Annotated in this window: 103 protein-coding genes and 1 pseudogene (2 of these 104 cut by a window edge); 48 read left to right on the top strand and 56 right to left on the bottom strand. The window is 67.7% G+C overall.

What is annotated here, in order from left to right; all coding sequences use genetic code 11:
- Positions 1-857, top strand: the 3' portion of a protein-coding gene (locus ABIB25_RS05540; RefSeq protein ID WP_354527414.1) for an ROK family transcriptional regulator. The gene continues 403 nt to the left of window position 1, outside the view; 857 of the gene's 1,260 nt are visible here — the last part of the coding sequence; its start codon lies beyond the left edge, outside the window; the stop codon is at positions 855-857.
- A 25-nt stretch (positions 858-882) separates the two neighbouring features.
- Here the strand turns inward: ABIB25_RS05540 and ABIB25_RS05535 are convergent, their stop codons facing one another.
- From ABIB25_RS05535 to ABIB25_RS05510, 6 genes are read right to left on the bottom strand one after another with little or no spacing between them, the layout of a single operon-like run.
- Positions 883-1,887 (bottom strand): BadF/BadG/BcrA/BcrD ATPase family protein, encoded by a 1,005-nt coding sequence (locus ABIB25_RS05535; protein ID WP_354527413.1) that lies wholly within the window; start codon positions 1,885-1,887, stop codon positions 883-885.
- 3 nt (positions 1,888-1,890) lie between these two features.
- Entirely contained in the window at positions 1,891-3,048 is a 1,158-nt protein-coding gene (locus ABIB25_RS05530; RefSeq protein WP_354527412.1) for an SIS domain-containing protein, read from the bottom strand.
- Between the two features lie 52 nt (positions 3,049-3,100).
- Complete coding sequence (locus ABIB25_RS05525; protein ID WP_354527411.1) at positions 3,101-4,432, bottom strand: family 4 glycosyl hydrolase; 1,332 nt, start codon at positions 4,430-4,432, stop codon at positions 3,101-3,103.
- Positions 4,433-4,454: 22 nt separating this feature from the next.
- Positions 4,455-5,291 (bottom strand): carbohydrate ABC transporter permease, encoded by an 837-nt coding sequence (locus ABIB25_RS05520; protein ID WP_354527410.1) that lies wholly within the window; start codon positions 5,289-5,291, stop codon positions 4,455-4,457.
- Positions 5,288-6,199: a carbohydrate ABC transporter permease gene (locus ABIB25_RS05515; protein ID WP_354527409.1), complete on the bottom strand. Its 912-nt coding sequence runs from the start codon at positions 6,197-6,199 to the stop codon at positions 5,288-5,290. Before ABIB25_RS05515 ends, ABIB25_RS05520 begins: the two co-directional genes overlap by 4 nt.
- 59 nt (positions 6,200-6,258) lie before the next feature.
- Complete coding sequence (locus ABIB25_RS05510; protein ID WP_354527408.1) at positions 6,259-7,602, bottom strand: ABC transporter substrate-binding protein; 1,344 nt, start codon at positions 7,600-7,602, stop codon at positions 6,259-6,261.
- A gap of 247 nt (positions 7,603-7,849) precedes the next feature.
- Here ABIB25_RS05510 and ABIB25_RS05505 point away from each other — a divergent pair, with 247 nt between their 5' ends.
- The 3 genes from ABIB25_RS05505 to ABIB25_RS05495 are packed head-to-tail and all read left to right on the top strand — an operon-like array spanning position 7,850 to position 10,660.
- Positions 7,850-8,605 carry a DeoR/GlpR family DNA-binding transcription regulator gene (locus ABIB25_RS05505; RefSeq protein WP_354527407.1) on the top strand — a complete coding sequence of 252 codons (756 nt, stop codon included), beginning with the start codon at positions 7,850-7,852 and terminating at the stop codon, positions 8,603-8,605.
- Entirely contained in the window at positions 8,602-8,973 is a 372-nt protein-coding gene (locus tag ABIB25_RS05500; RefSeq protein ID WP_354527406.1) for a hypothetical protein, read from the top strand. The genes ABIB25_RS05505 and ABIB25_RS05500 overlap by 4 nt, the downstream gene beginning before the upstream one ends.
- A 13-nt stretch (positions 8,974-8,986) precedes the next feature.
- Positions 8,987-10,660, top strand: a complete 1,674-nt coding sequence (locus tag ABIB25_RS05495; RefSeq protein ID WP_354527405.1) for a DUF4091 domain-containing protein — start codon at positions 8,987-8,989, stop codon at positions 10,658-10,660.
- A gap of 165 nt (positions 10,661-10,825) precedes the next feature.
- Here ABIB25_RS05495 and ABIB25_RS05490 read toward each other — a convergent pair whose 3' ends face one another.
- From ABIB25_RS05490 to ddaH, 5 genes are all read right to left on the bottom strand, one after another.
- On the bottom strand, positions 10,826-11,884 hold the full coding sequence (locus ABIB25_RS05490) for an isopenicillin N synthase family dioxygenase (RefSeq protein WP_354527404.1): 1,059 nt from the start codon (positions 11,882-11,884) through the stop codon (positions 10,826-10,828).
- 69 nt (positions 11,885-11,953) lie between these two features.
- Entirely contained in the window at positions 11,954-14,392 is a 2,439-nt protein-coding gene (gene dhaM, locus ABIB25_RS05485; RefSeq protein WP_354527403.1) for a dihydroxyacetone kinase phosphoryl donor subunit DhaM, read from the bottom strand.
- On the bottom strand, positions 14,392-15,036 hold the full coding sequence (dhaL, locus tag ABIB25_RS05480; RefSeq protein ID WP_354527402.1) for a dihydroxyacetone kinase subunit DhaL: 645 nt from the start codon (positions 15,034-15,036) through the stop codon (positions 14,392-14,394). The genes dhaM and dhaL overlap by 1 nt, the downstream gene beginning before the upstream one ends.
- Positions 15,037-15,040: 4 nt before the next feature.
- Positions 15,041-16,042 (bottom strand): dihydroxyacetone kinase subunit DhaK, encoded by a 1,002-nt coding sequence (dhaK, locus tag ABIB25_RS05475; RefSeq protein WP_354527401.1) that lies wholly within the window; start codon positions 16,040-16,042, stop codon positions 15,041-15,043.
- Positions 16,043-16,045: 3 nt separating this feature from the next.
- The gene (gene ddaH / locus ABIB25_RS05470; protein ID WP_354527400.1) at positions 16,046-16,882 is read right to left on the bottom strand and encodes a dimethylargininase; all 837 of its coding nucleotides are present in this window, start codon (positions 16,880-16,882) and stop codon (positions 16,046-16,048) included.
- A 173-nt stretch (positions 16,883-17,055) separates the two neighbouring features.
- Here ddaH and ABIB25_RS05465 point away from each other — a divergent pair, with 173 nt between their 5' ends.
- The 5 genes from ABIB25_RS05465 to ABIB25_RS05445 all read left to right on the top strand — a co-directional run bounded on the left by ABIB25_RS05465 (position 17,056) and on the right by ABIB25_RS05445 (position 22,612).
- A complete protein-coding gene (locus ABIB25_RS05465; protein WP_354527399.1) occupies positions 17,056-18,060 on the top strand; it encodes a ketopantoate reductase family protein in 1,005 nt (334 codons plus the stop codon).
- 36 nt (positions 18,061-18,096) lie between these two features.
- Entirely contained in the window at positions 18,097-19,341 is a 1,245-nt protein-coding gene (locus tag ABIB25_RS05460; protein ID WP_354527398.1) for an NAD(P)/FAD-dependent oxidoreductase, read from the top strand.
- A gap of 61 nt (positions 19,342-19,402) precedes the next feature.
- The gene (locus tag ABIB25_RS05455) at positions 19,403-20,221 is read left to right on the top strand and encodes a helix-turn-helix domain-containing protein (RefSeq protein WP_354527397.1); all 819 of its coding nucleotides are present in this window, start codon (positions 19,403-19,405) and stop codon (positions 20,219-20,221) included.
- 88 nt (positions 20,222-20,309) lie between these two features.
- A complete protein-coding gene (locus ABIB25_RS05450) occupies positions 20,310-20,714 on the top strand; it encodes a VOC family protein (RefSeq protein ID WP_354527396.1) in 405 nt (134 codons plus the stop codon).
- A gap of 74 nt (positions 20,715-20,788) precedes the next feature.
- The gene (locus ABIB25_RS05445; RefSeq protein ID WP_354527395.1) at positions 20,789-22,612 is read left to right on the top strand and encodes an MFS transporter; all 1,824 of its coding nucleotides are present in this window, start codon (positions 20,789-20,791) and stop codon (positions 22,610-22,612) included.
- 75 nt (positions 22,613-22,687) lie between these two features.
- Here ABIB25_RS05445 and ABIB25_RS05440 read toward each other — a convergent pair whose 3' ends face one another.
- From ABIB25_RS05440 to ABIB25_RS05395, 10 genes are all read right to left on the bottom strand, one after another.
- Complete coding sequence (locus tag ABIB25_RS05440; RefSeq protein ID WP_354527557.1) at positions 22,688-23,089, bottom strand: VOC family protein; 402 nt, start codon at positions 23,087-23,089, stop codon at positions 22,688-22,690.
- A gap of 556 nt (positions 23,090-23,645) precedes the next feature.
- Positions 23,646-25,361, bottom strand: a complete 1,716-nt coding sequence (locus tag ABIB25_RS05435; protein ID WP_354527394.1) for an IlvD/Edd family dehydratase — start codon at positions 25,359-25,361, stop codon at positions 23,646-23,648.
- A 47-nt stretch (positions 25,362-25,408) separates the two neighbouring features.
- On the bottom strand, positions 25,409-26,785 hold the full coding sequence (locus tag ABIB25_RS05430) for a family 4 glycosyl hydrolase (protein WP_354527393.1): 1,377 nt from the start codon (positions 26,783-26,785) through the stop codon (positions 25,409-25,411).
- Between the two features lie 15 nt (positions 26,786-26,800).
- Positions 26,801-27,484 (bottom strand): polysaccharide deacetylase family protein, encoded by a 684-nt coding sequence (locus tag ABIB25_RS05425; RefSeq protein WP_354527392.1) that lies wholly within the window; start codon positions 27,482-27,484, stop codon positions 26,801-26,803.
- Positions 27,485-27,766 carry a hypothetical protein gene (locus ABIB25_RS05420; RefSeq protein ID WP_354527391.1) on the bottom strand — a complete coding sequence of 94 codons (282 nt, stop codon included), beginning with the start codon at positions 27,764-27,766 and terminating at the stop codon, positions 27,485-27,487. It lies immediately after the preceding gene.
- Positions 27,767-27,849: 83 nt separating this feature from the next.
- The gene (locus ABIB25_RS05415; protein WP_354527390.1) at positions 27,850-28,608 is read right to left on the bottom strand and encodes a DeoR/GlpR family DNA-binding transcription regulator; all 759 of its coding nucleotides are present in this window, start codon (positions 28,606-28,608) and stop codon (positions 27,850-27,852) included.
- Between the two features lies 1 nt (position 28,609).
- Complete coding sequence (locus ABIB25_RS05410) at positions 28,610-29,689, bottom strand: D-2-hydroxyacid dehydrogenase (RefSeq protein ID WP_354527389.1); 1,080 nt, start codon at positions 29,687-29,689, stop codon at positions 28,610-28,612.
- Positions 29,686-30,528, bottom strand: coding sequence for a carbohydrate ABC transporter permease (locus ABIB25_RS05405; RefSeq protein ID WP_354527388.1), 843 nt, complete (start codon positions 30,526-30,528; stop codon positions 29,686-29,688). The genes ABIB25_RS05410 and ABIB25_RS05405 overlap by 4 nt, the downstream gene beginning before the upstream one ends.
- Positions 30,528-31,490: a carbohydrate ABC transporter permease gene (locus ABIB25_RS05400; RefSeq protein WP_354527387.1), complete on the bottom strand. Its 963-nt coding sequence runs from the start codon at positions 31,488-31,490 to the stop codon at positions 30,528-30,530. Before ABIB25_RS05400 ends, ABIB25_RS05405 begins: the two co-directional genes overlap by 1 nt.
- A gap of 11 nt (positions 31,491-31,501) precedes the next feature.
- Positions 31,502-32,932: an ABC transporter substrate-binding protein gene (locus ABIB25_RS05395; RefSeq protein WP_354527386.1), complete on the bottom strand. Its 1,431-nt coding sequence runs from the start codon at positions 32,930-32,932 to the stop codon at positions 31,502-31,504.
- A gap of 267 nt (positions 32,933-33,199) precedes the next feature.
- Between ABIB25_RS05395 and ABIB25_RS05390 the strand changes: the two genes are divergently transcribed.
- The gene (locus tag ABIB25_RS05390) at positions 33,200-34,087 is read left to right on the top strand and encodes an SIS domain-containing protein (protein ID WP_354527385.1); all 888 of its coding nucleotides are present in this window, start codon (positions 33,200-33,202) and stop codon (positions 34,085-34,087) included.
- Between the two features lie 37 nt (positions 34,088-34,124).
- Complete coding sequence (locus ABIB25_RS05385) at positions 34,125-34,757, top strand: amidohydrolase family protein (RefSeq protein ID WP_354527384.1); 633 nt, start codon at positions 34,125-34,127, stop codon at positions 34,755-34,757.
- Here ABIB25_RS05385 and ABIB25_RS05380 read toward each other — a convergent pair.
- The 6 genes from ABIB25_RS05380 to glnT all read right to left on the bottom strand — a co-directional run bounded on the left by ABIB25_RS05380 (position 34,736) and on the right by glnT (position 40,953).
- A complete protein-coding gene (locus ABIB25_RS05380; protein ID WP_354527383.1) occupies positions 34,736-35,419 on the bottom strand; it encodes a helix-turn-helix domain-containing protein in 684 nt (227 codons plus the stop codon). The genes ABIB25_RS05385 and ABIB25_RS05380 overlap by 22 nt on opposite strands.
- Positions 35,416-36,570, bottom strand: a complete 1,155-nt coding sequence (locus ABIB25_RS05375; protein ID WP_354527382.1) for an FAD-dependent oxidoreductase — start codon at positions 36,568-36,570, stop codon at positions 35,416-35,418. Before ABIB25_RS05375 ends, ABIB25_RS05380 begins: the two co-directional genes overlap by 4 nt.
- Complete coding sequence (locus ABIB25_RS05370; protein WP_354527381.1) at positions 36,567-37,892, bottom strand: FMN-binding glutamate synthase family protein; 1,326 nt, start codon at positions 37,890-37,892, stop codon at positions 36,567-36,569. The genes ABIB25_RS05375 and ABIB25_RS05370 overlap by 4 nt, the downstream gene beginning before the upstream one ends.
- A 12-nt stretch (positions 37,893-37,904) precedes the next feature.
- Entirely contained in the window at positions 37,905-38,606 is a 702-nt protein-coding gene (locus ABIB25_RS05365; RefSeq protein WP_354527380.1) for a GltB/FmdC/FwdC-like GXGXG domain-containing protein, read from the bottom strand.
- Positions 38,594-39,490, bottom strand: coding sequence for a class II glutamine amidotransferase domain-containing protein (locus ABIB25_RS05360; protein WP_354527379.1), 897 nt, complete (start codon positions 39,488-39,490; stop codon positions 38,594-38,596). The genes ABIB25_RS05365 and ABIB25_RS05360 overlap by 13 nt, the downstream gene beginning before the upstream one ends.
- Positions 39,491-39,576: 86 nt before the next feature.
- Positions 39,577-40,953 (bottom strand): type III glutamate--ammonia ligase, encoded by a 1,377-nt coding sequence (gene glnT / locus ABIB25_RS05355; RefSeq protein ID WP_354527378.1) that lies wholly within the window; start codon positions 40,951-40,953, stop codon positions 39,577-39,579.
- Between the two features lie 150 nt (positions 40,954-41,103).
- On the opposite strand from glnT, the gene ABIB25_RS05350 reads away from it, so the two are divergent.
- The 9 genes from ABIB25_RS05350 (at position 41,104) to ABIB25_RS05310 (ending at position 48,220) form a co-directional block, all read left to right on the top strand.
- The gene (locus tag ABIB25_RS05350; RefSeq protein ID WP_354527556.1) at positions 41,104-42,315 is read left to right on the top strand and encodes a GNAT family N-acetyltransferase; all 1,212 of its coding nucleotides are present in this window, start codon (positions 41,104-41,106) and stop codon (positions 42,313-42,315) included.
- Positions 42,316-42,549: 234 nt separating this feature from the next.
- Positions 42,550-43,404: a type II secretion system F family protein gene (locus tag ABIB25_RS05345; protein WP_354527377.1), complete on the top strand. Its 855-nt coding sequence runs from the start codon at positions 42,550-42,552 to the stop codon at positions 43,402-43,404.
- Positions 43,401-44,336 (top strand): type II secretion system F family protein, encoded by a 936-nt coding sequence (locus tag ABIB25_RS05340; RefSeq protein WP_354527376.1) that lies wholly within the window; start codon positions 43,401-43,403, stop codon positions 44,334-44,336. The genes ABIB25_RS05345 and ABIB25_RS05340 overlap by 4 nt, the downstream gene beginning before the upstream one ends.
- Positions 44,337-44,422: 86 nt before the next feature.
- Complete coding sequence (locus ABIB25_RS05335) at positions 44,423-44,617, top strand: hypothetical protein (RefSeq protein WP_354527375.1); 195 nt, start codon at positions 44,423-44,425, stop codon at positions 44,615-44,617.
- On the top strand, positions 44,614-45,015 hold the full coding sequence (locus ABIB25_RS05330) for a TadE/TadG family type IV pilus assembly protein (RefSeq protein WP_354527555.1): 402 nt from the start codon (positions 44,614-44,616) through the stop codon (positions 45,013-45,015). Before ABIB25_RS05335 ends, ABIB25_RS05330 begins: the two co-directional genes overlap by 4 nt.
- Positions 45,012-45,554: a hypothetical protein gene (locus ABIB25_RS05325; protein ID WP_354527374.1), complete on the top strand. Its 543-nt coding sequence runs from the start codon at positions 45,012-45,014 to the stop codon at positions 45,552-45,554. The genes ABIB25_RS05330 and ABIB25_RS05325 overlap by 4 nt, the downstream gene beginning before the upstream one ends.
- On the top strand, positions 45,551-45,961 hold the full coding sequence (locus tag ABIB25_RS05320) for a pilus assembly protein TadG-related protein (RefSeq protein WP_354527373.1): 411 nt from the start codon (positions 45,551-45,553) through the stop codon (positions 45,959-45,961). Before ABIB25_RS05325 ends, ABIB25_RS05320 begins: the two co-directional genes overlap by 4 nt.
- 181 nt (positions 45,962-46,142) lie before the next feature.
- A complete protein-coding gene (locus tag ABIB25_RS05315) occupies positions 46,143-46,754 on the top strand; it encodes a helix-turn-helix domain-containing protein (protein WP_354527372.1) in 612 nt (203 codons plus the stop codon).
- A complete protein-coding gene (locus ABIB25_RS05310; RefSeq protein ID WP_354527371.1) occupies positions 46,751-48,220 on the top strand; it encodes a pyridoxal phosphate-dependent decarboxylase family protein in 1,470 nt (489 codons plus the stop codon). Before ABIB25_RS05315 ends, ABIB25_RS05310 begins: the two co-directional genes overlap by 4 nt.
- On the opposite strand, the gene ABIB25_RS05305 is transcribed toward ABIB25_RS05310, so the two are convergent.
- From ABIB25_RS05305 to ABIB25_RS05295, 3 genes are all read right to left on the bottom strand, one after another.
- Complete coding sequence (locus ABIB25_RS05305) at positions 48,214-48,855, bottom strand: DUF1684 domain-containing protein (protein WP_354527370.1); 642 nt, start codon at positions 48,853-48,855, stop codon at positions 48,214-48,216. The two genes, ABIB25_RS05310 and ABIB25_RS05305, sit on opposite strands and share 7 nt — an antisense overlap.
- A gap of 61 nt (positions 48,856-48,916) precedes the next feature.
- Positions 48,917-49,636 (bottom strand): DNA alkylation repair protein, encoded by a 720-nt coding sequence (locus tag ABIB25_RS05300; RefSeq protein WP_354527369.1) that lies wholly within the window; start codon positions 49,634-49,636, stop codon positions 48,917-48,919.
- A 5-nt stretch (positions 49,637-49,641) separates the two neighbouring features.
- Complete coding sequence (locus tag ABIB25_RS05295; RefSeq protein WP_354527368.1) at positions 49,642-50,346, bottom strand: NUDIX hydrolase; 705 nt, start codon at positions 50,344-50,346, stop codon at positions 49,642-49,644.
- Positions 50,347-50,448: 102 nt separating this feature from the next.
- Between ABIB25_RS05295 and ABIB25_RS05290 the strand changes: the two genes are divergently transcribed.
- On the top strand, positions 50,449-51,468 hold the full coding sequence (locus ABIB25_RS05290; RefSeq protein ID WP_354527367.1) for an SPFH domain-containing protein: 1,020 nt from the start codon (positions 50,449-50,451) through the stop codon (positions 51,466-51,468).
- On the top strand, positions 51,465-52,346 hold the full coding sequence (locus tag ABIB25_RS05285) for an NAD(+)/NADH kinase (protein ID WP_354527366.1): 882 nt from the start codon (positions 51,465-51,467) through the stop codon (positions 52,344-52,346). Before ABIB25_RS05290 ends, ABIB25_RS05285 begins: the two co-directional genes overlap by 4 nt.
- Before the next feature lie 3 nt (positions 52,347-52,349).
- Here ABIB25_RS05285 and ABIB25_RS05280 read toward each other — a convergent pair whose 3' ends face one another.
- Positions 52,350-55,085: an NlpC/P60 family protein gene (locus ABIB25_RS05280; protein ID WP_354527365.1), complete on the bottom strand. Its 2,736-nt coding sequence runs from the start codon at positions 55,083-55,085 to the stop codon at positions 52,350-52,352.
- A 385-nt stretch (positions 55,086-55,470) separates the two neighbouring features.
- Between ABIB25_RS05280 and ABIB25_RS05275 the strand changes: the two genes are divergently transcribed.
- Positions 55,471-55,878 (top strand): hypothetical protein, encoded by a 408-nt coding sequence (locus tag ABIB25_RS05275; protein ID WP_354527364.1) that lies wholly within the window; start codon positions 55,471-55,473, stop codon positions 55,876-55,878.
- A gap of 167 nt (positions 55,879-56,045) precedes the next feature.
- Here ABIB25_RS05275 and ABIB25_RS05270 read toward each other — a convergent pair.
- A pseudogene (locus ABIB25_RS05270) lies at positions 56,046-56,159 on the bottom strand (encapsulin); the annotation flags it as partial.
- 1 nt (position 56,160) lies between these two features.
- The gene (locus ABIB25_RS05265; protein ID WP_354527363.1) at positions 56,161-57,213 is read right to left on the bottom strand and encodes a Dyp-type peroxidase; all 1,053 of its coding nucleotides are present in this window, start codon (positions 57,211-57,213) and stop codon (positions 56,161-56,163) included.
- A 133-nt stretch (positions 57,214-57,346) separates the two neighbouring features.
- Between ABIB25_RS05265 and prfB the strand changes: the two genes are divergently transcribed.
- On the top strand, positions 57,347-58,453 hold the full coding sequence (gene prfB / locus ABIB25_RS05260; RefSeq protein WP_354527362.1) for a peptide chain release factor 2: 1,107 nt from the start codon (positions 57,347-57,349) through the stop codon (positions 58,451-58,453).
- Between the two features lie 46 nt (positions 58,454-58,499).
- Here the strand turns inward: prfB and ABIB25_RS05255 are convergent, their stop codons facing one another.
- From ABIB25_RS05255 to ABIB25_RS05225, 7 genes are read right to left on the bottom strand one after another with little or no spacing between them, the layout of a single operon-like run.
- The gene (locus tag ABIB25_RS05255; RefSeq protein ID WP_354527361.1) at positions 58,500-59,132 is read right to left on the bottom strand and encodes a hemerythrin domain-containing protein; all 633 of its coding nucleotides are present in this window, start codon (positions 59,130-59,132) and stop codon (positions 58,500-58,502) included.
- A gap of 31 nt (positions 59,133-59,163) precedes the next feature.
- Complete coding sequence (locus ABIB25_RS05250) at positions 59,164-60,159, bottom strand: lactonase family protein (RefSeq protein WP_354527360.1); 996 nt, start codon at positions 60,157-60,159, stop codon at positions 59,164-59,166.
- Positions 60,160-60,179: 20 nt separating this feature from the next.
- Positions 60,180-61,787: an N-acyl-D-amino-acid deacylase family protein gene (locus tag ABIB25_RS05245; RefSeq protein ID WP_354527359.1), complete on the bottom strand. Its 1,608-nt coding sequence runs from the start codon at positions 61,785-61,787 to the stop codon at positions 60,180-60,182.
- Positions 61,784-62,572 carry an SDR family oxidoreductase gene (locus ABIB25_RS05240; protein WP_354527358.1) on the bottom strand — a complete coding sequence of 263 codons (789 nt, stop codon included), beginning with the start codon at positions 62,570-62,572 and terminating at the stop codon, positions 61,784-61,786. The genes ABIB25_RS05245 and ABIB25_RS05240 overlap by 4 nt, the downstream gene beginning before the upstream one ends.
- Before the next feature lie 57 nt (positions 62,573-62,629).
- The gene (locus tag ABIB25_RS05235; RefSeq protein WP_502919755.1) at positions 62,630-63,940 is read right to left on the bottom strand and encodes a type III PLP-dependent enzyme domain-containing protein; all 1,311 of its coding nucleotides are present in this window, start codon (positions 63,938-63,940) and stop codon (positions 62,630-62,632) included.
- Positions 63,941-63,953: 13 nt separating this feature from the next.
- Positions 63,954-65,372, bottom strand: coding sequence for a DUF1501 domain-containing protein (locus ABIB25_RS05230; protein WP_354527356.1), 1,419 nt, complete (start codon positions 65,370-65,372; stop codon positions 63,954-63,956).
- Between the two features lie 46 nt (positions 65,373-65,418).
- Positions 65,419-66,909, bottom strand: coding sequence for a DUF1800 domain-containing protein (locus ABIB25_RS05225; protein WP_354527355.1), 1,491 nt, complete (start codon positions 66,907-66,909; stop codon positions 65,419-65,421).
- A gap of 323 nt (positions 66,910-67,232) precedes the next feature.
- On the opposite strand from ABIB25_RS05225, the gene ABIB25_RS05220 reads away from it, so the two are divergent.
- Complete coding sequence (locus ABIB25_RS05220) at positions 67,233-69,716, top strand: glycoside hydrolase family 2 protein (protein WP_354527354.1); 2,484 nt, start codon at positions 67,233-67,235, stop codon at positions 69,714-69,716.
- A gap of 49 nt (positions 69,717-69,765) precedes the next feature.
- Here the strand turns inward: ABIB25_RS05220 and ABIB25_RS05215 are convergent, their stop codons facing one another.
- Positions 69,766-71,691 carry a putative bifunctional diguanylate cyclase/phosphodiesterase gene (locus ABIB25_RS05215; RefSeq protein WP_354527353.1) on the bottom strand — a complete coding sequence of 642 codons (1,926 nt, stop codon included), beginning with the start codon at positions 71,689-71,691 and terminating at the stop codon, positions 69,766-69,768.
- Between the two features lie 207 nt (positions 71,692-71,898).
- Positions 71,899-72,150: a hypothetical protein gene (locus ABIB25_RS05210; protein WP_354527352.1), complete on the bottom strand. Its 252-nt coding sequence runs from the start codon at positions 72,148-72,150 to the stop codon at positions 71,899-71,901.
- Between the two features lie 510 nt (positions 72,151-72,660).
- On the opposite strand from ABIB25_RS05210, the gene ABIB25_RS05205 reads away from it, so the two are divergent.
- The 5 genes from ABIB25_RS05205 to ABIB25_RS05185 all read left to right on the top strand — a co-directional run bounded on the left by ABIB25_RS05205 (position 72,661) and on the right by ABIB25_RS05185 (position 76,211).
- Positions 72,661-73,626, top strand: a complete 966-nt coding sequence (locus ABIB25_RS05205) for a GGDEF domain-containing protein (RefSeq protein WP_354527554.1) — start codon at positions 72,661-72,663, stop codon at positions 73,624-73,626.
- Positions 73,627-73,954: 328 nt separating this feature from the next.
- A complete protein-coding gene (locus ABIB25_RS05200) occupies positions 73,955-74,101 on the top strand; it encodes a hypothetical protein (protein WP_354527351.1) in 147 nt (48 codons plus the stop codon).
- A gap of 180 nt (positions 74,102-74,281) precedes the next feature.
- Positions 74,282-75,010 (top strand): ANTAR domain-containing protein, encoded by a 729-nt coding sequence (locus ABIB25_RS05195; RefSeq protein ID WP_354527350.1) that lies wholly within the window; start codon positions 74,282-74,284, stop codon positions 75,008-75,010.
- Positions 75,011-75,111: 101 nt separating this feature from the next.
- Entirely contained in the window at positions 75,112-75,708 is a 597-nt protein-coding gene (locus tag ABIB25_RS05190) for an arsenate reductase/protein-tyrosine-phosphatase family protein (RefSeq protein ID WP_354527349.1), read from the top strand.
- A 236-nt stretch (positions 75,709-75,944) separates the two neighbouring features.
- On the top strand, positions 75,945-76,211 hold the full coding sequence (locus ABIB25_RS05185; RefSeq protein ID WP_354527348.1) for a hypothetical protein: 267 nt from the start codon (positions 75,945-75,947) through the stop codon (positions 76,209-76,211).
- Between the two features lie 5 nt (positions 76,212-76,216).
- Here the strand turns inward: ABIB25_RS05185 and ABIB25_RS05180 are convergent, their stop codons facing one another.
- The 3 genes from ABIB25_RS05180 to ABIB25_RS05170 all read right to left on the bottom strand — a co-directional run bounded on the left by ABIB25_RS05180 (position 76,217) and on the right by ABIB25_RS05170 (position 81,264).
- Entirely contained in the window at positions 76,217-78,112 is a 1,896-nt protein-coding gene (locus tag ABIB25_RS05180; RefSeq protein ID WP_354527347.1) for a putative bifunctional diguanylate cyclase/phosphodiesterase, read from the bottom strand.
- Between the two features lie 252 nt (positions 78,113-78,364).
- The gene (locus tag ABIB25_RS05175; protein ID WP_354527346.1) at positions 78,365-80,539 is read right to left on the bottom strand and encodes an Rv1355c family protein; all 2,175 of its coding nucleotides are present in this window, start codon (positions 80,537-80,539) and stop codon (positions 78,365-78,367) included.
- An 8-nt stretch (positions 80,540-80,547) separates the two neighbouring features.
- Positions 80,548-81,264 carry a hypothetical protein gene (locus ABIB25_RS05170; RefSeq protein WP_354527345.1) on the bottom strand — a complete coding sequence of 239 codons (717 nt, stop codon included), beginning with the start codon at positions 81,262-81,264 and terminating at the stop codon, positions 80,548-80,550.
- A 457-nt stretch (positions 81,265-81,721) separates the two neighbouring features.
- On the opposite strand from ABIB25_RS05170, the gene ABIB25_RS05165 reads away from it, so the two are divergent.
- The 3 genes from ABIB25_RS05165 to ABIB25_RS05155 all read left to right on the top strand — a co-directional run bounded on the left by ABIB25_RS05165 (position 81,722) and on the right by ABIB25_RS05155 (position 86,240).
- Positions 81,722-82,090 (top strand): DUF7793 family protein, encoded by a 369-nt coding sequence (locus ABIB25_RS05165; protein WP_354527344.1) that lies wholly within the window; start codon positions 81,722-81,724, stop codon positions 82,088-82,090.
- A 7-nt stretch (positions 82,091-82,097) separates the two neighbouring features.
- Positions 82,098-83,309, top strand: a complete 1,212-nt coding sequence (locus ABIB25_RS05160) for a sensor domain-containing diguanylate cyclase (RefSeq protein ID WP_354527343.1) — start codon at positions 82,098-82,100, stop codon at positions 83,307-83,309.
- A 522-nt stretch (positions 83,310-83,831) separates the two neighbouring features.
- Positions 83,832-86,240 carry a phosphoketolase family protein gene (locus ABIB25_RS05155; RefSeq protein ID WP_502919747.1) on the top strand — a complete coding sequence of 803 codons (2,409 nt, stop codon included), beginning with the start codon at positions 83,832-83,834 and terminating at the stop codon, positions 86,238-86,240.
- 110 nt (positions 86,241-86,350) lie between these two features.
- Here the strand turns inward: ABIB25_RS05155 and ABIB25_RS05150 are convergent, their stop codons facing one another.
- Together ABIB25_RS05150 and ABIB25_RS05145 are read right to left on the bottom strand one after the other, a co-directional pair.
- Positions 86,351-90,556, bottom strand: coding sequence for a beta-galactosidase (locus tag ABIB25_RS05150; RefSeq protein WP_354527342.1), 4,206 nt, complete (start codon positions 90,554-90,556; stop codon positions 86,351-86,353).
- 293 nt (positions 90,557-90,849) lie between these two features.
- Positions 90,850-91,305, bottom strand: coding sequence for a BON domain-containing protein (locus ABIB25_RS05145; RefSeq protein WP_354527341.1), 456 nt, complete (start codon positions 91,303-91,305; stop codon positions 90,850-90,852).
- Positions 91,306-91,495: 190 nt separating this feature from the next.
- Between ABIB25_RS05145 and ABIB25_RS05140 the strand changes: the two genes are divergently transcribed.
- Together ABIB25_RS05140 and ABIB25_RS05135 are read left to right on the top strand one after the other, a co-directional pair.
- Positions 91,496-93,166, top strand: coding sequence for a sensor histidine kinase (locus ABIB25_RS05140; RefSeq protein ID WP_354527340.1), 1,671 nt, complete (start codon positions 91,496-91,498; stop codon positions 93,164-93,166).
- The gene (locus ABIB25_RS05135) at positions 93,163-93,810 is read left to right on the top strand and encodes a response regulator (RefSeq protein WP_354527339.1); all 648 of its coding nucleotides are present in this window, start codon (positions 93,163-93,165) and stop codon (positions 93,808-93,810) included. Before ABIB25_RS05140 ends, ABIB25_RS05135 begins: the two co-directional genes overlap by 4 nt.
- Positions 93,811-93,899: 89 nt before the next feature.
- On the opposite strand, the gene ABIB25_RS05130 is transcribed toward ABIB25_RS05135, so the two are convergent.
- On the bottom strand, positions 93,900-94,481 hold the full coding sequence (locus tag ABIB25_RS05130) for a hypothetical protein (protein WP_354527338.1): 582 nt from the start codon (positions 94,479-94,481) through the stop codon (positions 93,900-93,902).
- Positions 94,482-94,751: 270 nt separating this feature from the next.
- Between ABIB25_RS05130 and ABIB25_RS05125 the strand changes: the two genes are divergently transcribed.
- Together ABIB25_RS05125 and ABIB25_RS05120 are read left to right on the top strand one after the other, a co-directional pair.
- Complete coding sequence (locus tag ABIB25_RS05125) at positions 94,752-95,231, top strand: universal stress protein (RefSeq protein ID WP_354527337.1); 480 nt, start codon at positions 94,752-94,754, stop codon at positions 95,229-95,231.
- Positions 95,232-95,368: 137 nt separating this feature from the next.
- Positions 95,369-95,692, top strand: a complete 324-nt coding sequence (locus ABIB25_RS05120) for a hypothetical protein (RefSeq protein ID WP_354527336.1) — start codon at positions 95,369-95,371, stop codon at positions 95,690-95,692.
- Positions 95,693-95,699: 7 nt separating this feature from the next.
- On the opposite strand, the gene ABIB25_RS05115 is transcribed toward ABIB25_RS05120, so the two are convergent.
- On the bottom strand, positions 95,700-96,614 hold the full coding sequence (locus tag ABIB25_RS05115; protein ID WP_354527335.1) for a universal stress protein: 915 nt from the start codon (positions 96,612-96,614) through the stop codon (positions 95,700-95,702).
- A 269-nt stretch (positions 96,615-96,883) separates the two neighbouring features.
- On the opposite strand from ABIB25_RS05115, the gene acmB reads away from it, so the two are divergent.
- On the top strand, positions 96,884-98,086 hold the full coding sequence (gene acmB / locus ABIB25_RS05110) for a methyl acetate hydrolase AcmB (protein ID WP_354527334.1): 1,203 nt from the start codon (positions 96,884-96,886) through the stop codon (positions 98,084-98,086).
- A gap of 92 nt (positions 98,087-98,178) precedes the next feature.
- On the opposite strand, the gene ABIB25_RS05105 is transcribed toward acmB, so the two are convergent.
- Positions 98,179-99,081 (bottom strand): LysR family transcriptional regulator, encoded by a 903-nt coding sequence (locus ABIB25_RS05105; protein ID WP_354527333.1) that lies wholly within the window; start codon positions 99,079-99,081, stop codon positions 98,179-98,181.
- A 235-nt stretch (positions 99,082-99,316) separates the two neighbouring features.
- Here ABIB25_RS05105 and mmsB point away from each other — a divergent pair, with 235 nt between their 5' ends.
- The 9 genes from mmsB to ABIB25_RS05060 all read left to right on the top strand — a co-directional run bounded on the left by mmsB (position 99,317) and on the right by ABIB25_RS05060 (position 108,387).
- Positions 99,317-100,219, top strand: a complete 903-nt coding sequence (gene mmsB / locus ABIB25_RS05100) for a 3-hydroxyisobutyrate dehydrogenase (RefSeq protein ID WP_354527332.1) — start codon at positions 99,317-99,319, stop codon at positions 100,217-100,219.
- 64 nt (positions 100,220-100,283) lie between these two features.
- Entirely contained in the window at positions 100,284-101,768 is a 1,485-nt protein-coding gene (locus ABIB25_RS05095) for an aldehyde dehydrogenase family protein (RefSeq protein ID WP_354527331.1), read from the top strand.
- Between the two features lie 175 nt (positions 101,769-101,943).
- Positions 101,944-103,077: an acyl-CoA dehydrogenase family protein gene (locus ABIB25_RS05090; RefSeq protein WP_354527330.1), complete on the top strand. Its 1,134-nt coding sequence runs from the start codon at positions 101,944-101,946 to the stop codon at positions 103,075-103,077.
- On the top strand, positions 103,074-104,168 hold the full coding sequence (locus ABIB25_RS05085; protein ID WP_354527329.1) for an enoyl-CoA hydratase/isomerase family protein: 1,095 nt from the start codon (positions 103,074-103,076) through the stop codon (positions 104,166-104,168). The genes ABIB25_RS05090 and ABIB25_RS05085 overlap by 4 nt, the downstream gene beginning before the upstream one ends.
- Positions 104,165-104,950 (top strand): enoyl-CoA hydratase, encoded by a 786-nt coding sequence (locus ABIB25_RS05080; RefSeq protein ID WP_354527328.1) that lies wholly within the window; start codon positions 104,165-104,167, stop codon positions 104,948-104,950. The genes ABIB25_RS05085 and ABIB25_RS05080 overlap by 4 nt, the downstream gene beginning before the upstream one ends.
- A gap of 70 nt (positions 104,951-105,020) precedes the next feature.
- Positions 105,021-105,800: an electron transfer flavoprotein subunit beta/FixA family protein gene (locus tag ABIB25_RS05075; RefSeq protein WP_354527327.1), complete on the top strand. Its 780-nt coding sequence runs from the start codon at positions 105,021-105,023 to the stop codon at positions 105,798-105,800.
- Between the two features lie 69 nt (positions 105,801-105,869).
- Entirely contained in the window at positions 105,870-106,859 is a 990-nt protein-coding gene (locus tag ABIB25_RS05070; RefSeq protein WP_354527326.1) for an electron transfer flavoprotein subunit alpha/FixB family protein, read from the top strand.
- Positions 106,860-106,864: 5 nt separating this feature from the next.
- Positions 106,865-108,085: a CaiB/BaiF CoA transferase family protein gene (locus tag ABIB25_RS05065; RefSeq protein ID WP_354527325.1), complete on the top strand. Its 1,221-nt coding sequence runs from the start codon at positions 106,865-106,867 to the stop codon at positions 108,083-108,085.
- A 128-nt stretch (positions 108,086-108,213) separates the two neighbouring features.
- On the top strand, positions 108,214-108,387 hold the full coding sequence (locus tag ABIB25_RS05060; RefSeq protein ID WP_354527324.1) for a VOC family protein: 174 nt from the start codon (positions 108,214-108,216) through the stop codon (positions 108,385-108,387).
- Here the strand turns inward: ABIB25_RS05060 and ABIB25_RS05055 are convergent.
- Together ABIB25_RS05055 and menB are read right to left on the bottom strand one after the other, a co-directional pair.
- Entirely contained in the window at positions 108,363-108,608 is a 246-nt protein-coding gene (locus ABIB25_RS05055) for a hypothetical protein (protein ID WP_354527323.1), read from the bottom strand. The two genes, ABIB25_RS05060 and ABIB25_RS05055, sit on opposite strands and share 25 nt — an antisense overlap.
- A gap of 535 nt (positions 108,609-109,143) precedes the next feature.
- Positions 109,144-110,004: a 1,4-dihydroxy-2-naphthoyl-CoA synthase gene (menB, locus tag ABIB25_RS05050; RefSeq protein ID WP_354527322.1), complete on the bottom strand. Its 861-nt coding sequence runs from the start codon at positions 110,002-110,004 to the stop codon at positions 109,144-109,146.
- A 226-nt stretch (positions 110,005-110,230) separates the two neighbouring features.
- Here menB and ABIB25_RS05045 point away from each other — a divergent pair, with 226 nt between their 5' ends.
- Positions 110,231-111,991, top strand: coding sequence for a pyruvate dehydrogenase (locus ABIB25_RS05045; RefSeq protein WP_354527321.1), 1,761 nt, complete (start codon positions 110,231-110,233; stop codon positions 111,989-111,991).
- Positions 111,992-112,008: 17 nt separating this feature from the next.
- On the opposite strand, the gene mftE is transcribed toward ABIB25_RS05045, so the two are convergent.
- The 4 genes in view from mftE to mftR are tightly spaced (at most 19 nt apart) and all read right to left on the bottom strand, a layout consistent with a single transcriptional unit that may run on beyond the window.
- Positions 112,009-112,761 carry a mycofactocin biosynthesis peptidyl-dipeptidase MftE gene (gene mftE, locus ABIB25_RS05040; RefSeq protein ID WP_354527320.1) on the bottom strand — a complete coding sequence of 251 codons (753 nt, stop codon included), beginning with the start codon at positions 112,759-112,761 and terminating at the stop codon, positions 112,009-112,011.
- Positions 112,751-114,343, bottom strand: a complete 1,593-nt coding sequence (mftF, locus tag ABIB25_RS05035) for a mycofactocin biosynthesis glycosyltransferase MftF (RefSeq protein WP_354527319.1) — start codon at positions 114,341-114,343, stop codon at positions 112,751-112,753. Before mftF ends, mftE begins: the two co-directional genes overlap by 11 nt.
- On the bottom strand, positions 114,340-115,164 hold the full coding sequence (locus tag ABIB25_RS05030; RefSeq protein ID WP_354527318.1) for an SDR family oxidoreductase: 825 nt from the start codon (positions 115,162-115,164) through the stop codon (positions 114,340-114,342). The genes mftF and ABIB25_RS05030 overlap by 4 nt, the downstream gene beginning before the upstream one ends.
- A gap of 19 nt (positions 115,165-115,183) precedes the next feature.
- On the bottom strand, positions 115,184-115,343 hold the final stretch of the coding sequence (mftR, locus tag ABIB25_RS05025; RefSeq protein ID WP_354527317.1) for a mycofactocin system transcriptional regulator MftR. 488 nt of this gene lie beyond the right edge of the window; only the last 160 of its 648 coding nucleotides appear in the window; its start codon lies off the right edge, out of view; its stop codon occupies positions 115,184-115,186.

Below are 115,343 nucleotides of genomic sequence, written 5' to 3'. Positions count from 1 at the left end.
TGCAGGAACGCCGGGTGGCCAGCCCGGTCGGCGAGATCTCCGCCGCCGTCGACGGTCTGCTCGCCGCGACCGGCTTGGCCAGGTCCGCCATTCACCGCGTGGTCGTCGCCACCCCTGGCGTCATCGATCCAGCCACCGGACGGCTGCGCCACGCTCGCCACATCCGGGGCTGGGAAGCACCGGGACTGATCGAACGGCTGACCCAGACGCTCGGGGTGCCCGTGATCCATGGGAACGACGTCAACCTCGCCGCAGTGGCCGAGGGCACCCACGGCGTGGCCAGGAGCAGCACCGACTACGCCCTGCTGTGGCTCGACCGCGGCGTCGGGTTGGGACTGGTGCTGGGTGGGGTCCTCCGGGCGGGCGCGCACGGTGGGGCCGGCGAGATCGGCTACCTCGGCGTGCCGGGCAGCGAGGCCCCGCGCGCCGACCGCGGCGGCACCGGTGGGTTCCAGCAGTTGGTCGGCGGGCAGGGGCTCAAGGCACTGTCGCGCCAATTCGGAATCAAGGGCGGCAGCTCCGCCGGGATCGTCACCGCAGCGCTGTCGGCCGGGGAACCCGGCGCCGCACTGATCACCGAACTGGCCAACGGCATCGCGCTCGGCGCCGCGGCCGTGACCAACCTGATCGACCCTGGCCTGCTCGTCCTCGGTGGCCCGGTCGCACTCGCCGGCGGACAGGTGATGCTCGAGAAGGTGATCACCCACCTGCACCAGATCAGCTTCGTCCGGCCGCCCGTACTGCTCTCCGGCCTCGCGTCCGACGGTGTCCTGCAGGGTTCTATCGAGGTTGCGCTGCAGGGTGTTCGGTCACAACTGTTCGGGCAGGCTCCAACACTGGCGGGTGTGCTCGGCTGAGGCCGGTGTGCTCGCCTGAGCCCTGTCAAGTTCGATGCGCCGCCTGCTCGCCCACCTCCGGCTGCGCCAGACCGGCGCCGGCGCGCAGGCGCCGCATCGCGTCCGGCGCCAGCGACGCGCCGGCCAGGGCGGCCGCCTGGAGCGCCGCGCCGACGACCGGTGTGAAGAGCGGCGCGCGCACTTCGTAGCCGCCGAGCCGGCGCATGCCCAGCGTGAACCCATCTCTCACCAGGTCGGCCGAGAAGACCCCGCCCGAGTAGGACACGGGCACAGCTTCGTCGGCAGCAACCTGCAGCGCGCGTCGGCAGGCCCGCACCACGAGCACCAGTTCTGCCGCGGCAGCCGTGAGGATCTGCCGCGCCACAGCGTCTCCGGCGGCTGCCGCACGGTCGACCACCGCGCTCAGCGCGGCGACCTCGCTGCGGCGGGCACCCCATCGGTTCACCACGACATGGATTGCCTCGATGTCGTCGACCAGGCCGAGGCGCTCGCGCAGCAGGTCATGAAGAGGGCCGCGGGCGACTCGTCCGTCGCTCATCCGGGCAAACGCGGCAAGGCCCCGGATGGCGATCCAGTGGGCTGATCCCTCGTCGCCGAACAACTCACCCCAACCGCCGGCACGCGCCCGACGACCGCGATGCACCCCGAAGGCCATCGACCCCGTGCCACTGATGACGTTGATCCCTTCGGCGGTGCCCAGCGATCCGGCCCAGCCGCACACCATGTCGTTGTCGCAGGTGTAGCGGCGATGGTGCAGCAGCTGGAGCGGTATCCGGTCGAGCACCGGAACGACCGAGCTGACCTCCCCGTAGGCGGGCAGCCCGAAGAACGCGTACTCGATGTCCTCGGCGAGGACATCGGCCTGGCTGCAGACCGCCGAGATCCCGCTGTCCAGCAGGCGCGTGAGCACGTCGTGGTCACGCCCGTCGAAGGACGCACTGGACAACGACGTCGACGACACGACGGTGCCGTCGCTGCTCAACAGGCAGAACGCAACCTTGGTACCACCCCCGTCGACGCCGAGGAACATCCCTCAGCCCGACCCGTCCAGCTCGTGGATCGTGACGCCGCGGACCACCCGGTTCACCTCACCCCCGGGGAACGGGTTGTCGGGGGTGAATCCCCGGGCCAGCGAGGTGTGCAGGGCCAGCAGTTGTGCGCACACCACGAAGGGCAACGACAGGGCCACGTCGTCCAGATCCTCGACACCGTCGATCATCCAGCAGTTGTCGGGCTCCGGGTCCTCGCGCGCCGCCGACACGACGACGACAGATCCTCGCTGCTGCGTCGCCCGCAGCTCGGCGACCATGTCGAGGTCGTATTTCCGGGTGTACGGGTCGTTCGAGACGAAGACGAGCACCAGGGTCGTGTCGTCCAGCACCGACTTCGGCCCGTGCCGGAACCCGAGCGGAGAGTCGAACCACGTCGCGACGGTGCCCGCCGTGAGCTCGAGCATCTTCAGTGCCGACTCCTGCGCCAGGCCGGTCAGCGGCCCGCTGCCGAGGTACACGATTTTCCGGGGGCCGCGGTAGGCCACGTCGCGGATCGCGGCCGCGGTGCCGGCAAGCAGTTGGTCAGCGGCGGCGCCCAGACGTTCGACGAGATCGACACTCTCCCCGCCGAGGACGAGCAGTGCGGTGAGCAGCATGCAGGTGTAGCTGGACGTCATCGCGAAGCCGCGGTCATTGGCACCGGCGGGCATCACCCTGACCAGCGAGAGCGGCGCGGCGACATGGTCCCGGTACAACTCCCCCCTGTTGTTGCAGGTGAGCACCATGTGGTGACACCTGGTCAGACATCGGCTCGCGAGTCGGGCCGCAGCAACGCTTTCCGGGCTGTCGCCCGATCTCGCGAACGAGACCAGCAGCGTCGGCACGTCCTCCGCGAGATGTTCGCGCGGGTTCGACACCAGGTCGGTGGTGGCGATCGCCTCGACCCGCCGTCCCATCCTCCGGGCGAGGTAGGGAGCGAGCACCGCACCGGCGAACGCGGAGGTGCCGGCACCGGTCAGCACGATCCGCAGTCGCGTCTGCGCAAGCAGGGGCGCCAGGAACGCGTCGGTCTCGGCTCGGGCGGATTCGACCGACCGGGCGACCTCTCGCCACAGGGCCGGCTGCTGACCGATCTCCCGGGCGGTCCAGCCGGCCCCGGAAGGATCGACATCGCCCGACGGCTGCCCGGTCGCGGTCACGCCGTTCTCTCCGCGGAGTGGGGGCGGCACGTGCACCCGTGGTCGTTCGCGTTCATCCGGCGAAGCGATCCAGGGCGGGCGCGTGGGCAACGACCGCGTCGTCGAGGATGGCGGTCGCCGTCGCGGTGTCCGTCACCAGCGGGTCCAGCGCCATGGCCTGGATGGCGGTGGCGCGGCTGCCGGTGAGGGCGGCCTGGACGGTGAGCTCCTGCTGCTGAGCTCTCGCCGACAGCACCGCGGCGATGCCAGCGGGCAGCGGGCCGACGGCAAGCCCGGTGATCCCGGCCGCCCCGATCACCGCGGGCACCTCGACCACCGCCAGCGGCGGCAGGTTCGGGATCTTCCCGTCGTTGGGCAGGTTGACGGCGAGCTCCACGGAGTCCCGGCCGGTGATGATGGCGGTGGCGATGGACACCAGGCGTTCGGCCTCCTGGTTCCTGCTGTTGAGCGGGGCACGACCGTCGGCCTGCGCATTCAGCTGCTCCCACAGATCGGCCTTCTCGTGGATGTAGCGCATCGTGTCGTCGCGCCCACCCTGCAGGCCCCACGGCAGATGCTCGCCGTCGGCGCCGCGCAGGTACCAGCCGAAGAATTCCGAGACGTGCCGGTCACCAGGAGCCGGGTAGCGACCGAAGGTGCGCAGCAGATCCGCGGACACCGACAGGTGCACCCCTTCCCGGCTGGTCGACGGAGCATCACGGCCGCCGGCCCGCTCCCCCACCAGCGCCAGCAGCTGCGGGTAGAGATCCTCGCCTCCGCGGCGGATGTCCAACAACCAGCACAGGTGGTTCAGACCCGCGAAGGTGGCGCGCACCTGGTCGGCCGGCACGCCGAGGTCCCCGGCCAGAGCCGACAGCGTGTGCATGGTGCCGTGGCAGAGGCCGACCACGTCGACGGAGGTGGTCGCCGCGACCGCGCGCACGTTGGCCGTCAACGGATTGGAGTAGTTGATCATCTGGGCCTGCGGCGCCAACTCCTCGACATCCCGGGCGATGGCCACGATCTCGGGGACGTGGCGGAGCGCCCTGAGCACGCCGCCGGGCCCCACGCTGTCCCCGACCGTCTGGGCGATGCCGTGACGCGCCGGGATCTCGATGTCGTGCAACCAGCCGGCGGCCGCGCCAACGGCGATGGTGGTGGTGACGAAGCGGGCTCCGGCCAGTGCCTCGCGCCGATCGGTGTGCGCCTCGAAGTGCAGGTCCGCACCGTGCTCCGCGGCGATGCGCCGGCCCAACCGGGCCATCGTGTCCGCTGCGTCGGCGTCGAGGTCGACCAGGTGCACGGTCCAGCCGGAGAACGCCGGTGCCAGCGCCAGGTCCGTCATCAGGCCGGGGGTGAACACGGTGCTGCCCGCACCGATCAGAACCATCGAATTGTGTGGCATGCCCAACCTTCCAGGTGATCGGTCACTTGACACTGCCCGCCAACAGACCGTTGACGATGTAGCGGTTGAAGCTGAGCGCCAGCACGGCGGGAACGGCAATCGCCAGCATCCCGGCGGCCGACAGCAGGGTCGACGGCACCACGTGCCGACCCTGCAGGGCTGCGATGACCACGGTCAGTGGCTGCGTGGACAGGTCGCTGGTGAGCACCAGCGGGAACAGGAACTGCCCCCACCCGAAGAGAAAGGTGATGAGCGCGGTCGAGATGATGCCAGGTCGGGCCAGCGGCAGCAGCAGGAACCACAACACCTGCATCCGGCTGGCCCCATCGATCAGACCCGCTTCCTCGATCGTCATCGGCAGGCTCGCGAAGTAGTTGTGCAGCACCCAGGTCGCGAGCGGCAGGAACCCCGAGACGTAGACCAGTACGATGCCGAGGTAGGTGTTCACCAGACCGAAGTCGCTCATGATCCGGTAGAGCGGGATCAGCGTGGTGTACGGCGGGAACGCCATGGTGGCCAGGATGGCGAAGAACAGCACCGACCGACCGCGGAAGTGCATGCGCGCGAACGCGTAGGCCGCCAGGGTGGCCAGCACCACGGTGACGAGCGTGGCGAGCCCGCACTCCACGACGATGTTGAGCAGGGAGCGGCGGATTCCCGCACCGACGCTGCTGTCCGGCGACAGCAGGGCCTTGAAGTTGGCGAACGTGGGGTGCTGCGGGATGTACTGCGTCGGGCGGGCATGGGCATCGTTCTCGGTCTGCAGACTCGTCTTGGCGGCCCAGTAGATCGGGATGATCGACCAGATCACCACCAGCGCGATACCGATCGCGCGCAACGGATGTCGTCGCCGGGTCACAGTTCCACCTTCCGGTAGACCACTCGCACGACGACCACCGACACCACGCAGGTGGCCACCGCGATCAACAGGGACAACGCATACCCCTGACCGAAGTTCAGGTTCTGGAAGCTGATGTAGTAGGTCTGCATCGTCAGGGAGGCGGCCGTGGAGGCGGCACCGTTGAGCACGAACGGTTGGTCGAAGACGTTGAAGGTGGCGATGACGGCCTGCACCATGGCCACGGCGATACCGGGACGCGCCAGCGGCAGCGTCACGCTACGGAATGAGCGCCAGGGACCAGCACCGTCGATCGCTGCCGCCTCGTAGAGCTCTCCTGGGATCAGTTGCAGTGCAGCCAGTATCAGCAGAACCGACAAAGGCGTGATCTGCCATACCTGGACCAGTTCGATGAGCGCTATGGTCAGCAGCCGGTCCTGGCCCAGCAGCACGCCGGTGCCGGTACTGAGGTGCAGGGTGGAGGCGAGACTGCTGATCAGCCCACCGTTGGAGTCGAAGATGCCGGTCCACAGGATGCCCTCGACCACACCCGGCAGCGCCCACGGGAGGATGAGAATGGCGATGACGAAGCTGCGTCCGCGGAACGCGCTCTGCAGGAGCACCGCCATCGGGACGGCAAGCACGGTGGACAAGGTCACGCCGATGACCACGTACAGCACGGTGTTGCCCACGCTGGACGTCACCGCGGGATCGTGGAACAGCTGGACGAAGTTGTTCAGCCCGCTGAAGCGTGCAGGCGGATCCAGTTCATCGACGGTGAAGAACGACTGGATGACCGTGAACCCCGCCGGCACCAGGGCCAGACCGATGATGAAGATGACGACCGGTGCGATCAGCAGGAACGGCAGCAGGTCGGGCCGGCGGCGGCGGACAGCGACCTGCGACGCATCGTCCGGTGTCCGTTGCATCGGTACGAAGCGACCGGTGGTCGAGCGGTTGCGGCCCTGTCCGGGGGATGCCGAAGCGGTCACGACCCGCTCGAGAGACTGACGGCGACCGCGGCAATCGCCTTGATGGCCTGATCAGTGCTCATCGAACCGGTCGCCGCGGCATGCAGGTTCGTGTAGACGGCGTTGGAGAATTTCGGGTACCAGGTCGGCGCACCGCCGGCGAACACCGGCTTCGACGTCTTCAACAGGTCGGCCAGCACCTGACCCTGGGCGAGACCGCCTGCTGTGGCCAGCTTCTGCACGGCCGAGAGATGTGAGGGCAGCGTGTAGGCGCTCCACGTCTTGCTCGGACCGCTCAGCCCGGCGAAATCCTGTTGCGTCTGGGCCGACGTGAACCACTGGATGAATTTGGCCGCCGCGTCGGGGTATTTCGCTTCCTTCGGGATTCCGATGCCGTCGGGATTGGACAAGTTGACCGTCGGCCTGTCGACGCCGGGCGTCGGCAGGTACTGCGTCTTGCTGGGCACCGAGGACTGCGTCTTGTCGTTGTACAGCACGCCGACGACGCCCGAGTAGTCCGAGAACGTGGTCGCCACCTGACCTTTGGCCATCAGGGTCTGCTCTCCCTGGCTGTCGGTGACGTTGATGTTGCCGGGCGGCACCAGCCCGGTCTTCATGGCGTCGACCATCCACGCTGCTGCCTGGTAGCCGGCGGAGCCGGGGTCGGTGAACTGGGGTTTCCCGGTTCCGTCCAGCACCGTGCCGCCGAAGGCGTTCGTCGTCTGGTACCAGTACGTCGACAGACCCTCGGCCGCCGCGAACGGGATGTTCAACGGATACTGCGACACCCCTTTGCTCTTCAGTTGTTTCAGAGCACTGGTGTATTCCGTCATCGTCTTCGGCATGGCCGTGATGCCGGCCCTGGTGAACAGGTCCTCGTTGACCGTTGTGACCATGAACGACGCGTCGTAGGGCACGCCGACGACGTGGCCGTCGGACGTGAAGGAGGAGAGCTGGGGGACGTCGGCCTTCGTCGCGGCCGTGTCGATGTACTTCTCCATCGGCACGAACCAGCCGAGTTTGCCGAGCTGGCCCACCCGCGACCAATCGACATCGGTGGCGTCGGCGAAGAACGTCTTCGCCGTTGCGGCGGCCGAGATCTTGGTCTGCAGGCTGTCCCAGTCGATGTTGACCCAGTTGACGGTGATGCCGCTCTGCTGGGTGAAGGCAGCCAGCACCGCGGCCGGTGGTGGATCCGCGGCCAGCGCGACGGTGATCGTCACCCCGGTGGTCTGTCCCGAACCGCTCGAACTGGCTGTGCTTCCGCCACAGGCAGACGTCACCAGCACGACGCCCGCGACCGCTGCAAGCATGCGGGCGGACCGCGTCGACGCTGGGGAACGACCATGAATGGTGCGCATTTCGCCTCCTGCGGCTTGCGCCTCGTCAACGAGACGCAGCCAGCCGTGATCGAATGGTGCGCGTTCGTCAGGGGACAACGCTGCGCATTTGTGAGCGGTGCGATCGGCCTACAGTAGAGAGCCCGGCGCAGGTCCGTCAATGGTGCGGTATTGAATGATTGTGTGAACATTGTGTTGCGTGTTCCGCGCACAATCGCGCACTAATACTTCGGTGAGCACTCGGACACGGAGTGGATACGATGCAGCGATGCGCAGACAGGTGCGGCACACCGCAATCCTCGAACGCGTGGGTGACAGCCGCGCCATCGAGGTCACCGAGTTGGCCACTTCACTGGGGGTCTCCGAGGCGACCATTCGGCGCGACCTGCAGGCGCTGTCCAGGAGTGGCCTGCTGCTGCGCACGCACGGCGGAGCGGTGGCCAACGATGTCGGCGCCGAGTTGCACATCAGGGTCAAGGCGGCCATGCGCCAGGAGGAGAAGATCCGGATCGGCAGGGCCGCCGCCGAGCTGGTCGACGAGGGCGCCGTCGTCGGGATGACGGGCGGGACAACCGCTCTGGAGCTGGCCCGGGCGCTGTCGGCCAGACGGAACATCACCGTCGTCACCAACGCGATCAACATCGCAGCCGAGCTGGTCGGCAACAAACGGCTCCACCTGGTGGTCATCGGCGGAATTGCGCGCTGGTCGGCGGAACTGGTCGGGCCGGCCGCGGAGGTGATGCTGGCCGGGTACCACCTGGACGTGGCGTTCATCGGTGTCGACGGGCTGACGGCTGAACAGGGATGTACGACGTATGACGAGATGGAAGCCCAGACCGACCGCGCCTTCCTGCGCCAGTCCCGCCGAGCCGTGGTGATCGCGGACAGCTCGAAGATCGGCGTGGTGCGGTTCGCGCAGATCACTCCGCTCTCGCGGGTCGACGACGTGGTGACCGACCGCGGCGCCCATCCCGCCGACCTGGACGAGCTGCGCGCGGCCGGGGTACGCGTGGTGACCACGTGAGTCGGGCCGGTCCGGCGGAACTGCGGACTGCGGCCCTGCGTCTGGTGGCCGTGTGCGACGACGAGATGACCGGCTTCCTGTTCGCGTCGACGACTCTCCTATACCTGACAGCTCCGAATGCCGCGGCCGGCAAGAGGACGGCCGGGCCTGTGACAGCCGGGCCTGTGACACCCTGGCCCCGACCGGGCACGTCGACGGCTGGGCGGTCGGCCCGACCGCTCGACTGCACCGCGGGACTGCGGGTCGCGCAGATCAACTGGATCGGCCCCGCCGGGTTCTACTCCCGCGCTGTCGGCGCCCGGATGGGTCGGACATTCGCGGTCCTGGAGAAGGTCATCGGCGACCATCGAAGATTCCCTCCCCGATGACCGCCGCGTTGCGATGAACGGCGACTGGCAGTTCAGGACGACGCACGCGCTGGCGAAGGTCTATCCCGACGGCGTTCTCGGCGGTGACGGTGAATCGCCCGCGATGAGCGTCTTCCTCGGGGAGACGGCTTCGTTCCAGGTCGCGTTCCGACCTCCGCAGCGCGCCGCTTTCCGGGACAGCGCGCCGCTGCGGGTGGACGTCGACCCGGCCGCCCGTCCGTACGTCACCCTGCACAGCGTGGATCTGGTTCCGTGCGACCTGGCCGCGTTCGCCGAGCACGACGACGGCTACGACCGCGACGGGCCCGGGCTCTATCCCGATCTGCTGAGACCGCTTGTCGACGGGAGCATCTCGCCGATACTCGGTAGCTGGCGGGGTCTGTGGGTCGACTTCCGCGTCGACGACCCCGCGCTGGCCGGGCGGCATGACATCGTCGTCAGCGTCACCGATTCCCGTGCGGCGCTCCTCTACCGCCGGCGCATGTCCGTCGTGGTGTACGCCCAGGCTCTGCCGCGACTGCCCATCGCCCACACGCACTGGTTCCACTGCGACGGGCTCGCAGAGTTCTACGGCTGCGACGTCTTCTCCGAACAGCACTGGGCCGTCATCGACGCATTTCTCGGATCCGCAGCCCGGATGCAGGTCAATACGGTCCTGACGCCTGTCTGGACCCCGCCGCTGGACACCGAGGTGGGCGGTCGCCGCCGCAGGACGCAGCTGCTGGACATCACCCATGCCGACGGGCGGTACGCCGTCGACTTCACCCTGCTGGACAGATGGCTGCAGCTGTGTCGCCGGCACGGCATGGACCGGCTGGAGATCGCGCATCTGTTCACGCAGTGGGGCGCCCTCGCGACCCCGTCCATCTACGTGACCCGGGACGGGGAGTCCGTCGAAGCGTTCGGCTGGCACGTGAGCGCGACGGACCCGAGCTATCGAGACTTTCTCGAGCAGGTCATCCCTGCACTGAAGACGCATCTGGACACCGTCTGGGGGCTGGACCGGGTGCTCTTCCACATCTCGGACGAGCCGAGCGGCGCCGAGCATCTGGCGAGCTACGCACGCGCCAAGGCAGTGGTCGCGGATCTGCTCGAGCCGTGCACCGTGATCGACGCTCTCAGCGACATCGAGTTCTACGACTCCGGCACCGTCGAGCACGCGGTGGTCGCCACCGACGCCATCGCACCATTCCTGGCCCGCGGCATCCGGCCGTTGTGGGCGTACTACTGCGTCGCCCAGGATCGGGACGTGTCGAACAGGTTCTTCGCGATGCCGTCGAGTCGCAACCGCGTTCTCGGACACCAGCTCTTTGCCCACGGCTGTGCCGGATTCCTGCACTGGGGCTTCAACTTCTACAACTCCGAGCTCTCCCGCCGACCCATCGATCCGTTCCGCGACACCACCGCCTCCGGGGCACTGCTCGGGGGTGACGCCTTCATGGTCTACCCAGGCATCGGCGGGCAGCCGTGGGACTCCATCCGGTCCAAGGTCTTCACCCAGGCGATGTTCGACATGAGGGCGTTCGACCGGCTCGCGGAACTTGCCGGCCGTGCCGCGGTGCTGCAGCAGATCGACACCGACGGCCGTGGCGGGCGACTCTCCTTCGACCGCTACAGCGCGGACCCGCTCCACTACCTCGGGGTGCGCGAGAACGTCAACCGACAGATCACCGCTCTCGACCCGTAGGCACCCAGAGCGAGGAACCGGCGGACATGACACCGCCGTCGGCTCACTGGTGGTCATCGGTGCGTCCCGGCGACCTGCCGGGCCACCGCCTGCTGCAGGTAGTCGGGCATCCGGGCCGCGGACTGGGGGGCCGCGCTGTCCGACTACCGGCGCCGCGCTGTCCGACTACCGGCGCGCGGCGAGCAGGTCGGCGTGGTGGATGGCCGCGACGTCGGGGTGGGCCCGGAGCCGACTCTTGAGAAGGTTCGCGCCGTAGGTCGCGTAGAGCGGATTGTCCGGGTCCGCCGTGATGCCGACCGCCTCCGCCTGCAGCTCCGACGGCAGCGTCAGCATCGGGATCGTGCTGGACAGCGCCGGGTTGTAGAAGAACGGGATCGAGATGCGTTCGGAACCGTCCGGCGGGGACAGCACGCGATGCACGGTGGCCTTGAGGTAGCCGTTGGTCGCAACCTCCAACAACTCACCGATGTTGACGACGAACGCGCCCGGCATCGGCGGCGCGTCGATCCATCCGCCGTCATGCTGCACCTGCAGGCCGGCGGTCCCCGGCTCGAGGAGCAGCAGCGTGAGCACTCCCCCGTCCTTGTGCGACCCGACCCCCTGCCGATCTGCCTCGTCCGCCGGCGCGGCGGAACCGTTGTCGTTCATGGGGTTTCTGCCAGATCGGCCCGGGTAGCGGACGATCTTCAGCAGGGTGGAGGGCCGGTCCGCGAACGCCTCGTCGAAGACGTCGGCGGGCTGGCCCAATGCCCGCGCCCAGGCCCGTAGCAGCCGCAGCCCGACTCCCATCATCTCGGCGTCCCACCGGGTCACCACCCCGCGGAGTTCTGGCATCGCCGCTGGCCACTGGTTGGGCCCCTCGAGGCGCTCCCACTCGGGTACCTCGGGTCCGGGTTCGACCGCCGGTCGCTCCGGCCCGATGTCGATCTGCTCCCGCCAGTCGGTCCGGCCCTGGGTGCGCTCGCCGCCGATCCTGGTGTAGCCACGGAAATGCGGGCTCTTCAGGTTCTCGATCGCCATCTTGTCGTCGACCGGCAGCGCGAAGAAGCTGTGCGCCGTGCTGATCATCGTGTCGACGAGCGTCTGCGGCACCCCGTGTCCGACCAGGTAGAAGAAGCCGACGTCATGGGTGGCCTGACGCAGCCGGGTCAGGAAATCCTCGGCGGCACGCCCACCCCCGTCCAGTTCCGACAGATCGAGCACGGGCAGGGATTCGATCGTCACGCTGACCTCCACAGGACGTTCACCGCTCGAGACGGCTGCTTGCGATACCGATGCTAGCCACCGCGCTGGTCAGCCGGCCTTGCGGAGGAGTTCCTTGATCAACGGGATGCGGGCCGGAGCGACCGAGAGTTCGTGCACACCCCGTGCCACCAGCGCCAGGGCGTGCTCCGTCATCCCGGCGATCTCCCCGCAGACGGCCACCGGAGTGCCGGCCGCCACGGCGAACCCGCACAGCTGGTCCAGCAGTCGCTGCACGGCCGTCGAGGATGGGTCGAGCAGGTCGGCGACGCCGGCCTCCGTCCGGTCGGCGGCCATGGTGTAGCTGGTCAGGTCGTTGGAACCGACGGAGACGAAATCGCAGGCCGCGCAGATCTCGTCTGCGGCCAGAGCCGCTGCCGGGACCTCGATCATCACGCCGACCTGATCAGGTGCCTGATGCGCGGCGCCCTCCTCGACGAGGGAGGCGACGGCCTTCTCGACCGCGTCCCGGAAGGCGATCACCTCGGCCGCCACCGACACCATCGGTGCCATCACGGATACCCGATGCCCGACCGACGCCCGGAAGATGGCTCGGAGCTGGGCGTGCAGGAGTTCCGGGTGGGCGAGCAGGTAGCGCAGCCCCCGGACGCCAAGAAATCCGTTGTGCATCGGATCGAGATCCAGTGCGGTGACCGGTTTGTCGCCACCCGCATCGAGGACCCGCACAACGATCGGACGGCCCTGCAGCACCTCGAAGATCGCCGACAGGTCCGTCGTCTGGGTGTCCTCGTCCGGGTAGGTCTCCCGGTCCAGCACCAGCAGTTCGGTACGCAGCAGACCGACACCGTCCGCCCCCGAGGCCACGGCGGCCTTGGCATCGGCGAGAGAACCGATGTTGGCCACCACCAGGATCTGCCGTCCGTCCGGCAGGAAGACCGGGCCCATCGCCGCATCCGTCCGCACCCGGGAGTCGTGGGCCAGTTCCTCGATGCGGCGCCGGACATCGGCGCCGGCCTCCGCGTTCGGCGCCACCGTCACCGTCCCGGCGTCGCCGTCCAGGACCAACTCGGAACCGGCCGGCAACCGACCGATCTCATCCCCGGCCCGCAGGATCAGCGGCAGTCCGAGCCCCCGCGCGACGATCACCGCGTGCGAGGTGGTCGAGCTGCGGGAGAGCACCACACCGGCGGCCCCGCGTTCCAGCAGTACCGGCACCTCACCCGGGCCGAGATCGTCGGCGAAGACGACGGCACCGTGCAGACCCGCCGGGATCCGGTCGACGACCACGCCGAGTTCGGCGAGCACCGAGGCGCCGGCCTCCCGGACGTCGACCGCTCGGGACGCCACGAGTTCGTCGGGGTCGGAGGCCATCTCGTCGGCCGTCCGACCGACTGCATCCCACCAGGCGGAGGCGGCGTCGCTGGACCCGTCGATCAGTGCCGGCTCGGCGGCCGCGCGCATCTCCGGGTCGGTCAGCAGCACGGCGTGGGCCACCTCGAACTGATTGCCGGCGAGAAGTTTCTGAGACGCTGCCGCGATCGCGACGTCGAGCAGCTCCGCCTGTTCCGGCCCGTCGAACGCAGTGCCGTCCGCGTGCGCTGTTGCGGCCAGTTGCTGCGGGGCACGGTTGAGCCGGACCAACGGACCGATGGCCAACCCGGGCGCGCCTGGCATCGCGGTCAGCAGGCCGTCGACGATGGTCGGTGACCCGCCGAAGGAGCGGCCCGACGGCGCGTTGCCCATCCGGGCCGGGGCGGCGCCCATGCCGGCCGCCGGGATACGCCGAGGAAGGTCACCGCTCTCACCGAATCCGCCGGTGATCAGGGCGGTGACGGTCGCGGCGGCCGCTGTGGCGTCCGGGCCGGTCGTCACCACTTCGATCTGATCACCGCCGCGCAGGGCCATCGCGACCACCCGCAGCACGGCACGCAGGTCCACCGCCGGCTCTCCGGGACGACCGAGTGTCACCCGGACGTCGAGGCCGACCAGGGATCGGATCAAGGTGGCCACTGGGCGCGCATGCAGCCCGAGCGGATTCACCACCGAAACCGTCGCCGTCACGCTCCGGTCGCCTGCTGGGGACTGGGCGTCCGATGTCTCGTCCTGGTGGGCAGGCCCGTCGGGTCGGTCGGATGGCTCGCCCGACGCGATGCCTCCCGCCGAGCGGGCCGAGGCCGCCACCGTGTCGAGGTCCCCGCCACCTTCCGCGGTGACCGCAGCTGCCAGCGCGCCTTCGACCAACGGCGCGTCGACGATCCTGATGCGTTGCGCCGCTTCGGGATCCAGGAACTCCAGGGCGGTCTCGGCCGTCAGCAGAGCGCTTCCCAGGTCGTACAGCAGGACCGCTCCCGAGCCGGTGTCGGCGCTCGTCATCGCTGCCGTGATCGCCTCGAACGAGGTTCCGATGCCGCCGTCATCGGTACCGCCGGCGGGTGAGATGACCACCGTCGGAGCCATCTGCCGGGCCAGCTCCGCACTCCCCTTCGCCAGGTCGGCGCTGTGGGAGACCAGGATCAGCCCGACCGTCATCAGTCCTCCGTGTGACTGGCCGCGCTGAGCGCCAGCGAGTCCAGCAGGTAGGTGGTGCTCTGTGCACCGGGGTCGACGTGACCGATGGAGCGTTCACCCAGATAGGACGCCCGGCCCTTGCGGGCCTGGAGCGGCCTGGTCGATTCCGCCCCGGCGGCGGCCGCAGCGGCCGCGGCGGCCAGCACCCCGGCGACATCGGCGCCCTGGGCAGCGGCCGCGGTCGCGGCCTCGGCGGCCGGACTCAGCGCATCGACCATGGTCTTGTCTCCGACCTCGGCCTTGCCCCGGGCCACGACGCCGTCCCTCGCCGCTACCAGGGCCGAGGCGACCAGGGTTCCGTCGAGCTCGGTGGCGGTCCCGATGACGGTCGATGCGCGGAGGAACGCCGTCCCGAAGAGCGGCCCCGAGGCACCGCCGACCGTCGAGATCAGCGTGGTGGCGACCAGGGACAGCACCTTCGAGGGTGTCTCCGGTTCGGCAGCGCGCAGCTTGGTGAGAACTGCGGAGAAGCCGCGGGCCAGGTTCTCGCCGTGGTCGCCGTCACCGATCTCCTGGTCGAGATGGGTGAGCTCGGCCCGGCGGTGGGCGATCTCCGCACCCAGCGCCCGGACGGCCTTCACCAGTGACTCGGCGTCGTACCCCATGTATTCACAATCCTCTTCGAAGGGCGACGGTGTGGACCGGCGCATCCCACAGCTCGACGAACTCGTCGTCGAGCTGCAGCAGGGTGATGGACATACCTTGCATCTCCAGCGCCGTGATGTAATTGCCGACCAGCGACCGTTCCACCTCGATACCCTTGCCTGCCAGATACTTTCGAGCCGAATTGTAGGCGAGGTAGAGCTCGACCTCGGGCGTGCCACCCATTCCGTTGACGAACAGCAGCGTCCGGTCGCCGGCGGAGAACGGTAGATCCTCGAGGATGGCCGACAGGAGGATCTCGACGATCTCGTCCGCCGGTGCGAGCTTGCGGGTCTCCCGTCCAGGTTCGCCGTGGATCCCGATACCGATCTCCATCTCGTCCTCGGCCAGGGTGAACGACGGCTCCCCGGAGTGCGGGACGGTGCAGGCCCGCAGAGCCATGCCCATCGACCGGACCTTGGCGTTGACCCGCTGGGCGATGGCGGTGACCGACGCGAGATCGTCCCCGCGGGCGGCCGCGGCGCCGGCGATCTTCTCGAGCAGCACCGTGCCGCCGACCCCGCGTCGACCGGCGGTCCAGGTGGAGTCCTTGACCGCGACGTCGTCATCGACGACCACTGCGGAGACCTGGATGTCCTCGGCCTGTGCCAGCTCGGCGGCCATCTCGAAGTTGAGGACGTCGCCCGTGTAGTTCTTCACGATGTGCAGCACCCCGGCGCCGCCGTCCACGGCCTTGGTCGCGTCCAGGATCTGGTCCGGGGTCGGCGAGGTGAACATGGCTCCCGGGACCGCTGCATCCAACATCCCGGCGCCGACGTAGCCGACATGCATCGGCTCGTGACCGCTGCCGCCGCCGGAGACGAGCGCGACCTTGCCGGCGATGGGACCGTCGGCCCTCGTCACGTAGGTCGGCTCACGGTGCAGGGTCAGCAGGTCGGGATGAGCCGCTGCCATGCCGTCGAGGGCCTCGTCCACCACGGTGGACGGACTGTTGATGATCTTCTTCATCTCTCACTCCTTTGTGGGATGCGTTGCGGGGATCGCCGTGCCGGATGCCGCTGGATCGGATCGGAGACGGACGGACAAGCAGGTGACACAGCCCTCCATCTTCTCGAATTCGGTGATGTCGACCAGGACCGGTTCGTAACCGAGGTCGGCGATCATCTCGGCCGAACGCGGAGCGGACGACGCCATCAGGAGCCGCCCGTCTCCGAGGTCGACGACATGGGACCCGGCCTCCTCCGGCATCGGCCGGAAGTGAGGGAAGAACGACGGGTCGTCGACGATGGGCGGATACCCGATGATCGAGCCGTCGGGCAGGGCGGTGATCGCCGATTTGAGATGCAGGACCTTCGTCAAGGGGACAGCGATCACCCTGGCGCCCAACGGTTCCAGGAACGACCGGAACTCGGCCACTCCGGCTGCGTCCGTGCGGCCACCGCGACCGACGTAGACCAACGACCCGATCTTGAGCACGTCGCCGCCGTCCAGGACGCCCCTGGTCATGATCTGGACCGGATACCCGAGGCCGGTCAACGTCTCCGCGGTTCCCGCGGTCTCCGGTTTGCGCTCGTCCGCACCGGGATTGCTGATCACCGCGGTCCCGGCGAACATCACCACGGAGTCCTCGACGAACACCGAGTCCGGACACTCCGGTGCCGCCGGCACCTCGAGCGTCTGCCACCCGTTGGCGGTCAGGGCGTCGGCGTATCCCTGCCACTGCTCCCCGGCCAGATCGATGTCGATCGGGCTCCGGTCGATGTGGGTGATCAGCCCGTCGGCCAGGTGCGGAGAAGGGCGGCGGATCAGGGCGCGTCGCGAGGTAGGCGGCGCGTCGGTGAACGACATGTTGACTCCGACGGTGGGCACACTGGGCAAGGAGGATGACACGCAGACGGCAGTCTGCGGGCTGGTTCGACTTCGACCACGACCCTATCGCTGTGGGCCGACAGCCGCGGAGTGGCCTCGCACGACCACATCCGGCGTGAGGTGGACCGGTCTCCTGTGGCACCGTGTCGAGCGTGAGATACATCGTGATCGGCGCAGGAGCCGTCGGCGGATCGATCGGCGCTGCCCTCTTCCAAGGGGGCCACTCGGTGATCCTGGTCGCCCGTGGCGCCCATGGTCAGGCGATGGCCTCCGACGGTCTGGAGTTTGCCACGCCCCGGGGCACCAGCACGTTGGACCTTCCCGTCGTGTCCGGTCCTGACGAGGTGAAGCTGGAGCCCGACGACGTCCTCGTCCTGGGCGTGAAGGTGCAGCAGAGCATCGAAGCGCTCGATCTCTGGAGTGCCCAGCCGGTCGCCGGCGGGGGAACGGCCGGGGAACTGCTCCCGATCTTCTGCGCGCAGAACGGCGCCGAGGGCGAACGACTCGCGCTGCGCAGATTCGCCAGGGTCTACGGCATCTGCGTGATGCTGCCGGCCGGCCACCTGGCCCCGGGCCGGATCGCGGCCTACGGCGATCCACTGATCGGTGTCCTCACCATCGGGGCCTATCCGTCCGGAACCGACGATCTGACCAGCCGGGTCTGCGCCGACCTGGAGCGATGCCTGATCGGCGGCCATCCGAGCGCGGGCGTGATGCGCTGGAAGTACACCAAGCTGCTGGCCAACCTCGGCAATGCCCTCGAGGCCATCGGCGGTCCGATCGAGGGCGACGCCGCGCTCGCCCTGTTGATGAGGGCCAGATCCGAGGGCGAAAAGGTACTCCTCGGCGCCGGAATCGACTTCGCCGATCCGCAGGAGGATGCCGGGGTCCGGGTCCGGCTTGCCACTGCGGACATTCCCGGGCACCCACGGGGCGGCGGATCGACCTGGCAGAGCATGACCCGCGGGACCGGGAACATCGAGGCCGACTACCTGTCAGGCGAGATCGTGCTGCTCGGGCGGCTCCATGGCATCCCGACGCCGGTCAACCAGACCCTCCGTCGGGTGGCGAACGATCTGGCCCGCCAGGGGCTCCCGCCCGGCACCGTCGGCTTCGACGAACTCACCTCGCTCGTCGACGCGGCCGCCCGCAGCTGAGGCGGGTCCCCCGGGACCGCGTGCCACCATGAGGGCATGACTGAGCACCGGCCAGACGTCCTGGTCATCGGCGCGGGCCTGGCGGGTCTGCTCTGTGCGACGACGTTGGAGAGTCGGGGCCACACCGTCGAGGTGATCGAGGCCGGCGACGACGTCGGCGGGCGGGTCCGCACCGACGTCATCGACGGATTTCGCTGCGACCGCGGGTTCCAGTTGATCAACCCCGCGTACCCGGCCATCAAGAAGTTCATCGACGGGACGGCGCTGGACCTGCGCACCTTCGATGCCGGCGTGGCGGTGACCGGACGGACCGGGACGAAGGTGCTCGGGGATCCCCGCCGGTCACCCCGCCTCCTGGGCAGGACGTTGACCAGCGGCTACCTCAACCCCTTGGAACTGGCCAGGCTGGGCCGATGGGCGGCGCCGTCGCTCGGTAGCGTCCGCCGGCTGATCTCCAGTCCGGACACCGATCTGAAGCACTCGCTCGACCGCGCGAAGGTCACCGGCCGACTGCGGCACGAGGTCCTCGAGCCGTTTCTCACCGGCGTGGTCGCGGATGCCTCCGGCGCCACCTCGGCCAACTTCACCCGGCTGCTGCTGCGGAGCTTCCTGCTCCGCACCCCTGGCGTCCCGGCCACCGGCATGTCCGCCCTGCCCATGCAGCTCGCTGCCCGGCTACGGCGACCGGTGGATCTGGGCATCAGGGCCCTGGAGCTCACCGGATCTGGCGGCGCCCTGGTCGTCCGGACCGACCAGGGCGATCGGACGGCGCGGGTGGTCGTCGTCGCGACGGACCCGGTGACCGCGGCAGCTTTGCTGACGACTCCGGTCCCGACGATGAAAGGGCTACGCACGTATTGGTTCTCGACCCAGGAGGCACCCACCCAGCGCAATCTGCTGTTCGTCGACAGCGCCGGCCGGGCCGGTGGGCCGGTGGTCAACACCGCCGTGATGACGCACGCCGCCCCCGGTTACGCCCCGACCGGACGACATCTGGTGCAGGCCACCACCCTGCTGCCGGACGAAGCGGACGAGGTGGAGGTGCGCCGACATCTCGCCCGGATGTACGGCGCGTCGACCACCGACTGGGACCTGGTGATCCGGCACGACATCACCGGCGCCCTGCCCACCCAGGGCGCCCCCCTCGTGCACCGTCAGCCGGTCGATCTGGGCGATGGGCTGTTCGTCGCGGGCGACCACCGCGACACCGCCTCCATCCAGGGCGCTCTGGTCTCGGGCCGGCGGGCGGCCAACGCGGTGACGGCACATCTGGGTCACTGATCCGTGCGGCCGCTGTGCAATTACCGGGCCTCCGACTGTCCCACCGCACTACGCTGGCCACATGACGACGACCGGCGTCGAGGACCCGGCGGACTTCCGCGAGTTGCGCACGATCGGGCCGGCTTCGCACGCCGTCAAACGGTCGTTCTACTACCGCGAACCCGCGACACCGGACCGCATCCACCCCGGGCTGCCCTCCCCGTGGTTGACGATCGTCCTGTCGCTGGCCGGCACCATTCCGATCGGAGTTCTGGTGGGCGATCGCGTCCGGATGCGCTCGTTCGCTGCTCCCGTCGGCGGCCTGCACACCGCCCCTGTCCAACTGCCGCAGCAGGAACCAGGGGTCGGGATCCAGTTGGCCGTGCATCCTTTCGCGTCGCGGGCCCTCTTCGGGATGCCGGCCGGTGAACTGGCGGGCCAAGTGGTCGAACTCGGCGATCTGCTCAAAGCCGACGGCGATCCGGCTCTGGCCGACCTCACCGAGGGACGTCTGGCCGCGTCGGCCGCGGCGGTCGCCGTTCGGTCCTGGATCTCACGGCGACTGGACGGGGCATCACTACCGCGGCCGGAGCTCCGTCAGGCCTGGCGGTTGATCGCCACGTCGGGCGGGCAGATGCAGATCGGCGCCGTCGCGGCCGAGGTGGGATGGTCACGCCGCTATCTCAGCGACCAGATGAGAGCCGAGACCGGTCTGACGGCCAAAGATCTCGCCAGGGTCACCCGATTCGACCGAACGGTAGACGAACTGCGTTCCCCCCGCCGACCTGCTCTCGCCGCCATCGCGGTGGACTGCGGCTACAGCGACCAGGCCCACCTGGCCGCGGAATGGCGACAGTTCGCCGGCTGCAGCGCAACCGCGTGGCTCTCCCAACGGGACTGATCACCCCCACGCCCCCAGGCGCAATTTTCTGCCGCCAGTTTCACATTCTTGCAAGACGAGGGCAGCCAGGGCGGGCAATGCTTGGTGCATGACAAACAATCCCGGCACCTGGCCCACCCTGTCCTACCGAGATGCACCGGCCGCCATCGGCTACCTGACCGGCGTTCTCGGTTTTACCGAATCCGTCGTCTATCCCGGCGAGGACCGCGCGGTCAGCCACGCCGAGCTGCTGTGGCCCGAAGGTGGCGGCATCATGTTCGGGAGCGACGCCGGCGAGAAGTCATGGTCCGGGGGCGCAGGCGGTCCCGGCCAAGGAACCGTCTACCTCGTCACCACCGACGTGGCCGCACTTCACACGCGAGTCCAGGAGGCAGGCTGGACGATCAGCCGACCGTTCGCGCAGACCGACTACGGCAGTGCGGAGTTCGGCTTCCATGATCCGGAAGGCAACGCCTGGAGCATTGGCGACTATCGAGGCCATCAGGCGGGGTGACAGCGTTCACATGGCCCCTCTTGTCTCGTTGTCGCTCGTGTCGTTAGCATCAGTAACGACCGAGAGGGACGCCTGTGACCGCGACATCCGCACACACCGCCACGCACGACCGCCGGGTGGCGCTGACCGTCACCACCGTCGGCATCCTGGCTGCGACGTTGAACTCGTCGATCCTGCTGATCTCCCTGCCGGCGATCTTCGCCGGACTGGGGCTCGACCCGTTGGCACCGCAGAACATCAGCTACCTGCTCTGGATGCTGATGGGGTACATGCTGGTCACCGCCGTCCTGGTGGTGACGTTCGGCCGCCTCGGCGATCAATACGGACGAGCCAAGCTGTTCAATCTCGGATTTGCCATCTTCACGGTCGGATCCATTGCCTGCGCGCTCGTCCCGAACAGCGGATCGGCCGGTGCGGTCGAACTCATCGCACTCCGGGTGCTGCAGGGCGTCGGCGGGGCGATGCTGACCGCCAACTCGACGGCCATCATCACGGACGCCTTCCCCGCGGACCGGCGCGGCTTCGCGTTGGGCGTCAACCAGGTAGCGGGATTGGCGGGATCGTTCCTCGGCCTGGTGATCGGCGGTCTGCTCTCGGAATGGCACTGGCGGGCGGTCTTCTGGGTCAGCGTGCCGGTCGGGATCTGGGGCACCTGGATCGGCTACCGGACGCTCCACGACAAGCCCCGGGACAGGCAGCGTCACCAACGAATCGACTGGTGGGGCAACCTGACGTTCGGCCTCGGCCTGATCGGCGTGCTGGTGGCCATCACCTACGGCCTGCAGCCCTACGGCAACCACACCATGGGCTGGACGAGCCCGATGGTCCTGACCGGCGTCATCCTCGGACTCGCCCTTCTGGTCGCCTTCGTGGTGATCGAGAACCGGGTGACCGACCCGATGATCAACCTCAAGCTGTTCAGGATCAGGGCGTTCACCGCGGGCAACATCGTCAACTTCGCCTCGGCCATGGCTCGCGGCGGGTTGCAGTTCATCCTCATCATCTGGTTGCAGGGCATCTGGCTGCCGCTGCACGGGTACGAATTCGCCGACACACCCCTCTGGGCCGGCATCTACATGTTGCCGCTGACGATCGGGTTCCTGGTCGCCGGTCCGGTCTCCGGCGCACTGTCGGATCGCTTCGGCGCCAGGGCCTTCTCCACCGGCGGCCTGATCCTGACGGCGCTGACCTTCGGCGGCCTGATGCTCATCCCGGCCAACTTCAACTACGTGATGTTCGCAGCCCTGTTGGCCCTCAACGGCATCGGGTCCGGGCTGTTGGCGGCACCCAACTCGGCCGCCATCATGAACGCGGTACCCGCCTCGGAACGCGGTGCGGCGTCAGGGGTCCGGGCGACCGGGATGAACGCCGGCATGGTGCTGTCGATGGGCGGCTTCTTCACCTTGATGGCCATCGGGTTGGCCAGCCGCCTGCCCAGCGCCATGCAGACCGGTCTTGTCGCGCTCGGAGTGCATCCCGATGCAGCACAGACCATCTCGCAGACCCCGCCCGTCGGCACCCTGTTCGCCGCGTTCCTCGGCGACAACCCGATCACCCAGCTGATGCGGGCGGTCGACCCGTCCCAGCTGCTCGCGGGCGGAGGTGCCGACGTGTCGACGTTGACCGGACGGACCTTCTTCCCCACTCTGATCTCCGACGCCTTCCACCACGGTCTGGTGGTGGCGTTCAGTGCCTCGATCGTCTTGCTGCTCATCGCCATCGTGGCATCCGCTCTGCGCGGCAAGCAGTTCGTGCACGCGGACCAGGATCTTCCCGGGCACGAGAGAGTGGCGACGGCCATGGCCCGCGAGGGTGCTGCACTGGAATTCCCGGCCGTTCCGGGCGCCGACGAGGCCTACGAAGAGGCGCTGGCCGGACGGACCGACCGCCGGACCTGAGCTGTCCGCGCGTGCCGAGACCTATTGCCGGTGAATCCCTGTCGGTCCGGTGGGCAGCACGCCTCGGCCCACGGATCAATCGGTGTGCGGATCCGGCGTCGCGACCAGCTCGATCTCGAAGCCATCGAAGTTGTGCAGGTAGGCCGCACGATGCCCCGAGCCACCCGCATACGGATGGCGATCGGCGAACATCAAGGTCCAACCGTGGGCTGCCGCACCCTCGACGATCGTCTCCAGCAGATCGCCGACGTGGAACGCCAAGTGGTTGAGACCCGGCCGGAGGCGGTCGTGCGACGGCGCGGACAGTGCCGATGACTGCTCCACCACGAGATAGGTCTGGCCCAGTTTCCAGCTCCGACCGTCGGGCCAGTCCTGGAACTGCCGATAGCCGAGCTGTCCCAGCAACCATCCCCACTCTTGTTGGGCCCGATTCAGATCAGGCACCCACAGCTCGAGGTGATGCAGCGTTCCGACCACCGGATCCGGTTCGGCCGGACCTGGCTCGTCCGGTCCGGTCTCGGGAACCACCGGGCTGCCCAGCGCCCCGTCCGACCCGGTGTCGAGAACCGATAGGGCTGCGGCCGAGATCTCCTGCGGGCTGTGCCACCTGACCTCACCGGTCGCCGGGTTCTGGTGCGCGCCGAGGAGGAGATGCACCCGGCGTTCGGTTCTCGGCCATCGACCGTCGGCGAGCGCGCCGCTGGGCGCCCAGCGGCTGGTCAGGATCCGCACCGTGGTCCCGCTCACGCGGGCCTGCAGTAGGTCGGCGGCCTGGTTCTCCGTATCGTCGTCGTCCGCCGCGAGGTAGAGCAGGGCGTCGTCGAACGTCGACGAAAGTGCCGCCGCTGACAACTGTCCGTCGTAGACGTCCACCGACACCGCCGTCACCGACGGTCCCGCCTCGTCCACCAGGTCAGCCAGGTTCTCGAGGTTCCGCGCGATCGCCGTCACCGCCCAACCGCGGGCGACACAGTCCAGGACCGCCGGACGCAGTACTCCGGTGGCGCCGACGATCATGACCCGGCGCGACGACTCAGAATCCGCGACGTGGCACCTCCGGCGGCTGGTTGCCCTGCAGGAAGTCGAAGTCGGCGCCGACATCGGCGCCCTGGACGTGTTCGACGAAGAGCTTCATGTACCCGCGCGCCGCGCTCGGCACCTCGGGTGCGGCCCAGCCCTCCCGGCGGCGGGCCAGCTCGTCGTCGTCGACCAGCATGTTGAGGGTCCGGCCGGGGACGTCGAGTTCGATCTGATCACCGGTGCGCACCAACGACAGTGGACCGCCGATCGCCGCCTCCGGCGCGATGTGCAGCACGACGGTGCCGTAGGAGGTTCCGCTCATCCGGGCGTCGGAGATGCGCACCATGTCCCGCACGCCGTCGGCAAGGAGGCGGCGCGGCAACGCGACGTTCGCGATCTCCGGCATACCCGGGTATCCGCGGGGGCCGGCGTAGCGGATGACCAGGACGTCATCGGCCTTGATGTCCACGTCGTCGTCGTCGGCGACCGCCAGGTAGTCCTCGAGACGGTCGAAGACCACCGCTCTCCCGATGTGCCGCAGCAGGTCCGGTGACGCCGCCGATTGCTTGATGACCGCTCCGGACGGAGCAAGATTGCCCCGAAGCACCGCGATTCCCGAACCGACCGGCTTCACCGGGTTGTCCATCGTCCGGATCACCTCGGTGTTGAAACACTCGCCTCCGGCGTAGTTCTCGCGGATGGAGGTGCCCGTGATGGTGATCGTGTCCTGGTCCAGCAGGTCGCCCATCTCCGCCACCAGCGCACCGAGCCCACCGGCGTAGGCGAAATCCTCCATCAGGAACCGGCCCGACGGCATCAGATCGACCAGCGTCGGGATGTCGCGGACGAGTCGGTCGAAGTCGTCCAGGTCGAGCGGCACCTCGACCCGCCCGGCCAGAGCGAGGAGGTGCACTACCGCGTTGGTCGATCCGCCGATGGCGGCGTTGAGCCGGATGGCGTTCTCGAAGGCGCGTCTGGTCAGGATCTTCGACGGCGTGAGACCTTCGCCGACCATCTCCACGATCCGGCGGCCGGCCAGATGCGCCATGGTCCGGCGGCGGGCGTCGTCGGCCGGAAGTTCGGCACTGCCCGGTAGTTGCATGCCCAGGATCTCGGTGAGGAGCGCCATCGTCGACGCGGTTCCCATCGTCATGCAATGTCCCCGGCTCCGCGCCATGCAGCCCTCTGCCTCGAACAGTTCGCCCTGGGTGATCTCGCCGGCGCGGAAGGACTCGGTGAGCCGCCAGATCGAGGTCCCCGAACCGATGTCGGTACCCCGGTGCTTCCCGTTGAGCATCGGACCGCCGGTGATCAGCAGCGTCGGGAGGTCGACGCTGGCCGCCCCCATCAGGTAGGCCGGCGTGGTCTTGTCGCACCCGGCCAGCAGTACGACGGCGTCCAACGGGTTGCCGCGCAGAGTCTCCTCGAGATCCATCGAGATCAGGTTGCGCAGCACCATCGCGGTCGGGCGGACCAGGGGCTCGCCGGCCGAGGTGGTCGGGAATTCGAAGGGAACTCCGCCGGCCTGCCAGACGCCCCGCTTCACCTGCTCGGCGAGCTCCCGGAAGTGCATGTTGCACGGTGTCAGTTCCGACCAGCTGTTGGCGATCCCGATCACCGGCCGGCCGACGAAGCTGTCGTCCGGCAGACCTTCGGACCGCAGCCAGGCACGGGACATGATGCCGGTCTTGCCTTCTGCGGCAAACCACGCGGCGCTACGCAGTGTCATCTGTTCTTCCTCGTGTACTGGTGGTGAAGGGTGATTGTCATCTGCTTTCAGCGAAACCGTGGGAGGTACTCGAGCTGGGTGGCGATCAAATTGTCTGCCAACGCGGCTGCGGGAGCCGGATCGGCCACCGCACCGTCGGCGAGAATGGCTTCGACCACCATGTTTCGGTCGCCGGTCATGGCTGCCTCGAGGGACAGGTACACGGGCGTCAGCCGGCGCTGCAGGATGGCGGTCAACGCCAACGAGAGGTCGGGCACGGCGATCGGCCGGATACCGCGGGCGGTCGCCACGCCGGGAATCTCCAGCGCGGCGTCGTCGGGGAGTCCGGGCACCGCACCGTTGTTGATCACGTTGCAGGAGAACATCTCCCGTGAATCAGCCAGCACCGATCCGATGATGCCGATGAGCTGCTCCTGCTCGCCGCTGGAGCGCTCGAACGCGTCGTCGTCCAGCGGGACGCTGCCGTCGGCCTGGGCCCGCATGCCCTGGTAACGGTTCTCGCCCCAGTCCAGGATCTCCTGCACCGAGAACGCATCCAGGCCGAGGGTCTTGCCGTAGTACTCGCCGCTGCTCCACCTCTCGGGGAAGAACTCGGTGACGTGGCGGTCCTCCGCCGCCGGGAACGCACCGTAGCGGGCGAAGAGTTCCCAGGAGAACGGGTTCTGCCAGGCGCTGGTGTTCTCGTTCCAGATATCGCCGATCAGCGCCGGATCCATCGGCTGGGCGAGGTCGGCCGCGACCCTGTCCCGTACCCGCGGCCAGGCATCGCGCCCGCGAACCCGGAAGTCGTAGATGAACGTCAGGTGGTTGATCCCCGCGTACAGCGTCGAGGTCTCCGCCAGCGGCTCACCGAGGTAGGCGGCGAGATGCCGCTGCACGTGGTGCATTCCGTGGCAGAGGCCGACCACCCCGGGCAGTCCCGCATAGCGGGCCATGGCCATCACGTTGGCCGTCATCGGATTGCTGTAGTTGAAGAAGAACGCCTCGGGTGCCAACTCCGCGATGTCGAGGGCGATCGCCACCAGGACCGGCGTGGTCCGGAGCAGTCTGGAGATCCCGCCCGGCATCACCGAATCACCGACCGGCTGGAAGATGCCGTGCTCCATGCACACCCGATGATCTGCCTGCCACGCCGGGCGGCCGCCGACCCCGACGCAGGTCACGATGAAGTCGGCGCCCAGCAACGCTTTCCGCCGATCGGTGGTGCCGGTGACGGCGATGTGGCGCTCCGCGCCGCGCGCCGCGACCATCCTGGTGGCGAGGCCCACTGCGGTGGCAAGTGCCGCCGGCGCCACGTCCACCAGCCGGATGTCCCAGTCCCCCAGGTCCTTCGCCGAGATCAGATCGGCCAGCAGCCCTCTGGTGAAGACGGCGCTGCCAGCGCCGATCAGCACCAGGGTGCGTCGCTCCACTTCTTCGCTCACGGTGCAGCTTCCCGATCAGTCGGCGATGCGGTGGATCATGGTGTTGCTGAACAGATACCGGTAGCCGGCCTCGACGACGGCCCGGTCGTGGCGCGGGCTCGATCCCCAGGGCGAACCGTGCAGCCAGACGAAGGCCGGCGCCGATTGCCCCGTGACGGCATCCATCTTCTGCTTGGGTTCGACGATCTCCCGGAAGATGTCCTCGTCGGTGATCACGTCGGCGATGCCGTCGTGGGACGCGGTGTGCGGGTAGACGACATGTCGGGCGGCCAGGTCGGCGACCTCGTCCCAACTCATCGCGATCCGGTCCCCCGCCTTCTCCTCGTCGACCAGCCCGATCCAGTGCGATCTGGCGAAGAGTTCCTGCTCGGCGACGGGGCAGTCGACGAAGCCGGTGCAGACCGCGAACCAGCCGGTGATGTCCAGTTCGTCGCAGAGCGGCCCGGCCACGTCGAAGCTGTTGCGATAGCCCTCGTAGAACACCGGGATGAAACCTGGTTGCTCGGTGCTCCACGTCCCGGTCGCGTAGAACCGGTCCAGCTCGGCGAGTCCGATCGGAGCGAATGCCTCCCGGTAGGCGGCCAGTTCCCGGCGCAACGCCGGCCGGCCGGCCGCCGGGGTGTTGTGGTAGTTGACCAGGCGGACGAAACGCCCCTGCGCCAACAGGTCACGGTGGGCGGAGAAGGTCAACGTGCTCATCTAGGACACACTCCGATCGAAGTCCTCGTACGCGGTCACCGTGAGAACGCTGATCACCACGCCCATGTCGGTGTCCCGCTGCTGGGCGGCGAGAGCGGAGCGATAGTGCTCCATCCGTTCGACAACGGCAGTGCCCCGGTCGATGTCGGTCTGTCCTGGCGCAGGCCGGTCCTGCCCTGGTCGTTCGTCGGCCAGCCCGACGAACATCGGGATGCCCTCCCGGTGCAGGGCACGGTCCTGCGACTCGCGCAGGACGTCCAGTGCCTCGTTCGCGCTCTCCACCGCGGTCGGCCTCTTCTCGTTCCGGGCGCATTCGCGCCCTGTTGCGGATCTATTCTTGTGGTCTGGCAGGCGTCGACGCCCGATCAGCAGGTGACGACCTCGACGCCCTGGGATCGCAGACCTGCCAGTACTTCCGGATCGGCCGCACTGTCGGTGATGACGCAGTCGATCGCCCGCGGCGGGGCCAGTCGGACGGGACCGCGTTGCTCGAACTTGGTGTGATCGGCGAGCACGATGACCGACGCGGCGCACGCCAGCAGCGAGCGGTCGGTGGAAGCCTCCAGCGCATGGGCGCCGTAGAGTCCGCGGTCGGCATCGATGCCGAACGCGCTGTAGAACGCGACATCGACGTGGAACTCCGCCAGGGTGCGCTCGGCGATCGGCCCCAGCAACGACATCTCCTCGTGGCGCAGGATTCCACCGAGGACGACGACGGTGATCTCCCGGTAGCTGCTGAGCAGGTTGGCCACGTTCAACGCATTGGTCAACACGGTCAACCGCTCCTTGCCGGCCAGGAACGGCACCATCGCCTCCGTCGTCGTCCCGCCACTGATCAGCAGCGTCGATCCGTCCACGATGCGGTGGGCCGCCGCCGCCCCGATGCGGCGCTTCTCGTGCTCCTGCGCGATCACCCGACGCGATCGGTCCGGCTCCGTCTGCACGCCGGCCAGGCTCGCGCCGCCGCGAACCCTGGTCAGCAGCCGCCGGCCCGAGAGGTCGGCCAGGTCACGCCGAACCGTCGAGGGGCTGACACCGAGCGCCTGCGCCAGCTCGGCGACATTGCCGGAACCATTGATCCGCAGATGGTGCAGCACCATCTGCTGCCGGTCGAACTCGAGCATCTCAGTACCCCCGTTCCCGGTCCAGGACGTTCGTCATCGGCCTACCGGCCAGGAAACGGGTCAGGTTCTCGGTCACGATGTGTTCGACATGGGCCGCGTAGTCGGCCGCCCGGCCGGCCACGTGCGGGGTGATGAACACTCCCGGCTCGCTCCACCAGAACGACTGGGGTGCAAGCGGTTCGGATTCGAAGACATCGAGCACAGCACCGGCCAGCTGTCCGCGGCGCAACGCCGCCAGCAGGGCGGACTCGTCAACGATCCCACCGCGTGACGCGTTGATCAGCACAGCACCGGACGGAAGCCGCTGGAAACAGGAGGCATCCAACAGGTGGAACGTTTCCGGCGTGCGCGGGACGACGACGACCAGCCAGTCGGTCAACGGCAGCGCGTCGTCCAGCCGGTCGATGCCGGCCACCAGCACCTCGTCGCCCTCCCACCCGATCTCCTGGTGCGGCAGCAACTCCCGCACCGCGAGGGCCGCCGGCCGATCGTTGGTGGCGCGCCCGTCGTACCGGTCGTCGACGGACTTGACGGACCCACTGCGGCTCAGCCCGACCACACGAATGCCGAACGGAGCCGCCAGTCTGGCGACCTCCTGCCCGATGCGCCCATAGCCGACGATGGTCATCGTCGTCCCGCGGATCCTGGCGGGGGTGAACAGTACTGCCGCCAGCCGATTCTGCGGCCAGGATCCAGATCGCCCTGCCTGCACCAGGGCGGGCAGTCGGTGCGCCATGCCGAGCAGGCCGAAGAGCACGTATTCCGCCATCGACACCGGACCGACGCCGCCCAACGTGGTGATGGCGACGTCGGCGTCCCAGATCGGGTGACCACGCAGGTGATCCGCCCCCGAGGTATCGAGCTGGACCCACCGCACCCGTGGCGCCAGCTCCGCTGACGGGATCACGCCGGAGGTGTGGAGGATGTCGATCTGCGCCCACGTCTCCGCCGGGACGTCAGCCACCTCGTCGGCGGTGATCTGCTCCACCTCCAGGCGCGGTGAGAGCGACTGCAGCCGTTGCAGGAACGCGTCGTCGAAGCGCAGGGTGCTCAGGTACCTGACCGGAGCTGCGACCGTCATTTGATACCGGTCCGCGCCAGGCCCTGCACGAAGTAGCGCTGGAAAGAGACGAAGAGGATCACCATCGGCGCGATGGCCACCAGGTTGATGGCCATGATGGCGCCATAGTTGGACGTGTACTGGCCCTTGAGGTCCGTCACGATGCCCAACGGCAGGGTGAAGAGTTCCTGGTTGGAGAACAGGGCGATCAACGGCCACGCCAATGCGTTCCATTCGTTCATGAACGACAGCAGCACCAGCACGGCGATCAGCGGCTTGCACAGCGGCAGCACGATCGACGCGAACGTGCGGAACTGGCCGGCACCGTCCACCCGGGCGGCCTCGACCAATTCGTCGGGAATGGCCAGGAAGAACTGTCGCGCCAGGAAGATGCCGAAGACGGCTGCGCTCTCGGGCAGGATGACGGACCAGATGTTGCCGTAGAGACCGAGGTTGATGGAGAGCGTGAACTGCGGCACCATGATCGCCTGTACCGGGATCATCATGGTGGACAACAGGATCAGAAACAGAGCGTTGCGCCCGCGAAACGGAATCTTGGCGAACGCATAGCCGGCCAACAGGTTCACCACCACGGTGATCGCGGTGGTGAACAGGGTGATGACGGTCGAGTTCTTGAACCACGTCCAGATGGGGAAGTCGGCGAACGGCGTCCGGAAGTTGTCAAGGGTGAAGTGCAGGGGCCATAGGTGCAGGCCCGGCGCGTAGAGGTCCTCGCGGGTGGAGAACGCCGTCACCATCATCCAGTAGATCGGGAAGAACATGATGAGGGTGATGACCATGGCCAGGACCAGCCGCAGGACGAAGAACCTGCCGCGAGCATGTGCGAGCTGGGTGGGCATCAGCCCACCTGGTCCCGCGACTTGTTCGCCCGCCACTGCACAACGGTGATCACCAGGGTGATCAGGAAGATCACCACGCCGATGGTCGCGGCATACCCCAGCTGGCCGGAACCGTGCTCGCCGAAACCGGTCTGGTAGGCGTACGTGACCAACATGGTGGTGGAATATCCCGGCCCGCCGGCCGTCATGGCGAAGACCGTGTCGAAGATCTGGAACGAGTAGATCAGGTTCATGATCAGCAGGAAGAAGGTCGACGGGCCGAGCAGCGGGAAGGTCACCCGCCGGAACTTCTGCCAGCCGGTCGCCCCGTCGATGGAAGCCGCTTCGAGCACGTCCTGCCCCACACCCTGCAAACCGGCCAGATAGATCAGCATGTCGAATCCGACGCGCTGCCAGAGCGTCATCAGGATGACCGAGAACATCGCCCAACCGCCGTCTGACTGCCAGTTCGGACCGTCGATGCCGAAGGTCGCCAGCAGATTGTTGATGAACCCGTTGTACTGGTCGAACATCCACGATCCGAGGACCCCGGTGGCCACCCCGGAGATCACCAACGGCAGGAAGATGATCGAGCGATACAGCGTCCGTCCGGGAAGCAGCCCGTTCAGCAGATAGGCGATGCCCAACCCGAGTGCCATGCCGACCGGGACGGTGCAGATGGTGAAGACGGCCGTGTTCCAGAGCGCCTCCCAGAAGACCGGGTCGACGACGAGATCGAGATAGTTGTTGACGCCCAGAAACTCCGGCGTGCCGAGCGACTCCCGCTTCTGGAAGCTGATGATGATCGCCAGCACCAGCGGCAGCAGCAGGAAGACGCCCGACAGGATGAGGTTCGGCGCGAGGAACGTCCAGCCGGCGAGCGTTCCGCCGCGCCGCCTCCGGACCGGTGGTCGGCCGGGCTGCAGCAGTTGGGCGCCCGCGCCGCCGTCGGCGACCGGGACAGCCATCCGGGAGCTTGTCACGCCGCCGCCCTCTACGAGCCCAGCGCGGAGGTGACTCCGGACGCGATGGCGGAAATGGTGTCCGCACTTGACTTTCCGTGGAAAGCCAGTTCCAGCTGGTCCTGCAGCACCGTGTTGATCGAGGCGAAGGAGCCGACGGTGGATTCCTTCACGATGGTGTCCGAAATCGTGGAGGCCTGCTCTGCGCAGATCTTGACCACGTCGGGACGATAGGCGTATTTCAGGTCCGCACTGGCCAGCGACTTGAGCGTCGGCAGCTCGATGGCCTGCTCGCAGAAGTACTTCATGATGTCCTCGCTGACCAGGAATTTGAGGAAGGCCGCCGCCAGCTCCGGGTTCTTGGTGTCCTTGCGGGCCACGATGGCGTTGCCGCCGAGATCGGAGGCGGCGGCCTTGTGCTGCGGCATGTAAGTCGCGCCCCACTCGCCCTTGTAGCCCGACTTCGGGTCGGCGAGTTCGGGAACCAGGAAGTCGCCGATGAACGACATCGGAACGATCTGCGAGAGGAAGAAATTGTCCGAGTACTGGCTCGTCTTGATGGTCGCGCTGTCCGGCGTCCATTTGTTGGTGAAGAAGCTCTTCGTGTAGTCCATCGCCTCGGTGGCGGCGGCGGACGGGAGGGCGACCTTCTTCAGGTCGGGGGTGAGCAGCGTGCCGCCGGCCTGGTAGAGCCAGGACAGCCAGCGGAACGCACCGGCCTGGGTCCAGTCGTAGGCGAACGGAAACTTCTTGTCCGGCAGCGAGGCCCGCAGTTTCGTGGCCACCGCCGAGAACTCCTCCCACGACCAGGCGCTGGCCAGGGTGGTCGGTACGGAAGTGATGCCCGCGGTCTCGAAGGCGGCCTTGCTGTAGACGATGCAGGTGGTGTCCGTCTGGTGCGGAACGCCGTAGGGGACGCCGTCGTACTTGATGCCTTCCCAGAGCGCGGGCAGGAAGGCGTCGATCTCGGCGGCGTCGAAATACGGGCTGACATCCAGCAGCACGCCCTTGCCGCTGTACTTGCCGATGGTCGTGTAGTCCACCCGGAAGATGTCCGGTGCATTCCCGGCCTGGATGCCGCGATCGATGCCGGCGAAGAAGCCGTCGTAGGGGACGATCTTCAGATTGATGGTGGTACCGGGGTTGGCCGACTCGAACATCTTCTTCGCATGGTTGAAACCGGCTGTCTCACCGGTACTTCCACCCCAGAAGGAGAAGCTGATGTCGCCCTTGACGGCGACCGCGCTCGACGGCGCGGAGCTGGACGGCGTCACACCCGACCCGCTCGCGGCGGTGGTGGAAGGCGCCGCGGTCGTCGAGGACCCGGCTGCGCCAACCGCGGCCGAGGACGAACTGGTCGTGGAATCGGCGGAATTGGAATGGACGGAGGAACAGGCGGCCAGGCCCATCATCGTCGCGGCGCCGAGGGAGCCGGTCAGAAAATTGCGGCGGTTCAAGTCCATGAGGTCTCCTGCACGGAACGAAGTTGTGGGCCCGACGTGAAGTGAGCGAACCACTTCGGTCGCAACCAGTCAAGAGTGAGCACAGAGTTGATCGATTGGAAACAATCGTGATCAGTTCTGATTGACCGAGGGTGACCGTCGGCCCACGCTCGTGACCGTCGCGGCCCCGATCGCCATCACCGTGGCTGCCCATGGCGCCCTCGGGGTCGACGTGGCGCTGTGCGGACCGACCCGCACGCTGTTGTCCGCCAGAGCATGGAGTCCTGAATGAGCATCACACCGCAGACGGCCACCGAACGAGAGCTGTTCAGCCAGCCCGACATCTGGTTGCGGGTGATCTCCGAATCTGCCGCGCACGCGGTGATCCTGCCCAAAGCCGGCGTTCCGGTGCTGTTCGTCGGGTGTGGCACGTCGTACTACATCGGTGAGTCCTACGCCCGCCTGCGCAACGCCGCGGGCCTCGGCCGGACCCGAGCAGTGATCGCGTCCGAGATCCCGTACGTCGACGAGGGCGAGACCGTCGTGGTGCTGTCCCGGTCGGGGACCACCGGGGATGTCAACCGGGTGGCCCGTGAACTGGGCGCCGGGCACCGGATCGTCGGCATCATCGGCGACCCGGAGACACCCCTTCCGCAGCTCTGCGACGAGTACATCCTGCTGGACTACGCCGACGAGGTGTCCGTGGTCCAGACCCGTTTCGCCACCTCGGCTCTGACCGCCCTCCGCGCCTCGCTGGGCCAAAATCTCTCGGGGCTGGTCGAGGATGCGAGGACAGCGCTGGCCGATCCCGTACCCGAACCGCTGCCCGACCACGTCGTCTTCCTCGGTCACGGCTGGACCGTGGGTGTCGCCCAGGAAGCCGCGCTGAAATGTCGGGAGGCCGCCGGCATGTGGACGGAGGCCTACGCGGTCATGGAGTACCAGCACGGTCCGATCGCAGCTGCCGGACCGGGATCGCTGATCTGGTCGTTCGATCCTCTACCCGATTTCGTGGCCGAGGCCGTGCTGGGAACCGGTGCGGCCCTGCACGTCCCGACCGTCGACCCGCAGGCCCAACTCGCCACGGTGCACCGGCTGGCGGTCGCACTGGCGGGCCGGGCCGGACGCGACCCCGATCATCCGCACTTCCTGTCCCGTTCCGTGCAGCTGGACTGACCCCCCCGACGCCACGGGTTCTCCCGTCCGATCCGCGATGACGGATGCACCGGCCGACCTGATTCTGGTCGGCGGCACCGTCACCACCGGCGCCGGACCTGCCCAGCCGTTGCGGGTGGCGATCCGGGACGGCGGGACCGCCTGGCTGTCGAATCTCGATTCCCTCGGCGAGTCGGTCGGTCCCGGCTGGGACCTCGCCGCCTTCGACGAGCGGCTCCGGCACTTCGGCATGGCTGGCATCCCGGTGGCGGTCCACAGCATCGGCGACGCAGCCACCCGTCATGTCCTCGACGCTCTTGCGGCACTACCGGCGGGCCGGTCACGGTATCGGTTGGAACCGCTCGAGACGGTGCCGGACGACCTGGTCGCGCGCTTCGCCCCGCAGGGCGTGGCAGCGTCGATGCAGCCCAGCCACGCCACCGGGTACACGGACGCCGACGGCTCGGACAATTGGTCGCGTCGACTGGGTTTCGAGCGGGTGTCCGAAGGCTGGCGGTGTGCGGACCTGGCCCGCGCCGGCGCGGTGCTGGTGCTCGGATCCGATTGGCCGGTGGCCGATTTTCGATCCACGGGTGACGCTGGCGGCCGGCGTCTGACGATCTCGGGTGGACGGGTGCGTTTCCGGTCCGCCGGACGGGCCGGGCAAGGTCAGGGCTGTTGGTCGCCGTAGGCCGTGACGGACAGGAACCGCACCGGCAGCGTAGGCAACGCGACGGGACCGTGCGCACCCTCCCCGTCGAACTGGAGCGCATCACCCGGCCCGAGCGGGTAGCTCCCTTCGCCGTGGCCGTAGACCATCTCACCCTCCAGCAGGTAGATGAGCTCCGTCCCCGGGTGCTGGAACAACGGGAACACCTCGCTGGCCTCGGTCAGCGTGACCACCACCGCCTCCATCCGCTGGTGCGGTCCACGCAACGGCCCGAGCAGTTCGTAGAGGTGGCCGTGGCGGGAGCCCCGCCGGATGATCCGGGCCCCGTGGCCGGCCGGGATGAAGACGGCCTCCCGCTCGGCATCCACCCCGCGGAACAGCGCCGTCACCGGGACGTCCAGCCCGGCGGCCAGCCGCGACAGGGTGGTGAGACTGCAGGAGGTCTGGGCGTTCTCGATCTTGGAGAGCATCGCCTTCGACACGCCGACCCTGGTGGCCATCTCGGCCACCGACACCCCGGCCGCCTGACGGTAGGCGCGCACCTGGTTCGCGATGGCCCGTTCCAGATCACCCTCCCCCGGACCGGGTGCGGTCGGGTCGATCTCGCGATCGACGTGGCCGGTGCCAACCAGTTCCGGGTCGAGGTCGCCGTCGAGCCCTTCGACGCTCTTCCGGGATGTCATCGTCGATGTGCCGCCTGCGCGAACCGGGGTTCCGGATCCGCGGTGCCGGTGACCAGGTCCGTGACCAGCTCGCCGATCAGCGGGGCGAATTTGGCGCCATGGCCGGAACACGGGGAGCACACCACCACCGGGCCGACCCGGTCCAACACAAAATCCTCGTTCTCGGTGTTGGTGTAGAGGCAGCTGGCCTCGGCGAACGGTTCGGCCACCAGACCCGGCATCCACTCCCGTACATAGTCGACGATCCGCTGCCGCGCTCCGGGATCGACGATGCCGGTGCGGGTTCCAGCGGTGGTGTCGTATCCGCCGGGGTCGTGTTCGGCGACCTTGCGTGCTCCGCCAGGCCCACCGTCCCGCCCACCGGCCAGGCTGTAGGTGGAGATGGTGGCGCCCTTGTGCACGCTGGTCGGCCACTCCTCGATCCCGGCCGACCGGGCGAAGTGGAATATCTGCTGCTGGCTGACCCGCAGCGGCGGCAGGGTCAGCGACAGCCCACTCACCGCGCGCCCCAGGTCGCCGAGCCAGGCACCCGCGGCCAGCACCACCCGGCCCGCCCGGACGCTGCCGCTGGAGGTCTCGACGACGGCGGTGTCGCCCTCCACGCTGATCGAGAGCGCCGCGGTGTTGGCGAAGATCCGGGCTCCACCGGCCGCTGCGACGTCGAGGGCCGTGCGCACCGCGAGATCCGCGTCCACGGTGCCGGCCTGCGGGTGGAAGAGCACCTCTTTCTCGAAGCGCATTCCGGGCCAACGGCTTTCGGCCTCGGCGCCGGGCAGGACCTGGTGTTCGACGCCTTGGGCCGTCAACGCCTCGACGATGGCCCGCAGGTCGCGGATGCCGCCGTGATCGAGACCCCCCGTCATGGTGAGAAGTCTGGTCCCAGAATTGTTCTCGAGTTCATTCCACAGCTCGAAGGCCCGCCCGGTCAGCCGGACGTAGAACTCGTCGGGGTAGGCCCGACGGACGATGCGGGCACTCCCGTGCGAGCTGCCCCGGTCGTGGCCGACGGCAAACTGTTCCAGCGCCAGCACTGTCAGTCCGCGGCGGGTGGCGGCCCACGCCGTCATCGAACCCATCAGGCCGGCACCGATCACCACCAGGTCGACCTCGGCGGGCAGGTCAATGCCTGCGGCAGGCTCTGACAGGCTCACAGCTGCTGCCCCGGTATCCAGGACGTACCGACCAGCGGTATGCGGGTGATCGCCGCCGATTCGATGGTGAGCGCCGCGAGGTCCTCCGGCTCGAGGTGGTGAAGGTGCGCCTTGCCGCAGGCCCGCGCGATGATCTGCGCTTCCATGGTCAGCACCCGTAGATAGTTGGCGAGTCGGTGGCCGGCCTTCACCGGGTCGAGGCGGCGGGCGAGATCCTCGTCCTGGGTGGTGATCCCGGCCGGGTCGCGGCCCTCCTGCCAGTCGTCGTAGTAGCCGGCGGCAGACCCGATGCTGCGGTATTCCTCGTCCAGCGATGGGTGGTTGTCACCGAGCGCGATCAGCGCAGCGGTGCCGATGGACACGGCGTCGGCCCCGAGGGCCATGCACTTCGCGACGTCGGCGCCGTTGCGGATGCCACCCGAGACGATCAGCTGCACCTTGCGGTGCATGCCCATCTCCTGCAGCGCGCGCACCGCCTCGCCGATCGCGGCGAGCGTCGGGATCCCGACGTGTTCGATGAAAACCTCCTGCGTGGCAGCGGTTCCACCCTGCATGCCGTCCACCACCACGACATCCGCACCGGCCTTCACCGCGAGCTTGACGTCGTAGTAGGTGCGGGTGGCACCGACCTTGACGTAGATCGGCTTCTCCCAATCGGTGATCTCGCGCAGCTCGGCGATCTTGATGGTGAGGTCGTCAGGGCCGGTCCAGTCGGGATGACGGCAGGCGCTCCGTTGGTCGACGCCCATCGGCAGCGTTCGCATCCCGGCCACCCGGTCGGAGATCTTCTGTCCGAGCAGCATGCCACCGCCGCCGGGCTTGGCGCCCTGGCCGAGCACGACCTCGATGGCATCCGCCTTGCGGAGGTGGTCAGGATTCATCCCGTAGCGGGACGGGAGGTACTGGTAGACCAGGCTCTTCGACTCGCCGCGTTCCTCGTCCGTCATGCCGCCGTCACCGGTGGTGGTCGAGGTGCCGACCTCGCTGGCGCCACGGCCGAGAGCCTCCTTCGCCTGCGCGGAGAGCGCGCCGAAACTCATCCCGGCGATGGTCACCGGGATGTCCAGGTGCAGCGGCTTCGAGGCGAACCGGTCCCCCAGCACCACATCCGTGTCGCACCGCTCCCGATAGCCCTCCAGTGGATAGCGGGACATGCTGGCGCCCAGGAACAACAGATCGTCGAAGTGTGGCAGTCGCCGCTTCGCCCCGCCGCCGCGGATGTCGTAGATCCCCGTCTCGGCGGCGCGCTGGATGGCGTGGATGGTGGCCCGGTCGAACGTCGCCGACTCGCGAAGTCCCTGTGCTGCCATGTCTTGCGTCATCGTGGTCAGCTCCTAGTAGGCCGAGGCGTTGTCGACGTGGAAGTGGTAGAGCTTGCGCGCCGAGCCGTAGCGCCGGAAGCCGGCCGGGTCGTCGGCGCGGCCCGCATCGGCCAGCAGCTGGGTGAGTTCGGCCAGATGCTCGGCCTTCATCGGCTTCTCGATGCAATCGGCACCGAGCGACCGAACGCGCCCCTGGACGTAGATGCGGGCTTCGTAGAGGGAATCGCCGAGCGCATCCCCCGCATCACCGCAGACCACCAGGCGACCGGCCTGGCCCATGAACGCGCTCATGTGGCCGACGTCGCCCCCGACCACGATGTCGACGCCCTTCATCGAGATGCCGCACCGGGCAGCGGCATCACCGTCGATCACCAGCAGCCCGCCGTGCGCAGTGGCACCCGCCGACTGGGAAGCGTTACCGTGCACGTGCACCCGCCCTGACATCATGTTCTCGGCCAGCCCGACGCCGGCGTTCCCGTTCACGACGACATCGGCCAACTGGTTCATGCCAGCGCAGTAGTAGCCGACGTGACCGTCGATCTCGACGGTGAGCTTCTCGGCGAGCCCGACCGCGATGTTGTGCCTGCCCATCGACCCGATGATCCGCCACCGGCTGCCCACGGCCGCCTCCCGGTGCAGGCGCCGGTTCAGCTCCCGCACCGATTCGGCGGTGAGATCGATGGTGGTGAAGGGAGTGTCGGTCAGCGTTCCCATACGTACACCTGCTCCGGTTCCGGTTCGAAGATGCGGGCATCGGCTACCCCCGGCAGTCCGGCCAGGTAGCGGTATTCGGACGCCATGGCCACCCAGTCCGCGGTCTCGGCGATGACCGCCGGTTTGCAGGCGATCGCGTCGCGGACCACTGCGAAGGAGTCGCCGGTGGTCACCAGCAACGTGTAGAAGCCGTCGAACCGCTCGCAGAGCAGCCGGAGGGATTTCTCCAGATCGGCCCCGCCGGCAAGTTGGGCGGCCAGGAACCGGGCCCCGACCTCGGAGTCGTTCTCGCTGTCGAACACGATGCCGTCCGCGCGGAGCTCGCGGCGGATGGTGGCGTGGTTGGCGAAGGAACCGTTGTGCACCAGGCACTGGTCCGGCCCGACCGAGAACGGGTGCGAGCCGGATGACGTCACCGCCGACTCGGTGGCCATCCTGGTGTGCGCGACCCCCTGCCACCCGGAGGCACTGGGCAGGGAGAAGGTGGCGGCCAGGTCGTCAGGATGGCCGGTGCCCTTGAGGACGGCGAGCTGGGTGCCTCGTCCGCTGATGATCAGGTCGGGAAGCGCTGCCCTCACGGCGGTCTCGAGTTCGGCTGCACTGTTGGCGGCGCTGATCACCGTGGTCTGACCGGCTTCCAGCAGCCGAACCCCCGTGAGCCCTCTGGCCTCCAGCAGCCGGGTCACCTCCTCGAGCGGAGCCGCGAGATCCAGTACTGACACGGTCGTGGTGCCCGCTGGCGTCAGCCGCGGATCCCCGTACAGGCCGATCCCGGCGGCGTCGGTTCCACGTTCCGCGGCTTCGCAGAGCATGCCGCTCAACAGTTCTCCGAGTTGCGGGTAGAGCGCCGGGTTCCGCAGGTGGAGACCGGAGATTCCGCACATGAGGTGTTCCTCTCGAGACTGATGATGCACCGATCGTATCACTACGAGAGACATCGTTTCCTGGTAGTGGACCGTCCCGACGGCCGTCAGACCAGGTACCGGTCGACCTCCCACTGACTGACCGCGCTGTGCCAGTCGTAGAACTCCGCGCGCTTGAGCTCGGCGTAGTAGGCGGAGACACCGGCGGCCGGGTCGACGACATCCATCACCGCCCGCATCACCGGGTCGGACTCGAATTCGTGTACGGCATCGAGCAGGGTGCGCGGCAACGACGCACCCGCCTCGGCCACGCCAGGCGCACCGGGATCAAGTTCCCTTGCTACGCCGTCCATCCCGGCGGCCAGTGCCCCGGCGGCGGCGAGATAGGGGTTGGCCGCACCGTCTGCTCCGCGGAACTCGACGCGATGGCCGTCCGGAACGCGGACCAGATGCGTGCGGTCGTTTCCTCCGTACGAGGCGAACCGCGGCGCCCAGGTCGCGCCCGAGGCAGTGGTGGTCGCCCCGGTCCGCTTGTAGGAGTTGACGGTCGGGTTCGCCAGCGCGTGCAGGGCCGGAGCGTGCTGCAGCAGGCCCGCGATGAACTGGTAGGCGACCGGATCCAGACCAAGCCCGTACTCGTCCGCCGAGCTCTGCGGAAAGAGCTCCAGCCCATTGCGCCACAGCGAGAGATGCAGGTGCAGACCACTTCCCGTGCGATCGGTGAACGGCTTGGGCATGAAGCTGGCGACCATGCCCCGCTGGTCGGCCATCATCTGCAGCAGGTATCGCAGGGTGATGACGCGATCGGCGGTCGTCAGGGCGTCCGAGTAGGCGAAGTTCTGCTCGAACTGGCCGTTCCCGTCCTCGTGGTCGCTGGCGTACGGCGCCCAGCCGAGGCCGTTCATCGCGTCGCTCACCGCCGTCAGGTGGTCGTACATCCTGGTGAGACCACGGCTGTCGTAACAGGGTTGGCCCGCGTTGTCCTGTTCGTCAGCGGTGTGCAGTACCCCATCCGCGCCCCGGCGCAGCAGGAAGTATTCGACCTCGGCGCCGGCCACCAGGTCGAAACCCTCGGAGGACGCATCGGCCAGCGCCTTCTTCAGGATGACCCTGGGCGCAAAGGCGTAGGGAGCTCCGTTGACGTGGGGGTCGCAATGCACCATCGCCAGCCCGGGGCGGAGGAAGTCCAGCGGGGTGTAGGAATCGAGATCGGGCATGGCGATGATGTCGGGATCCCGGGGCTGCTGACCCATTGCCCCGGCAGCGAACCCGGCGAATCCGGCACCCGAGGACTGCAGTTCGTCCGCGGCCTCCACCGGCATCAACTTGGAGCAGGGCTTGCCGGTCAGGGTGGTGAAGGTGGCGAGGATGAAGCGGACGCCGTCGGCTCTGGCCCGCTCGGCCAGCGACACCGTCGTTCCCGCCGCAACTGCCCCGTCCGCACCGCTCGATGCCTGGCCGCCCTTGCCCACCGGATCCTCCATGTGTCTCCTGGGAGAGTTGCTTGTCTCCTGTCAGTAGACGACGGTTCCGGGACGGGCATGTTTCCCGGGTGTCACGGTTTCGCTTCGCCTCTCCCTGGAACAGCCGCCGGAATTGGCTTGTGGTCCACCGCTAGCGTGGGGGCCGTGACGATGCCGAACCGTGAGCTTCCGGGCCGGCTTGTCCTCCGGACGGCCACACCGGCTGATCTGCCCAGGATTGCGGACCTGCTGGTCCAGCGGGGTGACAGCGCCGACGCGCGCGACCTCGAACTGATGGTGACCGACCCGGACTCGGGTTGGGACCTGTGCGCAGTGGTGGTCGACGGTGACGAGGTGGTCTCGACGGCGTCGCTGATGGACGAGCAGATCAGGATCGGCGGAGTCACGCTGCCCGCGGGACAGGTGGAGCTGGTGGCCACCAGGATCGGGTACGAGGGTCGTGGCCTCGTGCGCGAGCTGATGCAACGGATGCACCAGTTATCGACCGCCCGCGGACACCTGCTGCAGGTGATGATCGGCATCCCGTACTTCTACCGACTCTTCGGATACGAGTACGCGATCACCATCCCGAAGGCCCGCGCCGTGATCGGCGATCCACCGGAATCATGGGGCGACAGCATCTTTCGGCCGGCCACGGCGGCGGATCTGACCGCGTTGGAGGAACTGCAGGAACAGGCGCAGCGCTCCTTCGACGTGACGGTCGCCCATTCGCCGGCGCGCCGCCGTTGGCTGCTGTCCCACGATTCCAGCATCACCTACGTCCTGGAACGGCATCGACGTGCGGTCGGCACTGCCCGCGTGCAGACGCAAGATTCAGCGGTGCTGTTGGCGGAGGGTGCCGCGGTTGACGAAGAGGCTGCGGACGCCCTCCTGGCCGAGGTCTGCCGGATCCGTCCAGGGGTACCGGTGACGGTGGTCGACCGGATCGGCACCGTTGCGTCGACGGCATGGGCAACCCGGCTGGATGAACCGGACCGGGGCGCCACCCAGTACTACGTGCGGATCGCAGATCCCGGTCCGCTGCTCGATGCCCTGCGGCCCTTGCTGTTCCGCCGGTTGACCGGATCGGAAGTGCCGATCGACGGGGTAGTGATCTCGACCTTCGGCCGGCACTACCGGATGGCGGTGGAGTCGGACGGTCTGGGGGCGGTCCGCGCTGGTGGAGCGATGCAGGCTCCCTGTTCGGCCGGCGGCGCCGGTGTCGCTCCCGACCAACTGGGAGCGTTGCTGTTCGGACCACTCGGCATGGCCGGGTTGACGACGACCCGACCCGACGTCTATCCGGGCCCGCATCGCGAGCTGTTCGAAGCCCTCTTTCCGCCCCTCACCGCCGATCTCCTGACGTTCTACCTGCCGTACTGACGCAGCCATCAAGTCGAGCGCCGACCCCCTGCGCAGTCCACCCGACCAGCGGTGCCGCGAGGGGCTCATGTGACACGTGAGCTCAAAGCCCGTGACTCCAAGTGATCGCGGTCCCCCGCATTGTCACACCAGGTCTAACAATGTGGATGACGCCTTTGCCTTGACCATTTCTTTGGATACGTTGCTTTCCTACGTGGTCACATTCGGCTTCCGGCCGAACGGGGGAGGTGAGACATGGGCGCCTTGATCGGCCTGCTGCTGGGCATCGGCATCCTGCTGATCTGGCAGGGCTTCACCCGGCGACCGCATCCGCCGCGCACCCACGCCCGCACCGAAAAGCTCCGCGAAGAATTGCTGCAGGCCGGGCTCACCGACATCACCCCGCGCCAGCTCGTCGCCCTGCAGGCCCTGTCCACCTTCCTGGTCTTCCTGCTCGGCTTCATCCTCACCCGATCGTTCTCGGTCTCGATCATCTTCGGCGCGTTCGCCAGCGCGTTGCCCCGCCTGCTGGTCACCCGGCTACGGCACCGCCGCCAGTCCGATCTCCGCGAACTGTGGCCCGAGGTGGTCGACAACCTCACCTCGGGCGTCCGCGCCGGGCTCTCCCTCCCCGAAGCGCTTTCCGCCATCGGCATCCGCGGTCCCGAACCCCTCCGTGCCCCCTTCCGCCGATTCGGCACCGACTACCGCACGTCGGGAAAATTCAACGACAGCCTCGACCGACTCAAGACCGCCCTCGCCGATCCGGTCGGCGACCGGGTCTGCGAATCCATGCGCGTCGCCCGCGAAGTCGGCGGCACCGACCTCGGCCGCCTCCTCACCACCCTGTCCACCTTCCTCCGCGACGACGCGCGCACCCGGGCCGAACTGATGGCACGCCAGTCATGGTCGGTCAACGCCGCGCGCATGGCCGTGTGTGCGCCATGGCTGGTGCTGGTCCTGTTGGCGACGCAGCAGGAGACGTTGAACGCCTACGACACCCCGACCGGGACCGCGATCCTGGTGATCGGCGCGGTGCTGTCGCTGGTCGCCTACCGCCTGATGATCCGCATCGGACGGCTCCCCGAGGACAAACGGGTACTCCGATGAGCCCGACGCTCCTGGGCGGGATCCTCGGCGGTCTGACCGCCGTCGGGTTGCTGCTCGCCGTCCTGGCCTCACCGCCGCTCCGTCGGCCCACCCTTGCAGATCGCATCGCCCCCTATCTGTCCGACACCGCCAATCAGTCCAGGCTGCTGGCCCGCGGCGGCACCGGCACTGCCGGCGCTCTGGGCCGCCTCACCGCGCCACTGCTCCGCGACGCCGTCAAGGTGCTCGACCGGCTCGTCGGTGGGCAGGCCTCCGTCCGACGGCGGCTGGAATCACTCGACTCCCCGATGACGGTCGAACAGTTCCGTGCCGACCAGGTCCTCTGGGGCGCGCTGGCCACCGCCGGCGGTCTCGGAATCGGTTTGCTGGCAGTTGTTTTCGGTCCGACCAACCCGCTCACGCTGGTCTTGCTGATCCTGGCCTGCGCCGCCGGAGGAGTCCTGGCCCGCGACTGGTGGCTCAGCCAGGTCGTCGCCAAACGAGACGCCGAAATCCTCACCGAATTCCCCGTCGTCGCCGAAATGCTCGCCCTGGCGGTCACCGCCGGCGAGGGCCCGGTCGGCGCCATCGAACGGATCTCCCGCCTCGCCCAGGGCCACCTGGTTGACCAGCTCTCCGCGCTGCTGGCCGACACCCGTTCCGGCACACCATTCCTCGTCGCCCTGACAACCATGCGGGACCGGACCGGCCTCGAACCGCTCTCCCGCTTCCTGGACGGCATGGCCGTCGCCATCGAACGGGGCACCCCGCTGGCCGACGTCATGCGCGCCCAGGCCGCCGACGTGCGAGCCCTTGGCAAACGCCAGCTACTGGAATCGGGTGGCAAGAAGGAGATCGCGATGATGGTTCCGGTTGTTTTTCTCGTTCTGCCCATCACGATTCTTTTTGCCCTCTTCCCCGGGCTCATCGCCATCACCGCCGTCGCCCAATGAATCTCGGATCCATCATCCCACCAGGAGAGCCTCATGCCACGCCGAACCGTTCAGCACCTCAACCTCTGGATGACAGCGCCCTGCTGATGCTCACCGACCGATTGACCGCGACCCAGCCGGCCGGCGACGAGGACAACGACCGCGGCGACGTCCCTGGCTGGGTGATGATCACCGTGATGACGGCGATCGTCGTCATCGCCCTGCTGACCGTCTTCCGCGAACAGGTCACCACAGCCGTCAAGAACGCCTTCGACTCCGTCTCCGGAGCCGGCAAGACCTGACCGACTGCCGGTCAACGCCGGATCACGACGACCGCGGATCCTCCGTCGCCGAATTCGCGATGGTCCTCGTCCTGCTGCTGATGCTGTTCCTCGCACTGGTGTCCGTCGGCTTCTGGGCCTACTCCCGCACCCTGCTCACCTCCGCTTCGGCCGACACCGCCCGCTACATCGCCAACGCCGACATCCCCGACACCGCCGCCGCCGGCCGCGTCGCCGAACTGCTCGACGGATCCATCGCCGCCTCCACCAGCAACAGCCTGCGCTGCACCTCCCGCACCGACGGCCTCCTCGTCGAAGTCCGCTGCACCATGCGCACCCCCGGAATCATCAGCCTTCTCGATGGTGTCATGCCCGACATCACCGTCACCGGACACTCGGTCAAGGAAACCCTCGGATGAGGGCGCACCGATCGCCGGCCCGGTCCCGGTGGTTCGGGCCCGTCGAACTCACGACCCCGCCCGTCATCAACCCTGGGTCGAACAACCGACCGACCGAGCACGACGACGGCCGCGCCATCATCGAGGTCATCTTCCTGGCCGTACTGATCCTCATCCCCGTCGTGTACATCCTCATCAGCCTGATCCGCCTGCAGGCCACCACCTTCGCCGTCACCCAGGCCGCCCGCGACGCCGGCCGCGCCATCGACAGCGCACCCACCATCGCCGACGGCATCGACCGAGCCCAGCAGATCGCCGCCATCGACCTCGCCGACCAGAACGTTGCCGCGGCGAGCATCACCTTGCAATTCATCGCCCCCGGTACCGAGTGCACCTCGGCCAACCAGATCACCCCAACCCTGGAACCCGGTGCCGCCTACGACCTCTGCGTCACCGCCGTCGTCACCCTCCCCGGCGTCCCCACCGTCCTGACCGGAGACCACAACACCGTCACGGGCGTCTACTCCATCCGCATCAGCGAACTCCGCGAGGGCCGATGAACAACACAAGACCCCGCACGAATACGGACACCTCGGACCGCGGGTCGGTCACCCCACTGATCATCGGGATGATGCTCTGCCTACTACTGCTCGGCGCCGGCATCACCGCCGCCGGATCGGCATTCCTGGCCGGCCAACGACTCCAACACCTCTGCGACGGCGCCGTCGCGGCCGCCGCCGACACCCTCACCGGTCCCACCAACGGCAGCCCCGCAGCCGACACCACCGTCGCCACCTACCTGGCCACCCGCAACAGCCAGATCGCCACTCGAATCACCTACCACGACACGACTGTCAACCTCACCTGCACCACCGACACTCCCATCACCTTCGGCGCCCTCTTCGGCACCCCCACCCTCCACCGCACCGTCAACGCCAACGCCCGTACCAACTACACCCAGGGCTGAGACCACACCACGAGGCAACCTCGTGGAGGATTGCCAGTGGACTACAACCACAAATGCTCCACGGTCATCAACGCCGGGTCACTCAACCGGTTCCCTCAGACCGCTGTTCGGGTTGGCAGTCCGGCCCTGGGCCGATGCAGCAGCACCGACCACCACCGACGGGTTCCACTATAGTGGAATGATGGACGACAACCTCCCGGACCTGGTCCGGATCGGTCTCAGAGCGCGAGAACTCCGCGGCGGCCTGGGTTTGACACTCGACGAACTGGCTTCGAGGTCACATGTCAGCCGCAGCATGCTGAGCGAAGTGGAACGAGGCAATCGCAGCCCGACCGTGCTGGTGCTCGATCGGATCGCGACCGGCCTCGGCACGACGTTGGCCAGACTGCTCCGTCCGGAGGAGTCCGGCCACTCGACAGGTCGAGGCAAGAGCGTCGTGCTCCGCCACCGGGACCAGGACGTACTGCGCGACCCATCCGGTTGGGAACGACGGATCCTCAACCCGGTGCTCCCCGGGGTGGAGTTCGAGTTCATGCGAACAACTCTCGGTCCCGGGGTCGACGCTGGGATCTTCGATGCGCATGGCCCGGGTTCGCGCGAGTACCTCGCCGTCGAATCCGGTTCGTTATCGCTGTCCCTCGACGGAACGACGATCGCCCTCGCTGCCGGCGACAGCATCTACTACGGAGGCGATTGTGCCCATGGCTTCAGCAATCCCGAGGACGAGCCCTGCGTGTACTACCTCGTCATGGACGTCTCCGGCCACGGAGCCCGGCCGGTGACCGCGCGATGAGCAGTCCGGAACCGGCCCCGGACGACGTACTCGGGCGCCAGGTCGTCGACCTCATCAGCCGTCACTTCGCCACTCTCGCCGAGGGTCCGGTGTTCCAACCCGTCCCCCCCGGGCTCGCCGATCGATTCCGCAACGCGCCACCACCTCGGACAGGTCGCTCGGCCGAGAGGGTGATGGGCGAGTTCGTGGAAACCGTGCTGCCCTATCCATTTGGCAACGGCCACCCGCGGTTCTTCGGATGGGTCAACTCCCCGCCCCAACCCCTTGGCGTCTATGCGGATGCGTTGGCGGCAGCGATGAATCCCAGCGTGGCGGGTGGGAATCACGCCGCGGTCCACGTGGAGCGGCAGGTCGTCCGGTGGTTCTGCGAACTCGCGGGCCTACCGGACAGAGCCTTCGGGATGCTCACCAGCGGCGGATCGATGGCCACGCTGACGGCACTCGCCGGGGCCCGTCACCGGGCGATGGACCGGGTCGGTATCGACGTGAGAGCGAAAGGGCTGCAGGCAGTTGGCACAACCTTTGCGCTGTACGTCGGATCCGAAGGGCACGGATGCGCCCACAAGGCCGCCCAGCTGCTGGGTCTTGGATCCGACCACGTCTGCATCATCCCTTCCGATGCCGATCACCGCATGAAACCGGACGACCTGGAGCGCCAACTCGACACGGACGCGGCTGCCGGCGTGGTGCCGATCGCGGTGATGGCGACTGTCGGGACGGTCAACACAGGTGCCATCGACCCGATCGCGGCCATCGCCGACCTCTGCGAGGAGCGGAGAATCTGGCTGCATGTCGACGGCGCCTACGGGGGCCCGGCGATCCTGTTGCTCGAACGGTTCCGCGAAACGCTGGCCGCTCTCGCCAGGGCGGACAGCATCGCGATGGACCCGCACAAATGGATGTACACCCCGGTCGACGCCGGTCTGGTGATCTTCCGCGACGGTAGCGCCGCACGCGACGCGTTCAGCCTGGTTCCGGCGTATCTGCGGACGGACGGCGACGAGGGCGGGGTCGCCGGCCCCGCCTGGTTCAGCGAATACGGCTTCGAGCAGACCCGGCCGTTCCGGGCCCTCAAGGTCTGGATGCTGCTCCAGCACCTCGGCCTTGACGGCTATCGCGAGCTGATCACCAAGGACATCGACCTGGCGCACGAGCTCGCCCGGCAGATCAGATCGACCACCGACTTCCGGGTCTTGGCCGACGGCCTGAGCATCTGCTGCTTCCGGGCCGAACCCGAGGGTGTCCCGCCGGACGGACTCGACGACCTCAACCGAGCCCTGCTCACCCGCATCCAGTTGGGCGGCAGAGCTTTTGTCTCCGGCACCACCGTCGACGGACGGTTCGCGCTACGAGCCTGCATCGTCAACCCGGGCACCACGGCGGAGGACATCAACACCCTGGTGGCTCACCTGCAGGAGGAGCTGCGCCCGCTGCTCGCCCACCAAGTACCACGACTGGCTCACTGAAGCTCCGGCATCTGCTCCCCGGCCGAGATCGGCACGGCCACCCGATTGCCCTGCGGCGCAAGCGGGCACGACCATTCCGGGCTGTAGCGGCAGGACGGGTGGTAGAGGAAGTTGAGGTCCAGCACCAGTTCCGTTCCGACGCTGCCGAGATCGGCGCCCTTCACGGTGTCCAGCAGATACCGGCCACCGCCGTAGCTGCCGGTGCCGGACGTGCCGTCGCGGAGCGGCAGGAACAGGCCGCCCCCGTACTGCTCCAGCCACCACACGTCGACCTCCACGTCGACGACGCCACCGAGATGGACCCGCCCGGCCAGCACCATCCTGATCGCGCCATCGGTGGACGGGACAGTCAGCCGAGCAGGCTCCTCGACCGCCTGCAGTGGTGCGGTGAAGCGGAGCGACGGATCATAGGGCCAGTACGGCAAACCGCTCTGCCGCAACGGATCCACGGCCGACAGCGGACTCTGCGGGTGATGGAGGAACAGCTCGTCCCGACGGGCCCGCCAGATACCGTGGCCGACTTCCGGACTCTTGGCGGCGCCGACCTCGTAATAGATGCCGGCGACGGTGCGTCGCCAGTCGAGCAGTTCCTGGTACACGAAGGCCTCCTCGACCACCGGCGCCCGAAGCGACACCGTCCACCATCATGCCCAGATTCGAGCCCGGCCAACCGCAGCAATGGTCCAGCGGTGCGAATCAGCCGATGTGCTTCAGCGCCTCCCGGACCGATAGTGGGCTCAGTAGATCCCGGCGGTCGGCGACGAACCGCCGGACCCACTCCGGCTCCGACGAGGCGTAGTCGCGCAGGGCCCACCCGATCGCCTTGCGGATGAAGAACTCCAGATCTGACAGGTTCGGCGTGATCACCGCAACCAGCAGATCAGGGTCCGTGGACCGACCGTGCCTGAGCTGGCAGATGATGGCGCTCCGTCGCAGCCACCGGTCAGGATCGCTCGACCATCGCAGAATCACCGGCCGCATGGCCTGCGGGTGGGCGAGGAGGAGATCGCCGATGCAGTGGGACACCTCGTCGACGTGGTCCCACCAGGCACCGGTGACGATCATCTCCTGGCACAGCGGCAACAGGTCGAGGTCGCCCACCACCATCCGGGCACGGGTGAGAGCGGTTGCCGCATAACGTTCCTCCCGATGACAAGCCCCACGCCACAGGGTGGTGGCGCTGCGCGCCAAGGACTCCGGACCAGAAGGCGGAAAACGCCGCAGGGCGGCCGAGACGACGGCCCGGACGTCCGGAACCGGAACACCGAGGTAGGGCATCACCGACTTCATGTAGGCCCGCATCTTCGGCGCGCGGCTCGGGTCGGCACGGGCCATCAGCCCGACCCGGATGGCCCCGACGAGATCGTCGGCCGAGTCGACCTCGATCACCGAGTTGCCCGAACGACCAGAACCCACCACGATCACCCCGCCCCGCGGAGCAGGGGCGGCATCAGGATCTCGAGCGGCCCGCGGCGGTAGAGCCGGGCCGGCCGACCGCCGTCACGGCCGGTCATCTCGCCTGTCTCCACCAGGAAACCCGTTGCGCCGGTGACTTTCCGGTGGAAGTTGCGAGGATCCAGGTCGACACCCCACACCGCCTCGTAGGCGCGTCGCAGCTCGGCGACGGTGAACTGGTCGGGACAGAACACGGTCGCCAGCGGGGTGTACTCGATCTTCGACCTGGCCCGTTCCACCCCGTCGGTCAGGATCCGGTGGTGATCGAAGGCCAGCCGGCCGGGGCGGAGCATGTCCGCGACATCGGCGAACCGGGCCTCCGCAGCATCCGTACCGGCAGCGGGCTCGGGCAGGTCCGCGGCGAGGGCCAGGTAGGCGACGGTGACCACCCGCATCCGGGGATCTCGTCGCGGTGCGCCATAGGTTCCGAGCTGCTCCACGTGCACAGAACCGGCCGGCAGGGACGTCTCCTCCGCGAGTTCCCGCTGGGCGGCGGCCTGCAGATCCTCGTCAGGCCGCAGGAAGCCACCGGGCAACGCCCATCGTCCGCGGAAGGGCGCCTCCCCACGACGGATCGTCAGGACGGCCAGCGCACCGGATCTGATGGTCAGCACCACCAGGTCAACGGTGACCCCGACTGCCGGGTAGTCGCCCGGTCGGTAGCTCGGCATGGAGTGATCCTACCCATAATCGTCTCTCTGACGATAAGCGGGTGTAGCATTATCGTCAGCTCGACGATAAAGACGACGTCGACGAAGAAGGAGATGGTTCTGATGGCTGACATCACCCGCTACCCGTTCGCGAGGCATCTGCGGAGCAGCGCGACCACCCACGTGCAGCACCTGAGCAAGGGAAAGGTGGTGCACACCGGAGTCGGTCAGTCCTTCTGGTTCCGGCCGCTGAGCGCGGTCCTGGCCGAGATCCCCGTCGACGACCGGGAACTGCCCCTGCTGTTCCACGCCAGGACCGCCGACTACCAGACGGTCGGCGTGCAGGCCACGCTGACCTACCGGTTCACGGATCCCGGTCTGGCCGCGACACGCATCGACTTCTCCGTCGACCAGGCCACCGGCCGGTGGCTGGCGACCCCCCTGGAGCAGATCGCCGGGCTGCTCACCGAAGCCGCGCAGCAGCACGTCCTGGACCTGATGGCCCACACCCCGCTGACCGACGCGCTGACCAGCGGCGCCACCGCGAGCCGTGACCGGATCGCCGCCGGCCTTGGCGAAGACCGCAGGCTGGCCGACATCGGGATCGACGTGGTCAGCGTCCGGGTGGTCGCCGTCCGGCCAGAGCCCGACGTGGAGAAGGCCCTGCAGACACCGGCCCGCGAACGGGTACAGCAGGAGGCGGACAAGGCCACCTACGAACGCCGCGCGCTCGCCGTCGAGCGCGAACGGACGATCAGCGAGAACGAGTTGCAGTCCCAGATCGAGTTGGCCCGCCGCGAGGAGCAACTGGTGGCCCAGCGCGGCACCAACGCCCGACGTCAGGCGCAGGAATCTGCGGCGGCCGGCGCGATCGAGACCACCGCCGCTGCTGACCGCGACGAGAAGCTGGCCCAGGCCAAGGCGAACGGCACCCGAGCGATGGGCGAAGCCCGGGCCGCGGCAGAAGCTGCCAGCCTCGCCGCCTACCGGGATCTTCCGCAGGAAGTGCTGCTGGGCCTTGCCCTGAAGGAGTTGGCCACGAACCTGCCCCGCATCCAGAGTCTCGTGCTGACACCGGATCTGCTCGCGCCGGTGCTGGCCAGGCTGGGCGGACCCGCCCTACCGACTGCGAACGCGCGATGACGCTGTCACCGCGGGTGGTCCTCGTCCATCGCGCCAGTGAATACACCGAACTCGTGCACCGGCACGGCACCAGGGGGCAGGCCCAGTTCTTCCTCTCCCAGCGGGGTCTGGACCTCGCGGACGTCGCGCGTCGTCATCAGGAACTGGAACGGGCCATCACGGCGGTGTCCGCCGCCGTGCCGGTGTCCTGGCGACGAGGGTCCGTCGAACGGCAGGACCTGGCGCAGTTCCTGTTCGCGCCCGAGGACATCCTGGTGGTGGTCGGGCAGGACGGACTGGTACCCAATGTGGCCAAATACCTTGCCGGGCAGACCGTCATCGGAGTCAACCCGGGCAGCGAGCCTGGAATCCTGGTCCGGCACTCCCCGGCCGACGCGCCGGAGTTGATGCTCGCCGCGGCCGGCGGCGGACTCGCCGTGCAAGCCAGGACGATGGTGGCGGCAACGTCGGATGACGGTCAGGAACTGTTGGCACTGAACGAGATCTACCTCGGCCAGGTCACCCACCAGACCGCCAGGTACACCCTCCGTTCCCCAAGCGGAGCGGAGCGGCAGGCCTCATCGGGTGTCCTGGTTTCGACCGGTACCGGAGCCACTGGCTGGTGCGGCTCGGCATGGCTGGAACGACACAGCGAACTGGTCCTACCGCAGCCCACCGACCGCGGGCTGGGCTGGTTCGTCCGGGAGGCCTGGCCCTCGCCGGGCACCGGCACCCGTCTGACGCAGGGGGTGCTCCACGAGGACCGGCTCGAGCTGCAGATCGAATCCGACTCCCTCGTCGCGTTCGGCGACGGCATGGAGTCGGACTCGATCACCCTGACCCGCGGTCAGCAGGTCCGCATCGAGATCGCCGACCGCACACTCAATCTCGCGGCGTAGAGGTCAACCCCAGTAGCGATGCAGGCTGCTGTCGACCGGAACGCCGTGGTTGGAGTAGTAGACCGGTCGGATCTGGACGAACATACCCACGTCGGGTGCCTGCAGTAGGTAAGGAGTCCCGTTGATGACCCCGAGGTAGAGCGCCACATGCCCCTCGTAGCCGATGATGTCGCCGGGCTTGCCCTCGCTCCACGGAACCGACTTTCCGGCCGAACGCTGGGCACCCGAGTACGTCGGGATGCTGAACCCGGCCTGCATGAGGACGTAGGCCGTCAACCCCGAACAGTCGAATCCGACGATGCCCTGGCAGGAGTTCAGCGCGCCCCCGGCCCGGGAGCAACCCTGGTCAGCCGGTCCGCCGGCAGTGCCACCGCCGTATACGTACGGCAGACCGATGGCGGCGAGCCCGGCAGCCAGGCCCTTGGCCATCGCCGCGGTCGGCGCGGTGATCACCTGACCGGCTGCTCCGGCCGCGACGTTCGGACCGGACGGGATGGTGACCTTGACACCGTTGAGACCGACGTTCTGGTCGACTCCGCCGCCGGTGGTGCCGAAGTACTTCTGGAACAGGAAGAAGAAATTCCGGTTGCCGTAGGAGCTGCAACGGTCACCCACCCCCGGGTACGCCGCGAGCGAGGCCGCATTGGGCTGATAGGGCGTGTAGTCGTACAGGGACGCAGTCGCGGTGTTGCGGATGAAGACCGACGAACCGCCGCAACCGCTCTCGGCCACGTTCCACAGGATGGTCTGGGTGCGGCCGGCCTGGAAGTTGTAGTTCTGCGGATCGATCCGGTACCGGGCCCACTGCTTGGCCATCCCGTAGGCCTGGTTGAAGAACCCGGCGTACTGGGGGTCGCAGTTGGCCGAACCGCCGGGACCGCTGTCCGGGCAGTGCCAGCCGTACATCGCGTCGTAGCTGCGGGTGGTGACGTCGGTGCGCGTCAGCAGCGCCGACTCCTTCTGCAGGGTCACGAGCATGACCTGCGGGCTGATGCGGCAGGCCACGGACAATCGCTGCAGGACTGCTGCGACGTCCTCGTTGGTCCCACCCCGGTAGGCGGCGCAGTAACGGTCGGCCGGCTGACTCGGCGTGCTCACCCGCAATAGACGGAGGCAGGCCGCGGCCGTGCAGTTGACGCCCTTGCTGTTGATGAACGTCCTGATGTCCGCGGCGGTCATCGCCCCGGTGTTGTAGAACACCGCGTCCGAAATGATCATCCCCGGATCGAAGGCGGTGGACCGGCCGCCGGTGGCCGGCGCGCAATCGGCCGCCGTTCCGGTCGGGGCCGGGGTCGCCGCGTTCGGGGTTGCCGCGTTCGGCTGGTTCCCGCCGGGCCTCGTCGCAGGCGGGCTCGCCGGGTCGGGGCCGACGGACGGGTCGTCGCTGTTCGTCGGCACCGGCGGCTGCGGCGGATCAGGATTGACCGACACGTCCGGCGGAGTGGTCTGCACCGGGACCGTCACGGTAGCCCGGGGGGTCGTCGCCGGAGCGGTCGTTGCGGGTGAAGTCCGCGCCGGCGTGGTCGGTGCTGGGGCCGTACTCGCGGGCGCTGTGGTCACAGGTGCAGTGGTCACGGGCGCTGTGGTCGCAGGAGCTGTGGTCACAGGAGCAGTGGTCACAGGAGCAGTGGTCACAGGAGCAGTGGTCACAGGAGCAGTGGTCGCCGGAGCGGTCGTGACGCGCGAGGTCGTCTTCGGCGTGGTGGCGGCAGTCGGCGTGGTGGCGGCAGTCGGCGTGGTGGTCGACGACACGGTGGCGGTCGGCGTCGTGGTGCTGATCCCAGTGGAGGCGATCGACCCCGAGGTCGGTGAAGCCGTGGCACCGGACGTCGGAGTCGTGGTGGCAGCAACCGGGGGGGGCTTGATCACGGCGGAAGTGGTCGTCGATCCGTCAGCGGCAGCGTCGGTCAACGGGCCGACGACCGCGGTCACCGGAGCGAGCACGGTGTTCAACGGGTTGGTGATGATGCCGAGCAGATCCGAAGCCAACGGTGCGTGCTGCGCCGAGAAGGCAGCCGGTGCCGCCGCGAAGGCGCCGCCGGACTGGCGGAGCGCGGGGGGCATCCCGCCGCGTCCGCCACCGCCGGTGACACCGGTGACCACCGGCTTGAGCGACCTGGTCGCCGGGACGATCAACTGGATCACGGGTGCGGCCATCAGGCGGGTGGTCATCGCCTCGGACAGCCCGAACCACTGCTCGACGTTGCGGCCGACGTTGGTCTCCTGGACCACCTCGCCGATCTGCCAGTCCAGCCGACCGTCCGACTGGTAGCCCGGTACGCGCTTGACCAACTGCTGGAAGAACATCATGGTCGCGCCGGTCGCGTCGAGACGGTTGTACTGCGTGTAGAGACCCGTGGTCGGATCGGTGCGCTGCTGGAACAGGCCGACGTAGACGCCCTTGGTGGCAGCCGGATTGAGCGAGGACTCCTGCATCGCGACCGCGATGGCGATGCGGATCCCGCGTCGGGTGACGTGCATGTTGGTCCCGACCCGAACGATCGTCGACGCGGTGGCAACCTGCAGCGAGTCGAGCTTGATCCCGGCGAAGACACCACCCAACGCCGTGGACGGCGGAGCCGCGGTCACCGGATCGCTGATCGGAACGCAGTTGACGGCCGCTGCCGTTGGCGCAGCAGCCGCGGTTACCACGGAAGCGTTGGTCCCCGCGTTCGACGAGTAGGCGGCCGTGGTGAGGATCAGCGCGACCACGGCGGTCAGCAACGAGCCGCGGACCATGCTCGATCCGACCCGCGAAGGGGCACGATGCCTACCGCGACTCCGATAACGGTGCCGGCTGTCTTCTGTCAGACCCACGTGAGCACGAATTCCCTGCCGTAGAAGCGAAGTCCATTTCCCCCGAGCATTGCTCCGAATGGGCGTACCAGCAGCTTAAGTGCTGGGACTGGAGTGCACCACGCGAATCACCCAATCGTGACCATAGGGAGTAACGAGGCTCCCGATTTGATACGCACAGCCACGGCGGCAACACGATCTGCGCCCGAAAGTGCGGCCCGGACGGCCCGGGCGGCCCCCGAGCCGAGTCGGCGCGGCGACGGTAGATTCGACCAAGCGCCTGCACCGAACATCACCGAGGATCGACACCGACGAATCGAGGGAAAACATGGGATTCAAGGACATCCTGAAATCGATGCGCGGTGGTGAGAAGAAGGGCGATCTCGAGGACGCCGGCGACACCGACGCCCCGGAGCCGACCTGGTTCCAGCCCCGCTACGACGGCAACTACCGGGCGGAACCAGAGCCGGGCAGCGGTCTTTCGCTCCGATTCCTGCCGGGCGGCAAGGTCTTCGAGTCGGCAACCGAAGCGGCGCCAGGCCCCGAGCAACAGAATCCCTGCCGCGGCGAGTACACGGCCGCCGGCCGGTTCAACGTCCAGCGCCAGTTCGAACGCATCATCAGCTACGCCATCCTGGAGATGCAGGACGACGGATTCCTGGCCCGACGCATCAACGGCGCCGACCGCACCACCATAGAACTGCTGTTCACCTTCAGTCCGGATCTCGCCGACTAGAGCTGCACCGTCGACGCGTCGGGTGAGGTAACCGATCGACAGGTCCTGTCCGACATGCAGTTCGAAGTCTCCGCCACGAGTGCTGAACACGCCTGGGTGAAAAAGTTCGGGTAATCGCTCAGATCCTCCGGCAGCGGCAGCGCGGCGTTGGAACTGCCCTTGCGCGTGCCGACGAGATCGACGACGCGGCGGCTGGCGAGGTGCCGCTCGAAGGTCCGGCGGGCCTCCTCCTCGATCTCGGCCCGTGCCGCTGCGGAAACCGGGGCAAGTTCGCGGTGCAGGTTATGGAGTGATCCGTCTCAGACTGCCGATGCCAGGAGACCCATCGGCGGTGGTGGGGGTGTTCAGGGGTGGCGGATCTTCCGGGACAGGCAGCGCTTCCACCGAGGCGGCGGCACCGGGCAGCGGCGGGAGGTCGTCGAGGAAGTCGGCGCTGGGTACGAAGAACAGCGCTCCCGTCAGCGCAGTGGAGAAGTCCAGGATCCGATCGTGGTTGCCCACCGGGAACCCGAGGAACATCCGGCGCAACATGAGCTCGGTGACCGCCGGATCGGCCGAATAGCCGATGAAGTAGGTGCCGAACTCGGCGCTGCCGACCCGCCCGAAAGGCATGTTGTCGCGAAGGATCTGGCGCTCCGTACCGTCCGGATCGGTGATGACGGTCAGCGCAGTGTGGGCATTGGACGGCTTGACTTCGTCGGCGAGTTCGATGTTGGACAGCTTCGTCCGGCCGACCACCCGCTCCTGCTCGTGCACGCTGATCGCGTTCCATGAGGCGAGATCGTGCAGGTACTTCTGCACGTGGACGTAGGTGCCTCCGGCGAAATCCGGGTCCTGATCGGTGATCAGCACCGCGGCGGCCGCGGCGTTCCCAGTCGGATTCTCGGTGCCGTCGACGAAACCCATCAGATCCCGCACCTCGAAGAAGCGGAACCCGTGCACCTCGTCCACCACGGTCGCGGCGCCGTCGAGCCGGTCCATCAACTGCCCGGCGAGTTCGAAGCAGACATCCATCTGGCCGCCGCGCAGATGGAACAGCAGATCCGCGGGAGTCGACGGCGCGTGGTGCTTGCTGCCGGTCAGCTCGCGGAACGGGCGCAGGTCGGCAGGACGTCGGCCGTCGAACAGCCGGTCCCAGGCATCGGAGCCGATCCCTACGACGGCACTCAAGGTAGCCGCCGGTACCCGAAATCCGACCGATCGGGACAGGCCGGCCAGGTCGGCCAGCACGTCGCGCACCGTCTCCTCGCCACCCGGGTCGATGGTCAGGGTCAGGAAGATCGCACTCGACGTCAGTGGCACCAGGACCGGCTGCGGGTCCGCGACAGTGATCATGATGCACTGAGTCCAGGGCGCCTGTTTCGTGACCGGCCCGGCCCCTGGGTTCCCGGGCGGCCGTCGGTCGGTTCGCGGTCGACCACATCGACGATGCCAGGACTCTAGGGGCCTCCGCGTAGGCTCAGCAGTTGTGAACGCCGACGAATCCGTAGAGCTCAAGGCCCTCGAAGCCACCATGACCAGCATCGAGGCCGTGCTGGACATCGAACGGTTGAAGGCCACCATCGTCGAGTTGTCCGAGGCGGCCAGCGTGCCGGACCTGTGGAATGACCAGGAGAAGGCGCAGCAGGTCACCAGCAAGCTCTCCCACGCCCAGACCGAGCTCAAGAAGGTCAAGGACCTCCGCCAACGGCTCGACGACCTCAACGTGCTCTTCGAACTCGCCGAGGACGATCCGGACACCATGATCGAGGCGCAGGCCGAACTCGTGTCGGTGCATGCCGAAGTCGAGACGATGGAGGTCCGGACCCTGCTGTCCGGCGAGTACGACGTCCGGGAAGCCCTCATCACCATCCGTTCCGAGGCCGGCGGGGTGGACGCCGCCGACTTCGCCGAGATGCTGATGCGGATGTATCTGCGCTGGTCGGAGCGCCACGGCTACACCACCGAGGTCTACGACACGTCCTATGCGGAAGAGGCCGGCATCAAGTCCGCCACTTTCCAGGTGAAGAGCCCGTACGCCTACGGCACCTTGTCGGTCGAGCAGGGCACGCACCGCCTCGTCCGGATCTCCCCGTTCGACAACCAGGGCCGCCGTCAGACCTCGTTCGCCGGCGTCGAGGTCATCCCGGTGCTGGAGACCAGCGACCACATCGATATCGACGAGAAGGAACTGCGCGTCGACGTCTACCGCTCGTCCGGCCCCGGCGGCCAGGGCGTCAACACCACCGACTCTGCAGTGCGGATCACCCATATCCCCACCGGCATCGTCGTCTCCTGCCAGAACGAGCGCTCGCAGATCCAGAACCGCGCCTCCGCGATGGCGGTGCTCGGAGCCAAGCTGCTGGTGCGACGCAAGGAGGAGGAGAAGGCAGCGATGGACGTGCTGCGCGGTGACGGCGGCAACTCCTGGGGCAACCAGATGCGCTCCTACGTCCTGCACCCGTACCAGATGGTCAAGGACCTCCGGACGAACTTCGAGGTGGGCAACCCCTCCGCGGTTTTTGACGGCGACATCGACGGGTTCCTCGAGGCCGGCATCCGCTGGCGCCGGTCGGCCGACCCGGTCAGCAACTGACCCGCCAGCTGGCCCGGCAGATCGCTCACTGACGGCTTGCGGTCCGTCAGATCGGGCCGGTGAGGGTGGCCAGGCCGTCCTTCAGCTCGTCCTCCTCGTACCGCAGGTGCGACAGCAGCAGGTCCGCGAGTTCCTGGGCGAGCCGCTGCACCTCGCGCGTGCCTTCGTTGGGCTGCCCCGCAACGGAGTTACCCGATGCCCACTCGGCGCCGGCGGCGTTCTCCTGGACCAGCAGTACCAGCGAGCGGTCGAACCGGTCCAGCACGTCCGCGATCACCTCGTGCTCGGCCTCGAGGCGGTGCAGCACCGGCCCGAGTTCCGGAGCGGAGGCCGCCACCGCCGGAAACATGTGGGTGTCCTCGATGGTGTGGTGGATCGTCACCACCCGGCAGTACGCCGCGCAGAAAGACCCGAGCGTCCACCGGTTCTGCCGCATCGTCATGCGGTTGATCAGGTTTCGCGCGGCCCCGGCATCCAGCTCGCCCGACGCCACGTCGGCGGCGGCCTGACCGATCTGCCTCAGCTCCTCGCGCAGATGATCGTGGATGGCCACCAAATTGCGGTGATTCCCGGCGCCGACCCGGCTCGGTGGTGCAGTGACCGGGACGGCGACCGGCCGATCTGCGACGGGCAGACCTCCTGCGGTGCCCCAGTTGCCCTCCCGTTCGGTAGTTCTCATGGCGCCCACACCTGGCCTGACGCAGTACCTCTCATGTGATCACCACGCACATCGGTCCTGCGACGGCGAAAGATCTGGGCTCGGCCATCCGATCCTGGGTGTCGAGCACCATCACCCGATTCGCCCGGGTGGCGCTCACGTACAGCAGGTCGCCGTCGAGGGCGAGGTGCCGGGGCCAGGCGCCGCACGGTGTCTCGCGGAGAATCGCGCCGGTCGCGATCGACAGGGTCGCGACGGTGTCGGCGCCGCGGTTGGCCACGTGGACCACGAACGACCCGCCGACCCGCAGGTCGCTCGGGTAGTTGGGTTCGCCCGCGACCGAGGGCGATCCCGAGGACGGAGTCGCCTGCCAGTCGACCAGCCGCCGGTTGACATGGCGGGCCCGCAGGAGTGTCGAGTCCAGTTCGCCCGTCACGACCACACGGCCGTCGGGCAGCCGGACGAGGTGCCGTGGACCGGATCCGGGCGGGCCGTGGCTCACGACCGGGTCCACCAGAGCGCCGTCCACCAGTACATAGCTGACCACCTGGTCGGCCCCGAGATCCACCACCAGCACCTCGTTCTCCGGCCCGACGATCACCTGGTGGATGTGCGACTCGCCCTGACGCCCGGCCACCGGCCCCGGCACCGTGCTCCGGCTGACAGCTGTGACGGTTGAGAGCGATCCATCGGGCGAGATCGGCAGCACCGCAACAGATCCCACTTCGCTGCCGTGATAGTTGGCGACCAGCAGGAAGTCTCCGCTGTCGTCCACTACGACGTGGCAGGGCTCGCCGCCGCCGGAGTGCACCGGGACACCGACCCTGGTCAGTTCCACGCCGGGACCGCCGATCCGCCAGACGTGCACGTAACCCACCGACACCCCCGACACCCCGTACAGGTAGCGCCCGCTCGGATCGACGGCGAGGTAGAGCATCTCGTCCACCGGCACCTTCGCGACCAGTCGAAAATCCCCGGGCGCCGAGACGGTGAACACCGAGACACCACCACCCTCGCCGGCGATGCCCTCCCCCGCGACGTAGATCATCCGATTTCCCCTCTCGACGGTCACGGCATCGCCACGACATCCGAAGCGGACCGCACAACCTTCGCGCTGCGCCGCAGGCCTTTTCCGGGCAGATCCCCGGTCGGTCGACCGGCGCAGAGAACGACGATCCCATTGACCAGCACCTCGTCGATGCCGACGGCCGGCTGCCGCGGATGGTCGTAGTCGGCCCGGTCGGCCACCGTAGCCGGGTCGACGACGATCAGGTCCGCAGCCCGCCCCGGGGCGACGGCTCCGCGGTCGCCGAGGCCGTGTCGTTCCGCGGTCCGCCCGGACAGGTGGCGAGCGGCCTGTTCCCACGAGTAGTCACCACGTTGGCGGGTGTACAGCGCGAGGTAGCGGGCAAAGGTGCCCCAGCCACGCGGATGTGGATGCCCGCCGAGGTAGATGCCGTCGGTGGAGCCGACGTGCACCGGGTGGGTGAAGATCTCCGCCAGTTCGTCGACCGGGCGCTGGTCGGGCACCTTGAGCACCGCACTGACGGCCAGCCGCGAGGCCCCGATGATGCGCAGCCCGAACTCGCCGGGATCGGTACCGGCCCGCTCCGCGGCCCCCGCCAGGGTCAGGCCCTCGGCCCACCGGTACTCAGGGGCCGCCACTCCCGCCAGGGTGATCCCTTGCGCCCAACCGGGTCCGAAGCCGGGGCGGGAAGCCATCTGCGGCAGGTGGTCCCGGATGATCTCGGCGCGGCGGACCGGGTCGGTCAGTTGTTCGGCGGCGGCATGTGCCCCCAGGCGCAGCAATGCCGGCGGCACCATCGGCATGGCCAGCAGGGTGCATCCCCGCCGGTAGGGGTACGCGTCGAAGCTCAGATCGGCCCCCGCCGCCGCGGCTTGCGACAGACAGTGCGTGATGAGCGCAGCCGGTCCGTGCAGGTGCGAGACGTGGGCCGAAACGCCGGTGGCGACGGCGATCCGGACCACCTCGTCGATACCGACCGGGGTGTTCTCCTCGTACCCGCCGCGCATGTGGGACACGTAGATCGCGCCCACCTGCGCCACCGGCCGGTTCAGGGCGATCAACTCGTCGGTGTCGGCGAAATAGCCTGGTGCGTAGTCCAGTCCGGTCGAGAGGCCCAACGCCCCCTCCGTCAGACCGAGCCGGAGCAGACCCGTCATCCGGGCGAGCTCTCCGGTGGTGGGAGGCCGATCGTCATCGCCCATCACCTCGTGGCGCACGGTGCCGTGCGGCACCAGATATCCGACGTTGACCGCGACGCGCCCGGCATAGGTCTCCAGAAGCGAAGCCACTCCCCCGCCGGAATACGTCGGATGGGCACCGTTCAGGGCGGCGAAGTACTCACTGGCATAACGCCCGTCACCCGGCGCGAACCCGACACCGTCCTGCCCGCCGATGACGGTGGTGATGCCCTGACTGAGCAGGGCGAACCCGATCTCGGGATCGAAAACCCTTGCCTCGGCGTGCGAATGGGCATCGATGAAGCCAGGCATCACCAGCCGGCCCGAGCAGTCGAGCACCACATCGTCTTCATGGACGGGGATCTCGCCGACAGCGGTGACCAGCGGCCCGTCAACGGCGACGTCCGCCTTCCGCACGGCACGACCCGATCCGTCGACCACCGTGCCGCCGCGGAGCACCGTCCGGCTCACGCCGACTCCGTCGGTTCGCGGGCTCCCACGGTGATCTCGTCGGCCATCTGCAGCCGTCCGGCGAGCAGGCCACCATCGACCGGCAGGATTACGCCGGTGATCCAGGCGGCACCGGGACCGGCAAGGAACAGCACTGCGGAGGCGACGTCCGCCGGCGTGCCCACCCGGCCGAGCGGGTACCACTTGGCCGCGCGGGTCAGCACCTGCGGGTCGGCGTCCTGGCGCTCCTGCCAGATCGCCGTCGCGATGGTGCCGGGAGCAACAGCGTTGCAACGGATCCCGTGCGCGCCGTAGCGGACTGCGATGCTCTTCGTCAGGCTGATCAGGCCGGCCTTGGCAGCGCTGTACGCCTCGTTGCCGACGTAGGTCAGGCCGTTCACCGACGTGATGTTGACGATGACCCCGGCGCCCGCAGCGATCATGCCGGGCAGAACGGCGGAGATGGTGTGGAACGCACCATCGAGACTGACGGCGATGTCCCGGTGCCACAGCTCTTCCGGCAACTCGCCGAACGGCACGTCGCTGGCGACGCCCGCGTTGTTGACGAGGACGTCGACGGTGCCCAGTTCCTGCTCGATCCGGGCGACCGCGGCGCGAACCTGCTCGCGCGAGGTGACGTCGACGGTGATCGCCGTCGAGCCAGGCAGGCGAGCGGCGACAGCGACAGCCGCGGCGCCGTCGACATCCGCAACGACAACTCGATCACCCTGCGCAGCAGCATATTCCGCGATGACGGCGCCGATACCGGATCCGGCTCCGGTGACCAGCACGATGCGATCGGACATGTCCGGGGCTCCTCGGGTTCGGCTCGGTCAGGGGGTGCATGGGTGGCTGGGTGGGGATCAGAAGAAGGTGCGGACCAGCGCGACGACCCGGGGGTCGTCGGCGTCCGAATCCTCCACCTCCGGGATCAGCGTCCATTTGTCAAGGGCCGTACAGGGGTGGGACAGCCCGAGCCGGACGATGTCGCCGACCTCGACGTCGTCGACGCCCAGCTCCAGGTAGGCGTGCTGATCGTTGAGCTTGGAGATGGTGGCACCGGTCAGGGTCGTCCAGGTTCCATCCGGCCGCAGCCGGCGCTGCGGTTCGGGAAGTCCCTGGTCGAACGGAAGGTCGCGGCGCCCCGCATCCAGCAGCGCGAGACCGGCTTCCGGATGCGAGATCACCCGCGCCCAGGCGTGCATCGCCGAGGTCAGCGCCGGTCCGTCGCCGCGGGCACCCGGCGTGATCCCCCGGTAGTAGCCGTCGTCGTGCACGACGTAGGCCCCTGACCGGAGCACCACCTCCGTCACCGGCCCGGACGATCCGGTGGGGTCGGACAACGGGCCGAGGCGCTCGGCGACACGATCGAAGAACGCGCTGCCGCCGACGGTGACCATCGCCGAGCCGGCCGTCGTGAGGTCGTACAGGCGGCCGACCGTGGCATGCAACCCGGCCAACTCGTCGAGGTAGACGTCAACGGACGCAAGCTGTTCCGCGCCGGTGCCGAACGCAACCGCCCCTTCGTACCCGCACACCCCGACCAGCCGCAGACGCGCCGACTCGAACACGGCCTGCGCCACCTCCTGCGCCGCTGCCAGACCGCGTGCTCCGGTCCGGCCGCCGACGGCCCCGAGCTCGACGCACACGTCGACAGAGGATCCGGGCGGCAACGCCTCGGTCATCTGGTGGACGGCCTCCAGCGAGTCCACCCAACTGCTGAATCGGAACTTCGGGTCGGCGACCTGTTGGGCCGCAAGCCATCGGAGGCCGGCCGGCCGGAGCATCGAGTTCGCGAGGTGGATCCGCTGGAGGCCGAAGGCCCGTCCGGCCCGTACCTGAGGTTCGTTCGCGAGAGTGATACCCCAGGCCCCGGACCGGAGCTGGGCCAGGTAGATCGCGGGCGCCATGGTCGTCTTGCCGTGCGGCGCCAGCTGCAATCCGCGGGTCGAACACCATTGCGCCATCGCCGCGATGTTGCCGGCCATGGCTCTGCTGTCCAGCGTCAACAAAGGAGTGCCGAAATCGCTGAGCCGCGGGCCCGTGGCGAGGAATTCCGCGACGGTGTATTCGTCGGCGATCGCCGGAATGGCCTTGAACCGCCAGTCGAGCACCTCGTCGGCCAACCTGGTCACCGTGTCGGCCAGCGCCGGGTCGTCGCCTCTCATCGTGATGAGCCTACGATGATCAGGTTTTCGCCAGGCCAAGGGGTGCCGGTTGGTGGCCCGGGAAGATGGTGGACAGACTGCCGATCCCGAGGCGCTTCTGGATCACCTCGCCGAGCACGTCGTAAGCGCTGTTGAGCGGGGCCACATCCCCATCGACCAGCGCGGTGGCCGACAGCGGCTTCCACGCGCCGAACACCGACGATTTGGCCAGACCACCGCCGAGCAGGAACATCATCGATCCGGTGCCGTGATCGGTGCCGTTCGAGGCGTTGGCGTTCACCCGACGGCCGAACTCCGTCATCACCACCACGGTGACCCGCTTGCGCCGGGTCGGCCCGAGGTCGGTCATGAACGCGGCCAGGGCTTTTGCCGCCGATGCGGTGAGCGCGTCGATGTCGGCGGCCTCTTCGGTGTGGGTGTCCCAGCCGCCGACGTCGACCGTCGCGACCTCGACTCCCACCTCGGCGCGGAGCAGGGTCGCCAGGTCCGCCAGCGAACTGGCGAAGTTGCCCTCGGGGTAGACGGCCCCGTTCTTCACGCCGGCGGTGGCCGCCGCGGCCTGGGCCGTCGAGATCGCCGACAGCGTGGTCTGCACGTCCGAGGCGAGCGGGATGCTCATCCCGCGGTAGAGGGCGCTGATCGCCGTCATGCTCAGGGCCTTGACGCCGTCCCAACCGGGAAAGTCGAAGGCGGACAACGAGTCCATCGCGATCTTCTGCTGGTTCCCGGCCATCGACGCCGGGGTGACCGTTCCCTCGGCCAACGCCCGGAACGTGGTGCCGGGGCCGAGCGCCGACAGGGTGCGGTCCAGCCAACCGGAGGTGGAACTCGGGCCACCCCGCTCCAACGTCTGCTGGGCCTGGAAGTGGCTTCTGGTCACCCCGGCGGCCGAGACGGCCGGGACGAAGGCCAGTTCCCCGCTGGACCAGAATGGGAGCAACGGGTCGAAACCCTTGTTGACGCCCCATCCCCCGGCCCCCACCAGGGTCCTGATGTCGGCATCGGCCTGGACCAGGGTCGGCCGGAGCGAACGGAGGTAGGCGTTGCCCAGTGCGGGCGCCTGCGGCACCAGCATGCGGAGGCCGTCGGCCCCACCCCGCAGGAAGATGGTGATCACGGTGTTGGGCGGCGTGACGCTGCCCGCCGCGGCGTACGCGACCCGGGTCGTCACCAGCTGCGACGCCAGGGCGGCCACACCGGCCATCCCGACGCCCTGCAGCATCCGGCGGCGGGTGAAACCCTTGGACCACAGCTCTTCCTGACAGGCGAGGCCGTCCTGCACCGTCTCGGCCTGTGCCACCAGGGCCTTCTCGACGCGCTTCTGACGCTCCGGATCGACCTCGAGCCGATGTCGCCCGCCCGACCGACCGGCCGCCGGGCCGTGCTGCTGCCTCTCCGGCCCATGCTGCTGTCCGAGAACATGCTGCTGTGCCGTCATCGATGTGTAGTCCCCGTCGTGAGTGCGAAACACGGCGGCTGACCCGTCAGCCGAGCGCATGGTAGGAGGAATCCAGGATCAGCGGCACCAGGTGGTCGAGGTACCAACGGAGGTTCGACTGGGCCATCGGGGTGGCGGCCGGCTCGCGCAGGAACGCCTGCAGCGCAGCAACTTGAGCCGCCGTCATCGGACCGCCGACCAGGCGGGAGATGAGCGCGGCGATGGCCGCCCCGCTCGTCGCCGGAGCACCGTAGAGAGTGGTGTTGGCCGGGGCGACCAGGTCCTTCCACCAGTTCTGGCTGAAGCCGCGGTGCGCCTGCCACAACGCCAGCAGGTTGCTCGAGGAACGCCAGGCCGCCGCCGCGTCCGGGTATCCGTTGGGGGGCGCCCAGTCCAGCGGAGCGTTGCCGACCGACGCCGTCATCCAGTGCAGGGTGTCGAGCGAAGCGCGGGTGTTGCCCGCCATGTTGAGGTCGAGGATCCGCAGCGTCGCGATCAGGTTCTCGGCGGGCCGTCGCACCTTCTGGTACTTGCTCGCCCAGAACTCGGCAGAGGTGAAGATCGCCTTGATCGTGGGCAGGATCGCGGTTCCGTTGGCCAGGTAGGTCTTCGCGACCAGCGCGATCAACGCGGCGGACGGATTGTCGGACACGAAACGCACGCAGAGCTTGCGGGCCAGGTTGTTGGCCGTCGAGGGGTGGCCGGCGAGGTACCGCAGGTAGGCATCGCCGACTGCGACACCGGCCGCAGCATCGGCATTGGTGTGGTTGAAGCCCAGCACCCGCACCGGTCCGGTCCAGTGGATGTCGGGTCGGTAGACGTAGTTGCCGGCGTCGTCGATGGTCCGGCCGGTGAGGATCCTCGCCGAGTACTTGACGTCCGTCTCGGTGAAGCCGGAGCCGAGCCCGACGGTGTGGAGCTCGAGCAGTTCGCGACCGTAGTTCTCGTTGACGATGCGCTTCGTCGACTCGGCGAGGTTCAGGAACAACAGCATCGCGGGGTTCCTGGCCGAGGCGACCAACATGTCGCTGAAGGTCCCGAACGCATACTTGCGCACCACGTCCCGGTCCATCAGGTGACGGACCCAGGTCTGCCCGTCGGAATGGTTGGCGATGTTCAGGTGGTTGCCGAAGAAGTCGACGACGCGCTCGTACAGCTGGGCCGGGCTCCACGCCTGCAGGCCGAGGGTGACGAGGGTCAACTGGTCCATCATCTCCCAGCCGTACTCGTTGCCGCCGGCCTTGAGTGCCGCCCTGACCTGCACGGGACTCATGTTCAACATCGGTCCGACGGTGGAGACCCGGCCGTGGGCTCGGTACAGGGGGTACTGCCGGCCAAGGGCGACCTGGCCGTCCCACCACGCGGTCGGGCCCTGGTGGGCCAGCACGTTCAGCGTCGCGGGAGTCCCGCCGAAGGCGAATCGGGAGAGCAGGTGGTATTGCTGGGCGACGGTCGGTCGCGCCGGGACGGGACCGACCGGGGCGGCCGAGACCCCTCGGGTGCCGGAGAGACCCGACATCAACATCGTGCTGTCCACGCGTGGTCTCCTCGTGCTCCGTTTTCAGCAGCTGCGCCCGTGACCAATCCGCTACTCAACGTACTTTTTGTTCTACGGAACGTGATGAAGCCTAGGTTGCCACCGCCGGAAAGGAAAGGGGTCGTCGAGGATCCGCCGGTCTCGCCGAAGCTGAACGTTAAGCATTTTCCTCCCGGTTGCGCATTGCACTCCAGTTATGCCACTTCAATGCCTGCCTCCAAGGATTAACCGGTTCGGTCACTGGTAATCTAACGACCGCCGAGGCGTCGATCACGCACCGGAACGATGACCAAGGATCTGCCGCGACCAATGGAGTGTGCTGCGTGCCCGTCAACCGTCAGGAACTCGTCACCGGGTGGGAACTACGACTGGCCGGCGCCAACCCGGCCATCCGGCCGCCGGCCATCCCGGCGGCCATCCCGGCCAGCGTGCCAGGATGCGTGCACACCGATCTGCTGGTCGCCGGCCTGATCCCCGACCCGTACCTCGACGAGAACGAGTTGACGCTGGACTGGATCGGCCACCAGCAGTGGTCCTACCGAACGACTTTCACGTACTCACCAGACGGCGCCGATCAGGTGGAGCTGGTCTGCGACGGGCTCGACACCGTCGCCACCGTCCTGGTCAACGGACTCGAGGTCGGCCGGTTCGCGAACCAGCACCGGTCGTACCGCATCCCGATCGCCGGGACGCTGCAGACCGGCGACAACGAGATCGAGATCGTCTTCGATTCCGCCTGGGCCTACGCCGAGAAGATTCAGCGCGAACTGGGCAACCTGCCCAATGCTTACCCGACGCCCTTCAACTTCATCCGCAAGATGGCCTGCAACTTCGGCTGGGACTGGGGGCCGACGGTGGTGACAGCCGGCATCTGGAAGCCGATCGCGATCGAGAGTTGGTCGACGGCCAGACTTTCGGTCGTGCGTCCCGTCGCGACGGTCCGCGGCCCGAACGGCGTGCTCACCGTCGACGTCGACGTCGAAGACATCAGACCCGTAGCAGCGCAACAGCTCTCGCTGTTGATCAGTATTGCCGGACAAGTCGTGTCGGCCGAGATCCCCGCTGGCGCGAGCCACCTGCAGGTCGAGGTGGAGGTTCCGGAGGTCGAACTGTGGTGGCCGCACGATCTCGGCTCCCAGCCGCTCTACGACCTGTCGGTGGAGTTGAGCACCGGGGACGGCCTGCTCGACCGCTGGGACCGCGGCATCGGATTCCGCAACATCCGACTGGACACCACGCCCGACGAGATCGGCTCTGCCTTCACCCTGGTGGTCAACGAGGTCCCGATCTTCGTCCGTGGCGCGAACTGGATCCCCGACGACTGCTTCCCCTCCCGGATCACCTCCGACCGGCTGCGGACCCGGATCGAGCAGAGCAAAGGGGCCAACATCAACCTGCTCCGCGTCTGGGGCGGCGGGATGTACGAGTCGGACGACTTCTACGGACTGTGCGACGAGCTGGGAGTGCTTGTCTGGCAGGACTTCCTGTTCGCCTGCGCGGCCTATCCGGAGGAAGAGCCGATCCGCGGCGAGGTGATCGCCGAAGCCACGGAGAACGTCATCCGGCTGATGCCACACCCGAGTCTGGTGCTCTGGAACGGCTGCAACGAGAACATCTGGGGCTGGTTCGACTGGTCCTGGCGGGAACCGGTCGGCGCGAGGACCTGGGGAGCCGGCTACTACCTCGAGATCCTGCCCGCCATCGTCGCGGCGATGGATCCGAGTCGTCCGTACTACCCGGGCAGCCCCTTCTCCGGGTCGATGGAGATCCACCCCAACGTCGACAACCACGGGCTCCGCCACATCTGGGACGTCTGGAACGACATCGATTACAGCCACTACCGCGACTACGTCCCGAGATTCGTCGCGGAGTTCGGCTACCAGGGACCGCCGAACGCCGCGACCATCGAGCGGTCGATCCATGATCGGCCGAGGACCCACACCTCCAGCGGGATGCTGCACCACCAGAAGGCGACCGATGGCAACGGAAAGCTGGCCAGGGGTGCCGCACCGCACCTCCCGGTGATCGAGACCTTCAGCGAGTGGCACTACCTGATGCAGCTCAACCAGGCCGAGGCCATCCGCTACGGCATCGAACACTTCCGGTCGCACCGGGGTGTCTGCATGGGCACGGTGGTGTGGCAGATCAATGACTGCTGGCCGGTGACGAGCTGGGCTGCCATCGATGGTGACGGCCGGAAAAAGCTGCTGTGGTACGCACTCCGAGATTCCTACGCGCCGCACCTGTTGACCATCCAGCCTCGTGAGGACGGACTGTTCCTGTTCGGCGTCAACGACGCGGGGGTGTCCTGGCGCGGCGCAACCACGGTCCAGCGGGTCGGCTTCGACGGCACCGTGCTGGCCACGTTCGAGACGCGGCTGGTGGTCGACCGATTGGCCTCCGCGTCGGTGGAGCTGCCGGAACGGGTGACCGCGGTCGGCGACGCCCGGAGCGAGTACCTCATCGCCACTGCCACGGGCGGGGAACGCGCACTCTGGTTCTTCGCCCCGGACAAGGACCTGGCGCTTGCGCCAGATGCACTGACAGCCGTCGTGCAGCAGGCAGATCACGGAATCGACGTAACGGTGCACGCCACGTCGCTTGCCCGCCACGTGACGGTGATGGCAGACCGCTGGCACCCGGACGCCGTGGTGGACGAGGCGACGGCCACCATCGGGGCGGGTGGCGGTCGGACGTTCCGGATCACCGCCCCGGCGGCCGCCGACGCCGCGACCTTCGTGTCGTCCGGCGCGCTGATGTGCCTGAACGACCTCTTGACGACGCCGCCGCCGGGCATGTCTGCCTGACCGCACCTGACGAGACCCTTCAAGGCAAGCCTGACGGGCGCAATTCCCGTCAGGCTCGGGCCAGGGCCACCCGGTCCTGCAGGTAGTCGATCAACGTCTCTTCGGCCAGCGGACGGCTGTAGAGGTAGCCCTGTACGGCCTCGCAGCCGTATTGGACGAGAAGGTCTGCCTGGTCCTGGGTCTCGACGCCCTCTGCGACCACCGTCATGCCGAGGGCACGTCCGATCGCCAGGATCCCCCGGACGACCGCATCGCAGCTTGGATCGACGCCGAGTCCGGCAACGAACCTGATGTCGATCTTCAGCATGTCCACCGGCAGCTCGGTGATGCGGGTCAGGCTGCTGTAGCCCGTCCCCAGATCGTCGATGGCGACCGAGATCCCGTGGGCACGGAGGTCCAGCAGGTCCCGCCGGAGCGAGTCCGCGACCATCGGCATGTGCGTCTCGGTCAGCTCGAGGACAAGATGTTCGGGCGGCAGGCCGTGGCGCTCCATCGCAGCGAGGACATCACCGCCGAGGTCACCCGACCCCAATTGCCGGCCGGAGATGTTGACGTGCACCTCCGGCGCGTCCGGCCCGAGCAATTCAGCCCACCGTGCGGCCATCCGGCACGATTCGTCGATCACCCGCCGTCCGATGGGAATCATCAGATCTCCACCCTCGGCGACGTCGAGGAACTCACCCGGTCCCAGCAGTCCGCGGACGGGATGCAGCCACCGCAACAGGTTCTCGACCGCGATCACCCGGCCGGTCGAGATATCGTAGATGGGCTGGCCGAACAGGATCAGCTCGTCGTTCGCCAGAGCCAGGCGCAGTTCGCTCTCGATGCGGATCCTCCGGACGGCACGCGCGGTACGGGCGACAACAGCCGGGTCGTCGATCCCGCCGAGCCGGATCGCGTTCTTCCCAGTACGTTTCACCTCTCGCATGGCTTCCGCGGATTCACGGAGCAGCTGCCCGGGATCCGAGCTGATGCTGGACACGCTCACGCCGATGCTGGCGCCGAGGGTGAACGTGTCGCTCCCGTCGTGATGCGGGGCGTGCAGTGCGGCCAGCACCCGCTCGGCGATCTTGGCCGCGGCCTCGGCACCCTCGAGAGCGACACATCCGATGACGAACTCGTCACCGCCCAGCCGGGCGAGGATGTCACCAGGACGGATGGTCAACCGCAGCCGTTCGACGACCTCACCGAGGATGCGGTCGCCGGCGGGCCGGCCCCACGTGGTGTTGACGCTCTTGAACCCGTCGATGCCGATGGTCAGCAGCCCCACGTGCCGACCCGACCGGATGCCCTCGGCAAGTGCATGCTCGAGGTGGTCCATCAGCAGGACCCGGTTGGGCAGGCCAGTCAGTTCGTCGTGCAAAACCTGGGGACGAAGTCGGGTCTCGACATGCTTCCTGGCCGTGATGTTCTCGACCTGACCGATGACGCACCCCGGCCCGGTCCCGCGTGATGGGCTCATCGTCAGATGTACCCACAGGTCGAGCTGGTCCGCGCCGATCCACCGCCGTTCATGCCACCGTTCGGCGGGCCGCTGCTCGGCCAGGACGGCAGAACGGTCCTCCAACTTGCCCTTGTGCAACGTGCCCTCGTGCTCCGGGTGGGTCAGATCGGCGAGCGTCATCTCCAACAACTGGTCGGCCGTGTATCCGGTCAGACGGCAGAGCGCCGGGTTGACCCTCAGGAAGCGGGCCGGACAGGACGGGTCCGTCCCGAGCATCATCATGCCGTTCGGCGCGTAGTCGAAGAGGTCGTCGAACTGCGCCTCCACCTTCCTCAGCGTGTCCCTGGCTGTGGTCAACTCGGTCGCGGCGTCCGACTCCGGCGGTGTCGTCTCGATGCCGGCGGTCGGCCCGTGCACATCGGACGCTGCTCGGTCCGACAGGGACAGCATCGTTCTGGCGATGGCCGGTGGCGACGAGTCGGTGGCCCCGTCAGGCGCCACGGCAGAGGTGAAGGTCGACAACAAGACCATGCAGATGCTCCCGTCACAGAATGTGATGTAGTGCGGCTGTGCCCCGAGCGACCGTCATGATCTCCTGCATCGGAAACGCAATGACTTCGAAGCAATCGGCAGATGGTCTACCAGGGTTCGTCCTTCTGATTTTCCGGTTCCACCTGCCGCCACGGATGATATTAGCCGAGCGGGGACGTTGGGCGAAGATCGCGGGAGCAGCGAAACTCATTCGATGGTAAGAACCATCCAAAGAGTGAATCCGACGTGACCATGAGTACTTGTATCCGGCAGAATCAGGCTTTGGCGCTGCCGGACAACACCTGCTGCGAGAAACCCGTCCGGGATGACGGCGACGCAGAACGGCGACAGCGAGTGAAAGCAGTCGACAAAAACCTGCTCGCACAGGTGATGGGCGTCGTTCTTCCGAGAAGATCGGCCGGGCGGGCCGATGCCCGCCACTCTCGGCAACTTCCACACCGGTCAATGGAAGCGTCCCGAACGCTGGAGTGATTGCGGCCGAGAGGTTTCGATGTCCGGGTCCGGTTCATGCGCGGAGATTCGTCCGACGCCAGCCGTTGCCGGTCCGCGCCCTCGAACCCCCGGACCATCACCTGTTCGCCGAGCTCATCGGGCCCGCAGGGCAGTATTCATCCATCCGAGGAACAAACCGGTGTCCCCAGTCGGCGATGCGGCCACCACTACCCGGCAGGCGCGGTTCATCGGCTTCTTGCGATCGTCGGACCGAGGCACTGCTCACTCTCCGCCGACAGGCCGCGCATCGATCGGTGTGGTCCTGGCCGCAACCGGTCGACAGCACCTGCCCGACAAATTGCGCGATGACGGCCTCGCGAGAGACACTTTTCCCGGACCGACTACCAGCAGTCACCGAAACAACGGCGAAGAGGGCTCTTCCGGGGGATACCCTGAGCCCCACGGTGCTGGAAACTCATTCAAGAGTTCAACGAAGTTTGGGGTGCGGCGGTGGCCATGGCCGTTCTGGAGCATTCCCGGATCAACTGGCATCAGGTCGGTGCTGTCGGATCCCTGATCAGCCAGGTGATCATGGGATTGGCCGCCGTGAACGTCACGCCGGGGCTGCGTACGGGTGGGTACGTCTGGTACTTCGCGACCTTCGGTGGCATCGGCCTCGTCTACTGGGTGATCCGAAAGCGGCAGTCCCCGCTGTGGTGGTTCGTCTGGCCCGTTCTCGCGCTGGCAAGGATTATCGCCTTCGGCTATCTGGATCGTCCGGCTGCGCAGCTGGTCACCGGGCTGATCTCGGTCTTCTTCCTGTTCGCGGGGCTGACCCAACCCCAGGGCCGATCGTTGCTGCTCCTTCCGCTGGCTCTGGTTGGTCTGCGCGGCCTCATCGATCTGCCACTGAATCTCGCGCTGGTGCGGTTGAGCATCGCCGCGATCGTGTGGGCCATGGCCTCCGAACTGCCGGCCTACCTGCTGCGGGGCTTGGCCGCCCAGCAGGAGGCCTTGGCGGCCACCGCTGAAACGGATTCGCTCACCGGCGCCAGGAACAGGCGCGGCCTCGACGAGCTCCTGCACCGCCTCCAGGGTCGGGCCTACCTGGTCATCGTCGATCTCGACGACTTCAAGCACTACAACGACACGCACGGACATCTGGCCGGAGACGACGTGCTGATCGATTTCACGTCGATGCTGCACCGGGAGAGCAGGCGCGAGGACATCGTGATCCGCTACGGCGGCGAGGAGTTCCTCGCCGTTCTGCAGGATGTCGACCAGGAACTCGCCGAGCGGATCGTCGCCAGGTGGGCCAAGGCCTGGCATCTGCATCCGTCCGGCATCACGTTCAGTGCCGGCCTGACCGATCTTCTAGGCGAGGACGCCCTGCGTCGCGCGGACACCGCTCTCTATGCCGCCAAGGCGGCTGGTCGGGACCGCACGGTGGTTTCGCTGGCCGGAGCCGGCCAGGCCGCCTGAATCTCGGTGGACCGCACCGGTGAATCTCGAGAGGTAGGTCCCACCGTGCTGCGCTCGTCCAAGCCGACGGAACGCTGGCGGAACCACCACTCGACGATCCGTGTCAGAATTCGACCAGTCCGGGAGCCACGGACGTACCCGACGAGCACCATGTGGATCACCCACGGATCCGGGTCGGCCTGTGGCGGCGCACGATGGAGTTCGGAGTGGAACGCGATGAGCCCGGCCCGTCCGATGAACGTTCTCCCGACGGCGGTGTCGAGTCGACCAACTCACCGACTCTGAGCGAGCGCGCCGCTTCGGAGGATGCGATCTCGCCTCGAGTCTCGTGTCCCTGTCACACTTGTCAGCCGGGTGGAACAAGATCGAGGAACTACTGGTCCGAGTGGCCGGGTACGCCGTGCAGGCCATCCCCGGTGCTGACGGGGCCGGGCTGACCCTGTCGGAGCAGGGACGACCTGACATCTTCGGGTAATCGGCTGATTTCGTCCGCGAGATCGACGACATCCAGTACCGGCTGGTCGAAGGACCGTGCGTCAGTGCAGCGGCAACCGGCACGGCGATGCGCTCCGGGCCGCTCGGTGGCGACTCACGGTGGCCGAGATTCGGCCCGCAGGCAGGGCGCCTCGGCGTCCACAGCGTGCTGTCGTTGCCGATGCAGACCCCTTCCGGCGTGGTGGGAGCGATGAACATCTATGCCCAAGCCAGGGACGTCTTCGATGCCCGGGCGGAACAACTGGGCCAGGTCTGCGCGGTCCCAGCGGCCATCACGGTCCACAACGCGCAGATCCTGGATCAGACCGGCCGGCTCTCGCGGAATCTGCAGGCTGCACTGGCGAGCCGTCCGGTGATCGACCAGGCCATCGGCATCCCGCGAAGCAGGACCGGGGCCAGCACGGACGATGCCTTCGAGCGACTTCGGTCGATCAGTCAGACCGAGCACCTGAAGCTGGTGGTGGTGGTGGCGACCCGGATCGTCGAGCAGGCAGTCCTCCGGGCACCTGGTCGGCCGCTCGTCGATGCGAATCCCGTTGCAGGTCAGCGGATCTGTCCCGCTGGGGCACCTCACCTTCTACGCCTCGCTCCCCCGCGCGTTCCACAGCCTGGCCGACCAGGCCCACCTGTCCACGAACTTCCCGGACAGGTGCTGCTGGAGCGCCCGCCTCTCCCGGCCGACGCAACGGGCGGGCCGGGAGGCGCCCGTCTCCTCGCCGACGGACGGACCGTCGACCAGGCCATCGGGGTCCTGATCGCGCGTGGGCACCATCCTGACGACGCCATGGCCGTTCTCGGGTCGGACGCCGCGGTCAGGGAGGAATCGATCATCGCCGCGGCCGATCGGCTGCTCGCCAGTCCGGCGCCCGCGACCGATGGTTCGTCCTGAGGTGCGATTCCGGTCGGGACAGCAGCAGGCGGTGAGTTCACTGCCATCTCCGGCAGCGCGTAGGCTCCGTGACACGGACGGATCATGAAGGGCGGCGGGGTTTGTCAGAGTTTCGCGTGCTGATGGTCTGCACCGCCAACTACTGCCGTTCCCCCATCGCCGAGCAACTGCTGGCGTCCGCCACCCGCACTCTGTTCGGAATCTCCGACACCTGGAAGATCGAATCAGCGGGCACCGACGCCTCCACAGTGCGTCCCATCCACGAGTTCTCCGCGCAGGTTCTCATCAACCGCGAAGCGTTCGTCGACGGCCATCGGAGTCGGGAGATCGACCCGGGCATGCTGCGGAACACCGATCTGATCCTCACCGCAGCGCGTGAACACCGGTCGGCGGTGGTGCGAATGCTTCCGGCCGCCATCGGGCGAACCTTCACCATGCTGCAGTTCGCGAGGCTGGCCGGCATCGTCGATCCGATCCGATCCGCCGACGCCGGAGAGCTCGGCCGGAGGCTGCTGACCGAGGCGAAAGCAGCCAGATCACGATTGCAACCGGTGCCACCCGAAGATGACGACCTGCCTGATCCGATGGGACGGCCACTCGCCGACTTCGAAGCCTGCGCATCGACGCTGGACGCCGTGGTGGCGTCGGTCCTCCGGCCGCTCCGACTGGAACCGGTGCCGGCGACGCCCCCACGCTGACGACCGCAGCAATCCATTGAAACCATGGATCTAGAGCTATTCCCTGTGATAATCTCAACCTCTTATCGCACACTGTGTTCCGAGTAGAACCGTCGATCATAGCTAGCATTTTAAATGACTTCAGATGGCTCGCCGCGCAGCAGCTCTGGCGATGCCCTTGCAACACAGCATCATCCAACCACCGGTAGTCGTCGAACCCGTCATCCACCGGATCCCGATTGACAGGGCGGCTCCTCATGATCGATCCCCACGGACAACCAGTCACCGTCGAGCAGGTCATCGCCACGGTGAAGGCGCAACAGTCCGGGGTACAGGTCAGACGGCAGGCGCATGATGCACCGATCGACGTCCTCCGCCAGACGCTGCGCCGTGAAGCCTCACTGAAGCGCATCGAGGTGACCGTCGACCACGTCGATGACAACGTGCTCCTCATCATCCCTGCGGTCCGGGTTCCGACTCTCTCGGACGTCCACGCGGCAATGGACATCCCGACCGGCTTCTGACGAGATCAGCGAACGAGCCGGTCCCCTTCGTACGGATCCGGGACCCTCGGAGTCGGCACGAGCTCACAGGCACCGACCCGTTCACGAACGTGATGGTTGAGCAGGCCGTCGATGGCGAGGCTTGACATGGGCCGGCCGAAGTAGAACCCCTGGCTGGAATCGCAACCCAGACGGGTGACTGCCTCGTGCTGCTCCGCCGTCTCCACGGGCTCCGCGATGACCGTCATGCCGAGACCATGAGCCAGCCCGACCACTGCACCCGCGATGGCCTTGCTGGTCGGACTGCGGTTGAGAACGACCACGAAGGACTGGTCGATCTTGATGATGTCCACCGGGAACCGCTTGAAATAGTTGAGGGACGAGAAGCCGGTCCCGAAGTCGTCCAAGGCCAGTTTGACCCCGAGATCGCGAAGACGTCCGAGCGAGGGCAGGGCGTACTCGCTGTCCCGCAGGAAGACGCTTTCGGTGATCTCGAGCGTCAACAGATCCGGAGACGCGTCGCTCCCGTTCAAGACCTCGGCGACCACGTCGGCAAAGCCCTTCGACATGATCTGGTGGGCGGATACGTTGACCGCGATCGCCAGATCGGTCACCCCGTCGTGGCCGCGCCACGGCTTCCGGTCGTGCCAGGCTCGGCTGAGCACCCATCCACCGATGTCGTTGATGAGATCCGACTTCTCCGCCAGCGGAATCAGTCTCACCGGCGGCACCTCGCCTCGCAACGGATGCGACCAGCGGACGAGCGCCTCGAACCCGGTCATGCCGCCGTCCTCGGTGGCGACGATCGGCTGGTACTCGTTGCGCAGTTCGTCTCGTTCGATCGCAAGGTGGAGGTCACGTTCCATCCCGGTCGCCGGAGCCACCAGATGCTGGAGTCGCTCACTGAAGACCTGGTGGCGATCCCCGCCCTCACGTTTCGCCTGATACATCGCCACATCGGCCTCGTGCAGCATGTGCTCCGGGGTGTACTCCCCGTGCTCGGCGTAGGCCAACCCGATGCTGGCGGTGACATCGTTGTCGACCGACCCGAGATGGAATGGGCTCCCGAGGGCGCCGAGCAGACGGTTGCCGATGATGGCGGCCTGAGCCGGATCGTCGAGATCCTCGCACACCACCACGAACTCGTCCCCGGACAGCCGGGACCGCGTGTCCCCCGGACGGACCAGGCCGGCCAACCTCTTGCCCACTGCCACCAGTAGCTGGTCGCCGGTCCGGTGGCCATAGGTGTCGTTGACCGCTTTGAGCCGGTCGAGATCCATGAACAGCACAGCCACCGTCTTCCCGGACCGTCGGCTGCGCTGGAAGGCCGACTCCAGCCGGCCGACCAACAACTCCCGATTCGGCAGACCGGTCAGCCCGTCGTGCAGCGACTCCTCCCGGGTGCGGCGCCAGGCGTCGCGAAGTTCCTCGCGCGTCTGGGCGTTGAGCAGATAGGCCGCGGCGATGTCGGCCAGGGTCTGAGCCGCACGCAAGGCGTCGTCGGACAATTCGCCGGCTGCATTGTGATAGAGGTCGAGAGCCCCGAGTTGTTGCGCTCCGTGCCGGAGCGGGAAGCTGAAGACCGCGGCGACTCCGGCCGACCACGCGTGCGCCGTGTACCGGGGGAATCGCCGTTCCTTCGCAAGATCCGGGATCAGTACCGCTTCGCCGGATTCGTGGGCCAGCAGGCAGGGTCCCTCGCCGAGCTGGGCCTGGAGCTGCTCGTACCCGAAGGCCGATTCGTCCGACGCCGACAGGTAACGCGGCTGGTAGTCCTCCGAGATGATCGTCACCCCGGCCGCCGTGATCGGAAGCATGTCCACTATCCGGCGGACGAGGTGGTCCAGGATGGGGAAGTTCGTCGCCATCGTCCGGGCGAACTCGGACAGGACGTCCGGCAGCTTCTGTTCGAAGGGCAACATCACTGCCGCCCCCTGACGCAGGTGGAGCGCGGGGCAACGGGATTCATCGTGACCATGTCCAGCCGGACTGGAGACTCTCGGGGCTCTTGGCGGCGAATCGTGTCGAGGCGGTGCGGCCGAAGGGCGGCGTCCACCGGTCCAGGCCGGCTGTCGGGACCAGCAACCATCACATTACTCACCGCAACCGGGCGTCGGTCGGCTCTTTCGGGTGGATGGCGTGTCGGGCGCGTCGCGTTTCCGGGTTGGTCCGGCTCAGCGACCGGCGGCGATCACCTCGGACAAGGGCAGCCGTTCGCTCCGCATCGGAGTACCGGACTCGTGGGAGAGCCGCAGGACGAGCATCGGAGCCTCACCGCCGTGCAGTCCGGCGAGACGCACGAACGAGTCACGCAGTACACCGAGTTCGGCAGCGAAGGGCACGGACAGAGTTTCCAGGTCTGCCCGATCGCGCGCATACAGGAACACCGGCGAGACCGGCTGCACACCGAGTCCCATCCGCTCGGCCGCGATCCATACTCTCTCCACCGCTGACCCGCCGCGGAGGTAGTCGAGCGACTTGTCCCCGTCCATGGTGACGACGGCCAGCGCGGAAGACGCGTTGACGCGGTCCCTGGTGTTGTCTCCCAACGCCTGTCCCCCCTCCCAGTCGGCCAGATGGGCCATCACCTCGGGGCGGGCTGCGACCTCCAGCTTGGCCACGTCGGCGGCGTCGAGACCCAGGGTCCTGACGTCGATCCCCAGGTCGAGACGATCACGGCCCGGCCACTTCAGCTCGGACATCATCTGACCGTGCAGCAGCGGGGTGAGGTATCGGATCCGATCGGACTCGGCGAGCACGTCGGCCACCAGCCCGAGCCGATCAGCATCGTCGACGAGCACCAACCGCGCGCCGCCGGCACGGGCCGCCCGCTCCAGGTCGGCTCGGACAACCGCGTCCAACGACCGCCTCGTGCCCAGGTTCCGGTTCGAGATCCGTCGAACCATGGCCGGATAAAGCTGCGCCAGCTCCGGATCCGCGCCCTCCCGCAGGCGGATCTGCAGTGCGAGGTCGTCGATCTCGTCCGACGGCAGTGGGTCGAGCACCGCTCGATAGCCGTGCCTCGCCGCGGCCACCTCGGCGTTGAACCCCGCCGCACCGATGGCGACGTAACTTCCCCGGAATTGCACGTCCATCGCGGAGGTGCGTTCACGGACCAGGAACACCCGCACGCCGTGCGGGTCGGTGGCAACCGACCAGGGCTGGATGTTGCCCCCGGACGGCGCAAGCCGGATGCCATGCAACAGCGCGTCGAACAAGTCGTCCGGAATCTCCTGTGTCAGGTCGGGGCCCGGTGTGGGGTCGGAGCCGACCGTGGGGTCGGAGCCGACCGATGGATCGAATCCAGCCGGGATCGCAGCTCCGCCAGTCGATGTGGCGCCAAGCGTTTCCAGCACGTGGTCGAGATCCACGCGGACCCGTCCGGACGGCAGCGACTGCCCCCGTCCCCACCGACGCACCGCGGACGCGACGGTCGCAGCACCCAGCTGGACGTCGCTGCCGAGTTGGGGCCAACTGGAGACGGTGCGGTCGATCTCCACCATCGACGCCGCCATTCGGGACGACAGCTTCGAGGCCTGCAGGATTCTCATCACATGGGGCGCCTTGTCCCGGGTGGCGAGACCCGAGAGTGCGGCCGGTTCGATGTCACCAAGAAGTCCGTGGAACAGCGGGCGATCCGGATCCTGGTCGAATCGCTCGACATCGAAGAGTCCGCGGTCGCTCGTCTCCATGAGAACCGGAAGCCCGCGGCTCCTCGCCTCCTGTCGTATCCTGACCTTCATGTCGAGGGAATCACATTCCTCGACCACCAGGTCCAGCCCGTCGAAGAATTCCGATATCGATTCCTCGGTCAGGCCACCCGGAAAGATCTCCACCGCCAGATACGGATTAAGCTCTGCAATTCGACGGGCAGCCACCACACTCTTGTTCACCCCGAGGTCCAAGACGGTGGCCGGAATTCTATTGAGATTGCTCAGTTCAACCGTGTCGAAATCGGCCAGACGAAGACCACCGCACAGTCCCTCCAGAGCCAGTGTGTGAGCAATGGCGTGTCCGACGCTGAGGCCGACGACACCGATACGTTTGTCAGCGAGATTTTTCTGCTCGACAGCCGTGATCTTGTTTCGATTCCGATCCAGCCTGAGCCGATCGAAGATGCCCGGACCGGGCAGCAGGACGAGAGCACGCCGCCACGGGTAGTAGACCCAACGACCGTCCTCCGCCAATTCGGCCGGCGAGAGCGCCGGGAGCAGGTCGATGAGCTCGCGGCGCCAGGCCGCCGACGTGTCCATCACCTCGACACCGGGCGCGGACATGAGTTCCGACAGTGCCTTCTCGTCACCCGACTCCGGCAGGATCACCGGTCGGTACGACTCGACCGTCGCCACGGCCGGGATCAAGACGCCACCGACGCTGCGGCGAAGGAGCGGCCGGCCAACTGCGCACGCTCGCTCATGATCAGCGGGAGTTGTTCGGGGACGGCCAGATCCGCGAAGGTCTCGCGGTCCCACCACATCAGTACGGTCTGGTAGTCCGGCGTCGGGTACGCGACCGCCACGACGCCAGGACTCACCACGCCACCGGTCGTGCGCCAGCGCGGAACCGCGTGCTGCGCCACGGTACCCATCGCATGGCGGACGCCCATCAATTCCATCGCGTGGACGAAAATTCTGGCCAGACCGTTGGTCAGGTCGTGGCGCTTCGGGGCATGGTCGTCGACCCAACCGGTCTTCATCTCGATCACCCCGTCGGCCAGGCGCACCTCGATCTCTCCCCGGAGCTGCTCGGTGCCGGGTCGGCCTGCCCATTCGACGAGGGCGTGCGCCTCGTCCGCCGCGGAATATCTCCCCTGTACGCGCATCCCACCGGCCACCCGTCCGGCCGGATCGATGGCGGCGAAGAAGAGAGCGGTGGAATGCCCGTCGACGACCGATTCGTATTCGAGAACGCTCTCGACGCCGTGGGCGGCATAGCTGGCCATCGCGCCGTCCAGATAGGTGGTCCACAGATCGGGTGCATCCGCCGGTCGTGCGACGACGAAAAGATGCCCAGACGACAGGTCCCGGTACTGCGCGACAAAACGCCCGGAAGGGACGAATGGGAACGATGTCATCGCGCAATCCGGGGCCATACCCTGATATTAGGTACGACCTGTGAATTCAAGTTGGTCGAGACCTATCGCGACGGTCACAAAGAGTAAGCTCTACTCGATCTCGTGAACCCCAGGCCTCCTCCGAACAGCTCGATCCGTCGTTGCGAGTAGCGCTTTTCTCCCAGTTCACTCTTTCGAGGATCTGGATCGCGGATCTCCGTTTCGAACATCGCGGCCAGTCATCACCCGAACCGGCGATGGGGTCGACCGCCCTCGAGCCTCGGCTGCGCAGCGCGGAATCGTCGGACACGGAACGAGCCGGACAGACCCCCCGGCCTGCTACCGCCCGGGAAGGACGGGCCGGGGATGCCCCGGGGGGGATTGGGTGGTCGCCGCCGGGTCGGCTCTGAATAGGATGGCAGGGTCGAGCTCGGATCACGCGAGACGCACCCGCTACCCAACCGTTCAGGAGGAAGCTGTGGAGCCTGGCTTCCCCGTCCATGTGTGGTGGGACGACGAGCACGGAATCGCCCGGAACGACTGGGAAGCAGGTTCGATCTGCAGCCTGGCGGAGGCGAGGAAGGTGACATCAGCGGTCGCGGCCTTCGGCCGTGGTCCGGTTCCGGTGCTGGTCGACATGCGGTACCTCCGGAAGGCCGAGAGAGAAGCGCGGGAGCACTTCACCAGTGAAGATGCGCAGGCCACCGCGGTAGCACTGCTGGTCAGTTCCGCCGTCAGCAAAGTAGTCGCAAACTTCATCATCGGTTTGCAACGGATGCCTGTTCCCACCCGGATGTTCACCGACGAGGGTGCTGCAACCGGTTGGCTGTCCGCCTACCGTGCCTGAAACCACCGTGACCGGACGGATCGATGCCGTGGTGGAGCTGCTCACCCGACTGGCCGCGGGCGAACTGGACGCCAGGGGTATCCCGTCGAAGACCGACGACGAGATCGATGCCGTCATCGTCGGAGTCAACATGCTGGCCGAGGAGTTGCAGGCCAGTCACGACGAACTCGAGGGCCGCGTGCACGCCCGGACGCTGGAACTCCAGGAGCTCAACCACGACATCACCCGGCTGACCAAGCTGGGAAACGTCCTACAGGCCTGCGACAACGTCGACGAGGCCTTCGCTGCTCTCGGTGAATCCCTGGGAGAGCTGTTCCAGGGGATGTCCGGATCCCTCCACCTGTTTCGCTCCTCACGAAATGTCCTGGAGCTCAAGGTGAGTTGGGGGCAGGGTAAGGACGACCGCCCGCTCGCGCCATCGGACTGCTGGGGTCTTCGTCGAGGTCAGCAACATCTGGCGGAGGGCGATCACCCGGCGCTGCTCTGCCAGCACGTCCGGCGGAGAACAGGGACGTCGATCTGCATCCCGATGTCCGCCCACGGCGAGATCAGCGGTCTGCTGCAAGTGATGGACCGCACCTGTGAACCGGGCAGCCCGCTGCCGCCGGTGCCGCTGACGCCGGCCAAGCAGAGCCTCGCGCTGGCGGTGAGCGAACAGGCAGCGCTGGCGCTGGCCAACCTGGAGCTGCGCGACAAACTGCGGCTCCAGGCCCTTCGAGACCCGCTGACCGGTCTGCTGAACCGACGGTTCGTCGAGGAGTGGCTCGATCGGGAGGTCGCGCGGACCGACCAGTCCGGTCGGTCCTTCGGCGTCATCATGGCCGACATCGATCATTTCAAGCAGATCAACGACCTGCACGGCCACGACGCGGGAGACCAGATCCTGAAGGCGGTGGGCGACGCCATCCGCAGTTCGCTGCGACCGAGTGACCTGCCCTGTCGCTACGGCGGGGAGGAGTTCCTGCTGATGCTGGCGGACGTGGACGGCAGCATCCTGGCTGCCCGCGCAGAGCAGGTGCGCAGTCGGGTCGCGGCCCTGCGGATCGACCACCGGGGCAGTCCGCTCCCTGGCGTGACCCTGTCGGCCGGCATTGCCCTCTATCCGCAACACGGGACCGATGGAACCGCCGTCATCGATGCTGCCGATGTGGCGCTGTACGTGGCCAAGAACAATGGCCGCAACCAGATCTGCGTCGCGACCGGATCAGCGGACCGCTGATTCCTGCGCACTGTCCCATGTGGCATCCCGTGCCCTCTGCTTGGACGAATACATCGCTCGGTCCGCCGCCTGCACCGCGTGTTCGCTGTCCTCACCGGGAATGGCACATAGAACCCCACAATTCCGGTCACGGTGACGTCCGAACCACGCACGAAATGCGGCACGGCGACCTTTCCGAATTCCACCAATCGTGCCACCCGCTGGGGATCCACTGCCCTGGCGGCCGTATCGACCACGCAGATCGTCCCGACGACCAGTGATTCCCGACCCTTCAGCGGGACTCCCACGTAGGCTCCGACCTCGCAGAGCGACTCGACGCGCGGGATGGCGTCCATCCGTGACAGCCCGAGCGACCCCAGGTCAAGCACACCATGCTATGTATAACGATCGATCCAGTCCGGGCACCAGCGACCCGGTGGGTCTGCCCGATGCGTGGAGGTCCGGGGACCTTCGACCCTGTCGGCACCGTGGGCCGGACGACGACCATGGGGGAACCCACCTCACCACCCTTGGAGTCTTCCAGTGACCAGCCACTCCGTGACAGATCTCCAGCCGGCCGACCAGCCGGTCCACCCACGTCTCTCGGCGGTGGAGCTCGAGCTCATCGACCGATACTGGCGAGCCGCCAACTACCTCTCGGTCGGCCAGATCTACCTGCTCGACAATCCGCTGCTCCGCGAACCGCTGCTGGCCGAGCACGTCAAACCGCGGCTACTCGGACATTGGGGAACGACACCCGGCCTCAATCTGCTGTACGCCCACCTGAACCGTGTCATCAAGGAACGGGACCTCAACGCGCTCTACGTGACCGGTCCCGGTCACGGCGGGCCGGGGCTGGTGGCCAACGCCTATCTGGACGGCACCTACACCGAGGTCTATCCACGGATCGGCCGCGACGAGGACGGTATCCGCGCGCTGTTCCGGCAGTTCTCCTTCCCGGGCGGCATCCCCAGCCATGTGGCGCCGGAAACTCCCGGATCCATCCACGAGGGTGGGGAACTGGGCTATTCGCTGGTCCACGCCTTCGGTGCAGCCTTCGACAACCCCGACCTCCTGGTGATGTGCGTAGTCGGTGACGGCGAGGCCGAGACCGGCCCGCTGGCCGCGAGTTGGCACTCCAACAAGTTCCTCAACCCGGTGACCGACGGTGCCGTCCTGCCCGTGCTGCACCTCAACGGATACAAGATCGCCAATCCCACGGTGCTGGCCCGCATCCCGGAAGCCGAGCTGGCCGACCTGATGCGCGGCTACGGCTACGCCCCGCACTTCGTCGGCGGGTCCGATCCGGCGGCCGTCCACCAGGAGTTGGCGGCCACGTTGGACCGCGTGCTGGACGACATCGCCACCATCCAGCAGCAGGCGCGCTTCAACCCCGGATCGACCGAGAAGGCCGCCCCATGGCCGATGATTGTTTTGCGCACGCCCAAGGGCTGGACCGGCCCGAAGATCGTCGACGGCGTGCAGGTGGAGGGCACCTTCCGCTCGCATCAGGTGCCGCTGGCCGAGACACGCACCAATGCCGGCCACCGTGCGCAGCTCGAGGAATGGATGCGCAGCTACCGCCCGGAGGAACTGTTCGACGCTACCGGCGCGCTGATGCCGGAACTGCAGGAGCTGGCTCCGCAGGGACCACGGCGGATGAGCGCCAATCCCCATGCGAACGGTGGACTCCTGCTGCGCGACCTGCTGATGCCCGACTTCCGGGACTACGCGGTGACTGTGGACCGGCCGGCCCACGATTCCAGCGCCGCCACCGCTGTCCTCGGCGAGTTCCTGCGCGATGTCGTGGTGAAGAACCCGGACCGTTTCCGGATCATGGGTCCGGACGAGACCGCATCGAACCGTCTGCAGGCCGTCTTCCAGGCCACCGACCGCGCCTGGGATGCCCAGAGGCTCGATGGGGACGACCATCTCGCGCCGGACGGCCGTGTGATGGAGGTGCTCTCCGAGCACCTGTGCGAGGGGTGGCTGGAGGGCTACCTGCTGACCGGCCGTCATGGCCTCTTCAATTGCTACGAGGCCTTCATCCACCTCATCGACTCGATGTTCAACCAGCACGCCAAGTGGCTCAAGACCACGCGGACCATCCCCTGGCGGGCTCCGATCGCCTCGCTGAACTACCTGCTCTCCTCGCACGTCTGGCGGCAGGACCACAACGGTCTCTCGCACCAGGATCCCGGTTTCATCGATCACGTGGTGAACAAGAAGTCCGAGGTCGTCCGGGTCTATCTCCCGCCGGACACCAACACCCTGTTGTCGGTGGCCGATCACTGCCTGCGCAGCCGGCACTACGTCAACGTCATCGTCGCCGGCAAGAATCCCGAGCTGACCTACCTGACGATGGAAGAGGCGATCGCCCACTGCACCCGCGGGCTCGGAATCTGGCCGTGGGCCGGGAACACCGACGGAGAGCCGGATGTCGTGCTGGCCTGTGCCGGTGACGTGCCGACCCTGGAAGCCGTTGCTGCGGCGCACATCCTGCGGGAGGTCCTGCCGGACCTCAAGGTGCGGTTGGTGAACGTGGTCGACCTGATGCGGCTCGAGCCCGAGACCGAACACCCACACGGGCTGTCCGACCTGGACTTCGACGCGCTGTTCACCTCGGACAAGCCGGTGATCTTCGCCTACCACGGATACCCGTCGCTGATCCACCGGCTCACGTACCGTCGCAACAACCACCCCAACATGCATGTGCGGGGATACAAGGAGGAGGGCACCACCACCACGCCGTTCGACATGGTGATGCTGAACGATCTCGACCGGTTCCGCCTGGTGATGGACGTGATCGACCGGGTGCCGTCGCTCGGCAGCCGCGCGGCCGTCGTGCGTCAGCAGATGGTCGACACCCGCCTTGCCGCCAGGGCCTACACCCGCGAGCACGGCGAGGACGACCCGGCCATCTCCGGCTGGACCTGGCCCGCCCGCCCTTGACCCCCTGACCCGCCCGGACCGCCGGCCCGCCTGACCCGCCCCGCACACCCACCAGTCGCGCTTATCAACTTCCTCCGCGCTCATGATCGGGTCGATTTCTGCCCCAACCGTCACAAATCAGCCACGTTCATGAGCGCCGTCGAAGTTGATAAGCGCGGCGGGGCCACTCGGGAGCAGGTGAGGGTGGGGTTGGCCCAGTCGGCGTGGTCGTTGCCGTTGCCGTCACCGCCGTCACCCACGACCAGTTCCATCACCTGGCCGCCGGTCACCGGCACGTCGAGGACGGCAGTCGCCCCGCCACCCTTGAGCACCGGTGTCGTGGTCAGCACCTTGCCGTCGAGGACGACCGAGAACGTGACGGTGGCAGCGCCGCCGACCTCGTCGTCCACGCCGACCGTTGCGGTGAAGCGGGAACATCCCCCGGCCAGGTAGATCTGGACATCGCTCGGCGAGTTGGTGCCGAGACCCTTGGCATAGACGGTGCCCCGCATCGTGATCGGCTTGCCGTCACCGGCCTTGTTCTCGCCATTGCTCTCGTCACGCTCGACCGGGCCCCAGCCATTGGTGGCGGAGAGGAACGGCAGATCGCTCACCTGGTCGGTACCGGCGGGCGGAGGCGCCGGGATCGAGCCCACGATCCGCTCGTCGCGCAGAGCCAGTGATCTCCCGCCCTGCACCAGACGGGCGGTGACGACCAGGGCATTGACCGCCGGCACCATCGCGGGTGCGGTCACCGTCCAGGTGAACTTCGCCGTCGCCCCGCCGTTGATCTTCGCCACGCTGGTCGGGTTGGACCGTGGGCTCACCGTCCAGCCGTCCGGCACCGCCAGGGATGCGGTGACACCCTGCGCCGCCGGCTTGCCCTTCGGAACCGCCACCGTTGCGGTCGCCACAAACTGTTGCCCAGCGCTCACCGTGGACGGAACCTGCAGCGCCACCGAGGATGTCGGCGCCGTCGGCATCGCATACACACTCCTGACGTAGCGCGTGGCCACGTTCTGCGCCACGGTCAGGGAGGACGTGTAGGTGCCGTAGTTCGTCAGGGCCACCGTCCCGAGCCCGCCGGAGGACCCGTCGAGGTTCCAGACCGCGATGACGATGTCGTTCTTGCCGTTGGGATTCAGCACCCCGTTGGGGACGGGGAAGCTGTGCTGCGGGCCGACGTAGTTGACGTAGTTGCCCATCTGCCAGCCGTTGACGAAGATCTCCGCCCGGTACTGCCTGGACGGGTCGTCGGCGATGGTCAACCCGAGCGAGGTGTCCTGTCCCTTCGGCAGATTCAACGTCACGTCGCTCTGGTACCAGGACACTCCCGGTGTCTTGTCGATCGTCGGCAGCTTCACCGATTTCCAGCCCGCGGTCGGATACCCGGGCAGGGTGTAACCCGCACGCTCGCCGTAGAGCCCGCCCGTGTTCAGCGGTCCACGGACGGTGTCGACGATGTCCTCGCCCCCGCGATCACCCTGGAGTCGCCAGGTGATGTTGTTCAACGGCGAACCGACGAGGGTGGCCGCCGTCAGGCCTCGGGCCGCCTTGTTACCGCTGGAGGAGTTGTAGTCCTCTTCGTGCCCCATGTTGACCGTCAGGACCGAGATGACGTTGTCGCCCCTGGCTTTGAGCGTTCCCGCCGGAAAGGTGTAGGTCTTCTGCCCGTCGGCGGTGGAACTGCCGAGGAATACGCCGTTGAGCCAGACTGAGGACGCGGCCGCACCGCCGCCGCTCTGCGCGGACAACGTAACGCCGGTTTCCTTGCCGGTGGAGGCGAAACGTCCGCGGTACCAGGTGTTCCCGGTGTGAAAGCCGTAGTCGTCGGCGAACAGCACCGGCAACGTCCCCGGCGTGGTGATGCTGTTGGAGGTCGTCTTGTCCGCGACCTGCCAGGTCGAGTCGTCGAAACCGACTGCTGCCTCGGGTGATTCGGCGATCTTCTTCCACTTCGTCAGAGCCGGCAGGGAGACCGCGGCAGCGATGCCGATGACGCCGACCCGGCTACCGGTCGAGCTCGTCTGGGTCTGTACCTTCTTCCCGTTCCAGGTCACCGAGGTGGCGCTGCTGAACACCTCCAGCGAGTTGTCGTCCTCGTTGTCGCCGGTCAGTGCGAGCGCTGTCCCGTTGCTGACGGCTCCGCGGAGCAGGTGCGTACCGCGCACCAGGACCGGACCTGCCGCGGTGTCCTGACGCCAGAACGTCTTTGCGGTATCGGTATCGGCCAGCAGGAGCAGCAGGGGCGCGGAACCCCCTCCACCGCCGCTGATCTGCACGCGGATCAATCCCGAGTGGGTGTAGTTGAGCCGGAGGTCTCCGGTGGCCGGGTCCCAGGTGGTGGTGACAGCTCCACCGGTGGCCGTGACGGTCGGTCGGTTCGCGTAGCGCAGCACCGTCTCACCGTCGGTTCCCTTGTCCCCGTAGAGCACTGCGACGTCGCGCTTGGCGATGGTCGCGTTCGTCATGATCTCGGATGTGGAGTACTGGAGCTGGTTGGTGCCCAGCCGGTAGTCGGCGACGATGATCTTCGAGTCGCGGCCGTTCAGCGTGATAGCGGTGCCCGGCTGCTGCGGGACCACCGGGTACGACGGCGCCGCTTGCGTCGCGATCGGCACGTCGATGGCGTCGACGGAGACGAACGTGCCGTTGGAGGCGGCGTTCTTCGCACCCGTCACCACGATCTTCAGGGTGTGCGCGCCGGCCGCCAGACCACTGGCCGCATAGAACACGGCCTGCGCCCCCCTGCCGTAGGTATCGACGGTCGACTTCTTGACGCCGTCGAGGTAGACGTCGGCCAGGCCATGGTTGTCCGCCTTGGGCCCGATCCACTGCACCGCGGTGCCGGTGAACGGAATCGTGACGCTGTCACCGGTGGTGTTGGAGAAGGTCTCGGTCTTGAGGTAGTCCCCCCCGGTGTAGGACTGGTTCGCGACGTGCGACCAGGTGCCGGCGTACTGCAACGCGGGATCGGCGTCGTCGAACGTGTAGGCAACGCCCGGCGTGGCCGAGAAGTCGATCGAGATGTGCGTCCTGTCCACCGTTGTCGACGTGGAGTCGCCGTGACGCAGTACGTGGAACTGGGTTCCGGTATCGGTGTTCTTGCGTGCGGTGTCGATGATGGCAGCCGAATCCGGTGGGGTCACGCGGATGGCATCGGTCTTGGTCAACGGCGCGACGGCCTGCGTGAAGTAGCCGATCAACTTGTCCTGGTAGTACTTCGGGTCCAGTTCGCGGGTTTCGCGGATGGCCGCACCGTAGTCGTAGGACGTGTAGTTCTCCGGCATCCCGAGCCAGCCCCAGTTGGTGCCGCCATAGGTCATGTAGAAGCTCTGCTCGGTCGCGCCCACCGCGATGTTCTGCTTGTAGAACACATTCGCGAACTGGTCGTTGATGAGCTGGGCGCACTTGTCGTAGCCCGGACCACCCCACGGATCGAAGGCACCGCCCTGGAACTCGGCCGTGCCCAACGGCTTTCCCGCCACGTGGTCGTAGCTGATGTCGGGGACACCGTTCCACTTGGTCGGATTGCTGCAGTTGAAACCCTGCGGGTAGGAGTCCGCGGCGTCGACGTCCAACGCCGCGTCACCCGAGTTGAAGGTGCCGTTGTTGTTACCGACCAGCGGGACCGTGATGCCGTCGGCGGTCGCCTTGTTCTCCAGGTGCTTCATGTATGTTCGGCCGGCGGCGCTTCCGTTGTAGTACTCGTTCTCGACCTGGTACTCGATCACCGACCCGGTGCCGTTGGTGAGTTGGTGCCGCGCGATGATCCGATCGATCTGGGTCTGCCATTCATCGGAGTACTTCAAATACCCCGGATCACTGGTCCTGGTGCCCCCGGCGGTGGTGGAGAGCCAGCCGGGGAATCCGCCGCCGTCGACCTCGGCGTTGATGTACGGACCGGGGCGGGCGATCACGTAGATCCCGAGCTCATCGGCGATGTCGAGAAGCTTGTCGACGTCGCGGACGCCGGTGAAGTCGTAGACCCCGGGCGCCGACGAGTGGTAGCCCCAGTCGAAGTACAGCGAGGTGGCGTTGAAACCGGCCGCCTTCATCTTCTGCAGGATGTCGCGCCACAGGTCCTGGCTCGGCAGCCGGAAGTAGTGGAACTCCCCCGACCACAGATAGGTCCGCTTGCCGTCAACCATGAACGAGTAGCCGTCGTAGGTCACCGTGTGCACCGGCGCTGCGGCCGCGGAAACCGCAGCGACTGCCGGTGTCGCTGCGGCCGGCGGCGCGGCCGAGGCCATCGAACCATTGGCCAGCGCACCGCCGATCGCCAGCGTGGCTGCGGACAGGACGGCCAGGAAGCGCGACATTGCGCGTCGGTGCATCAGAACCCACCTTTGGGTGCGGTGACGATGGTCAGTGACAGGGACTGCAACCACCAGAGCTGTCCGACGACAGAGGGCTCAAAGCCGACTCAATCGGACAAATATCCCCAGTTCGTGAGCGTTAACATCATCAGAAGTAATCAGTTACGCCCAACTAAGGACCGTAGACTCACCGCTCGCAGACGCAAGGGTCCTCCAGGTAACGATTTGATCACGGTAGTCGGATCAGCAAACACCCCCGGTCGCTCGGGGGATCCCATCGACCGGGGGTGCGTGGTGGCTGATTCCCTCGGTCAGGTCTCGGGACCGATCGTCATCTCGTTGACGACCATCTCCAAGCCGGGGATGTAGTTGACCGCCCGGCAGGCCGCCTGCGCCTCGTGCTGCGAAGCCACCTGACCCGACAGGGTCAACGTGCGTTCGTGGACCGAGGCCTTCACCGAATCCGGAACGTCTGGCGCCATGGTCAATGCGTCGCCGGCGTGCCGGGCGATCTGCGTGTCGGTGGCCGCTGCCCATGGGCCACGGACGGTGATCTCCTGCGCGACCGCCACGATGCCGCGCACCTGAAGTGCTGATCGAGCGGCCAACAGGGTCTCCGGATAGGTCGCTACCTGCCCGCTGAGGGTCGCCGTACCGCCGGCCACCACCACCCGGATCTGTGCGCTGTTCACGCTCGGCGTCCATCGCAACTCGTCCGTCACGGCGTCCTGCAACTGCTGGTCTGTTCGCTGCGCGATTCCGCTCATCGATCGATACTGCCTCGTCCACCCGTCCCCGACCAGGGCACAAGGTCCTGACCATCGGACGACGGTGCTCGCGACGGCCGGCAAAGGACCTTGTGCCCTATCCGGACTTGGGCGGCGATGCCATGCTTCAGTGGACTATGCCTCGCCTGGGCCCCCGGCCGTGGCGCCACGATGACGACCGGAGGTGTGCGTGCCCGAAGGACAACTGCACATCGACGAGCTCCTCGAGCAGCTGGTCCGGCGAGCCGGCGAGGTCGTCGCAGCCCGGGATGGCCTCCGAAAACTACTGGCGGCCAACGGTTCCATCACCGGCGAGCTCTCACTGCCGTTGGTGTTGCGCCGCGTGGTGGAGGCGGCCTGCGACCTGACCGACGCCCGCTTCGGGGCCATCGGGGTGATCGGGTCGGACGGCACCCTCGAGCAGTTCATCCACGTCGGCATGGATCAGGCCGACGTCGACGCCATCGGCGCTCTGCCCAAGGGCAACGGTCTGCTCGGCACCCTCATCGCCCACCCGGAGCCGGTACGTCTGACCGACATCGGTGCCGACGAACGCTCCTCCGGGTTTCCGGCCCACCACCCACCGATGAACTCTTTCCTTGGCGTCCCGATCAAGCTGCGCGACGCCGTCTACGGCAACCTCTACCTCACCGAGAGCCGGATGGGTGCCTTCACCGAGGAGGACACGGAGCTGGCCGTCACGCTGGCCGGCACCGCTGCCATCGCGATCGAGAACGCGCGCCTCTACCGCGACAGCCAGCGCCGCCAGGATTGGCTCGAAGCCTCGACCGAGATCACCCGACGCCTGATGACCAGACCGGGCGAATCCGCTCTGCACGACATCGCGGACAAGGTCATGACGATGGCCGATGCCGACGTCGTGACCGTTGTCCTCCCAGTCGGTGACGGCGTCCGCCTTCGAATCGAGGTGGCGACCGGCGTCGGTGCCACGGAGCTGATCGGGCGGGTCTACGCCCAGGCGGACACCCTGTCGCAGGCGGCCATCGACAGCGGCCAACCCATCAGGATCACCACCGCGAACAACACGGAGGAGCTTCGGGTACACCTCTCCGATGTCGTCGAGGTCGGACCGGTGATCGCATTGCCGCTGACCGGTTCCGGGGCTCCGCGCGGGGCCATGCTGGCTGGTCGCCTGGTCGGGCGCCCTGCATTCTCACCAGCAGAACTCGACATGGCCGGGACCTTCGCCGGCCACGCCGCGATGGCGCTGGAACTCGCCGACGCCCGCCGCACGCAGGATCGTCTCACTCTGCTGGAGGATCGCGACCGGATCGCCCGCGACCTGCACGATCACGTCATCCAACGGCTGTTCGCCGCCGGCCTGACGGTGCAGAGTGTGCTATCGGGTCGGGTGGCAGACTCGAGCGACCGGCTGAACCGGGTGGTCACCGACATCGACGACACCATCCGGCAGATCCGGACCTCGATCTTCGCTCTGCAGACCCATCCGAGCGGCCAGACCACGGTGCGCGCCCAACTGCTGCGGACCGTCGACGAGGTATCGACGACGATGGATCCGGCGCCCCGGATCCGGTTCGCCGGGGCAATCGACACGATGGTCGGTCCTGAATTGGCCGAGGACCTACGGGCCGTCCTGCGCGAGGCATTGTCCAATGTCGCCCGCCACGCCTGCGCCCGCTCCGTGGAAGTCGATCTCGTGCTCGACCACGGGTGGTTGACCCTCGACGTCGTCGACGACGGCGTCGGTCCCGGAACGTCGGCCCGCAACAGCGGTCTGGCGAACATGCGTCATCGTGCCGAGCGGCGGGACGGACGGTTCACGCTGGAACCCGGACCGCAGCAAGGAACGCACCTGCAATGGAAGGTTCCCATCGAATGACTGCTCCCGACGACACCATCCGTGTCTTCCTGCTCGACGACCACGAGATCGTGCGACGCGGGATCGCCGACCTGCTGGGTGCCGAGGACGACCTCGAGATCGTCGGCGAGGCTGGAACGGCGGCCGAGGCCCTGGCCAGAATTCCGGCAGCCAGGCCCGATGTGGCCGTGCTGGACGCCCGGCTCCCCGATGGGAGCGGCATCGACGTCTGCCGCGACATCCGTTCCGCCCAACCACAGATCCAGTGCTTGATCCTGACCTCCTACGACGACGACGACGCGCTGTTCGCCGCGGTGATGGCCGGAGCAGCCGGCTACCTGCTGAAGGAGATCCGCGGTTCCTCACTGGTCGACGCCATCCGCCAGGTGTCGGCGGGCCGATCGCTGATGGATCCCAAGGTGACCGGCCGACTGCTCGCCCGCCTCCGCGACGGCGCTCCACACGACGAGCGCCTCGACGGGCTGACCCACCGGGATCGGGAGATCCTGGATCTGATCGCCGGTGGGTTGACGAACAGGCAGATCGGCGAGCAGTTGCACCTGGCCGAGAAAACGGTGAAGAACTACGTGTCAGCCCTGCTGGCCAAGTTGGGCATGCAGCGTCGGACGCAGGCCGCGGTCTTCGGCGCCGAGATCAATCGCTGAAGCCCGGCCGGATCCGCGGTGGAAACCGCTGATCCGGCCGGGCTTTTCGGTCGGTTCTGCTCATTCGACCCGGGTGGCCGGGTAGTCGTTCACCGCAGGACAGGGTGGGCGAGCACGACCTCGCGGCCGGTCCACCACTTGCCGAGGCCCCACGTGGACGCCGTACCGACGGCTGCCACCAGGATCAGCCCCAGGGCGAAGATCAGGTGGTAGTCGAGGAACGGGTTGGTGGAACCGGTGGCCACACCGGTCGAGCCGAAGTGGGCCGGCGGCCACTCGGCCGCCCACATCAGCACCAGGAGGATCGACCCGGAGAGCGCGGCGATCCGAAGGACGACGCCCAGTGCCAATGCCACTCCGACACCGAGCAGCGTCAGCATGAACAACCAGTCGATCACCGGATTACCGGCGATGCTCCGGAAGGTGGACTGCAACGGGCCGACCTCGACATGACCGAGGAAGCCCTTGGTCGGCGACCCTCCGCTGATCCACGACTTGGCGCTGGGGGTCGAGTATCCGAGGCCGAACGTCTTGTCGAGGAAGGGCCAGAGGAACAGGATCGCGAGGGCGAACCTGAACACGTCGGTCGCCATACCGGCGAATGATCGCCGTTGCACGACAACGGATGTCGAGATCTCGGTGGTGCCAGGGCGAGTGATGACGGCGCTCATGGTGATGCTCCTGATCTGCGCTGTCTGCCGGAGGACTGCCCGTGAGGGGTTCGGCGTCGGAACGCGTTGGGGGGTCGATGTCCACTTGATCATGGTCGATCGACCTCGGCCGCCGGCAGGGCAGAAGGTAGGCAGTGGGTCGGGACAACCCGCCCGCAAGTCCTGCGATGGAGTGACTTTCGACCCTGGGAAGCTGCCCCGTCGGGGCCTTGACTGATGGTCAGACCACCGATCCGGGTGGAATCGCCCACCCTGGCAGGAGCATTCGACATGAGCATTTCCGAAGATCGCCCGATCGTCGTCGGTATCGACGGTTCGACCAACAGTCTCGCGGCCCTTCGCTGGGCGCTGCGGGAGGGGGCGGCCGTCGGCGCCCCGGTCGAGGTCCTGCACTGCTGGACGGCACAGACGCTGCCGGACCTGGTCCTGGCGCCGGCCCACGAACTCAAGATCGCCTCGATCTGCATGCTGCACAACGAGGTAGAGGCTGCCGTCGCGGAGATGCCCGATCCACCGACGGTGACCGAAATCAGCCTCTCCGGAGATCCGGCGGGGCGATTGGTCGGTCGTTCCGCCCACGCGCGGTTGCTCGTCCTCGGGGTCCGTCAGACCACCGTCATGCGGGACCTGGCCCACGGTGCCATCGGCACTGTCTGCCGCAAGCAGGCCCGCTCGCCGGTGGTGACCGTCGATCGCGCCGGCTCGGTCAGCTGGCACCACCCGCTCCACCCCGAGCTGGTGTCCGGCTGACGACACCGCCCGTACGCGGCTGACCCGGCCGAGCCCGACTCCCCTGGTGAGAACCAGACGGAGCCGGGCTCCTTCCTGTCCCCTGCAACGTCACCCCTGTCCCCTGGAACGTCACCACCAACGCCTCTGGAGATCCGATGTCCACGAACGTGTCTGGAGATCCATTGGCCATCAACGCTTCCCCGGCCCTGCGAACTCACGCCGCCGGACCGGTGCCCCACGCAACAGTGCCGGCGATGTACCGGTCAGGCGATGACGTTCGACAGCTGCTGGAGGAGATCTCGACCGAACCGCCAGCCGACGCCACACGCCGACGCCAGGTCATCGACATCCTGGATGACCTGGCGGAGGAACTGATCGGGCGTGGGCAGGAGGGGGATCGAGCGTTGAGAGTGCAGATCCGGCGGATGCGGGAGGACCTGCCTCACGCTGCGCCGTTCATGGAGCCGGACCGACCGTGACGGGGTCCTAGGAGATGTGCGGGCGGACCACCGCGACCGGGCACGGGGCGTGGGCGATCAGGGCCTGGCTCGTCGAACCCATCAGCAACCCGACAAACCCTCCGTGGCCGCGACTCCCGACCACGAGGAGCGATGGCTTGTTGTCGGCGGTCGTCTCCTTCCAGTGCTCCAACATGCTGGCGGCCGGACGGCCGCGCAGCACCACCGGGTGGACCTCGACGTCCGGGTACTTCTCGGACCAGCCCGCCAGCTGCTCGGCCAGGAGGCGGCGCTCCTGTTCGAAGCGCTCCCGGTCCACCTCGACCGGGTACGGACGGACGAAGCCGTCGGCCGGCTGGTTGTTCCAGCTGTGCACGGCGACCAACCGGGTACCCCGCATCGAGGCCTCCTCGAACGCGAAAGCCAGAGCCCCTTCGGAATCGCCGGAGCCGTCCAGGCCGACCCAGACCGGACCGGACCCCTGTGCGGGGCCGGCCGTCGGATCGGTCCTGATCACCACCACCGGGCCGGCCGCTCCGGCTGCGACCCGCAGGGCGACCGAACCGAGGATGGACTCGGCGATCTCGCTGTCCCCGTGCGACCCGACGACCGTCAGCAACACCCCCTCCGAGGCTTCTCGGAGCAAGCGGACCGGCGCACCCTCCCGGACGTCCGTGGTGATCGCGAGGTCCGGGTGGAGCGCGGCGATGGCATCGCGGACCGCGGAAACCGCCCACCGCGCCCAGTGCTCGACGTCCTCGTAGACACTGGTGGGGATGACGACCCCCGGTCCGGCGAAGGTCACCGCCACGTCGTAGCACTGGAGCAGGTGCAGCGCCGATCCTCGTCGTTCCGCCTCCTGGGCCGCCCACATCGCGGCTGCGCCCGAGGACGACGACCCATCCACCCCGACCAGGACGACATTCTTTGCGATCGTATTCATGACGACTCCCTCTGTGCGGCGGCAATTGTCGAACCAATCGCCTGCTTCGCTCCCGAGCGTGACCGACACGCACGGGGCCGACCAGAGCAGAAGGTCACCGGAGCATGGGCAGAAGATCTCCTGAGGGCCGGCGGGACGGCGGGCCGGATTCCGGCACTCCGGTCTTGCGTCATCTCGGCACTTCTCTCCGGCCGCCCGATCGGCCAGACTGTGCTCATCGCTCGCCCTCGCGGTGGGTTCGGCTCTTTTCAACGTCGAGAGGAAACGTCATGAGTGTCCCCACCAGCACCAACCCGGCAGCCGTCGCTGCGGCCGCCGACGCAGTCGTGCAGGCCGCCACGAGTTCCGAACAGCGCGTGCCCGGCGTCGTGGCCGGCCTGACGAACCGCGAGGAGACCTTCTACCTCGGCGCCTCCGGCGTGCGTGATCTCGCCACGAACGCACCGATGACGACGGACACCGTGATGGCGATCTTCTCCACCACCAAGGCGATCACCGGCACGACGGCCCTGCAGCTGGTCGAGGAGGGCAAGCTGGATCTGGATGCGCCGGCCAAGGAGTACGTGCCGGCGATCGGTGACATCCAGGTGCTCGACGGATTCGATGACGCCGGCAACCCGGTCCTCCGTGCACCGAAGAGCGACATCACGACGAAGCAGTTGTTGTTGCACACCGCGGGATTCGGCTACGACTTCTTCAACGAGCAGTACAACCGCCTCGCCACCGAGCACGGTCAGCCGAGCATCGTGGCGGCCACCCGCAAGTCGCTGATGAGCCCCCTGCTGTTCGATCCCGGCACGGAGTGGGAGTACGGCAGCAACATCGACTGGGCCGGCCAGGTGGTCGAGGGCATCACCGGCAAGTCCCTCGGAGAAGTCATGCAGGAGAGAGTGTTCGGGCCGCTCGGAATGACGGATTCTGCGTTCCCGCTCGACGGTTCGACCCGACCGCGGCTGGCGACCATGCATCAGCGCGAGAGCGACGGCAGCCTGACGCCCACCGAGTTCGTGCTACCGGAACCCGAGGTGCACATGGGCGGCCACGGGCTCCACTCGACGGTGCCGGACTACCTGAAGTTCATCCGGATGTGGCTCAACAAGGGCGCTTCCGACTCCGGCGAGCAGGTTCTGCAACCTGACACCGTCGACTTCGCGGTGCGGAACCACCTCGGTGATCTCAAGATCAAGATGCTGCCGGGCGTCATCCCGTCGCTGTCCAACGACGCCGAGTTCTTCCCCGGTCAGTCGAAGTCCTGGGCGCTGACCTTCATGGTCAACGACGAAGAGGCACCGACGGGACGGCCGCCGGGGAGCATCGCCTGGGCGGGGCTCGCGAACCTGTACTACTGGATCGATCCGAAGAACGGCATCGGGGGCTTCTGGGGTACCCAGATCCTCCCGTTCGCCGACGCCCTCTCCGTCGGCGGCTATCTCGATTTCGAGACAGCGGCCTATCGGGCGCTGCTGGGCTGAGTCAGCGGCCCGGCCCCCCGCCGGGCCCTTTCGGCGCAGACAAAACGGCACTGCGCATACAGAACGGCGCCGAGGGCCGCCGGCTGGTGTCGTCAGCGGGGTGGGCGGAGTTCGTGGCGTCGGGCGTCGACCTCGGCACGTAGTTCGCGCAGCACCTCGGCGGCCGCCGGCCGGCGCAGCACCCGAGGCGCCAGTACCGCCGTGAAGGTCAGTTCGGCGTCGACCTCGAACGGCAGGATCCGGGTGAGTCCCGGTGTGCCGGCGGCGAGGAAGTTCGGCAGGATGCCGATCCCACCGCCGGCCAGCGTGACCTGGACCTGCGCGTGCACGCTCGTCGAGCCGATCTGCACTGACCCGCCGGGGAACAGGTCGTCGATCAGGTCGAGATCGGTGACCCGCAGCAGGGAGTCGATGTAGTAGATGAGCGAGTGACCCGCCAGATCGGTCCGGACGTGCGGTCGGCCCTTGCGCCGCACGTACTCCTGCGACGCGTACATGCCCAGCGTGTAGTGCGCCAGGGTGAACGCTTCGACCCGTTTGGATGCTGGATCCCCCACCCCGATCTCGATGTCGGCACCCACCCCCTGGACCAGCGGCCGGGTGGCGGTGACCAGCTCAAGCGTCACCGCCGGATGCCGGCTGTGCATCCGGGCCATCACCGGTCCCACGAAGTAGGCGCCGAAGGCTTCCGGTGCAGCAATGCGCACCAGGCCGGCCAAGGATGCCTTCCCCGCCTCCGGGCTCGACGACAGCTCGCCGACCGTCATCATCGTCCGTTCGATCAGCTCGGCGCCGTCCAACAGTGAACTCCCGAACTCGGTGAGCACGCAGCCACGAGCGGTTCGGACCACCACCGGATTGCCGAGATCCCTTTCCAGAGAGGAGATCCGCCGGGACACGGTGGTGTGTTCGACGCCCAGGGCAGCGCCGGCGGCGGCGAACGTCCCGCTGCGCGCCACCTCCAGCAGGATCAGCAGATCGTTGGGATCAGCCACCCGTCCCCCTTCCACGCGCTGACGAACCAGCGCCGTCCGGGTCCTCGACCATCCACCACGGTCGGGCTTCGCCTGTGCATGATTGCACGACTCGCGTGCACAACTCCGCATTGCGGCGATCTGCAGCCCGGCAGACAATAGCCGCAGGACCACCACGGGTGACGACGTGTCGAGCGACGCACCGTGACAGGGTCGCCATCCATCGCGCAGAGTCGCGCCGACAGAGGAGTCTTGAGTGAGAGTTGCCTGGATCGGGCTCGGGAACATGGGCGGACCGATGGCCGCGAACCTGGTGGCGGCCGGACATCAGGTCACCGGCTTCGACCTGTCCGAACCGGCCACCAAGGCCGCCGGTGACAGCGGAGTGGTGATCGCCTCTTCGATCCCGGAGACGGTGTCCGGCGCCGAGGTGGTGTTCACCATGTTGCCCGCCGGGCGCCACGTCGAGGCAGTGCTGAATGGCGAAGGCGGCGTGCTGGCCCATATCGCCCCCGGCACGCTGGTCGTCGACAGCTCGACGATCGACATCGCCACCGCCCGTTCACTGCACGAGAGCGTGACGGCTGCCGGATTCCGCTTCCTGGACGCGCCGGTGTCCGGCGGCGTCTTCGGTGCCCAGTCCGGTGGCCTGACGTTCATGGTCGGCGGCGACGCGGCGAACCTGGCCTCGGTTCGCGAGCTCGTCGAGGTGATGGCCGGCCGCATCTTCCACGCGGGTGGGCCCGGAAGCGGTCAGGCGGCGAAGACGGCCAACAACATGATGTTGGGCATCAACCTGGCCGCGCTCTGCGAGGGCTCCATCCTGGCCGGACGTCTCGGGCTCGATCCCAAGGTCTTCTTCGACATCGCCTCGGTGTCATCCGGTGACAGCTGGGCGCTGCGGAACTGGTACCCGGTCAAGGGTGTCGTCGAGAACGCCGCCGTCAACCGCGACTTCGAGGGCGGCTTCGCGATCAACCTGATGCGCAAGGACGTCGGCCTCGCCCTGGAGGCCGGAGAGGCGACCGGAACCGACCTGCCCTTCGCCACCCTGATCGTCTCCTACCTCGACAGGATGATCGAACTAGGCTGGGGCGGCAGCGACAGCGCAGCCGTCGTCAAGCTGTTCGACGGCAGTCTGACCGCACCGGGCTCCTGACCGGACCCACCCGCTGTCATCGACCCACCCACCCGACACCGACCCACCCACCCTTGAGGTAGCCATGACCACCACATCCGACATCACCGTCACCGACTTCCCGATGCTGATCGGCGGTGACCGGGTCAACGCCGCGAACGATGCGTGGACCGACGTCCACAGCCCGAGTCGCAGGGGCACCGTCATCGGCCGCGTACCGCAGGGCGAGGCCGTCGACGTGGACCGCGCTGTGGAGGCCGCCCGGGCCGCGTTCCCGGCCTGGCGCGATCTGCACTTCAAGGACCGTCAACTGGCGCTGCTCCGCATCGCCGATGCGTTGGCCGAGCGCGCCGAGGAACTCGCCCTCCTGACGGCGACCGACACCGGCAACGCGTTGCGCCCTCAGGCCCGCCCGGAATCGCAGACCCTCGTCAACCTGTTCCGCTACTTCGGTGGCGTGGCCGGCGAGTTCAAGGGCACGGTGCTGCCGGCCGGCAACGACCAGCTCCAGTACACCCGCCGCGAGCCGCTGGGTGTGGTCGCCGCGATCCTGCCGTGGAACTCTCCACTGATGATCGCCGGCATGAAGGTGCCCGCCGCTCTCTCGGCCGGCAACACCGTCATCCTCAAGCCGGCGGCCGATGCTCCGCTCACGATCCTGCTGATGGCCGAGATCGCCAACGAGTTCCTCCCACCGGGGGTGCTCAACGTCGTCACCGGCAAGGGCAGCGTGGTGGGCGAGGCCCTCCTGGTCCACGAGGGAGTCGACAAGGTCTCGTTCACCGGCTCGACCGAGGTCGGCAAGCACGTCGCACAGGTCACCGGCGCCCGCCTGGCCCACACATCGCTGGAGCTCGGCGGCAAGAGCCCGACAATCGTGTTCCCGGACGCCGCCGCACCCGACCGGCTCGAGGCTCTCGCCGACGGCATCCTGCTGGGCATGCGGTTCACCCGCCAGGGTCAGTCCTGCACCGCAGGCTCCCGTCTGTTCATCCACGAGAGCGTCTACGATGTCGTGCTGGAAGCCGTGGTGCGCAAGGCTTCTGCGCTCAAGGTCGGCGATCCCCTCGACGAGGGGACCGACATGGGAGCGATCATCAACGCCTCCCAGTACGCCTCCGTCAAGGAGTACATCGACGAGGGCAAGAGCCAGCCCGGGGTCCGGGTGGCGCTCGACGGTGGCGACTACTCGCCGGAAGGCCTCGACGGCTTCTACCAAGGCCCGACGATCTTCGCGGGGGTGCAGAACACCTGGCGGATCGCCCGGGAGGAGATCTTCGGGCCGGTGCTCGTCGCCATCCCGTGGAGCGACCGCGAAGAGGTCATCAAGATGGCCAACGACTCCCACTACGGTCTGGCCGCGTTCGTCTGGTCGCAGAACCTCACCGAGGCCTTGGACACCGCCCACCGGATCGACTCGGGTTGGGTGCAGGTCAACCAGGGCGGCGGGCAGGTCATCGGGCAGGCCTACGGCGGCTACAAGCAGAGCGGTCTCGGACGCGAGTTCTCGATCGAAGGTGCCATCGAGGGCTTCACGCAGACGAAGCAGATCAACGTGAAACTCGGCTGACGCCTGGCTGACGCCAGGATGCGGCCCCCCACCGGGTTCAGTCCTGTGAGGTGAGCCGCATTCGCTTGCCGTAAACTGTTGGACATCAGATAGTCGGAGGACCAACCAATTCTCCAGCTCGCTCCGAATACCCTTCATCACCCCTTCCCCCAACGCCGAGCCGAAGGTGCCGCCCATGTTCGACCTGACCGACGATCACCGGGCCCTGGCCGAGGTGGCGAGGGAGTTCGCCGACGAATTCCTGGCGCCTTCCGCGGTCGAGTGGGACCGCACCAAGCACTTCCCCGTCGACGTGCTGATGAAGGCCGCCGAGATCGGCATCGGCGGCATGTACGTCCGAGAGGACGTCGGCGGTTCGGGCCTGAGCCGGGTGGACGCGGCCGTCATCGTCGAGTCCCTCGCAACCGGATGCCCGTCGCTGGCCAGCTACATCTCCATCCACAACATGACGGCATGGATGATCGACAAGTACGGCAACGACGACCTCCGGCGCCGGGTGCTGCCCTCGATGTGTTCCATGGAGACCCTCGGTTCCTATTGCCTCACCGAACCGGGCGCCGGCTCCGACGCCGCGTCGCTGAGCACCAAGGCCGTCCTGGACGGGGACCACTACGTCCTGACGGGGGTCAAGCAGTTCATCTCCGGTGCGGGCGCCAGTGGCGTCTACGTGGTGATGGCCCGGACCGCCGACACCGGGGCGAAAGGCATCTCGGCGTTCGTCGTCGAACTGGGCGCACCGGGTCTGTCGTTCGGGCCGAACGAGGCCAAGATGGGCTGGAATGCGCAGCCCACCCGTCAGGTGATCCTGGACGGTGTCCGAGTACCGGCACACGACATGCTGGGCGTACCCGGCGACGGCTTCCGCATCGCGATGAGCGGCCTGAACGGTGGTCGGGTCAACATCGGAGCGAGCTCTCTCGGTGGCGCCCGCGCGGCCCTGGAGAAGACCCTGGCCTACTCCGCGGATCGACGGGCCTTCGGTCGTCCGATCAACGAATTCCAGGCCCTGCAGTTCCAGATGGCCGACATGGCAACATCTCTGGAGGCGGCGCGGCTGCTGCTGTTCAAGGCGGCCGACGCCATCGACATCGGCAGCAAGGACATGGTCCAGCTGTGCGCGATGGCCAAGAAGTTCGCCACCGACACCGGTTTCGAGGTGGCCAACCGTGCCCTCCAGATCCACGGCGGCTACGGCTATCTCGCCGAGTACGGCATCGAGAAGATCGTCAGGGACCTGCGGGTGCACCAGATCCTCGAGGGCACCAACGAGATCATGCAGCTGGTGATCGCCAGGACGCTGGTCGCATGATCTCGCATCTGCGGGCGGACGGTCCGGTGCTGATCACCACGGGCGATGGGCTCGGTCACCTGACGCTCAATCGTCCGAGAGCCATCAACGCCCTCGATCACGAGATGGTCGGCCTGATCACCGCCGCGCTGACCGCGTGGGAACACGACGACGACGTGGCCGCCGTGATCATCTCGGGCGCCGGGGACCGTGGTCTGTGCGCCGGCGGCGACATCCGTGCGATCTACCAGGACGCTCTGTCCGGCGGGACCGCGTCGATCGACTTCTGGCGTGACGAGTACCTGATGAACTACCTCATCGCCCGTTACGTCAAGCCAGTGGTGGCCCTGATGGACGGGTTGGTCATGGGCGGCGGCGTCGGTCTCGCCGCGCACGCGTCGCACCGGATCGTCACCGACCGGACGCAGCTCGCGATGCCCGAGGTGACGATCGGCCTGATCCCGGACGTCGGCGGCACCTATCTACTGGCACGGGCGCCGGGCTGGCTCGGGCTGCACGCCGGCCTGACCGGGACGCGCCTGGGCGCAGCCGACGTCATCACCCTCGGGATGGCCGACCACTACGTGGACCATCGCGACCTCGCCGAACTCGTCGCCACCATCGCGGTCAACGGCGTGGAGTCGGCCGTCTACTCTTTCGGGGGCAGCCTGCCACCCGGATCCCTTCCGGCACAACGCACCTGGGTCGACAACTGCTACGGCGCGCCCACCCCGCAGGAGATCGTTCTGCGCCTGCGGTCGGCCGGGCAGCCCGAGGCCCAGGCCGCCGCCGATGCCATCACCGCGGCCTCCCCCACCTGCGTGACGGCGAGCCTGCTGGCCATCCGGACGGTCCGTTCCGAGGCGGCGACCCTAGAACAGGCGTTGAACCTGGAGTTTCGGGCGGTCAACGCCGCCCTGCGGTCCACGGACCTTGCGGAGGGCATCCGGGCGCAGGTGATCGACAAGGATCGGCAGCCCGTCTGGTCGCCTCCGACCTTCGACGGTGTGACCGATGAGCGTCTGCGGAGCTTCTTCGCCCCTGTGGACAACCCACCCTTTCCCGAGCAGGAGGAACTGGTCGTGCCACAGCTCTTCGAGGACGCGAGATGACCGACTACACGACGATTCTCGTCGATCGACCCGACAGCGCTCCACGGGTGGGCCGGATTACCTTGAACCGGCCCGAGGCGCTCAACGCGCTGAACCGCACCCTGATGCTGGAGGTCGTGGCGGCGGCTACCGAACTGGACCGCGACCCGGCGATCGGTGCCATCGTCATCACCGGGTCGGCCCGCGCGTTCGCCGCCGGGGCCGACATCAAGGAGATGCAGCCACAGGGGTTCCCCGGGGTCTACGTGGACGACCTGTTCCGTGACTGGGACCGGCTCGCCGACCTGCGCACACCGCTCATCGCGGCGGTGGCCGGCCATGCGCTCGGCGGTGGATGCGAACTGGCGATGCTCTGCGACATCCTGCTGGCGGCCGACAACGCCAAGTTCGGGCAGCCGGAGATCCGCCTCGGAGTGATCCCGGGCATCGGAGGGTCCCAGCGACTGACCAGGGCCATCGGGAAGGCGAAGGCGATGGACATGTGCCTCACCGGCCGCGTCATGGAGGTCGAGGAGGCCGAGCGCGCCGGCCTGGTCTCCCGCATCGTCCCCGCGAGCGAGCTGATGGCAGAGGCCCTCTCGGTGGCCGCGACCATCGCCGGATACAGCGCGCCAATTGTGAGCATGGCCAAGGAAGCAGTCAACCGGGCCTTCGAAACCACCCTGGCCGAGGGTATCCGCTTCGAACGCAGGATGTTCCACGCCACCTTCGCCACCGCTGACCAGAAGGAAGGCATGGCGGCGTTCGTCGAGAAGCGCAAGCCGTCCTTTCGCCACCATTGACCCGGCAGCGCCTGCGCTACCGTGGCCGTCAACGACCAGCACCACTTCACTACTCGCAAGGGACGAACCGATGGATGTTGCAGTCTTGGTCAAGCAGGTTCCTGATACGTATTCCGAGCGGAAGCTGCGGGAGTCGGATTGGGTTTTGGATCGTGATTCTTCTGATGCGGTGATCGATGAGATCGATTCCAAGGGTGTGGAGATCGGTTTGCAGTTGACCGAGACTCATGGGGGGACGGTGACGGTGGTGACGATGGGTCCGGATCGGGCGAAGGAGACGTTGCGCAAGGCGTTGGCGATGGGGGCGCACAAGGCGGTGCATGTGCTGGATGAGGCGTTGGCCGGTTCGGATGCGTTGCAGACGTCGGCGGCTCTTGCGGCGGCGTTGAGGACGTTGGAGGTGGACGTGATCATCACGGGCAATGAGGCCACCGATGGTCGGACGGCGTCGATGCCGGCGATGTTGGCGGAGCGGTTGGGGTGGGCGGCGGTGACGTCGGTGACTGCCGTGTCGGTGGAGGGTTCGGTGGTGTCGGCGCAGCGGGTGGTGGAGGGTGGTGCGGCGCGGGTGTCGGCGTCGTTGCCGGTGGTGTTGTCGGTGAACGAGAAGGTCGGTGAGCCGCGGTATCCGAATTTCAAGGGGATCATGGCGGCGAAGTCGAAGCCGGTGTCGGTGTTGTCGGCGGCGGATCTGGGTTTGGATGCTTCGTCGTTGGGGTTGGTGAATGCGTCGACTCAGGTGGTGTCCGGTGCTCCTCGGCCGCTGAAGTCTGCGGGGGAGAAGGTCACCGATGATGGTGAGGCCGGCAACGGGATCGCCGAGTTCCTCGTCGCACAGCGCTTGATCTGATCCCGCGTTCGATCTGAGACGACGATTCATCCGACACGACGCAATCGAAATAGAGGAGGAATGACAGCTATGAGTGAAGTCATCGTTCTGGTCGAGCATGCCGACGGCGCGATCCGCAAGGTGACCGGCGAGCTGCTGACCGCGGCGGCCCGGTTGGGTGCACCGTCGGCGGTCGTCATCGGCCCTGCGGGTACGGCGGCTGCTCTGACCGAGCAACTCGGCGCGGCCGGTGCGGTCAAGGTGTACGCGGCGGAGTCGGTGGATCCGACCAAGGTGCTGCTGACCGGTCAGGTCGCGGCGCTGCAGGCTGCGGTGGCGGCGGCCGCGGCTTCGGGTGGTGCGCAGGGTCCGGCGGCGGTGTTGGTGGCGGCGACGTTCGACGGTCGGGAGATCGCCGGTCGGTTGGCGGTGCGCCTGGATTCCGGTCTGCTCGCCGACGTGGTGGACGTGGCGTTGGAGGGCGGGGTGGTGGTCGCGACGCAGTCGGTGTTCGGCGGCGCCTACACCACCCGCTACCAGGTGACCCGCGGTGTGCCGGTGATCTCGGTGCGCGGCAACAGCATCGACGGTGCCGCCGACCCGGTGAGCTCGCCCGAGATCGTCGACCTGGCCACCGAGGTGGACGCTGCGACCACGACCACCGTGTCGGAGTGGCTGCCCGAAGAGGCCGGGGATCGCCCGGAATTGGGTGGCGCCAAGATCGTCGTCTCCGGCGGCCGCGGTGTCGGCTCGGCCGACAACTTCCACGTCGTCGAAGAACTCGCCGATGTGCTCGGCGGCGCCGTCGGCGCCTCCCGCGCGGCGGTGGACTCCGGGTACTACCCGCACCAGTTCCAGGTCGGCCAGACCGGCACCACCGTGTCCCCGCAACTGTATGTGGCCCTGGGGATCTCCGGCGCCATCCAGCACCGCGCCGGGATGCAGACGTCCAAGACGATCGTCGCGGTCAACAAGGACACCGACGCCCCGATCTTCGAGATCGCCGACTACGGCGTCGTCGGCGACCTGTTCACCGTCGCCCCGCAACTCGCCTCCGCCGTCAAGACCCGCAAGGGCTGACCTGCGTGTCGGACAACGGAACTGGTGGTCCGCTGGCCGGGACCCTGGTCATCGATCTGACCAGGGCCCTGGCCGGCCCGCACGCGGCGATGATGCTGGGCGACCTCGGTGCCCGCGTCATCAAGGTGGAGAACCCCGGTTCGGGTGACGACACCCGTTCGTGGGGACCACCTTTCGTCCAGCCGGACGAAGGCGACCGCGAGTCGACGTATTTCCTGTCGACCAACCGGAACAAGGAATCCATCGCTCTCGATCTGAAGGATCCCGCCGACAAGCAGGTTCTCACCGAGTTGTTGCGTCGCGCCGACGTGCTGATGGAGAACTTCCGGCCCGGCACCCTCGACCGCCTCGGTTTCGGCACGGATGTGCTTGCTGCACTGAATCCGCGGCTGGTCACCCTGGCCATCAGCGGCTTCGGGCACGACGGACCCGAAGGTGGCCGCGCCGGCTACGACCAGATCGCCCAGGGCGAAGCCGGTCTGATGTCGCTCACCGGTTCGGGCCCTGACGATCCCCAGCGGGTCGGCGTGCCCATCGGCGATCTCCTGGCCGGGATGTACGGCGCCTACGGTGTGCTGGCCGCGCTGATGGAGCGCGAGCGCACCGGCGTCGGGCAGGTCGTGCGCACCTCGTTGCTCGCAGCCGTCGTCGGCGTGCACGCCTTCCAGGGCACCGGATGGACGGTCGCCGGGAAGGTCGGGCAGGCGCAGGGCAACCACCACCCGTCCATCGCGCCCTATGGTCTGTTCCAGTGCGCGGGCGGGAACGTGCAGCTGTCGTGTGGCAGCGAGGGCCTCTGGAAGCGGTTGTGCTCCGAGTTCGGTCTCGACCCGGCCGCGCTCGGCATGGCCACCAACAGCGACCGGGTCGGCCACCGTCAGGAGGTCATCGAACTGCTGGAGGCGGCGTTCGCCGACATCGACTCCGAGACCCTGCTGAAACGTCTTGCTGCGGCAGGGATCCCGGCGGGCAAGGTCCGGACGCTCGACCAGGTCTACAACTGGGACCAGACTGAGTCGCAGGGTCTGAAGATCTCCGTCGACCACTCCACTCTCGGCCCGCTCACGCTGCCCGGCCCACCGCTGCGCTTCTTCTCCCCCGGGCCGGACGGCGAAACCGAGACCACGCGGACGGATCATGTCGCGCCGCCCACGCTGGGTGGTGACGGCGAGGCCATCCGCGCCTGGCTGAGTGCCTCCCCGACCAACGACCAGACCCTTGACTGACAACCGGCTTCCCCGTGACCGACAGCACTGCTGCGGCGGCCAGGACGCAGCAGACGGTCTGACTGGACACCTCCGGCCGGGCGCCGCAAAATGCATCGACGGCAATCGTGTGCATTCACATCGTGTCCGTGCCGGTGGCCGATCAGGATCGTGCCAAAGAGTTCTACGTCGGGGTGCTGGGATTCGACCTGATCCGGGAAAACCCCATGGGAGGCGACCTCCAGCCCTGGGGCCGCTTCGTGACCTTCGCCGACCCGGACGGCAACGGGATCGTACTTCAGTCGACAGCACCGGACGCCTGACGGGTGTTCGCTCTCTGCGCCCGGTCCGACGGATTCCGCGAATGTACGGACTTCGGCGTGGGGGCCGCTGGGTCCGGGAGCACCAGGAACGCGCCGTCGTCATCAGACCCGACGGTCGGTGCGATGCTCTCCGGGCTCCGTTGCCCCGCCAGTATCTCCGCGGTCCCGGAGTACCCGGACAGGTCCAGACAGGTCGAGTACTGAGGTGGGAGCATCAACACGGCGCGATTATCGGCCCATCGGATCGCATGGTCGAGACCCACTCCACCGCAACGGCTTCGGTCGACACATCCCGCGTTTGTTGACCCTCGGGCAGCACGGCGAGGAAGAACCACGACCGATAGCGGCGGCGCTCGAACTCGGGCGTGGTCCACACCGACCAGGCTCGCAGCAGATCCGTTCGAAGGACGAGACCACGGGACCGGAGGACATCGGCGAGTCAGGGCCCGTGCTCGGCAAGGGAAAGACCGCCATCCCTGCCGCGAAGGCCATCGTGGTCTGGCGCCGCATCACATGGATCTGCAGCTGTCCCGGACCTGGCGGATCCCCATCCCGCATCAGCACCACCGTCGCAGCATCACGGGGTTCCGCTGCCACTGCGGACCCTGCGGCCGGAGCCATCAAAGTCTCGACACACTGCCGGGCATTCGAATGGTCGGCTCAACACCATCAGTCTCCTACGACCGCCGATGCGGTTTCCGGGCGACCGAACCGTTCGTCCCGCCCGAGCGGGGTCCATGCTGATCGAAACGGCGCTCAGGCGCGCTTGGGGAACTGGGCGAAGTCGGGCTTGCGCTTGGCCTTGAACGCCTCTCGGCCTTCCTGCGCCTCCTGCGATCCGTAGAACAGCAGGTTGGTGTCGTGGGCGAGCTGCTGGATGCCCGCGTATCCGTCCTCCGCGGCGTGGAAGCTGGCCTTCATCAGGCGCAGTGCGAACGGCGACAGTTCCAGCATCTCGCGGCACCACCTCACCGTCTCGGTCTCGAGATCGGCCAGCGGCACGACGGCGTTCACCATGCCCATGTCCAGCGCCTGCCGGGCGTTGTACTGCCGGCAGAGGAACCAGATCTCCTTGGCCTTCTTCATTCCCACGAGCTGGGAGAGCGAACTCGCTCCGAAGCCACCGTCGAACGAACCCACCCTCGAACCGACCTGTCCGAAGATGGCGTTGTCCGCTGCGATCGTCAGGTCGCAGACGATGTGCAGGACGTGGCCGCCACCGATGGCGAACCCGGCCACCATCGCCACGATCGGCTTGGGCAGGCGGCGCATCTGGACCTGCAGATCGGTGACGTGGAACCGTCCGACCGAGCTCTCGTCGGTCTTGTAGCCGCTGTCGCCACGGACCCGCTGGTCCCCGCCGGAGCAGAACGCCTTGTCGCCCTGTCCCGTCAGGATGATGACGCCGACCCGCTCGTCCTCGCGGGCGATCAGCAGGGCGGCCGAGATCTCGATCAGCGTCTGGGGGCGGAACGCGTTGCGCACCTCCGGCCGGCAGATGGTGATCTTGGCGATCCCATCCTCGGTCGTCTCGTAGCTGATGTCCTCGTACTCACCCGAAGCCGTCCAGATGATGGGATCCGGCTGGTCTGACGCAGTGGGCTCTGGTGTCGACATGCTGACCGTCCTTCGATGGGCGCCGACGCGGCTTCTACTTGCCGAGTTCGGCCTGCTGCCACCCTAACCGCCCACCGACCGCACCTTCCCGGTCACGCTGCCGGACCAGGTCCGCGCGGGGCCGGGCTGCCGCCGGAGGGCATCATCGAGGGTGTGCCTCCCGGCGCCACCGGGAACGTAGTGCTCAGCGGGACGGACCAGCACCGTCCGGAGAGGAAGTCGGCCCATGTTCGGCAAGAAGCAGACCGTTGCGGATCAGCTGGTCGAGGTGCTCGTCCAGGCAGGCGTCACGCAGATCTTCGGGTTGGTGGGTGACAGCCTCAACGCCTTCAGCGACGCGGTGCGCCGTCGCGGCGGCGCCGCCGAGGGTGGAATCGACTGGGTCCACGTCCACAACGAGGAGGCCGCGGCACTGGCTGCCTCCGCCCAGGCCCAACTGACCGGAAAGCTCGCCGTGTGCGCAGGCAGTTGCGGGCCGGGCAACACCCATCTGATCCAGGGGGTGTTCGACGCCCACCGCTCTGGCGCCCCGGTGCTGGTACTCGCGTCCCACATCGCGGCAGCCGAGATCGGCACTGGCTTCTTCCAGGAAACCCATCCCGAGAAGCTGTTCGACCAGGCCAGCCACTGGTGCGAGATGGTTTCCCAGCCGTCCCAGATGCCCCGGCTGGCCAGGATCGGCATCGCCCACGCGGTCGGCCTCCGCGGGGCCGCCGTGCTGGTGCTGCCCGGCGACGTGCTCGAGGAACACGCCACCACGGAGACGGGCACCTCCGCTCCCGCCGTGCCCCGATCGCTTTCCGTGCCGCCCACGCCCGTGATCGAGAATCTGGCTGCCCGGCTCAACGAGGCGAAGACAGTGGCGATCTTCGGCGGGATCGGATGCGCCCACTCCAGGGCCCAGGTGCTGGAACTGGCGTCGAAGCTGAACGCCCCGGTGGGACATTCCCTGCGCGGCAAGGAGAGCCTGCAGTACGACAATCCCTTCGATGTCGGGATGTCCGGTCTGCTGGGATATGGCGCCGCCTATCAGGCCTGCCACGAGGCGGATGTGTTGTTGTTGCTGGGCACCGACTTTCCCTACACCGCGTTCCTGCCGCAGTCGCACACGATCCAGGTGGACATCGACCCCTCCCGGCTCGGCCGCCGGACGCCGTTGGACCTCGGGGTCTGCGGCGACGTCGGCCTGACGATCCAGGCACTGCTCCCCATGCTCACCCAGAAGACCGACCGCTCGTTCCTCGACGACATGCTGGCCAAGACCGCGAAGCAGGTCAAGAATTCGGTGGACGTCTACACGCACAACGTCGAGAAGATGACACCGATCCATCCGGAGTACCTGGCCGCCCTGATCGATCGCTACTCCGACGACGACGCGATCTTCACTGCCGACACCGGGATGTGCTGTACCTGGACGGCCCGGTACATCACACCGAACGGCAGGAGACGGCTGATCGGGTCGTGGGTGCACGGCACGATGGCGAATGCCCTCCCCCAGGCCATCGGCGCCGCGAAGACCTACCCCGGACGTCAGGTGATCTCGCTGTCCGGCGACGGCGGACTGGCCATGCTGATGGGCGAACTGCTCACCGTGAAGACGCACCGCCTGCCGGTCAAGGTGGTGGTGTTCAACAACTCCAGCCTCGGCATGGTCCGCCTCGAGATGATGGTGGCCGGGGATCCGCCGTTCGAGACCGACCACGACCACGTCGATTTCGCGGCGATCGCCAGAGCGGTCGGGTTCCACGCGGTGCGGGTCGAGGATCCGAAGGACCTGCCGGCTGCGCTCCGGTCTGTCCTGGATCACGACGGGCCGGCTCTGCTGGACGTGGTCACCGACCCGGACGCCCTCGAACTCCCCCCACACCTGACGAAGGAGGAGGCCGCGGGATTCGCCCTGTCGATCAGCAAGACCGTGCTGGGCGGCGGCGTCGGCGACATGCTGCACCTGGCCGCCGCCAACCTTCGGCTCATTCCGAAGCCATAGACACGGAAAGTGCGGCATCAGACAGGCGGCTCCTTGTCGGCCCCCTGAACGCAGTCGGACCGATGCGCAGTCAGCGAATCGACGACTGCAAGCAGGCGGCCGAACATCTCCTCGAACAACGCCTGCCCCCGCAGTGCCGTAGCACCGGTCGGATCTCCGAGCACGCCGTTCGGGCTGACGGCGATCACGCCGCCGGCGCGCATCGGTTCGAGCAACTGCGCCAGCGGTTGGGTGGCACCGGCAGCAGCAAGGTCCGCCCGCACCGTTTCCGGAGACAGGTACAGCATCAGCGAGGTCTCCTGGAACCCGGCGTGCGCATCCGAACGCGGACCGGATCCCGCAGCGTGCCAGACGGTCAGGGACCTGCCCTCGTAGCGCATCAACTCCGAAGCCCGTTGCAGCGCAGACACATTGCCTCCGTGTCCGTTGACCACCAGGACGTGGTCGAACGTCCGGCATGCGTGCCGGACGAACTCCACGACGACGGAGGTCAGCGCCTCGGTACCGATCGACAGGGTGCCTGGGAAGTGCGCGTGCTCGCCGCTGGCGCCGATCGCCTGGGCCGGCGCCAACGCCGCGTGCGGGGCATGCCGGTGTGCCTCGGCCGCCAGTGCGGAAGCGATGATCGTGTCGGTCCCCAACGGTAGGTGAGGACCGTGCTGCTCGGTGGACCCGATCGGCCAGATCAGCAGCGTGCGCGCAGACTCGGCGACCTGAGGCCATCGCGCGGTCTCCAGCGGCTGCAGACCCGCCTCCGACTCAACGGGCATGGCGACCGCGCCGGCGACGGAGGTCCGGCAGGTCGCGGACCCGTGGGAGCACCGGCTCGAGCGTTCGCTCGGCGAGCACACCGCGCCAGACCCCGGCGCTGTAGGCCAGATCGTCCAGCGTCCGGGCGACCAAGGACCCGCCCGCCAGACGCGCCGCCTTCCAACGGCTCTCGCCCTCGGCGGTCGATGCGCCGGAAGAGGCGTTCGCCGTCCGGGCAGACTTCACATCGAGGGAAACGAGATACACCAGCCCGGCCGCCGCGGTCATCCCCAGCCTCCGACCCACCTTCGGCATCACCAGCGACACGACCAGCGTGGCCGGCGCCATCGGCCGGATCAGCCACCGCCCGAGCGCGCCGCCGGCCCGCAGATGCCCCTGCGCGGCCAACCTTCGCGCGTGCGACGGTGACAGGGTCCGCATCCCCCAGGGCGCGATGGCGGTCGTCGCGGTGGCAGCGGCCAGACCGACCAGCGGATGAATCAGCACTCCCGCCAACCACGGCCCGAACGACCAGATCGAGACGTCGACGTGGCGTAGCGCGCCCGGATGACGGCGACCGAGATCGGCTGAGCTGGCACCATAGTCGATCCGGCGGGCCAGCGCTGCCCGCAGGCTGGTGCGTGGCCGGTGGCCGACCCGCACATCCGGGAGATACCGGATCCGGCCGTGTGCGGCGAGCCGCCAGACCAGGTCGACGTCCTCGCCGACCTGCATTGCCTCGTCGAAACCGCCGACGTCGGCGAATACCTGCGCGTCGACCAGGAGAGCCGCGCTCGGCACGTAGGAGACCACCTGGCCCACACCGACGTCCGACGGTGTCCCACCGAGATCCAACGCGCACACGCGTTGCTCGAACCAGCCGCCACAGCCACCGGCCGGCAGTGGGTAGATACGCGGTGCGGCCAGGACCACCCGGGCGGCGTCCGCGCCGGCGGCGTCGTCAGTCTGGTCGATGCGCCCCTTGAGGCTCTCGATCCACCCGTCGTCGGGCAGGGTGTCGGCGTCGAGAAAGGCGATCCACTGGGTGGAAGCCCTTGCCACTCCGGCATTTCGGGCAGCTGCCGGACCACGGGAGGTCTGGTGCCGCAGCACCTGGACATTCTCCCGACCGTCGGCCACCACGGCGAGCGGCGGCTCCGACCCGTCGTCCACCACGATCACCGGGACGTCAGGACCGATGCGGTCCAGCAGCGCACCGAGGGATTGCGGATCGGAACGGGCCGGGATGACGACGGTGACGGAGAGCCCGACGGCGGACGGCGGGGGCGGTGCCAGCATCAGCCCCGCACTGACCAATCGGTCGAGCAATTCGCCCACCGCGGGATCCTCCGGCACCGTTGCGCCATCGAGCAGGTCCCGCACCGTCGCGGCCCCACGCTCGGTCAGGGTCACGACCCGGTACGGTGTGCCGCCGGCCATCGTCGTCGAATCCAACCACCGGACACCGGGTCCCGGACGCCAACCAGCGCGCACCTCCCCCGTCGCTCCGCTCGCCTCGTCCACATCCCCCGTCGCTCCGCTCGCCCCGTCCACATCCCCCGTCGCTGCGCTCGCCCGCGCCCTGGTGTTCTCGTCGGTCACACGAATCCTCCGTCGACCCGCATCGCGGTCCCGGTGACCGCCGAGGAAGCGGGGCTGCAGAGCCAGCCGACGGCCGCCGCGATCTCGGAGGGTTCCAGGATTCGTTCGAGCCGCTGATGCGGAGCGAAGGCTTCAGCGTTGGGGAGGCCGTAGACACGGGCGCTTCGTTCCAGGAGCGCCGTTCTGGTGCTCCCGGGGAGCACCGCGTTGGCGGTGACCGCCGACGGCCCCAGGTCCGCGGCCAACGCTCGGATGTAGCCCAGCGCAGCATGTTTGGAAGCGACATACCCGGCCAGCCGGGGAAGCCCGGTCTCGCCCGCGGTGGAGACGACGGCCACGAACCGACCTCGACCGCGTGGCGCCCCGAGCAGCGCGGGAACGGCCGCCCTGGCCAGGTTGGCGACGCCGTGGAAGTTGGTGTCGAGGTCACGGTCCAGGTCTGCCTTGCTGAACTCCCACGCGAGCTGGTCGGAGCCGATGATGCCGGCGACAGCCACCACCGCGTGCAGTCGACCTGGTTCGACGAGGGCGACGGCCGCACCCAACGCATCCTGATCCCTGACGTCGGCAGACATCGCGCGCACCTCCACTCCCAGATCCCGACACAGTTGAGCGGTGGCCTGCAGTTGCTCGGGCGAGCCGAGGGAGTAGCCCAGATCGGCGATGGCGTCGGTGGCAGGAGCGTCCAGGAGGACGAGGTCGAACCCGTCCCTCGCCAGTCGTAGCGCAACCTGGGCACCCATCCCCCGGGCGGCACCGGTGATCAGCGCAACGGGCCGCGGGACCGCCCATTCCGTCGTTGCGTACGTGTCGGCCGTCATCGGCTGTCCGTTCCGTCGGTCATGGGCCGGCCGGGATCGATCCGGCGGTGAGGATCGAGAGCGACTGCTGCAGCAGCGGAATCAGGTCGGTGTCGTCGGTAGCGAGCCATTGCTCGTAGGCCGCGAGCGCCGCGCCGAGCGCGAGGTGACCCAGAGTCCTCGGCACCAGAGCAGTCTTC

It is taken from the genome of Nakamurella sp. UYEF19 (assembly GCF_040546275.1).
In the GTDB taxonomy this organism is placed as follows: domain Bacteria; phylum Actinomycetota; class Actinomycetes; order Mycobacteriales; family Nakamurellaceae; genus Nakamurella.
This window is presented reverse-complemented; position numbering and strand designations above follow the sequence as displayed.

What these genes read in the sequence shown, in the direction of transcription:
- ABIB25_RS05030 (WP_354527318.1), bottom strand. Translation starts at nt 115,164, where the DNA reads ATGACGGCCGACACGTACGCAACGACGGAATGGGCGGTCCCGCGGCCC.
- ABIB25_RS05285 (WP_354527366.1), top strand. Translation starts at nt 51,465, where the DNA reads ATGACGCTGTCACCGCGGGTGGTCCTCGTCCATCGCGCCAGTGAATAC.
- ABIB25_RS05120 (WP_354527336.1), top strand. Translation starts at nt 95,369, where the DNA reads ATGTCCACGAACGTGTCTGGAGATCCATTGGCCATCAACGCTTCCCCG.
- ABIB25_RS05135 (WP_354527339.1), top strand. Translation starts at nt 93,163, where the DNA reads ATGACTGCTCCCGACGACACCATCCGTGTCTTCCTGCTCGACGACCAC.
- ABIB25_RS05280 (WP_354527365.1), bottom strand. Translation starts at nt 55,085, where the DNA reads ATGGTCCGCGGCTCGTTGCTGACCGCCGTGGTCGCGCTGATCCTCACC.
- ABIB25_RS05115 (WP_354527335.1), bottom strand. Translation starts at nt 96,614, where the DNA reads ATGAATACGATCGCAAAGAATGTCGTCCTGGTCGGGGTGGATGGGTCG.
- ABIB25_RS05325 (WP_354527374.1), top strand. Translation starts at nt 45,012, where the DNA reads ATGAGGGCGCACCGATCGCCGGCCCGGTCCCGGTGGTTCGGGCCCGTC.
- ABIB25_RS05205 (WP_354527554.1), top strand. Translation starts at nt 72,661, where the DNA reads ATGGCCGTTCTGGAGCATTCCCGGATCAACTGGCATCAGGTCGGTGCT.
- ABIB25_RS05320 (WP_354527373.1), top strand. Translation starts at nt 45,551, where the DNA reads ATGAACAACACAAGACCCCGCACGAATACGGACACCTCGGACCGCGGG.
- ddaH (WP_354527400.1), bottom strand. Translation starts at nt 16,882, where the DNA reads ATGTCGTTCACCGACGCGCCGCCTACCTCGCGACGCGCCCTGATCCGC.
- ABIB25_RS05510 (WP_354527408.1), bottom strand. Translation starts at nt 7,602, where the DNA reads ATGCGCACCATTCATGGTCGTTCCCCAGCGTCGACGCGGTCCGCCCGC.
- ABIB25_RS05240 (WP_354527358.1), bottom strand. Translation starts at nt 62,572, where the DNA reads ATGTCCGATCGCATCGTGCTGGTCACCGGAGCCGGATCCGGTATCGGC.
- ABIB25_RS05345 (WP_354527377.1), top strand. Translation starts at nt 42,550, where the DNA reads ATGGGCGCCTTGATCGGCCTGCTGCTGGGCATCGGCATCCTGCTGATC.
- ABIB25_RS05415 (WP_354527390.1), bottom strand. Translation starts at nt 28,608, where the DNA reads ATGCTCGAGTTCGACCGGCAGCAGATGGTGCTGCACCATCTGCGGATC.
- ABIB25_RS05455 (WP_354527397.1), top strand. Translation starts at nt 19,403, where the DNA reads ATGACGACGACCGGCGTCGAGGACCCGGCGGACTTCCGCGAGTTGCGC.
- ABIB25_RS05130 (WP_354527338.1), bottom strand. Translation starts at nt 94,481, where the DNA reads ATGAGCGCCGTCATCACTCGCCCTGGCACCACCGAGATCTCGACATCC.
- ABIB25_RS05365 (WP_354527380.1), bottom strand. Translation starts at nt 38,606, where the DNA reads ATGGGAACGCTGACCGACACTCCCTTCACCACCATCGATCTCACCGCC.
- ABIB25_RS05045 (WP_354527321.1), top strand. Translation starts at nt 110,231, where the DNA reads ATGTTCGGCAAGAAGCAGACCGTTGCGGATCAGCTGGTCGAGGTGCTC.
- ABIB25_RS05370 (WP_354527381.1), bottom strand. Translation starts at nt 37,892, where the DNA reads ATGACGCAAGACATGGCAGCACAGGGACTTCGCGAGTCGGCGACGTTC.
- ABIB25_RS05075 (WP_354527327.1), top strand. Translation starts at nt 105,021, where the DNA reads ATGGATGTTGCAGTCTTGGTCAAGCAGGTTCCTGATACGTATTCCGAG.
- ABIB25_RS05505 (WP_354527407.1), top strand. Translation starts at nt 7,850, where the DNA reads ATGCGCAGACAGGTGCGGCACACCGCAATCCTCGAACGCGTGGGTGAC.
- ABIB25_RS05275 (WP_354527364.1), top strand. Translation starts at nt 55,471, where the DNA reads ATGGGATTCAAGGACATCCTGAAATCGATGCGCGGTGGTGAGAAGAAG.
- dhaL (WP_354527402.1), bottom strand. Translation starts at nt 15,036, where the DNA reads ATGGGGTACGACGCCGAGTCACTGGTGAAGGCCGTCCGGGCGCTGGGT.
- dhaK (WP_354527401.1), bottom strand. Translation starts at nt 16,042, where the DNA reads ATGAAGAAGATCATCAACAGTCCGTCCACCGTGGTGGACGAGGCCCTC.
- ABIB25_RS05080 (WP_354527328.1), top strand. Translation starts at nt 104,165, where the DNA reads ATGACCGACTACACGACGATTCTCGTCGATCGACCCGACAGCGCTCCA.
- ABIB25_RS05360 (WP_354527379.1), bottom strand. Translation starts at nt 39,490, where the DNA reads ATGTGCGGAATCTCCGGTCTCCACCTGCGGAACCCGGCGCTCTACCCG.
- ABIB25_RS05495 (WP_354527405.1), top strand. Translation starts at nt 8,987, where the DNA reads ATGAACGGCGACTGGCAGTTCAGGACGACGCACGCGCTGGCGAAGGTC.
- ABIB25_RS05350 (WP_354527556.1), top strand. Translation starts at nt 41,104, where the DNA reads ATGCCGAACCGTGAGCTTCCGGGCCGGCTTGTCCTCCGGACGGCCACA.
- ABIB25_RS05295 (WP_354527368.1), bottom strand. Translation starts at nt 50,346, where the DNA reads ATGCCGAGCTACCGACCGGGCGACTACCCGGCAGTCGGGGTCACCGTT.
- ABIB25_RS05410 (WP_354527389.1), bottom strand. Translation starts at nt 29,689, where the DNA reads ATGACGGTCGCAGCTCCGGTCAGGTACCTGAGCACCCTGCGCTTCGAC.
- ABIB25_RS05090 (WP_354527330.1), top strand. Translation starts at nt 101,944, where the DNA reads ATGTTCGACCTGACCGACGATCACCGGGCCCTGGCCGAGGTGGCGAGG.
- menB (WP_354527322.1), bottom strand. Translation starts at nt 110,004, where the DNA reads ATGTCGACACCAGAGCCCACTGCGTCAGACCAGCCGGATCCCATCATC.
- ABIB25_RS05525 (WP_354527411.1), bottom strand. Translation starts at nt 4,432, where the DNA reads ATGCCACACAATTCGATGGTTCTGATCGGTGCGGGCAGCACCGTGTTC.
- ABIB25_RS05340 (WP_354527376.1), top strand. Translation starts at nt 43,401, where the DNA reads ATGAGCCCGACGCTCCTGGGCGGGATCCTCGGCGGTCTGACCGCCGTC.
- dhaM (WP_354527403.1), bottom strand. Translation starts at nt 14,392, where the DNA reads ATGACGGTCGGGCTGATCCTGGTCTCCCACAGCGCCGACCTGGCGAAG.
- ABIB25_RS05170 (WP_354527345.1), bottom strand. Translation starts at nt 81,264, where the DNA reads ATGACATCGTTCCCATTCGTCCCTTCCGGGCGTTTTGTCGCGCAGTAC.
- ABIB25_RS05315 (WP_354527372.1), top strand. Translation starts at nt 46,143, where the DNA reads ATGGACGACAACCTCCCGGACCTGGTCCGGATCGGTCTCAGAGCGCGA.
- ABIB25_RS05125 (WP_354527337.1), top strand. Translation starts at nt 94,752, where the DNA reads ATGAGCATTTCCGAAGATCGCCCGATCGTCGTCGGTATCGACGGTTCG.
- ABIB25_RS05310 (WP_354527371.1), top strand. Translation starts at nt 46,751, where the DNA reads ATGAGCAGTCCGGAACCGGCCCCGGACGACGTACTCGGGCGCCAGGTC.
- acmB (WP_354527334.1), top strand. Translation starts at nt 96,884, where the DNA reads ATGAGTGTCCCCACCAGCACCAACCCGGCAGCCGTCGCTGCGGCCGCC.
- ABIB25_RS05435 (WP_354527394.1), bottom strand. Translation starts at nt 25,361, where the DNA reads ATGACACTGCGTAGCGCCGCGTGGTTTGCCGCAGAAGGCAAGACCGGC.
- mftE (WP_354527320.1), bottom strand. Translation starts at nt 112,761, where the DNA reads ATGCCCGTTGAGTCGGAGGCGGGTCTGCAGCCGCTGGAGACCGCGCGA.
- ABIB25_RS05335 (WP_354527375.1), top strand. Translation starts at nt 44,423, where the DNA reads ATGCTCACCGACCGATTGACCGCGACCCAGCCGGCCGGCGACGAGGAC.
- ABIB25_RS05390 (WP_354527385.1), top strand. Translation starts at nt 33,200, where the DNA reads ATGAGCATCACACCGCAGACGGCCACCGAACGAGAGCTGTTCAGCCAG.
- ABIB25_RS05290 (WP_354527367.1), top strand. Translation starts at nt 50,449, where the DNA reads ATGGCTGACATCACCCGCTACCCGTTCGCGAGGCATCTGCGGAGCAGC.
- glnT (WP_354527378.1), bottom strand. Translation starts at nt 40,953, where the DNA reads ATGGAGGATCCGGTGGGCAAGGGCGGCCAGGCATCGAGCGGTGCGGAC.
- ABIB25_RS05450 (WP_354527396.1), top strand. Translation starts at nt 20,310, where the DNA reads ATGACAAACAATCCCGGCACCTGGCCCACCCTGTCCTACCGAGATGCA.
- ABIB25_RS05195 (WP_354527350.1), top strand. Translation starts at nt 74,282, where the DNA reads ATGCAGACCCCTTCCGGCGTGGTGGGAGCGATGAACATCTATGCCCAA.
- ABIB25_RS05070 (WP_354527326.1), top strand. Translation starts at nt 105,870, where the DNA reads ATGAGTGAAGTCATCGTTCTGGTCGAGCATGCCGACGGCGCGATCCGC.
- ABIB25_RS05185 (WP_354527348.1), top strand. Translation starts at nt 75,945, where the DNA reads ATGATCGATCCCCACGGACAACCAGTCACCGTCGAGCAGGTCATCGCC.
- ABIB25_RS05230 (WP_354527356.1), bottom strand. Translation starts at nt 65,372, where the DNA reads ATGACGGCACAGCAGCATGTTCTCGGACAGCAGCATGGGCCGGAGAGG.
- ABIB25_RS05515 (WP_354527409.1), bottom strand. Translation starts at nt 6,199, where the DNA reads ATGCAACGGACACCGGACGATGCGTCGCAGGTCGCTGTCCGCCGCCGC.
- ABIB25_RS05095 (WP_354527331.1), top strand. Translation starts at nt 100,284, where the DNA reads ATGACCACCACATCCGACATCACCGTCACCGACTTCCCGATGCTGATC.
- ABIB25_RS05215 (WP_354527353.1), bottom strand. Translation starts at nt 71,691, where the DNA reads ATGGTCTTGTTGTCGACCTTCACCTCTGCCGTGGCGCCTGACGGGGCC.
- ABIB25_RS05395 (WP_354527386.1), bottom strand. Translation starts at nt 32,932, where the DNA reads ATGGACTTGAACCGCCGCAATTTTCTGACCGGCTCCCTCGGCGCCGCG.
- ABIB25_RS05150 (WP_354527342.1), bottom strand. Translation starts at nt 90,556, where the DNA reads ATGCACCGACGCGCAATGTCGCGCTTCCTGGCCGTCCTGTCCGCAGCC.
- ABIB25_RS05250 (WP_354527360.1), bottom strand. Translation starts at nt 60,159, where the DNA reads ATGATCTACGTCGCGGGGGAGGGCATCGCCGGCGAGGGTGGTGGTGTC.
- ABIB25_RS05265 (WP_354527363.1), bottom strand. Translation starts at nt 57,213, where the DNA reads ATGATCACTGTCGCGGACCCGCAGCCGGTCCTGGTGCCACTGACGTCG.
- ABIB25_RS05425 (WP_354527392.1), bottom strand. Translation starts at nt 27,484, where the DNA reads ATGAGCACGTTGACCTTCTCCGCCCACCGTGACCTGTTGGCGCAGGGG.
- ABIB25_RS05535 (WP_354527413.1), bottom strand. Translation starts at nt 1,887, where the DNA reads ATGTTCCTCGGCGTCGACGGGGGTGGTACCAAGGTTGCGTTCTGCCTG.
- ABIB25_RS05085 (WP_354527329.1), top strand. Translation starts at nt 103,074, where the DNA reads ATGATCTCGCATCTGCGGGCGGACGGTCCGGTGCTGATCACCACGGGC.
- ABIB25_RS05380 (WP_354527383.1), bottom strand. Translation starts at nt 35,419, where the DNA reads ATGACATCCCGGAAGAGCGTCGAAGGGCTCGACGGCGACCTCGACCCG.
- ABIB25_RS05255 (WP_354527361.1), bottom strand. Translation starts at nt 59,132, where the DNA reads ATGAGAACTACCGAACGGGAGGGCAACTGGGGCACCGCAGGAGGTCTG.
- ABIB25_RS05145 (WP_354527341.1), bottom strand. Translation starts at nt 91,305, where the DNA reads ATGAGCGGAATCGCGCAGCGAACAGACCAGCAGTTGCAGGACGCCGTG.
- ABIB25_RS05180 (WP_354527347.1), bottom strand. Translation starts at nt 78,112, where the DNA reads ATGTTGCCCTTCGAACAGAAGCTGCCGGACGTCCTGTCCGAGTTCGCC.
- ABIB25_RS05385 (WP_354527384.1), top strand. Translation starts at nt 34,125, where the DNA reads ATGACGGATGCACCGGCCGACCTGATTCTGGTCGGCGGCACCGTCACC.
- ABIB25_RS05405 (WP_354527388.1), bottom strand. Translation starts at nt 30,528, where the DNA reads ATGCCCACCCAGCTCGCACATGCTCGCGGCAGGTTCTTCGTCCTGCGG.
- ABIB25_RS05460 (WP_354527398.1), top strand. Translation starts at nt 18,097, where the DNA reads ATGACTGAGCACCGGCCAGACGTCCTGGTCATCGGCGCGGGCCTGGCG.